We start from the raw sequence: 110,960 nt of genomic DNA on the forward strand, positions 1-110,960 counted from the left end.
ATGGCGACGGAGCAGAAAGACGAGACGGTCGGCACCGGCACGCTGGGCAAGACGATGGCCGTGCTGGAGGCCGTGGCGCTTGCCGAGCGTCCAATGCGGTTCACGGATATTCTCGCGGTCAGCGGCCAGCCACGCGGCACCTTGCACCGCCAGCTGACCCATCTCGTACAGGAGGGCCTGCTGGAGCTTCGGGCCGACCACGTCTATCTGCCGGGCCTGCGCCTCCTGAAACTTGCCTCGGCGAGCTGGGCGCGCAACGAGTTCCGCGCCGTGGCTGCACCGTTCCTGGAGGCGCTGCACGCGCAGACGGGCGAGACGGTGCATCTCGGTGTGCTGCGTGGCCGCGAGATCATCTATCTCGACAAGGTGGAAAGCCGTCAGGCGGTGCGGATGAATTCGCAGATCGGCAATGCCTCGCCGGTCTATTGCACGGGGGTCGGCAAGGCCGCGCTCTCTACCCTTGATGATGCCGCGCTGGAGGTAGTTCTCTCAGGCATCGAATTCCGCCGCTTCACGCCGCAGACGCTTGTCGACCGCGCGGCGCTGCTCGGCGAGCTGGAAGCGGTGCGCCGCAGCGGCGTGGCCTTCGACCGGGAAGAGCATGAGCCGGGCATCCGGTGCGTCGCCGCGCCGGTCTGCGACGCTGCCCGCTCGCTGGTCGCCGGCATTTCCGTCACGGGACCGGCTTATCGCGTGGGGCAGGAAAAGCTGGAGGCCTGGGTACCCCTCGTGCGGCAGGCGGCCGGTGCGATCAAGAATGAGTTGGATGCGCGCCTTGGTCCACAACGCTGACGCGATCGCTGATGTACGTAACCGGACAAAACCCATCTTATCACCGCATTTTACGGTAAATTAGAAAATCGCGCTGGACGTGAGCGGAGGGGCTCATTAGCTTCATTGTCGACAAGCCCACGGGCTGCGTCGCTCATCGCGGCTTGAGGCGCGATCCATCGGAAATACTTGCATTGGGATACGGGGGTTCCTGAAGCAAGCAGTGTATCGTGTTGGCAGTCCTGCCGCACTTTCGCATGCGTGCTGAGGGAAGGTGATTATGGCGGATCGACTTCATAGGGATTCTGCGAAGTTTCATCAGCGGTGGGATTCTGGCCCGTCGGCGATGGGATCGGAATCGGATATTGCCGACACTCTGCTGGCCATCGCGCATCGCCATGGCCTCAACGGCTACATCCTGATCAACGTGCCGTCGGAAGCGCCGACGAATTTCTCCTCGCATGTTCTCATGACGTCCTGGCCGAAGGACATGCTCCAGGCCTACGACAATGCGGGTCTCATTTTCGGCAGTCCCGTCATCGAGCATCTGCGGCAGAGCACGACCCCCTTCTCTTACGATGCCGAACACACCAACCGCCGCCGTGCGGATGGCAAGTCGGAGATCGCCATGCGCCTGTTCGAGGGCCATGGCCTGCCGCGCGGCGCCTATTTTCCGGCGCACAATTCCGCCGGCCTGCGCGGCGCGCTCGCCTTCGGCGGCACGCGTGAGGCTCTGCGGCCCGACGAGATGGCGGAGCTGAATGCCATCGCCAATCTCGTGTTCACCCAGGTTCTCGAACTGCGGGCGCGCCGGCGCGAGAACGTGTCGCTGTCGCGCCGCGAGATCGAGTGCCTGTCCTGGGCCTCGGCCGGCAAGACGAGCGTGGAGATGTCGGAAATCCTCGGTCTCTCGGAATATACCGTGAACCATTACCTGAACCGCGCGACGCGCAAGCTCGACGCGGTCAACCGGGTCCAGGCCGTCGTCAAGGCGATCAGGGCCGGGCTTTTGAACTGATGGGAAGACACCTTGTGACTGTCTGGAATGCGCGTGGTCCCGCTCCAAATGCTCAAGGGGAGAAATGAACAGTGCGGGGCACCAATGACTGCTGACGAAAAAAGCAGCGAGGAATACCAGGTAAACGACGACGCTGCTGAGATTGCCGGGCTGGCGACCCAGTTCGACATCGTGCGCTACATGCGCCGGCGCTGCGAACAGTATGGTCTGAAATATTTCATCGTCTTCAATCTGCCGGGTTTCGAGGCGGAAAAGCTCTCGGCCTATTCCATCGTCAGCAACTGGCCCCAGGAAGTTCTCGCCAAATACGATGCCATGCGCATGGTCCGCCACAGCGTCGGCATCCGTAAGCTGCGGCTGACCACCGTGCCCTTCTCCTACGACATGCGCGATTGGCTCGGCGAGGCGGGCGCTGATCCGGAATTCGGCGACCTGCTCGAAATGATGACCGATCACGGCATGCTGGTCGGCCACTTTTTCCCGGTGCACGATGCGCTCGGCAACCGGGGCGCCGTCGTCTGGGGCGGCGACGATTTCGCGCTCAAGCGCGAAGACCGTCTGATGCTGCAGATGATCTCCGTACACCTGTTCAATCGGCTTGCGGAAATCGGCTCGGCCTGGAAGACCGGCCAGATCGTGCTGACCGAGCGCGAAGTCCAGTGCCTCAGCTGGACCGCTGCCGGCAAGACGAGCCTGGAGATCGCGGAGATCCTGGGATTGTCGGAGCACACCGTCAATCACTACCTCAACCAGGTCACCCGCAAGCTGGAAGCGGTCAACCGCACCCAGGCGGTCGTGAAGGCGATCCGCCGCGGTCTCATTACCTGACGCCGCCATTTTTGCCGCAGGCCTTGAGCCTCCCGTCACAGACAAAGTCGTTGGCGACGGCCCTCGCGTGCACTATCTACGGACAGGGCCGGCGATCGCACGGCGGGGTCTGAAGAGGATGTCATGACGGATGTAAGCAAGGAACAGGTGCTGGAACGGCTGCGCACGGTGCGCGGCCCGGATATGGACGGCAACATCGTCGACATGGGCCTCGTTTCCGATGTCTTCATCTCCGATGGCAAGGCGTACTTCTCCATCACCGTGCCGGCCGAGCGCGCCCGTGAGCTCGATCCCATGCGTGCCGCCGCCGAGCGGGTCGTCAAGGAAATCCCCGGCATCAAGGCGGCCATGGTGGCGCTGACGGCGGACAAGCGCGCGGCGTCGGGTCCGGCTGCCGCCCGCGCTCCGGCCCCGCAGCCGCCCGGCCGCGGCGCTGCGCATGATCATGCTGGCCACGCCCATGCCGCGCCGGGTCAGCCTCCGCAGCGCGCGAAATCCGGCATTCCGGGTGTGGGTGCCATCATCGCGGTCGCCTCCGGCAAGGGCGGCGTCGGCAAATCCACCACCTCGGTCAACCTGGCGCTCGCGCTGAAGGCCAACGGTCTGCGTGTCGGCATTCTCGATGCCGATATCTACGGCCCCTCCATGCCGCGTCTCCTGAAGATCTCCGGTCGCCCCCAGCAGATCGAGGGCCGCATCATCAAGCCGATGGAAAACTACGGCATCAAGGTCATGTCCATGGGCTTCCTCGTCGACGAGGAGGTGGCGATGATCTGGCGTGGACCGATGATCCAGTCCGCGCTCATGCAGATGTTGCGGGAGGTCGCCTGGGGCGAGCTCGACGTGCTCGTCGTCGACATGCCGCCCGGCACGGGCGATGCCCAGCTGACCATGGCGCAGCAGGTGCCGCTGGCCGGTGCCGTCATCGTCTCGACGCCGCAGGACCTTGCGCTCATCGATGCGCGCAAGGGCCTCAACATGTTCTCCAAGGTCGAGGTGCCCGTGCTCGGCATCGTCGAGAACATGAGCTATTTCATCGCGCCCGACACCGGCAACCGCTACGACATTTTCGGCCATGGCGGCGCGCGCAAGGAGGCCCAGCGCATCGGCGTGCCCTTCCTCGGCGAGGTGCCGCTGACCATGGACATCCGCGAGACCTCCGATGCCGGAACGCCGGTCGTGGTTTCCAACCCGGAGGGCGCGGCGGCGAAGACCTATCGCGCGATCGCGACCCGTGTCTGGCAGGAACTCGAAACCGTGCAGGGCAAGGGCGCCCGCGGTGCGCCCGCCATCGTCTTCGAATAGGCTGGCCGGCCGACGCCGCTCGCGGTTGCTGACACCATGATCAAGGCCTCCGATCCTGGCCGCCGGATGCGCGGTCGGGGAGGGGGCCTTGATTTTTATGTTGCGCCGCGCAATATCCCCAGCCTGCCGCGCGCCGGTATGTAACAGGCCGGTATGTAACAGGAGTGTGTGCGATGGTCCGTTTCGGAGCCATTCGCCGGTGATCACCGTCTTCCGTCCCGATGGCGCGGCGCAAGCCCTGCCCGCTGAGACCGATTCCGCCGCCGCGGAGGCCCTTGCGGGTGCTGTGTGGGTCGATCTGGTCGAGCCGACCCGTGCCGACGAGGCGCTGGCCGAGCGCATGCTCGGCATCGAAATCCCGACCCGCGACGAACTCAAGGACATCGAGCCCTCCAGCCGCCTCTATACGGATGGCAATGCCGCCTACATGACGGCGTCGCTGATGGTGAAGGCCGAAAGCGACCTCCCGTTCCTCACTGACGTCGCCTTCATCCTGACGCCGGAACGGCTGCTGACCGTCCGCTATGCGGAGCCGCGCTCCTTCGAGATATTCCGAACTGCCATGCGCCGCATTCCCGGCGGCTGTTCCTCGCCCACCGTCATGGTGACGCGCCTGCTCGAGACCATCGTGGACCGCACCGCCGAAATCCTCGAGATCGCCGTGACGCGGGCCGACAAGCTCTCGCTCGAAGTCTTCGGGGACAAGCGGCATCTTGCGCGCCGGCCGCCGCGCTACCTGGAGGATCGGGTGGTGCAGGTCTCCGCGTTGCACCGCCTCATCGCGAAGACGCGCGACAGCCTGATGTCGCTGTCACGCGTCCTGACCTTTCTGCATGGCCTGCCCGCGCTGCAGTCCGATCGCGACAGCCTGGAACTCTGCCGCACGGTGACGCGGGATGTGCAGTCGCTGTCCGAGCATGCCAATTTCGTTGCCGGCAACATAACATTCCTGCTGGACGCCTCGCTCGGCCTCATCAGTCTCGAGCAGAATGCGATCATCAAGATCTTCTCGATCGCCTCGGTGGTGCTGTTGCCGCCGACGCTCATCGCCTCCATCTACGGCATGAACTTCGAATTCATGCCGGAACTGCATGTCGCCTATGCCTATCCGCTCACCCTTGTGGCGATGGTGCTGTCGGCGATCCTTCCGTTTTTCTTTTTCCGCTGGAAAGGCTGGCTTTGACGCCTGATCGTCCCATGCACGCAAGTACCGGCAGCGCAGCGCATCCTGAAAGCCGCCCGCGCGCAATGTTTCTTCTGGCGCTCGGCTCGGTCGGCGTCGTCTATGGCGATATCGGCACCAGCCCGCTCTACGCCTTCCGCGAAGCGCTGCGGCCGGTTTCCGGCGATGGCCTCGTGCGCGAGGAGGTGATCGGCCTCATCTCGCTGATGATCTGGACGCTGACGATCATCGTCACCATCAAATACGTACTCTTCCTGCTGCGCGCCGACAACCACGGCGAAGGCGGAACGCTGTCGCTGCTGGCACTCTTGATGAAGACGGCCGGCAAGCACGCGCCCATCCTCTTCTTCATGGGCGCGGCCGGCGCGGCGCTCTTCATCGGCGACGCCATGATCACGCCGGCGCTGTCGGTGCTGTCGGCCGTCGAGGGCCTGACGCTCGTAACACCCGCTTTCGGCGATTATGTCGTGCCCATATCGGTGGTCATCCTGGTGCTGCTCTTTGCCGTGCAGTCGCTCGGCACCGCCGCCGTCTCGAAATTCTTCGGGCCGATCACCGCCATATGGTTCATTGTGCTGGGTCTCGGCGGCATCACGCATATTTCCGATGATCTCGGGATTCTCGCGGCCTTCAATCCCTATTACGCGGTGCATTTCATGGCGACGGAGGGCTATCTCGGCCTCGTCGTTCTGGGTGCGGTCTTCCTGACGGTCACCGGGGCCGAAGCGCTTTATGCCGATCTCGGCCATTTCGGCCGCCGGCCCATTCAGTGGGCGTGGTTCTGCCTGGTCTTCCCGGCGCTCACCCTGAATTATCTCGGGCAGGGCGCGCTGGTGCTGGCCCGGCCGGAAACGGTTTCCAACCCGTTCTTCCTGATGTTCCCGAAATGGGCGCTGCTGCCGGTGGTCATCCTCGCCACGGCTGCCACGATCATCGCCAGCCAGGCGGTCATCACCGGCGCCTTCTCGCTCACCCGCCAGGCCATCCATCTTGGCTTCCTGCCGCGTATGGAGATCTTCCACACATCCGAGACGCAGACCGGGCAGATCTACCTGCCGGCGGTCAACACCGTCCTGCTGCTCGGCGTCATGCTGCTGGTCTTCCTCTTCGGCTCTTCCGAATCGCTCGCCACCGCCTACGGCATCTCCGTGACCGGCGCGATGGTCGTGACGACGGTGCTCGCCTTCGAATTCCTGCGTGCACGCTGGCACTGGAAGCCTCTCACCGCTGCCATGGTGCTTCTGCCGCTCTTCCTGCTGGAGTTGACCTTCCTCGGCGCGAACCTGCTCAAGATCCATGACGGCGGCTACGTCCCGGTCGCCATCGCCGCCGGTGTGGTGGTGATCATGTGGACGTGGACGCGCGGCACACGCATCCTGCGTGACAAGACGCGCCGCATCGAGGTGCCGATGTCGGCCTTCGTGAAGTCGCTGGAAAAGCACAGCACGCATGCCCCCGTGCAGGTTCCCGGCACGGCGATCTTCCTGACGAGCGACCCGGATTTCGCCCCCGCGGCCCTGTTGCACAACATCAAGCACAACCACGTCCTGCACGAGCAGAACTTCGTGCTGACCATCACGACGGCCAACAAGCCGCGCGTGGCTCCGGCCGACCGCTTTACCGTGGAGCGCATCTCCGAGCGCTTCTCGCGCATCGAGATGCGCTTCGGCTTCATGGAAACGCAGAACGTCTCGCAGGCGCTCGGCGTGATGCGCAAGGCGGGGCACAAGTTCGACATCATGTCGACCTCGTTCTACCTCGGCCGCCGCAAGCTGGTGCCCGATGCGCAGTCCGGCATGCCCATGTGGCAGGACCGCCTGTTCATCGCCCTGGCCGACCTCGCCACCGACCCTTCCGACTATTTCCGCCTGCCGACGAATCGCGTGGTGGAACTCGGCTCGCACGTCGTCATTTGAGCCGCCGGTCGGCCATATTCGCGACCTTCTGACAAAAACGTGAAGGGGAGGCCCGTGCCTCCCCCCAACCATTTATCAGCATTAACCAACCATCAAGGTTAATGCTTCATTTTACCCTGACAGCGAGCCGCTTCGGGCCCGTGCCTCGGCGCGGCTTGGCTCCCATACAAAAATATCCGGGCAGCAAGGCACGCCGGTCGTTCATCGGCGCGGTCGCCCGTACATGCGTGCGGAGTAGTCAGTTGCGTAAGCGTAACATTCGTCATGCCGGGGCAGGCCGCTTCTTCGACTATCTGAAGCGGGAATGGAAAATGCCTTTGGCCCTGGCCGCCGGCCTCGTCGCCAGCGTGCCGACCCAGGCCGCGCATACCGACCTTGCCACCTATCTGGCGGGGCTCAACCGCAAGGGCGGCAACCAGAACATGGTGCTCACCCGTTCGCCCGCCGGCTCGGTGCATGAAATCGAAATCTCCTTTGCCGATGCGATGATCACCGGCGGCGTCGAGAGCGGGGCGGGTGTCGACCTGCCCGATGGCGGCAAGGCGGCGCTGCGCAGCGAACACAAGGGCCAGGGTGGCATTCCCGACGAGGACCGCATCAACCGCCGCGACAAGAAGGGCCGTATCGTCGCGGTGATGCCGGTCAGCCCGCCGAAGGACTTCACCGCCGGCTCGATCCTGGAACGCACGTCCTCGCTTCTGTCGCCGGTCTTCAACGACGGTCAGCGCATGGTCTTCGCGCGGGCCGACATTCGCGGCAAGGAAATCCAGATCGCCACGGCCTTCTACAAGAAGACGCCGGTCCGCAAGAACCCGGGCGTATCGCCCGTCATCGCCGATCTCGTCACCAGCGACAAGGCCGATATCCTCGCGACCGCCTATGCCCGCGTCGAGCCGGATTATGCGCGGGAATCGCCCTTCGATTCGATCCTGAAGCCGAAGGACGAGACCGGCCGCTTCATCCCGGAAATCGCGCCGGAGGATCATGCCTGGGCCGCGACCGCGCTGCCGCCGGGCGTCTTCACCGAGAAGGAACAGAAGTGCCTGGCGGAGGGCGTCTATTTCGAAGCGCGCGGCGAAGAGCTGAAGGGCCAGGCCGCCGTTGCCCAGGTCATCCTCAACCGCGTGCGCAATCCCGCCTATCCCGATACGATCTGCGGCGTGGTCTACCAGAACCAGAACTGGCGCAACCGCTGCCAGTTCTCCTTCGCCTGCGACGGTATTCCCGATCTCATCCTGTCGCCCTGGCACTGGAAGACGGCCAAGGAAATCGCCATGGCGGTCACGGCCGGCAAGATCTGGATCGACGAGGTCGGCTCCTCGACCCACTATCACGCCACCTACGTCAAGCCGCCGTGGGGCCGGACCATGCAGCGCGTGGCAAAGATCGGCAAGCACATCTTCTACCGCACCTATGGCGGTGGCTGGAGCTGAGCCCGCTGGCTGCTGTGGTGAGTCCGCGCCACAGCGCAGGCGATTCCCGGGACAGAGAGTCGCGCTTCCCGTGAACTTCCGATCAATCCATTGATTTTATTATATATATTTGCTGCGGCGCAAAGCTCCGCCACGCCTTGACTATGCCGGCACCTAAAACTATGTTGCGCCCGACTTCGAAAGGGGTCGGATATGGCTTGAATCCTAGCCTTCAATATGTCCGCATTGGGGCGAACGCCTCATCGGAAGCAAGCAGGAGGATGCCATGGCCGACGATCAAAAGGGAAGTCTGGAAGACCGGCTGAAGCGGCTCGACGCGGAACTCGCGGACAAGCGCAAGTCAGACGGGGCGGAAGAAGCCGCCGAGGCGAGGGCAGCTGCGAGCCGTTCAGGCTATGCGGTCGCCATGAAGCTCTCGAGCGAGTTCGTCGCTGCCGTGATCGTCGGGGCGCTTCTGGGCTATCTTTTGGACCATTTTGCGGGTACAGGGCCGTGGGGAATGATCGTATTCCTCCTTCTCGGCTTCGGTGCCGGCGTTCTGAACGTCATGCGCGCCGCCGGCATGGTGGCTTCGCCCCATCCGGTCGACAGGCTGGCCGGGCGGCAGCCCGGCAAGGCCGGCGGCGGACGGGACGAGACCGATAAGAAGGACGGCGTCTGACGACGCGGTCCGCATAGTGGGTGACTTCCGTCGCAAGGCGGGCAAGCGAGAGAGATAAGCGGTGTCCAACGATCCGACCCATCAGTTCCTGGTCAACAAGATTGTTCCGATCGAAATCGGCGGTATCGATTTCTCGTTCACCAATGCCTCGCTGTTCATGGTCGCCACCGTCGCGGCCGGCATCGGCTTCCTCTATTTCACCACCGGCCAGCGCGGCCTGGTGCCGAGCCGCATGCAGTCGGTCTCGGAAATGTCCTACGAGTTCATCGCCTCGATGCTGAGGGAAGGGGCGGGCAGCCACGGGATGAAGTTCTTCCCGTTCGTCTTCTCGCTCTTCATGTTCGTGCTGACGGCAAACATGCTCGGCATGGTGCCGTACTTCTTCACCGTCACGAGCCAGATCATCGTCACCTTCGCGCTGGCCATGCTCGTCATCGGCACGGTCGTGGTCTACGGCTTCTACAAGCACGGCTTCGGCTTCCTCAAGCTCTTCGTGCCGTCGGGTGTTCCCGGTGCGCTTCTTCCGCTGGTCATCTCGATCGAGGTCATCTCGTTCCTCTCGCGTCCGATCAGCCTCTCGATCCGTCTCTTCGCAAACATGCTGGCGGGTCACATCACGCTGAAGGTCTTCGCAGGCTTCGTCACCTCGCTCAGCGCGCTTGGCGCCGTCGGCGTCGCCGGTGCGATCCTGCCCCTTCTCATGACCGTCGCCCTGACCGGTCTCGAATTCCTCGTGTCGTTCCTGCAGGCCTATGTCTTCGCAGTTCTGACATGCATGTACCTCAACGATGCCGTGCATCCGGGTGGTCACTAGGGAATAAAGTCGTCGGTGCCTCCGGGCGCCGCTCACAAGCCGCAACAACCCATTCAAGGAGTTCAACATGGAAGCGGAAGCAGCAAAGTACATCGGCGCAGGTCTTGCCACGTTCGGTCTCGCCGGCACGGCTCTCGGCCTCGGCAACATCTTCGGCAACTACCTGGCCGGCGCTCTGCGCAACCCGTCTGCTGCTGACAGCCAGTTCGGCCGTCTCGTATTCGGCTTCGCCGTTACGGAAGCTCTGGGCATCTTCTCGCTGCTCATCGCTCTCCTTCTCCTCTTCGCCGTCTGATATCGGCTGAGGACTGGACCATGGCCCGCAAGGGCCGTGGTCCATCGTACGTTCCGTACATGATCTGAGAGTGCCCCCCTGGAGGTCAGCATGTCTGTGACCTTGGCATCGGCCGAGTCCACCCCCTTCGAAATCGCCCAGGCGGAAACTCCTGCGGATACGCATGAGACCCCTGCGGATACGCATGCGGCTCAGCCGGCAGGCGAAGTGCACACCGAAACGGGTGTTGCCCATGGCGGCGAGCACGCTTCCGGCGTCTTCCCCCCGTTCGACCAGACCACGTTCGCATCGCAGCTCCTTTGGCTCGCGATCACGTTCGGTCTCTTCTACCTTCTCATGTCGAAGGTCGTCATTCCGCGCATCGGCGGCATCCTGGAGACGCGTCACGACCGCATCGCGCAGGATCTCGACGAAGCGTCCCGCCTGAAGGCGGAAGCCGACGCAGCGATCGCTTCCTACGAACAGGAACTCGCCGCGGCCCGCGCCAAGGGCAACGCGATCGCCGCGACAGCGCGCGACGAAGCCAAGGCCAAGGCCGACGCCGAGCGCGCCAAGATCGAAGCCTCGCTGCAGGACAAGATCGCCGGTGCGGAAACGCGCATCGCCGAAATCAAGGCCAAGGCGCTTGCCGATGTCGGCACGATCGCCGAGGAAACGACCGCAGCCGTCGTCGAACAGCTGATCGGTGCCAAGGCCAGCAAGGCCGAGATCGCTTCGGCCGTGAAGTCGGCAGCGGGCGAATAAGGAGGATACCATGGCATTCGACGCAACATTCTATGCCTTTGTCGGCCTCCTGCTGTTCCTTGCCCTCATCGCCTATCTCAAGGTTCCGGGCATGATGGGCAAGGCTCTCGACGCCCGCGCCGAGAAGATCCAGAACGAGCTGGCGGAAGCCAAGCGTCTTCGCGAGGAAGCCCAGCACCTGCTCGCCGAATACCAGCGCAAGCGCAAGGATGCCGAGGCGGAAGCCGCAAGCATCGTCGCGGCCGCTGAACGCGAAGCCAGCGCGCTGACCGCCGACGCCAAGCAGAAGACCGAGGAATACGTCACCCGCCGCACGGCGCTCTCCGAGCAGAAGATCAAGCAGGCGGAAGCCGACGCGATCAATGCCGTGCGGGCCGCCGCCGTCGACCTGGCCGTCGCGGCCGCCGAGAAGGTCATCGCCGCCAAGGCCGATGCCGCAACCGGCAACGCCCTCTTCAACAACGCGATCAGCGAAGTGAAGAGCCGCCTCAACTGAGGCCGCCATCACCGATGTCTTAGAAAAGGCCGGAGCGATCCGGCCTTTTTTGCGTCCGGCCTGTGCCGAGCCTCGATCTGTGCTGGGCCTCGATGCTGGCAGGCAGACGCGAAATCTTCGCACCTCTGCCGGATGGCAGCCAAGCGTACGCGCGTCGAGATATCCGCCCGGAGCGGATGATCGGCGTCTGGACGGAGGGGCGGATCACTCCTTGCGCAGTGGACGAAAACTCATGCGGTGGAGGCGGCAGGGGCCGATCGATTCGATGGCGGTGCGGTGCACCTGTGTCGCGTAACCGGCATGCACGGCAAAGCCGTATCCCGGATAGGTTTCTTCCGCGCGCGCCATCATCCTGTCGCGCATCACCTTGGCGACGATCGATGCGGCCGAGATCGAAACGGAAAGCGCATCCCCCTTGATGACGGCGCGGCCCTCGCAGGCAAGGCCGGGCGGCACGTCGCGGCCGTCCGTCAGCACCAGTTTCGGCGCCACTTCGAGGCCTGCGACGGCGCGGCGCATGGCATCGAGGCTCGCCTTGCGGATGTCGATCGTATCGATGCGCCGCGAGGAGCTGGAGGCGACGGATACGAAGGCGGTTTCCATGATACGGGCGAACAGCATTTCGCGCCTGGCGGCGCTCAACTGCTTGGAATCGTGAAGACCCTCGGGAATGTTGTCCGGATCGAGCACCACAGCAGCCGCGACGACGGGCCCGGCGAGAGGCCCGCGCCCGGCCTCGTCCGTGCCGGCGACCGGCCAGAGGCCGCGCTTTCTCGCCGCCATTTCCATCGAGAAATCGGGCCCTTCGGGCATATCGAAAAGAAGGCGGGAATCGGAGGATGTGCTCTTGGCCATGCGGGGACCTTGCACATCCGTCCGATTCCCTGCAAGTCCTCCGACAGGGGCGGCGGTCGGAGGAACACCCGGCGCGTCCAGGGGATGACGCTACCGGAAGAGGTTTTGCAAGATCTGCACCGGCGCGGCGCGGATCTCACACATTCAGTTCAAGAGCACGATGCCTGTCCCGGTGACATCGAATCCGTGCGCGCGTCGCGCTGGCACCATCACAGCAAGGACAACTGCACGCCGCTGCCCGAGGGCGGAACGAACTGGTCGCCGGAGAGGTTGCGGCGCGTCCGCGTCAGCTCCAGCCGCTTGCTGGCCATCTCGAAGCGCCGGGCGATCTGCCACGCATAGGGGCCGGCGCCTTTCATGCGCTTGCCGAATTCCGCGTCGTAATCCTTGCCGTCGCGCATGGAGCGCACGAGCGACATGACGTGGCGGTAGCGGTCCGGGTAGTTGCGCAGCAGCCATTCGCGGAAGAGGGGGCTCACCTCCAGCGGAAGGCGCAGGAGAACATAGCTCGCCTCCATCGCCCCTGCCGCCTTGCCCGAATCGAGCACCTTCTCGATCTCGTGGTCGTTGAGGCCGGGAATGATCGGCGCCATCATGATGGCGGTCGGAATGCCGGCATCGGAGAGCGCGCGGATTGCTTCCAGCCGGCGTGACGGGGTCGCCGCGCGCGGTTCCATGGTGCGGGCGAGCTTGCGGTCGAGCGTCGTCACCGACATGCCGACCCAGGCAAGGCCACGGGCGGCCATGCGGGCGAGAATGTCGATGTCGCGCATGACGAGCGCCGACTTGGTGACGATCGACACCGGATGGTTGGCCTTGTCGAGCACTTCGAGGATCTGGCGCATGATGCGCCATTCCTTCTCGATGGGCTGGTAGGGATCGGTATTGGTGCCGATGGCGATGACACGCGGCTTGTAGCCGGGCTTGGACAATTCCCGTTCGAGCAGCTTCGGCGCATCCGGCTTGGCGAAGAGCTTCGCCTCGAAGTCGAGGCCGGCGGACAGACCCATGAAGGCGTGGGTGGGCCGCGCAAAGCAATAGATGCAGCCATGCTCACAGCCGCGATAGGGATTGATCGAGCGGTCGAAGGGAATATCCGGCGATTCGTTGCGGGTGATGATGGTGCGCGGCTTCTCGACCTGGACTTCGGTGCGGAAGGGCGGAAGCTCCTCCAGCGTCTGCCAGCCGTCGTCGAAGCTCTCCCGCGTCACCGGCTCGAAGCGGCCGGTGAAGTTGAGCCCTGCGCCCCGGCCGCGCCGGCGTTCTCCATCGACGCGCATGCCCGTATCAGCCAGCAGCGCTTCGGCAACATCCTTCGTATGGCCGGGCGCAAGGGCGCCCTGCCTGAGGTTTGCAAGATCGTTCATGGCTATCTCCGGCGGAGCATCTCGCCCCGGTTCAATGACTATATTCCTATAATCGAAACGAGAACAATGCAAGAACAAAATCGCACCCGCTAACCATATCGCCTAACCATGCGGCGATGTGCCGGCCTTGCAACGGTGGAAATTGATGCTGCGATGCGGTAGGGAGATATATGCTGACGATCATCATCGAATGCCGGGACAACGAGGCCGAGCTTGCACAGACGCTGTCGGCGCTCGTGCCGGGCGCGGTCGAGGGAGTCGTGCGGGAGGTGGTCGTGCTCGATCACGGCTCGCGCGACGGTTCCGCCCGCGTGGCCGATGCCGCAGGGTGCCGGTTTCTCACCAGCTGGGACATGAAGGATGTGGTGCGCGCGGCGCGCGGCGACTGGCTGCTCCTGCTCGAGCCCGGGGCGCGGCCGATGACCGGCTGGGTCGATGCCATCGTCGACCATGTCTCGGTCAGTGCCGGCCCGGCGCGGTTCACCGGCTCGCGCAATCACCGCAGGCCGTTCCTGAAACGCTTCGGGCGCCGCGCCTCACCGCTCGAGCAGGGCTATCTCGTCAGCAAGCGGCAGGCAGCGGCCGCCGTGCGCACGGGCATGTCCCTGTCCGACATCGCAAAGGGCACCAAGACCTTTTCGCTCGTTGCCGAGATCGTGCCCGCCTGGGCGATCAAGGCGATCCGCGCGCAGCTGGTGGCGGGCTGAGGCGGTTCAGCCGGCCGAGCGCTTCAGGTGCTCGTCGAGACGCGGCATGATTTCCACGAAATTGCAGGGCATGTGCCTGTAGTCGAGCTGCGCCTTGAGGATGCCGTCCCAGGCGTCCTTGCAGGCGCCGGGCGAGCCGGGCAGCACGAAGATGAAGGTGGCGTTGGTGACGCCGCCCGTCGCACGCGACTGGATCGTGGAGGTGCCGATCTTGTCGTAGGAGATGCGGTGGAAGACCTCCGAAAAGCCGTCCATGCGTTTCTCGAAGATCGGCTCCAGCGCCTCCGGCGTCACGTCGCGGCCGGTAAAGCCCGTGCCGCCGGTGGTGATGACGACGTCGACCGCATCGTCGCGCGTCCAGGCTTCGACCTGCGTGCGGATGGCGGCGATATCGTCGGGCACGATGGCGCGGGCGACGAGCCGGTGGCCGGCCTCGGCGATTCGCGCGACCAGTGTATCCCCGGACCGGTCGGTCTCGGGCGTGCGGGTATCCGAGACGGTCAACACCGCGATACCGACCGGAATGAACGGTCTCGTCTCGTCAAGGCGTGCCATCGTGTCCCTCCAGCGTGCGGGTGGCGGTGATGAACCAGTCGGGGTGTTGCTGCTTCAGCGAAGCCGCCGCCGCCTCGGCCATCGCGTCCGAACTGTATAGCGCGAAGCAGGAGGCGCCGGAACCGGACATGCGCACCACGCGTGCATCCGTCGCGGCGAGACCGTCCGCGAGTTCGCCGATCTGTGGGCACAGGCCTCGGGCTGGCGGCTCCAGGTCGTTGCGCAGGCCGGCTATGGCATCCAGCCAGTGAACGGACGCATCCCGCAGAACGAGCGGCGCATTCCGCTTGGAGGCGAGGGCACGGAACACGGCCGGCGTCGACACGCCGACGAGCGGATTGGCCAGCACCATGGAGAGCGCGGGAAGCGCCACGGGCGTGATGTCCTCGCCGATGCCGCGCGCCAGCAAAGGCCGGCCGGCAAGGCACATAGGCACATCCGCGCCGAGCCCGATGGCGATGGCGTCGAGCCGGTCGCCCGGCAGGTCCGCCTGCCACAGGCCAAGCAGGCCGCGCAGCGTCGCGGCGGCATCCGCCGAGCCGCCGCCGATACCGGAAGCGATGGGCAGGTTCTTTTCCAGATGGATATGCACGGGCGGGGCAGATTGCCCGGTTGTTTCCAGCGCCGCACGCAGGCGGTCCCGCGCGCGGGTAACGAGATTGTCATTCTCGGCCGCAAGCGTAGCGGAAAAGCGGCCGGAGAGCGTGAAGCGGTCTTCTTCGGCCGGCGACAGCGCGATGCGGTCGCCGAAGGCGGTGAAGGTCACCAGGCTGTCGAGGAGATGATAGCCGTCCCCGCGCTCGCCGACCACGTGCAGCGCGAGGTTGATCTTGGCGGGCGCCGCTTCGATAACGGCAAAGCCCGAAAGGGTGTCGCCGGGCATGCGGTCAGGACTTGCGGTCCACGGCTTTTTCTTCCGGCGCGATCTTCTGCGCGGGCTTGTCTTCCTTCGCCTCGGCCGAGGCCGGGTCGGAAGGCTTGATATCGGCCAGACCGTTTTCGATCTTGTCCTTGATCTTGACGATCTCCGCGTCTTCCGGCTTCAGCCCGAGCGCGCGGTTCCACTGGAAGGTCGCTTCCAGCTTGCGGCCGACGCGCCAGTAGGCGTCGCCGAGGTGATCGTTGATCGTGGGATCGCCGGCCTTCAGCTCCGCGGCGCGCTCCAGTTCCGCGACGGCGTCGTCGAAGCGGCCGAGGCGATAATAGGCCCAGCCGAGCGAATCGACGATATAGCCGTCATCGGGCTTGAGGCTCACCGCCTTGCGGATCATGTCCAGGCCCTCGTCGAGGTTCCGGTTCATGTCTACCCAGGAATAGCCGAGATAGTTCAGCACCTGCGGCTGGTCGGGGTTCAGCTCCAGCGCCTTGCGGAAATTCGGCTCCGCCTTGTCCCATTCCTTCAGGCGCTCATAGGCAATGCCGCGCTGGAAGAAGACGCTCCAGTGATTGCGCGTCGGGACCGAGCCGATGACACCCACGGCCTTGTCGTAAAGCGTGGCCATCGCGCGATAGTCCTTGGCGTCGGACAGGACGCTGCCGAGCGCGAGATAGCTGCGCAGGTCGGCCGGATCGGCATCGATCAGTTCCTGGAGGTGCTTCTTGGCCTCTTCCACCTTGCCCGTGTCGGCGAGGTTGAGGCCGAGCTGCAATTCGGAAATGCGGCGCATCGGCGATTTCTCGGGCACGGCCCGGTAATAGTCGATGGCGATGTCGGGCTTCTTCTGGTTTTCGGCAATGCCGCCGAGAAGCACCAGAACGTCGTCGCTGTCAGGATCGAGCGCACGGGCGGCCTGGAGATAGAGCGCGACGATGTCTTCGGCCCCGTCGCGGTTCAGTGCGCCGCCGATGGAAAAGAGCACGGCGGCCGCGCCCTGAGCGGCGGTGCGGACCTGCTGGTCCTGCTTTTCGCCGGCCTCGATGCTCTGGCGCAGCGCCTTCAGCGGCGCATAGCTGGTGACGAAGCCGTCGCCGACCGAGATGGCGTCGAGCGCCTTCTGCTTGTTGCCGTCGCGGGCTTCCAGACGGGCCAGCGCCATGACGGCGCGAATGAAGGTGTCGGGTGCCGCACCCGCGCCGTTGCGGTCGAGGATCGCCTCGTTGAGGCGCGCGCGCGCGGTCGCCTTGTCACCCGCAGCGGCGGCGAGCGCGCCGGCATGGTAGTTCTTGAAGATGGCGAGCCATTCCGGCCCCTGCATGCCGGTGATGAGCTTGAGCGCCTCCTTCGGCTTGCCGTCGCCGTACTTGGCCCAGGCGAGCAGGAGGTCGTTCATCATGCGGTCGAGATCGTTCGGCCCCTTGTAGGCGAGGATCTTTTCCGCCGACTTGTATTCGCGCTTGCGGATCGCCTCCATGCCGCGCACGGTCGAGGTGATGCGCTCGACGGCCGGGTCGTTCTTCAGCGTGTCCGCCAGCTTGACGCCCTCGGCAAAGTCGCCGCTCATCAAAAGCGTGACCATCAGGCGTTGCTTGACGTCGTTGTTCGTCGGATCGAACTGCAGCGCGATCTTGTAGAGTTTGACGGCGGTGGTGTAATCCTTGTCGAAATCCGCGGTGCGGGCGGCCAGGAAGGCGCCGGCGAAGGTGTTGACGCTCAGCGGATCGAACGGCGTCTCATCGGCTGCCTCGGTAGCGGGCTTGTCCTGCGCATAAGCGGCCAACGGACCGGCCACGGGGCCGGCAAGCGTGATGCTGGCAGCAATCGCCACGCCGGAAAGAAGCCGAAGAAGGAAGAAATGCCGCATCAAAATGCCTTTCACCGGAAGGTATGAAGGTCGCCCCGGCGCCCAGCGCGGCACGTCCCGCCACGATGGCGCCCAAATCAGTCATGGACTCATGACGGCAGAGAATGGCTTTTTTGGCGCGGCGCGGCAAGATAATCCTGCCACGCCGGATTTGGCCGAATGCGGTCAGCTCACGCGGGCGATCGAGAAGTCGATGACTTCGAGCAGTGCGTCCTTCCAGGGGCTTGCCGGAAGGGGGGCGAGCGCATCGCGGGCGATCATGCCGTAATGCTGCGCGCGCGCGATCGTGTCCGTCAGGCCGCCATAGCGGGTGATGAGGCCGAACGCGCGCTCCAGATTGGCGTCGTCGCTCTTGCCGCCCTCGATCGCCTCGCGCCAGAAGGCGCGGTCTTCGGCCGTGCCCCGACGCCAGGCCAGGATGACCGGCAGCGTGATCTTGCCCTCGCGGAAATCGTCGCCGGTGTTCTTGCCCAGGTCCGCGGCCTTGCCGCCATAATCGAGCGCGTCGTCGACCAGCTGGAAGGCGAGGCCGAGATTCATGCCGTAGGACTTCAGCGCGTTGCGCTCGGCCTTGCCGGTATTGGCGATGATCGGACCCACTTCGGCGGCGGCGGCGAACAGCGCGGCCGTCTTGGCGCGGATCACTTCGAGATAGTCGTCCTCGGTCGTCTCCATGTTCTTGGCGACGGATAGCTGGAGAACCTCGCCCTCGGCGATCACGGTGGCGGCGGTCGAGAGAACATCCAGTGCCTCGAGAGACCCCACCTCGACCATCATCTTGAAGGCCTGGCCGAGCAGGAAGTCGCCGACGAGCACGCTCGCCTGGTTGCCCCAGATCATGCGGGCGGTGGATTTTCCGCGGCGCAGGTCGCTTTCGTCGACCACGTCGTCATGCAGTAGCGTGGCGGTGTGCATGAACTCGACGCTGGTCGCGAGCTTGACGTGATGGTCGCCGCCATAGCCGAACATGGAGGCCGCTGCGAGCGTCAGCATCGGGCGCAGGCGCTTGCCGCCGGAGGAAATGAGGTGGTTTGCGACCTCGGGGATCATCTGCACGTCGGAACCGGCTTTCGACAGGATGAGCTGGTTCACCCGTTCCATGTCGGCTTTTGTAAGGTCGACGAGCGGCTTCACCGATGCCTGTTTGTTTTTGCCTTCTTCAAGCGGTATCACGACGCCCAAATGCCCGGACTCCTGTTCATTTTTGTTGAAAGACAATAGAAAGCGGGGCCTCATGCGGCAAGAGGCGAATTGTCCCGCCTCCGGAATTAAGGCTGGAAAAGACCCGAATGATCGAACTGATCCGCACCAACGACGCCGTTCTGCTCTCCTTCGCGGAGAGCCTGATGAAGGAGGCCGGCATCCACTGCCTGATCGCCGATCAGGGGATGAGCATCCTTGAAGGCTCGCTTGGCATGCTGCCCCGTCGCTTCCTGGTGGAAAGCGACCGGGAGGACGAGGCGCGCCGCATTCTCCGCGACGCCGGGCTTGCCGCGGAGCTGCGCCCGTGAGCGAGGCGTCTCCCGCGCCGGAAAATCCGGTCAAGGAAACCGTCGACGCCTTCCATTACGGCCGCTTCCACGTCGTCCAGCCGAAGGGCGTCGGCCATCGTTCGGGCATGGACGCGATGCTTCTGGCGTCGCTGGTTAGCGGCGACGGGTCCATGCGTGTCGCCGATCTCGGCGCGGGGGCAGGCGCGGCCGGCCTTGCCGTCGCGGCCCGCATCGAGAAGGCGCAGGTGCTGCTTGTCGAGCGCTCGCCGCTCATGGCGGCCTTCGCCCGCAAGTCGCTGGCGCTTGGAGAGAATGCACCCTTCGCCGGCCGTGTCAGCGTGATCGAGGCGGACGTGACGCTGACCGGCCGGGCCCGTGTGGCGGCCGGCCTGGCCGATGACGATCACGATCACGTTATCATGAACCCGCCCTTCAACGATGCCGCGGACCGCCGCGCGCCGGATGCGCTGAAGGCGGCGGCCCACGCCATGGAGGACGACCTGTTCGAGCGGTGGATCCGCACGGCCGGCGCCATCCTCAGGCCCGGCGGCCAGCTCTCGCTGATCGCCCGGCCGCAATCCATCGCCGAGATCATCGCCGCCTGCGGCCGGCGCTTCGGCGGCATCGAGATCACGCCGATCCATCCCCGCGCCGGCGAGAGTGCGCTGCGTATCCTCGTGACGGCGATCAAGGGCTCGCGCGCCCGGCTGAACCTGCGCATGCCGCTCGTCATGCATGACGGGCCCGGCCATGCCTTCAGCCCGTTCGTCAACGATCTGAACAACGGCCGCGCAAGTTATGCGCGCCTCTCCCGCCCCTGAATTTTCCGGCGCGCCATTGCGTTTTGCCGTCCCGTGCATACATCAGCCGGACGAAAGAACAGGAGACACGACCCGCATGGCCGGATTTTTGAAGAGGCTGGTGCCGAAGAAGTTCCGCAAGGAGGGCGTCGTCGTTCCCGTCGTCCGGCTGCATGGCGCGATCATGGCCGGCGGCAGCCAGTTTCGCCCGGCGTTGAACCTCGCAGGCGCCGCTCCCGCCCTCGAAAAGGCCTTCGCCTACAAGGATGCGCCGGCCGTCGCGATCTCCATCAATTCGCCCGGCGGCTCGCCGGTGCAGTCGCGGCTGATCTTCCAGCGCATTCGTGACCTTGCGGTTGAAAAGAACAAGCACGTCCTTGTCTTCGTGGAGGATGTGGCGGCGTCCGGCGGCTATATGATCGCGCTCGCCGGTGATGAAATCTTCGCCGATCCGACCTCCATCGTCGGCTCGATCGGCGTTGTCTCGGGCGGCTTCGGCTTTCCGGAGATGCTCAAGAAGATCGGCGTGGAGCGGCGCGTCTACACGGCCGGCTCCAACAAGGCGATCCTTGATCCGTTCCAGCCGGAGCGCGAAAGCGACGTGGAGTATCTGAAGTCGCTGCAGCTCGAAATCCATCAGGTCTTCATCGACATGGTGAAGGCACGGCGCGGCACGCGTCTTGCGGATGATCCCGATCTCTTCTCCGGCCTGTTCTGGACGGGTGGCCGCGGCCGCGCGCTCGGGCTTGTCGACGGGCTGTCGGATATGCGCTCCGAGCTCAAGCGCCGCTATGGCCCGACGACGCGGCTCGAACTCGTTTCCACCCCGAAGGGGTTGTTCGGACGCAAGACGCCCGGCGTCGGGGGGCTTTCCCTGGACATGGCAGACCGTATAGGCTCGGCCGGTGTTTCGGCCGTGGCCGAGCTTGCGGAAGAAAAGGCGCTGTGGGGCCGCTTCGGCCTCACCGGATAAGGCGCGTAGAACAACGGGGGAGGGCATGGCCCAGATTATCTTTCTGCTTCTGGTCGTCGGCCTTGCCTGGTTCGGCTACCGCAAGTTCGTGTCGGACGCCGAGCGCCTGAGCCGACTGCGCCGCCGCACCGAAGAGGAGCGCCGCACCGGCGCGACCGGCACGCTCGTCAAGGATCCCGAAACGGGCGAATACCGCGTACGCCGCGACGACGAGTAGCGTTTCGGCACGGTTTCATCCCGTTCCGGGGCAATGGAACCAAGGCTTACGCGTTGTTTTTGCACGTTAACCACGCCTCGTAAGGTTAATTCCGCATTTATCGCTGTGCAACGCCGGCGCGTGTTGAGCCCGCGCGCGTAACGGCCGATCCTGAGGGCATGGCCGCCATGAAGGCGGATTGCAATGCGCCTGCGCTGATCGGAGTACCACCATGGCCTCGCTCAACCTCGACCATATCCGCACCATCGTCGTGACGGGTGGCGCCGGCTTTGTCGGCTCCCATATCGTCGACGATCTTCTGGCCCATTGTCCGATGGCGCGCATCCGCGTGCTCGATGCCTTCACCTATGCCGCCGACATGTCCCATCTCGATGCGGCCCTGCGCTCCGGGCGCGTGACGATCCAGCAAGGCGATGTCTGCAATCTCGACCTGGTGACGGAGGTCCTGAAGGGGGCCGATCTGGTGGTGCATGCCGCTGCCGAAAGCCATGTCGAACGTGCCTTTTCCGTTCCCGAGCGCTTCACGCTCGCCAATGCGCTGGGCACGCAGGTGCTGGTGGAGGCGATGGGACGCCGCAGCGTGCCGCTGATGATCCATATCAGTTCGGCCGAAGTCTATGGATCGGGCGAGAACGCGCCGGCCGGCGAGCGCTCGCCGCTGATGCCCGACAATCCCTATGGCGCCTCCAAGGCCGCGGCCGAAATGCTGATCGCCGGCCTGACCCGCTCCTTCGGCCTCGATATCCGCGTGCTGCGGCCCGTCAACCTGATCGGCACGCGCCAGAACGTGGAGAAGCTGTTGCCGCGCTTCCTGGAACTGGCGGCCGTCGGCCGCGCATTGCCGGTACACGGCGACGGCCTGCAACGCCGCAGCTTCCTGACGATCGCGGATTTCTGCACGGCGCTGCGCACCGTCGTCACCAACGGCGCGGAAAACGCCACCTACAATGTCGCGGGCGAAGATCCCGTCGATATTCTCTCCGTCGCGCGCATGGTGCTGGAGACGGTGCAGGACCCGGTTGCCGGCGTAAGCTTCGTCGCCGGCCGCCCGAAGAATGCCAGCCGCCCGCCGCTCGATACGAGCGCGCTGAAAGCGCTCGGCTGGCAGGCGAAGGGATCGCTTCACGGAGAACTGCCGGCGCTTGCCGCCTGGTATGGCGCGCGCATTCCCGGCGGCGCACGCCGCCGCCTCGCACAGGTGCCCGACCTCGCACCACAACGCGTGCAGGTCGTCACGCAGACGGCCGGATCGGGCCTCTTCCGCTCGCTGGAGCGGCATTGAAGGGAGGCGATAGGCAGTAGGGTTTAGGCGGCTCGTACAAGACTTCGCCGGACGATTTCACACCTATTGCCTACTGCCTATTGCCCAACGCCTAATCCTCTTTCCCTTGACCCTTCCGGCGCATCGTGGCACCAGTCCGCCAGCTTCTATGAATGTCCGGACATGACCGATGACCTCTGCCGCCCTGCCTGATCACATGAACCCGACCCGCTCCTTTCAGGCGCTGATCCTGACCTTGCACAACTACTGGGCGGACAAGGGTTGCGCGGTGCTCCAGCCCTACGACATGGAAGTGGGTGCGGGAACGTTCCATCCGGCAACCACGCTGCGCGCGCTCGGACCGCGCCCGTGGCGGGCCGCCTATGTGCAGCCCTCGCGCCGCCCGTCGGACGGCCGCTATGGCGAGAACCCGAATCGCCTCCAGCACTATTACCAGTACCAGGTCATCCTGAAGCCGAACCCGTCGAACCTTCAGGAACTCTATCTCGGCTCTCTCGCCGCCATCGGCCTCGATCCGCTCCTGCACGACGTGCGCTTCGTCGAGGACGACTGGGAAAGCCCGACGCTGGGCGCCTGGGGCCTCGGCTGGGAATGCTGGTGCGACGGCATGGAAGTCTCGCAGTTCACCTATTTCCAGCAGGTCTGCGGCATCGAATGCGCGCCGGTGGCCGGCGAACTGACCTACGGCCTCGAACGCCTCGCCATGTATGTGCAGGGCGTCGACAACGTCTACGACCTGAACTTCAACGGCCGCGAGGGCGACGAGAAGATCACCTATGGCGATGTCTTCCTGCAGGCCGAGCAGGAATATTCCCGCTTCAACTTCGAATATGCCGACACGGCCATGCTGCACCGCCACTTCATCGATGCGGAAAAGGAGTGCCAGGCCCTGCTCGCCGCCGGTGCGCCGGGCGATGGCGACGCCCTGCACAAATGCGTGCTGCCGGCCTATGACCAGTGCATCAAGGCCAGCCACGTCTTCAACCTGCTCGATGCCCGCGGCGTGATCTCCGTCACCGAGCGCCAGAGCTACATCCTGCGCGTGCGCACGCTCGCCAAGGCCTGTGGCGAAGCCTTCCTGCTGACGGATGCCGGCGGGGCGAACTGGAACAAGGACGCGGCCTGAGGGTCGGTCTTTCTGTTGCCGGCGCCACCGTACGTCTCCTCCGTCATCCTCGGGCTTGACCCGAGGATGACGACAGAGGGGATACGCCGTCCGGGCGACACTCAAATGCGCTACCTAGCAAAAAGCCATCCGGGCCTGCCGGATGGCTTTTTTCTTGGGCTCAGGCGACGGTCGTGACCTTCACGCCCAGTTCCCAGACCGGCTTGAGCGTCGGGAAGGCGCCGGTCGGCAGCTGGCCGGCATAGGTCTGGAGCGCGCGGCGCACACCCGTCGGCCGGTCGATCGCCGCACCCATCGTGTAGGCGAGGAAGAGAGCGGTGAAGCCGAGGACGTTGAGCATGAGGGCAAGGGCTTTCATGGCGGCGGCTTCAAGGTTCGGTTGGCGATGAAGCCACTATCGGGCAAAGTGCCGCCGCGCGCGGTTCCCCCGGTGACAAGGCCGCCGGCATCGTCCGCAAGGGGCTTTCCAGCCGCGCGTTCGATGCTAAGGTCGCTGCAAACGCCATGAAGGAGCGGAGAAGCCCATGATCGGTCTGGCAATTGCGGCGGTGGTCGTCATCTACGCCATCGTCATCTACAACGGCCTCGTGCGCGCGCGGCAGGTGAAGGAAGAGGCCTGGTCGGGCATCGACGTGCAGCTGAAGCGCCGCGCCGATCTCATCCCCAACCTGCTCGAAACCGTCAAAGGCTATGCCGCGCACGAGAAGGAAACGCTGGAAAAGGTCGTGGAACTGCGCAAGCGCGCGCAGGCGGTGCCGGCGGGCGATGTCGCCGGCCGCGCCCAGGCCGAGGGCATGCTGAGCCAGGCGCTCGGCCGGCTCTTCGCGCTCGCCGAGGCCTATCCCGACCTCAAGGCCAACCAGAACTTCGCCGAATTGCAGCAGACGCTGGAGACCATCGAAGGCGAGATCCAGATGTCGCGGCGCTACTACAACGGCGCGGCGCGCGACCTCAACGTCAAGGTCGAGAGCTTTCCCTCCAATCTCGTGGCCAGCGTCTTCAAATTCGACAAGGCGCCCTATTTCGAGATCGACAACCCGGCCGACAGGGCCGTGCCGAGCGTGAAGTTCTGATACCGGAGACCCCCATGGCGCGGATCGCGGCTTTCCTGACGTTGTGGCTGTGCCTGCTGGTCGGGGGCGCCGCGCAGGCGGAAGAATATTTCGACCGCTACCATTCCGACATCACGGTGGCCAAGAACGGCGTCCTGACCGTGACGGAGACGATGCGGGTCCATGCCGAGGGCGACAAGATCCGTCGCGGCATCTACCGCGATTTCCCGCTCACCTTCACGGATGCCGGTGGCCGCGAGCGCGAGGTGGGGTTCAAGGTGCTGAGCGTCGAACGCGACGGCCAGCCCGAGCCCTATCGCACGGAAACCATCCGCCGCGGTGTGCGCATCTATTTCGGCTCGAGCGACAGGCTGCTGTCGCCGGGCTTTCACGAATACCGGCTGACCTACGAGACGACGCGGCAGATCCGCTTCTTCGATACCCATGACGAGCTCTACTGGAACGTCACCGGCACGGAATGGGCCTTCCCCATCCGCGCGGCGAGCGCTGCCGTCACGTTGCCTGCGGGCGTCACGGCGCAAGAGCTGACCGCCTTCACCGGGGAGTTCGGCTCCGGCGACAAGAATGCGCGCGCCGAAAACCGCGGCAACCGCGCGCTGTTCGAAACGACGCGGGCGCTCGCGCCCTATGAGGGCCTGACGATCGCCGTGAAGATGCCGGCGGGCAGCATCGACAAACCGACGCCCGAGGAGGAGCGCGCGCTGTTCTTCAGCGACAACCGCAATCTCTTCCTCTCCTTCGGCGGGCTGGTGCTCGTCGTCGGCTATTATCTCTGGGCGTGGCTTTCCGTGGGACGCGATCCGCCGCCCGGCGTCATGGTGCCGCGCTGGGATGCGCCGGAGGGCATTTCGCCGGCACTCGTCAACTATATCGACGGCAAGGGCTTTGGCGGGCAGGGTTGGACGGCCGTCGCCGCGGCTTTCCTCAGCCTTGCCGTCAAGGGCCTCGTCGAACTGAAGGATCTCAAGAAATCCATCGTCGTCAGCCGCACGGGCAAATCGCCTTCCGGCGCGCTGCCCACCGGCGAGGCTGTGCTGTTTGCCGCGCTGCCGTCGGATGGCGGCGATTTCGTCATCGAGAAGGCGAACGGCAAACGGGTGCAGACGCTCGGCGGCAGTTTCCGTGATGCGATGGAAAAGGAGCACCGCCACAAATATTATCTTGCGAACTGGCCGCAGGTGATCGGCGGCATCCTCCTGTCGCTCGCCTGCCTTGCCGCGCTGCTGATCTTCGGCTCCCTGCCGGAGGAGGGTGCTGCCCTCGTCATCCTGCCGGTCTTCGCCGCCGTCTTCGTTTCGATCTTCGCCATGGCGCTGGGCCGCAGCCTGCGGCAGGCCAAAACGCTCGGCGCGCGCATCCTCGCCGTGGCCATGATCGCCTTTGTCAGCTTCGTGCTCCTCACCGTGTTCGGCGGCATTGCGCTTGCGGTCTTCGCCGAGGCCGAAGCGGCCGGCGAGATGCCGCTTTTCGTCGCCGTCGGCGGCATCGTCGTCGCCAATATCGTCTTCTTCTTCCTGATGGGCGCGCCCACGCCGCTCGGACGCAGGATGATGGATGGCATCGAGGGACTGCGCCAGTATCTGACGCTCGCCGAGAAGGACCGCATGAACATGGCCGGCGCGCCGGAGATGTCGCCCCGCCATTTCGAGACGCTGCTGCCCTATGCGGTGGCGCTCGGCGTGGAAAAACCCTGGTCGCAGACCTTCGACCGCTGGCTGCTGTCGGCCGCGGCTGCGGGCGCGGCGGCCGCTGCCTACCAGCCCGGCTGGTATCATGGCGATGGTTTCTCGTCGGGCCGCTTCTCCGACCGGATGGGCAATTTCGCCGGGTCGATGGCCGGCACCATGCAATCCTCGCTGCCGGATCCGCCGAAAAGCTCGTCCTCCGGCTTCTCGTCGGGCGGCGGTTTCTCCGGCGGGGGCGGCGGTGGCGGTGGCGGCGGCGGCTGGTAGGTCAGAGGTCCTGATAGTTCAGCGGCGTCACGTCGACCAGGCGATGCCCGGGCTTGGCCATGACGCCGGCAGCGGCGGCAAGACCTGCTTTCGCCTCGCCCGAGACGGTGATGGAGAAGGTGGCCGCCGTGCCGCCGGCAAGGGTCACCACACCGCTCGTCTGCGCTTGCGCGCCCGCGGAAACGGCGGCCTCGGCGGTGGCTTTGAGCAGGCTTGCGGCGGGGATCGAAGCGGTCAGGATATCGTCGACGGGTTCGAACGGCTTTTCCGGCAGCAGGCTGCCGAAGGCCCAGATGGCTTTCAGCGCCGCCTTCGTCATCGGCGCGACATTCACGTCGATGTCGTTCAGCGCGCCCTTCACCCGGTAGGGGCAGCGCCGCTTCGTGCAGTTGGCGGCGGCCGAGAACTGCCAGAGCGCGTAATTGTCCCAGTTGCCCATCGGGAAGCTGCCGGTAATGCCGGGCTTGTAACGGGCATACCAGAGCGGCAGGCGCGAAAGGGTGCGGTAGCGGTCCCGGTTGGCGGCGATGTGCAGCGCCGTGATGTGATTGGTGTAGAGCACGGGGTAGCGGCCCGTGCGCGTGCGGACATGGCCGGCGAAGACCTGCGCGTCGTCGAGCGACATATAGCGGTCCGGATCGAGCCCCTCGATATCGAGCACCATCATCTCGTCGTCCTGGGGATTGGCATAATCGAGGAAATGGTTGGCCTGTTCGATCGGGTTGCCGGGCCGGGCGAGGTGATAGGCGCCCCAGAGCAGGCCCTTGGAGCGGGCGAGCAGCCGCCGCGTCTCGTAGAGCTCGCGGCTGACCGCATATTTGCGCCACATGGTCTTGCAGTGCGCGAACGTGTCGCCGCCATGGTCGCCCTGGCAGCTGTAGCTTTCCGGCAGTCCGTCGGACGCCTTGGAGATGAAGCCCGCGATGCGCTTGTCCGTCAGCATGTCGGACCAGTCGATTTCGTTCAGCTCATAGGCGTCGATGACGATGGCGTTCTCAGGCTTCTTCCACGGTTCGACGTCGGCGGCCGCCGCGGCAAACGGAAGGGCCGTCGAAAGGAGAAGGGCGGCAAGGCCGGAAAACTGCGCGGAATGCATGGACGCTCCTTCGCGAATCGCTGGTTTTTCGCGAAGCCCGATGCTGCGGCAGACATGGTTAAGGAACGTTGAAACCTGGCGGCGGGAACAATCGCCGGTCTTTCGCGTTCCGCTGGCAATTATGCCGTCCTATGATGACGGCGAGACCAGGGAGAAACGCCATGAGACTGACCAGCAAGTGCCTTGTCGTTGCGCTTTCGGCGCTGTTTGCCGCGACGCCGGTCGCGCCAGTGGGCGCCATGCCCTTGCCGGTCGTGAAGGTCCAGCCGGCCGAAACCAGCACCGGCGCCCAACTCGTCGATCATCGCGTCTATCCGCGCCGGCACTGGCGCGGCAATCGCCATTGGCGTGGCGACCGTCATTGGCGCGGCAATCGCGGCTGGAACCGCCACCACGGGCGTTACTACCGCGACCGCTGGCATCATCGCCGCCATTATGGTCGCTACTATCGCCATCGCGACAATGCCTGGGTGCCGCTCGCCATCCTGGGCATGGGGGCGGTGGTGGGCAATTCCGTCGCCCGCGACCGGCGCGTCTATTCCGGCGGGCGCAGCCATGTCAGCTGGTGCGCCAACCGCTACCGCTCGTATCGCGCCTATGACAACACGTTCCAGCCCTATAACGGCCCGCGCCGCCAGTGCTACTCGCCCTATCGGTGAGCGCACTCGGCCGAAGGGTATCGAGACGAAGGCTGACCGGGTGACCGGTCAGCCTTTTCTTTTGCCGAGCGCGGCAAGCCGGGTCGGGCCAAACATTGACGTTTACGTAAAAATCAATAATCTGCCCGCCAAGGAGCCGCGCTTCGGCTGAGCGCGCGCAGAGGAGGATAGAGATGTACAAGGCGCCGGTCGAGGAGATTGCGTTCACCCTCAAGCACGTGGCGGGCCTCGCGCCCGCGCTCGACGGCGGCCATCTCGGCGACCTCACCGACGATCTCGTCGACGCCATCCTTGCCGAAGCCGGCCGCTTCGCAAGCGAGGAGATCGCCCCGCTCGGCGCGATCGGCGACACCGAGGGTGCCCGCTTCGCCGATGGCACGGTGACGATGCCGACTGGTTGGCCGGCGCTCTACAAGGCCTGGGCGGACGGCGGCTGGAACTCGCTGACCGCGTCGCCGGATTTCGGCGGGCAGGGGTTGCCGCATATGCTGCATGTCGCCGCATTGGAAATGTGGAACAGCGGCTCCATGGCCTTCGCCATTGGCCCCACACTCACCATCGGCGCCATCGAGGCCCTGACGGCGCATGGCTCCGATCACCTGAAGAACACCTATCTGCCGAAAATGGTCTCGGGCGAATGGATGGGCTCGATGAACCTCACCGAGCCGCATGCCGGTTCCGATCTCGGCGTGATGAAGACCCGCGCCGAGCGTCGCGGTGACGGCACCTACCGCCTGTTCGGCCAGAAGATCTTCATCACCTATGGCGAGCACGATTTCACCGACAATATCGTGCATCTCGTTCTCGCCCGCCTGCCGGATGCGCCGGCCGGCACGCGCGGCATCTCGCTGTTCCTGGTGCCCAAGTTCCTCGTCAACGAGGATGGCTCGCTCGGCCCGCGTAACGACGCCTATTGCCACTCCATAGAACACAAGCTCGGCATCCACGGCTCGCCCACCTGCACCATGATCTATGGCGACGGCCGCTTCGGGGAGGAAGCAGGCGCCATCGGCTGGCTGGTCGGCGAGGAGAACCGCGGGCTCGCCTGCATGTTCACCATGATGAACAATGCGCGCCTCGCCGTCGGCATGCAGGGCGTGGCCATCGCCGAAGCCGCCACCCAGAAGGCCATCGCCTATGCGAAGGAGCGCACGCAGGGCAAGGCGCCCGGCTGGCAGGGTTCGGGCATGAGTCCGATCATCGAGCACCCGGATGTCGCGCGCATGCTGCTGACCATGAAGGTGCTGACCCAGGGTGCGCGCGCCATCACCTATGCCTGCGCCCACGCCGTCGACATGGCGCACGGTGCGGATGCCAGGCACTGGTCCGAGCGCGCGAGCCTCCTCACGCCCGTTGCCAAGAGCTTCGCCACGGATGCCGGCGTCGATGTCGCCTCGCTCGGCGTCCAGGTGCATGGCGGCATGGGCTTCATCGAGGAAACGGGTGCCGCCCGCCTTTACCGCGATGCGCGGATCGCGCCGATCTATGAGGGCACCAACGGCATCCAGGCCATCGATCTCGTGACGCGCAAGCTGCCGCTGTCGGAGGGAAATCACATCCGCGGTTTCATAGCCGAATTGCGGGATATCGCCGCAAAGGCGGCTGCCAGCAACATGCCGGCGCTGGGCGAGACCGGCGAACGGCTTACCGAGAGCATTGCCGACCTGGAAGCCGCCACCGATTGGCTGCTCGCCGCCGTCTCCGAAGGCCGGCAGGTCGAGGCGCTTGCCGGGGCCACGCCCTATCAGCGCCTCTTCGGCCTGGTGTTGACCGGTGCCTATCTCGCCAAGGGCGCGCTTGCCGATGGCGGCGATGGCCGCAACGAGGAGCGCGCGGCGCTCTGCCGCTTTGCGGCGGAGAATGTCATCGGCGAGACCGCCGCGCTGCGCGAGCGGGTGATCGGCGGCGCAGCGAGCCTTGCGGCAGCGCGCGCCGTTCTGGGCTGAAAGGAAGAGAACATGACCGACCATATCCTGATCGAGCGTCCCGAGGCCGCACCGGGCGTCCAGGTGATCCGCTTCAATCGCGCCGACAAGAAGAACGCCATCACCCGTGCGATGTACGAGGCCATGACGGCGGCGCTGAAAGAGGGCGATGTGGACGAGGGCGTGCGCGCCACCGTCTTCCTCGGTTCGGACGGCTGCTTTTCCGCCGGCAACGACCTCACCGATTTCATGGCCGTCGCGATGGGCGGCGCCATGGCGCGCGAGGCGGTCGATTTTCTCTACGCGCTCGCCACCTACATGAAGCCGCTCGTTTCCGGCGTGGACGGGCTTGCCATCGGTATCGGCACCACGATCCACCTGCATTGCGACCTGACCTATGCCTCCGACCGCACGCAATTCCGCACGCCCTTCGTGGACCTCGCGCTGGTGCCGGAGGCGGCCTCCAGCCTGCTTGCGCCGCGCCTCATGGGCCACCAACGGGCCTTCGGGCTGCTGGCTGCCGGGGACGGCCTTTCCGCGAGCGCGGCGAAGGAGGCAGGCCTTGTCTATGCGGTCGTCGAGCCCGGTGCCGTCGAACGCGAAACGCTCGCCGCCGCGGGCCGCCTTGCCGCCAAGCCGCCGAAGGCGCTGGCCATTGCGCGCAACTTGGTTCGCGGCGACCGGTCGGACGTGCTTGCGCGCATCGATGAAGAACTCGGCCATTTCTCCGCGCAGCTGAAGAGCCCGGAGGCGCGCGCAGCCTTCGAGGCGTTCATGACGCGCCGTTGAGCCGACCCTATTTTTCCAGAACCGCAACCGCCTCGACATGGGCCGACCAGAGGAACTGGTCGATGGGTGTCACGAGGCGGATCCGGTAGCCGGCGGCGGTCAAGATTGCCAGGTCGCGGGCAAGGCTGATCGGGTTGCACGACACGGCGACAATGGTCTTCACGCCGGAGCGGGCAAGTTCCTTGCACTGGTCTTCCGCGCCCGCGCGCGGCGGATCGAAGACCACGGCATCGTAGACCTTCAGTTCGGAGGCCATCAGCGGGCGGCGGAAGAGATCGCGCCTTTCGATGGTCACGGGCTTCAGGCCCTGCGTGTTGCGCGCGGCATGGTCCAGCGCCTTGATCGCCTTTTCCTCGCCTTCCACCGCGTGCACCTTGGCCTGGCGCGCGATGCGCAGGGCGAAGGTGCCGGAGCCGGCGAAGAGGTCGGCGACCCGCTTGGCCTTGCCGAGCGCGGCCAGCACGAGGTCGGCCATGGCCTCCTCGGCAGGCTTCGTCGCCTGGGTGAAGCCGCCGGACGGCGGGGAGACGCGCACGCCGCCGAACTCGATCTCCGGCTTCATCGGCTCGATCAGGATTTCGCCGTCGCTGGTCGCGCGCGCGATACCGCGCAGCGCCAGCACGCTTTCGGTCACGGCATGGCGTTCCCGGGAGCCGACCTTCTTCACGCCCTCGAAGGCGAGGTCGAGGCCCGTCAGCGTTTCCAGCACGGTCACGCGGAACGGCTCGGCCGAGGTGGCGATGGCCGCCGCGACCTGGCGGATCGCATCCAGCCGGGACACGATGCCGTCGCTGGCGATGGGACAGTGGTCGATGGAAACGATGTGGTGGCTGCCGGCCTGGTTGAAGCCCAGCAGCATGCCCTTTTCCGTCTTGCGCGCGGTGAAGGTGACGCGGCGCCTTTGGCCGGGCGCGGCCGTGACGAGCGGCGCTACGTCCGGTGTCAGCCCCTTGGATTTCAGGGCGTTGACGACGAGCGAGCGCTTGAAGTCATGATAGAGCGCGTCGCCCGCATGCTGCAGCGTGCAGCCGCCGCAGGTGCCGTTCTTGCCGTCAGGGCCGAAATGCACGCAGGCGGGCGTGATCCGCTCGGGCGAGGCGACCGACATGGACATGACGGTGCCGTGGTTCTTGACGCGCGCGACGGCGACCGTCTCGCCGGGCAGGGTGAAGGGCACATAGACCGGGCCGGCGGGCGTGTCGGCAATGCCGTCGCCGCCGCTGCCGAGCCGCGCGATGGTGAGCGTCTCGGTCGTCATGGCTTCACGCCTCCCAGCAGGAATTCGACATTGCCGTCGCCGCCGGCAATCGGCGAGGGGATGAGGCCGAGGCTCTTCCAGCCCATGTCCTCCACCAGCCAGCGCTCCAGTTCGGCAGCGACCGCGGGCGCGCTGTCGGGGTCTTTCAGAAGCCCCGCCTTGCTGATCGCCTCGCGGCCCGCCTCGAATTGCGGCTTGACGAGAAGCACGCAGAAAGCGCCGGCTTCGGCGAAGGAGAGCGCGGGCGGGAGTGCAAGCTTCAGCGAGATGAAGGACACGTCGGAGACGATGCCTCCAACCGGCCGGTCCTCGATATCGTCTGTGGTGAGCGCCCGTGCATTGAGGCCCTCGAGATTGGTGACGCGGTCATCGGCGCGCAATTTCGGATGCATCTGGTCGTGGCCGACATCGATGGCGACGACATGGGCCGCACCCCGCTCCAGCAGCACCTGCGTGAAGCCGCCGGTGGAAGCGCCGATATCGAGACAGTCGAGGCCCGCGGGGTCGAGGCGGAAATGGTCGAGCGCTGCCGTCAGCTTCAGCGCGGCGCGCGACACGTAGTCCTGCGCGGGGTCGTCGATGGCGATGACGGCGGAAGCGGGAAAGCAGGAGCTCGGCTTGGTGACGACGCGGCCGTTGACGGTCACGGTGCCGCGCGCGATGGAATCGCGCGCTCGCGAGCGGCTGGGCACGAGGCCGGCATTCAGCAGGAGCTGGTCGAGGCGGATGGTTTCGGTGGGTTCGGACATCGCCTCTCATGACGCCTTGCGCGAAAAGAGGCAAGCCCCGGAATCACAGCCAGATGATGCGGCCGGCAAAGGCACGCGCCGAATCGAGATCGATCAGCGCCGAAATACCCTGCAAGGTCGCCTGCGGCGGCTCGCGCCGGACGATCACGGGCTCCTCGCCGATATCGTGCGACTTGCGGATATCCGGCAGCTTCTTCTGGAGGATGGCGATCGCCGCGGCCTCTATGGCCGGGTCATGCGCCGGCCGCTCGTCCGCCGCCATCGCCGGCGCATGGCAAAGTGCGGCGGCGAGAACCGCAAGATGCGCGTAACGCATGGTGAAAATCCCTGTCCGGTCTTTTTTGTCTTTGACGGGACACTAGCAGCCGGAGGTTTCGGAACGGCCAAGGGATGTGGTTACGCGGTTGCAAAACGGCATGGTTGAGAAAAGGTGACGCGCCGGAGAAAGACGCGTCACGGCCTCGCCGGGGACGGGCAGGGGGCCGGTCAGCCGGCCGCGCCGACCCCGATGGCCTTCTGGCCGAGCGCCTTGAAGACGGTGGATACGATGCCGGCGCGGTCCAGGCCGGCCTTGGCGTACATCGCGTCGGGCTTGGCCTGCTCCATCCAGATATCGGGCAGCACCAGCGGGCGCACCTTCAGCCCGTGGTCGAGCAGGCCTTCCATGGCGAGGAACTGCAGCACATGGCTGCCGAAGCCGCCCACCGCACCTTCCTCGATGGTGATCAGCACCTCGTGGTGGCGGGCAAGCTGGCGGATCAGGTCGTGGTCGAGCGGCTTGGCGAAGCGCGCATCGGCAACCGTCGTGGAAAGCCCGGCGGCGTCGAGGTCCTCGGCGGCCAGCAAACAGTCGGCCAGGCGGGTGCCGAAGGACAGCAGCGCCACCTTGGAGCCCTGCTTGACGAGGCGTCCCTTGCCGATCTCGAGGATTTCGCCCCGCGCCGGCATCTCGACGCCCACGCCCTCGCCACGCGGATAGCGGAAGGAGATCGGGCCGGCGTCATAGGCGGCTGCGGTGCGCACCATGTGCTTCAGCTCTGCCTCGTCGGCGGCGGCCATCACCACGAAGCCCGGAAGCGTCGCGAGATAGGTCGTGTCGAACGAGCCGGCATGGGTCGGCCCGTCGGCGCCGACGAAACCGGCGCGGTCGATGGGAAAACGCACCGGCAGGCCCTGGATGGCCACGTCGTGCACCACCTGGTCGTAACCGCGCTGGAGGAATGTCGAATAGAGCGCGCAGAACGGCTTGTAGCCTTCGGCGGCAAGGCCGGCGGCGAAGGTTACGGCGTGCTGTTCGGCAATGCCCACGTCGAAGGTGCGCGCCGGGAAGGCATTCGCCAGCTTGTCGAGGCCGGTGCCGGCAGGCATGGCCGCGGTGACGCCGACGATCTTCTCGTCGAAGCCGGCTTCCTGCACGAGCGCTTCCGCGAAGACAGAGGTATAGGCCGGCGCATTCGGTTTCGCCTTGGCCTGCGCGCCGGTGATCACGTCGAATTTGTTGACGCCGTGATATTTGTCGGCGGCGGCTTCGGCGGGCGGATAGCCCTTGCCCTTCTGCGTCACGACATGGATCAGCACGGGGCCCTTGGCATTGTCGCGCACGTTGCGCAGCACCGGCAGCAGGTGATCGAAGGAATGGCCGTCGATCGGGCCGATATGGTAGAAGCCCATCTCCTCGAACAGCGTGCCGCCGGTGACATAGCCACGCGCATGCTCGACGGCGCGGGTGATCGCCCGGTCGACGGTCTTGCCGAGATAGGCCGTCAGCTTCTTGCCGAGTTCGCGGAAGCCCATATAGGTGCGGCCGGAGGCGAGGCGCGCGAGATAGGCGCTCATCGCGCCCGTCGGCGGGGCGATCGACATGTCGTTGTCGTTGAGGATGACGATGAGGCGCGCATCGAGCGCGCCGGCATTGTTCAGCGCCTCATAGGCCATGCCCGCCGACATCGCGCCGTCGCCGATGACGGCAATGACATTGCGATGTTCGCCCGCAAGATCGGCCGCGACCGCCATGCCGAGGCCGGCGGAAATCGACGTCGAGGAGTGGGCGGCGCCGAAGGGGTCGTATTCGCTTTCCGCGCGGCGGGTGAAGCCCGAAAGGCCGTCTTCCTGGCGCAGCGTGCGGATACGGTCGCGCCGGCCGGTCAGGATCTTGTGCGGGTAACACTGGTGGCCGACATCGAAGATCAGGCGATCTTTCGGCGTATCGAAAACCTTGTGGATGGCGATGGTGAGTTCCACCACGCCGAGGCCAGCGCCGAGATGCCCGCCGGTGCGCGAAACGGCGTCGATCATTTCCGACCGCAGTTCGCTGGCGAGCTGCGGCAGGTCGCGATCGTCCACGGCCTTCAGGTCTGCGGGAATGCGGACCTGGTCGAGCAGGGGGGTGGCTGGCGTCTGTGTCACTCTCATGCCTCGTTGTCGCGCCCGCCGGCGATGCCTCCCTCACGGAGGCGCGGCCCGGGCGTGCGGTTTCGCAACCGCGCTTGCCTGTCAAATGCAGAATGCCGAGCGCGATTTCAACCTTTTCGGCAAGTCTAGATTGGTTTTCGGCGGATTGATACCGCTCAATCCGTCACAGGCGCGGACTCTCTGCGCGCATTGGGGCATTTTGCAGACACGCCCCGGCGGCACTCACCGCTTTTTGGCACTGCGGGATGCCCGATTGAGCGCGATGGCCGCGCGAACCAGGTCTTTTAGTGCCTCCTCGCTGATCGCATCGCCCTCGCGCAGATCGATGGCCCGGCGCGTATTGCCCTCCAGGCTGGCGTTGAACAGGCCCTCCGGGTCCTCCAGCGCAGCGCCCTTGGCGAAGGTCAGCTTGACCACGGCCTTGTAGGTCTCGCCCGTGCAGATGATGCCGCCATGTTCCCACACCGGCACGCCGCGCCATTTCCATTCCTCGACAATATCGGGGTCGGTCTCACGGATAGCGGCGCGCACCTTGGCCAGCGTTTCACCACGCCAGTCCGCCAGTTCGGAAATCCGACGGTCGATCAGTACGGAAGGCGATTCGGTCCCGTTCTTTTCCTCGGTCATCGCGGTTGTCCTCGATTGGCGTTACAGGCGCTCGCCGGGAAGCGCGCTTGCCTGGCTAATCCAAGCCGCAAGCTGTCGTTCGTCCAGCGCCTCGCCTTCATGGATATGGAAATAGCGCGTCTCGTCCGTCTTGGAAGACACCGGCGGAACGGGATCGAGCGACGTGCCGCGAAAGAAGGTCAGCTTTATGTATTTCGCAAAGCAGTGATAGCTGAGGAACCAGCCTTCGCCCTCCACGCCATAGAAGGGCGAGTTCCACTTCACCGCCTTGCGGACGCCCGGTACGGTCTTTTCGATGAGAGCGTCGAGCTTGCGGCCGATGTCGCTCTTCCAGCCTGGCATGGCCGCGATATAGGCCTTTACCGGCGCGTCACCTTCTCCCTTGGCGATCTGCGGGTTGCCGCCTGAGAGAAGGACGACGCCGTCCGGTTTCGTCGTTTTGTCAGCCATGCATCTCCTCCCGTTTTGCCTGGCACTCTTGCAATCGAATCTGTCAGCCTGCGGGCAGCGGCACGAATTCCTCCTCGTCGCCGGGCACGATATCGAAACGGCCGGTGCGCCACTCCTCCTTGGCCTGCTCGATGCGCTCCTTGGAAGAGGATACGAAGTTCCACCAGATATAGCGCTTGGAGCCCAGCGCCGCGCCGCCGAACAGCATGATGTGACAGCCCTGCGGGCCGGCCTTGAGCGTGATCGCGTCGCCGGCGCGGAAAACCGGAAGCTGGTCGGACGCGAAGACATCGCCCGCCACATCGAGCGTTCCCGAGAGCACATAGACCGCGCGCTCCTCCCAGTCCGCGGCAAGCGGCGCGGAAGCGCCCGGTGCAAGCGTCAGGTCCGTATAGAGCGTATCGGTCGGTACGCTGACGGGCGAGGCATGACCCTCATAGCGGCCGATGATCGTGCGGCCGGTAATGCCGTCGGCGGAGAAGGCCGGAAGCTCCGCCTTGGTGGTGTGGGCAAAGACCGGAGCGGCCTCTTCCAGATGGTCCGGCAGGGCAAGCCAGGTCTGCAGACCCGAGATCGACTGCGGCCGGCCGCGCAGGTTTTCCGGCGAGCGCTCCGAATGCACGATGCCGCGCCCGGCCGTCATCAGGTTCACATCGCCGGGCGCCACGACCATTTCCGTGCCCAGGCTGTCGCGATGCTTGATCTCGCCGTCGAAGAGATAGGTGACGGTGGACAGGCCGATATGGGGATGCGGCTTCACGTCGATCGCCTCGCCCGCGCGCAGCAACGCCGGTCCCATGCGGTCGAAGAAGATGAACGGGCCGACGAGCCGGCGCTTGGCCGTGGGCAGGGCGCGCCGCACCTCCAGCCCGCCGATATCGCTGGTGCGCGGAATGATCAGCAGCTCCAGCGCGTCGCAGGCCGGCGCATCACCGGCTTCGGGGTCCTGTCCGGGGAAAAAGCTCATGGCACCCTCCTGTCGTTGGTTCGTGGGCTGCATGCTAGCGGGCGGGGCGGGGCGTGGATAGGGCGCGTGCTGTTGACGGTGTGGTCAGCCTTGGCCATTTCTGGCTTTTGGCGCGCGCCACGCCATATTCGCCGAAAGCAGGAGACGATCATGACCGGACAGAACCTCGAAGCGCTCTACCGCGGTTACATTGCCTGTCTCAACAGGCAGGATTGGGCCGATCTCGGCAGCTTCGTCCACGAGGATGTGCATTACAACGGCAAGCGGATCGGCCTTTCAGGCTACCGCATCATGCTGGAAGGTGATTTCAAGGCAATCCCCGACCTGCATTTCGCCATCGACTTCCTGGTGATCGACCCACCGCGCGTGGCAAGCCGCTTGCTCTTCGACTGCACACCGGTGGGCGACCTTTTCGGTCTGCCGGTCAATGGCCGCAGGGTGTCGTTCACCGAAAACGTCTTCTACGAATTCGAGGATGCGCGCATCCGCAACGTCTGGTCGATCATCGACAAGGCCGCGGTCGCAGCACAGGTCTGAAGGCTTACGCGCCGTCGAGCGGCTCGGTGCCCTGCGGCTTGCCGGCGCGGTCGAGGCGGATCTTCTCGATGCGGTTCTCGGCGGCCGAAAGCAGCGTCTCGCAGTGCTTCTTCAGCGCTTCGCCGCGCTCGTAGATCTCGATGGAACGGTCGAGCGGCACGTCGCCGCGCTCCAGCGCCGCGACGATCTTTTCCAGTTCCTCGACGGCCTGTTCGAAGGACAGCGCCGAAACATCGGTGGCGGGGGTTGGGGTGTTCATGGTCAGCCTCTCATCAGGCGATAGATATGGGTGGCGGCGGATTCGGCAAGGCCTTCCAGGTCGTAGCCGCCTTCCAGCAGGCTGACGACGCGGTGATCGGCCGATTTTTCGGAGAGTTCCATCAGCCGCGCCGTCGCCCAGTCGAAATCGTCGGCGACGAGATTGATCTGCGCCAGCGGATCGCGGTGATGCGCATCGAAGCCGGCAGAGATGATGATCACGTCCGGCTTGAAATCGGCGACCCGCGGCAGCACGCGCGACTTGAAGGCGTCGCGGAAATGATCGCTGCCGTCGTTGGGCGAAAGCGGTGCATTGACGATGTTGCCCGCGCCGGTCTCGTCCTTTGCGCCGGTGCCGGGATAGAGCGGCATCTGATGCGTCGAACAGAACAGCACGGAGGGATCGTTGAAGAAGATGTCCTGCGTGCCGTTGCCGTGGTGTACGTCCCAGTCGACGATGGCGACGCGCTCGGCGCCATGCGCCTTCTGCGCGTGGCGGGCGGCGATCGCGGCATTGTTGAAGAAGCAGAAGCCCATCGCCTTCTCGCGCTCGGCGTGGTGGCCGGGCGGGCGGGCCGCGACGAAGGCGTTGTGGGCGTTGCCGGAAAAGACGGCATCGACGGCCGCGACCGCGCCGCCGATGCCGGTCAGCGCCGCCTGAAGGCTTGCGGGACTGGCATGGGTATCGGCCTCGAAATGGTTGATGCCTTCCTCGGGGATTACGTCCACCACCGCGCGCAGATGGCTTTCGGGATGGGCGAGCAGCACGAAATCCTCGTTCGCCTGCGGTGCCTTTTCACGCACCAGCGGGGCGAAGCGCTCATGCTCCAGCGCAAGGTTGAGCGCGCGGATGCGGTCGGACCGCTCCGGGTGGCCCTCGGGCGTGTGATGCTCGAGGAAGATCGGGTTCTCGAAAAGGAACGTCGTCATGGCCGGAAGCTATCCATTGCGGTTGGCGCGGTCCACGGGAAATGGGCCGGTGTCCACGCCTTTTCAACGGTCATGGCGCAAGAAGCAGCTTGCCGGTGCGCGCCGGGTCATCCTGGCGATCGAGTGCGGCGGCAAGCTGTGAAAGCGGGTACACCCCGTCGATGGCGGAACCGAGCACACCGGCGCGGATGCCCGCAAAGCTGCGCGCAAAGGCGGTCTCGATATCGGCGCGCGGGGCGGCATGCACCCAGTTGCGCAGCCAGAGGAAGGAGAACGCCACCGCCTCGCGCCTTTCCGCCACCAGTGCCGGATCAAGCTGCGCGCCGGAAAGCGCGCCGTACTGGATGAACGCGCCGCCGGCCCTGACCTGCCGGAACAGCGTGTTGCCGGCCTCGCCGCCGACCGCATCGAGCACGGCATCGAGATCGGGTGCCGCCGCAAGCGCGATCTCGCCGGCAAAGGTTTCGGCAAGCCGTTCGGCCGTCGCGGCGCTGCGCACCAGCGCGACAGGATGGAAGCCCACCTCGGCGAGCAGCACGAGCAGCATCCGGCCGATGGCGGATGCGGCGGCGGTCACGCCCACGCGCTGACTGCCGGCCGTGCCGAAATGCGCCTGCACGGCATCGATCAGCCGAAAGGCCGTGAGTGGGTTCACATAGGCCATGGCGGCCTGATCGTCGGAAAGATCATTCGGCACGGCAAAACACCACGCCGCCGGCCGCACGAGCCGCTGCTGCCACAGCCCGCTCGCGCCGATCGGCAGCACGCGCTGGCCGATGGACAAGCCGGTGACACCGGCACCAAGGCCCATGATTTTGCCCACGCCCTCGAAGCCCGGCACGAAGGGCAGGGTGGTGCGGCTGCGATAGGCGCCGGTGACGGGGATGAGGTCGGAGGGATTGATCGCCGCGCGCCGGATGCGGATTTCCACCTCACCCGGACCGGGAGCCACGGGATCGGCCTCTTCGAGGTCAATCACTTGCCGGGGGTCGCCGAAGGCTCTAACAACGGCACGAAGCATGGTCTAACCCCGGGATACGACGTGGAACAGGCGGCAGACATCACGGCCAGCGATATCAGGATACCGTTCCGCGATATAGACATGCACGGCCACATGCACAATGCCGCCTATTACGCCCATGCCGAGGCCGCGGTCGCCGCCCTGTGGCGCCATCGGCCGCAGGGTCCGGAGGACCCCGTCTATTTCGTGCGCAAGTCCGCCTGCACCTTCCATTACGGTCTGAAGCTGGACGACATCGCGCAGTTCAAGGTCGCGGTGACGCGAATCGGCGCGACCTCGCTTACCTTCGCCGTCGCGATTTCATCCGAAGAGCGCCCGGTGGCCGACCTTGAGATCGTCTGGGTCGCCGTCGACCCCGCAAGCCGCCAGCCGGTCAACGTGCCGCAGCGGGTGCGCGACTGGCTGAAGTCATTCCTCGCCTGAGGCGGTTTCGACGGAAAGCCAGTCCGGCCGGCAATCCTCGAAGGAATGGTATTGCGGCGCCAGTGCGGGATCGCGCGGATCGTCGAAGCCGCCGATGAGCAGTGCCACGACCGGATCGTCGTCGATGGCGCCGATCGAGCTGCCGCAGGCCGGACAGAAGGCGCGGCTGGAATAATCGGAGGAACGCCAGGTCGAAGGCTTTCCGCCGGTGCCCGTCCACGCCACGCGCTCGGCCGGAAACTCCGCCCAGGCGGCGGTCGGCGCGCCGCTATGCTGCTGGCAGAACCGGCAGGAGCAGGTGTGCGGCTTTTCCGCGGGCGCCGTCGCTTCGAAGCGGATCGCACCGCACAGGCAGCCGCCGGTATAGATCGTCTTGCGCATGTCGGTCCTCATACCTTTCGGAAAAGCGTGGCGATGCCCATGCCGCCGCCGATACCCATCATCGCCAGCGCCGGGGTGCCTTCCGCCGCATCGTGCATCTGCGCGAAAAGCCGCGTGACGAGGATCGCGCCCGATGCGCCATAGGGATGGCCGAGCGCCAGCGCCCCGCCATCGCGATTGACGGCGGCAGGATCGATGCCGAGGCAATCGAGGCAGGCCAGAACCTGCGCGGCAAAGGCCTCGTTGAATTCGAGGAAGGGCACGCGTGCTGCATCGAGGCCGGCATTGCGCGCCGCAAGCGTGTGCACGGCCGGCACGGGACCGAGCCCCAGCAGGTTGGGATCGACGCCGACGGTAACGCTGTCCACGATCTCCAGGAGCACCGCCAGGCCGAGCGCCCGTGCCGCCGCAAGCGATGTGACGAGCACGACCGACGCCCCGTCGTTGACCGGGCAGGCATTGCCCGCGGTCACGGTGCCCTCGGGCCGGAAGACGGGTTTCAGGCCGGCGAGTTTCTCAAGCGAGGTGTTTTCGCGCGGGCACTCGTCCTGCGCGACGAGGCCGCCGGGCGTCTCGACCGGCACGATCTCGCCGTCGAACCGCCCGGCCTTGCGGGCCGCGACCGCCCGGCGGTGGCTTTCGAGCGCGAAGGCGTCCTGCCGCGCGCGGCTGATGCCGGCATGGGCGGCGACGTTCTCGGCGGCGATCCCCATGTCCGGGTCGCCGATGGCATCGGGCGCCATGCGCGCGCGCGGCACGGGTTCCGGCATGCCGCCCGGCATTGCCGGCGGGCGCAGGCGCAGATGGGCGCGGCTGGTGCTTTCCGTGCCGCCGGCCAGGTAGAAGCGACCGGCGCCGGCCTGCACGAGCCGCGCGGCCAGCGCAATCGCCTCCAGCCCGGAACCGCATTGCCGGTCGACCGTCAGACCGGGCACGGCAACCGGCAGGCCGGCCTCCAGCGCGGCGAGGCGTGCGAGGTTGCCGGCGCTGTTGGCGGCATTGCCGAGGATCACGTCATCGACGGCATCGGGCGCAAGGCCCGTGTCGGCCAGGATCCGGCGGATGAGCGGTGCGGCCAAGCTTGCCGGCTCGATGGCGGCGAGCGTGCCGTTGATGCGGCCGATCGGCGTGCGCACCGCCGCCGCGACGACGGGAATGCGGGCGGGATCAGAAGAGGCGTTCGAGCGCATCGCTGCCCTCCGCAACCCATTGCCGCACCGTCTTGGCCTCAACCTTGCCGGACGGCGTGACCGGCATTGCCGGGCACAGCCAGATCCGGCGCGGCTGCTTGTAGCGCGGCAGCACCGCGGCCATGGCCGCCCGCAGATCGTCTGCCGCAAGGCCGTCCGCCGACGGCTCGATCACGGCCACAAGCTCGCCGCCGAGATCGGCGTGGTCGCGGCCGAAGACATGGGCGGCGCGCACGCAGGCCAGGCCGAGCAGGGCCGCCTCCACCTCGGACGGATAGATGTTGTTGCCGCCCGAAAGCACCATGCCGCCGGACCGGCCGAGCAGGTGCAGCGTTCCATCCGCATCGAGAAAGCCGAGGTCGCCGACGGTCGCGCGCGCGCCGAAACGCTTGAGCCCCGCGCCGTCGCCCGCGCCGAGATATCCGGTGGCGACAAGCGGGCTTTGCACGAAGATCGTGCCCGTCTCGCCCACCGGCACCGGATTGCCGGCCTCGCCGAGAACAGAGACGGCGACGCCGGGAAAGGCGTGGCCCACGGCCGTCGAGGATGCGGCGGCATCCGGCCGCGTGACGGTGATGAAGCCCAGTTCGGACGCCCCGTAATATTCGCGCAGCGCCGCCTGCGGAAAGTGGCGGCGGCTGAGCGCATGATCGGCCGCCGTCAGCTTGGCGCCCGCCACGGTGATGGCCTCGACGCTCGCCACCGGCGGCCCCTCGCAGAGCCGGCGCAGCATGGTCGGCACCAGCACGAGGCGGCGAATGCCGGCTGTCCGGATCGTTTCGCGGGCGCTTGCCGCCTCGAAATGCGTTGCGGAATGGAAGGCCGCACCGGCAAGCAGCGTCTCGGTCATGGCATAGAGTGCAAGCCCGTGGGCGAGGGGACCCGGGGCGTAGCTGTGCGTTTCGGCATCAATGCCGAAGAACGGCGCGCCTGCCGAAAGGCTGATGCGCCATGAGCGGCGGTCGCGGATGATCGGTTTCGGATCGGCCGTGGTGCCTGACGTGAAGACGATGAGGAACGGGTCGTCATCGCGCCCCTCGGGCAGGGGCGGCGCGGCGGTGGTCGCGCTTTCGACGATGCGGAGCGACCCGCCCGTGCGGGGCGCGTTGGCGAGAAGGCCGTCGCCGTTTGCCGTGACGACGATATCGGGCGCGAGCGTCTCCAGCATCCGGCCGCGCATCGCGTCGGGCAGATGCGGATCGATCAGCGCTGCGCAATTGTCGCCCGCCGTGGCGGCAACAAAGGCGGCCGGAAAGAGTGCATGGTTGCCGCAAACGAGCGCGATGAGGCGCGTCTTCGGGCCGATGACGCTTTCGGCTTGCGCAGCGAGGCTCGTGAAGGCGCCGTGGCAGGCCCGGGCGGTCGCGGCGAGAGCCCCATAGGAAAGAACCCGGTCCTCCAGATGGAAAGCCGGGTTCTGCGGATTGTGTGCGGCGTGCCGCTCGATGGCGCCGGAAAGCGGCATGGGCTCAGGCGCGCTGCGGCAGAAGCGGATAGCCGGCAAGCACCGCGCGCGCGGCAAGCATGGCGACGAACGCCTTGATCAGGTCGCCCGGCAGGAAGACCAGCGAGGCGGCCGCCGTTTCGAAAAAGGCCTTGCCGCTCATATAGGCGAGCCACGGCATGCCGAAGAGATAGACGATGCCGATGCCGCCGACGACCGACGCCAGGAGAAAGGACAGGAACTGCGACAGTTCCGACTGGTCTTCCTTCACGAGACGTTCTGAGATCAGGCCGCAGACGAAAGCGCCGACCACCCAGCCGAAGATATAACCGGCACTCGGTCCTGCAAAGACTGCGAGCCCGCCGCGGCCACCCGAAAGCACCGGAAGGCCGATGGCGACGAGAAGAAGCACCAGCAACATGGCAGCGGCACCGCGCCGCGCCCCGAGAATGCATCCCGCGAGCATCGGGCCGAGCGATTGTGCCGTGATCGGCACGGGAATGAAGCCGAGCGTGATCGGCGGCAGCAGGCCGAGAACCACCATGATGGCGGCGAAGAGGGCAACAAGCACGATGTCTCTTGTGGTCACGTCCGAATCCCCAAAAACGGTAAAGAGAAGGTTTAGTGCCGCCGAAAACCGCGGGCGTCAATCGCCATGGCGATCGTGTCGGCATCCTTCAGCGTCAGGATGATCAGCGGGACGAGCACCGTAAGCGGCCGCACACGCAGGCCGCGCGCCCTGTGCGCATCGGCAATCTCGCCGTAGCGCGCGAAGATTTCCGGCACGAAGCGGATGACGAGGCCCACCGCCAGACTGACATCGGCCGCCCGCACGAAGCCGAAGCGTTCGAGCGGGGTAATCAGCCGCGTGATCTCGTCCATGAAGGCGGAAATGCCCGTCGTCGCCGTCACCGCGGCGGCCAGCAACACCAGCGCCGACAGCCGGCAGAACACGACGAGCGCCTCGTGCAACGAATGGAACAGATAGTTCGCGAGTGCGACGAGCAGCACCGTGAACAGCACGAAGCGCGTGCGTCGGAAGGCTTCCCCAAGCCCGATGCCGGTCGAGAGGTAAAGAAGGGCGGCCAGCGCCATCGCGGGCACGAGAATACGCAAATCCGAGATCAGCAGGAGCAGGATCGCGGCGGTAAACAGCAGGATGAGCTTGCCGCGCACCGGCAGGCGGTGCAGCGGCGAGTTGCCCTCGATGTCGAGCCCGTTCAGCATGAGGCCAGATTCCGGTAGGCGGCGATGGCGTTCGACGGCGTATCATCGGCGGCAAGCCGGCCTTCGTGGAACACCAGCACGCGGTCGAAGCTTTCGAGCAAAGCGAGGTCGTGGCTGATGACGAGCACCTGTTCGGGCAGGCCGGCGATGGTGCGCTCGATCAGCCCGCGGTTCTTCAGGTCGAGCTGGTTGGTCGGCTCGTCGAGGATCAGCAGGTCGGGCCCGGTGACGAGCACGCTGGCAATGGCGCCAAGCTGCGTCTCGCCGCCGGAAAGCTCATGCACGCGCCGGCGGGCGAGATGCGAAATGCCGAAGCGGGAAAGGATGGCGTCGGTCTTCCCGGCGATCTCCGCCTTGCTGAGCTTGCGGTTCTTCAGCCCGAAGGCGATGTCCTCGGCAAGGATCGGCAGGATCATCTGGTGTTGCGGGTTCTGGAAGATGAAGCCGGTCTTTCCGCGCGCCGCCACTTCGTCCGTAACGGTGTCGAGCCCGTCGACCGTCACCGTGCCGGCGGTCGGCTTGACGAGGCCGTTGATCAGCCGCGCCATGGTGGTCTTGCCCGATCCGTTGAGGCCGACGACGCCGATGCGCCGTTCGGACAGCGTGAGCGTCAGCGGCTGGAGCGCGATGCGCGCGCCATAGGCCACCGTGGCGGCGGAAAAGACGATGTCCAAGAGCAGGTTCCCGGTTCGCGAAAGTCGACGGGACCTATAACATGACGGGGCGCAAAGAAAACCGGGTGGAACAAACAGGGAATATGTGTCTATGATCCGGCCATGACGATTCTGCTTTCCAATGCCGAGGCCCGGCGCATCTTCCTTTCGCGACAGGGGCTGAGCAGCCCGCCCGGCCGTGCGCTGGGCAAGACGGGGCTGCTTCAGCTCATCCACGATATCGGTTTCGTGCAGGTGGACAGCATCGCCACCGTCGAACGGGCGCATCACCAGATCCTCTTCTCGCGCAACCAGACCTACCGGCGCGAGCACCTTGCCGAACTCCTGGAGAAGGATGGCGAGCTCTTCGAGCACTGGACGCATGACGCCTCCATCATTCCCAGCGCCTTCTTCCGCTACTGGAAGCATCGTTTCCGCCGCAAGGAAGCGTCCATCCTGGCGAACTGGCGCAAATGGCAGGGCGAGGGGTTCGACGCGACTTTCGAGGAGACCTACCGGCGCATCGCAGAAAGCGGGGCGGTGATGTCGCGCGACCTCAAGGTGGAGGATCACAAGTCCGGCGGCTGGTGGAACTGGCATCCGAACAAGACGGCGCTCGAATATCTCTGGCACACCGGCAAGCTGGCCATCGCGCGGCGCGAGAATTTCCAGAAGGTCTATGATCTCGCCGAGCGTGTCCTGCCGCAGCACCACCATGAACCCGCAGTCGAGCATGACGTCTTCATCGACTGGGCCTGCCGCAGCGCGCTGGAACGGCTGGGTTTTGCCACCCACGGCGAAATCGCCGCCTTCTGGGCGCTGGTCACGCCGGAGGAAGCGAAGGCCTGGGTCGATGCCAACAAGGCGGAGCTGCGTCAGGTCTTGATCGAGACCGCCGATGGCGGCAAGCCGCGTGCCGCCTATGCCTTCGCGCATTCGGCCGAAAGCCTGCGTGATGTGCCCGAGCCGCCTGCGCGCCTGCGCGTCCTCTCGCCCTTCGATCCGCTGATCCGGGACCGCAACCGCACGGAGCGTCTTTTCGGCTATTTCTACCGCATCGAAATCTTCGTGCCGGAGCCGAAGCGGCAATATGGCTACTATGTCTTCCCGCTGCTCGAGGGCGATCGCCTCGTCGGCCGGATCGACATGAAGGCCGACCGCAAGGCGGGCGTTCTCGCCGTCCGGCGCCTGTGGTGGGAACCGAAGGTCCGCGGTTCCGCCGGGCGGCTGGAGCGGCTGGAGGCGGAACTGGCGCGCGTGGCCCGGTTCGCGGGCGTCGAGGACGTGCGCTATCTGGACGGCTGGCAGGGCGAGGGCGCGTAACGGCCCCTCATCCCGCTGCCAGGATGGCCGCCCCGTTACGCCAGGCGTCCGGTCTGGCCGCGGTCGCGCAGGTAATGATCGGCGATCGCACAGGCGACCATGGCTTCGCCGATCGGCACGGCGCGGATGCCCACGCAGGGATCGTGCCGGCCCTTGGTGCGCACGTCGACATTGTTGCCGTCGGCATCGATGGAACGGCGCTCGGTGAGGATGGAGGAGGTCGGCTTGATGGCAAAGCGCGCCACGACCGGCTGGCCGGTCGAGATGCCGCCGAGAATGCCGCCGGCATGGTTCGACAGGAAGATCGGGTTACCGTCATTGCCCATGCGCATCTCGTCGGCATTCTCCTCGCCGGTGAGTTCCGCCGAGGCGAAGCCCTCGCCGATCTCCACGCCCTTCACGGCGTTGATCGACATGAGAAGCGAGGCGATGTCCTGGTCGAGCTTGGCGTAGATCGGCGCGCCGATGCCGGCGGGCACGCCCTCGGCCACGACTTCCACGACGGCGCCCACGGAGGAACCCGCCTTGCGGATGCCGTCGAGATAGTCTTCCCAGACGGGCACGATGGCCGGGTCGGGCGCGAAGAACGGGTTGTTGCCGACCTCGTTCCAGTCCCAGTTGTTGCGGTCGATCCTGTGCTTGCCGATCTGCACCAGCGCGGCGCGCACGGTCAGCCCAGGCACGACCTTGCGGGCAAGGCCGCCGGCCGCGACGCGCGCGGCCGTCTCGCGGGCGGAGGAGCGTCCGCCGCCGCGGTAGTCGCGGATGCCGTATTTGATGTCATAGGTATAGTCGGCATGGCCGGGCCGATAGCGCCGCGCGATCTCGCCATAATCCTTGGAGCGTTGGTCGGTGTTCTCGATCAGCATGGAGACGGGGGTGCCGGTCGTGATCATGGTCTCGCCGTCGTCATCCAGCATCACGCCGGAGAGCACCTTGACGAGGTCGTCCTCGCGGCGCTGCGTCACGAAACGCGACTGCCCCGGCTTGCGCTTGTCGAGCCACGCCTGGATTTCGGCAAGCGTGAAGCGGATGCCGGGAGGGCAGCCGTCCACCACGCAGCCGAGCGCTACCCCATGGCTTTCGCCCCAGGTGGTGACGCGGAAGAGATGACCGAAAGTGTTGTGCGACATGAGCGGAACCGGACCGATAGGAAAGTGTGCCTTCTCTTAGTGGAAAAGGCACGGCCGGGACAAGGGTTTCACGCGCCCTACGATGCCATCTTCCAGCGCATCTCCGTGCTGAAGGCGAGAAACGCATCGCGCGACAGCGGCTTTGCGAAGGCATAACCTTGCAGAAGATCGCAGCCGAGCATGCTGAGCATCTCGGCATGCTGCATCGTTTCCACGCCTTCCGCGACGATCTCGATGCCGAGCGAGCGGCCGATCTCGATGATCGAGCGCACCAGCGCCTGCTCGTTTCGCGACTTGAGAATGGGGGAGACGAGCTGCCGGTCGATCTTCAGCCGCTTGGGCTTCAGCTTGAGCAGGCTCACGATGGAGGTGTGCCCGGTGCCGAAATCGTCGATCTCGATGTCGATGCCGAGCGCCTTGATGCGCGCGAGGTTGGAGAGAACCACGTCGTCGCTCTCGTCGAGGAAGATGGATTCCACGAGTTCGAAGGAGAGCTGGCCGGGCTGGATCGACAGGCCGGTGAGGCTGTCGATCAGGCTCTCGTCGCGCAGGCGCCGGGCCGAGACGTTGACCGACACCTTGGGCATGATCAGGCCCTTGGCCGCCCAGCGCGCGCAATCCAGCAGCGCCTTTTCCAGCACGATCCGGTCGAGCGTCGCCATGACGTTGAGGTCTTCGGCGATCTTGAGGAAGCGATCGGGCGTCAGCAGGCCATCGCGCGGGTGGTTCCAGCGGATCAGCGCCTCCGCGCCGGCAAGCTTCAGCGTGCCGGCATCGATCTGCGGCTGGTAGTAGGGCACGAATTCGTTGTTCTCGATGCCGGCGAGAATGTCGTCGGCGATGCGCTTGGTCGAGATGATCTCCGCCTGCAGCGTCTCGGTGAAGAATTCGTGGCGGTTGCGGCCGAGCGCCTTGGCCCGATAAAGCGCGATATCGGCGTTGACCAGCAGCTTCGCCGTGTCGATGGCCTGTCCTGATGCAAACGCGATGCCGATGCTCACGCCGAAGCGGCAGAGATGGCCTTCGTAATCGACGGGCTGCTGCATGAGGGCGATGATGCGGCGCGCAAGTCCGCTCAGATAATTCTCATCGGTGGTGTCGGAAACCACGACGACGAATTCGTCGCCGCCGATGCGGGCGACGAGGTCGTTTTCGCGCGTTGAGACGGATAGCATCTGCGAGGCGTGAACGAGCAGCGCGTCGCCGGCGGCGTGGCCCAGCGTGTCGTTGATCTGCTTGAAGCGGTCGAGATCGATATGCAGGATGGCGACCTGTGCCTCGTCCGTCTCGCTGCTTTTGGAGATCGCCGTCAGCACGTCGTCGAGCTTGCGGCGGTTGCCGAGCCCGGTCAGCGGATCGTGCAGCGCATTGTGCTCGATGCGCACCCGCGCCTGTTCCAGTTCGATGTTCTTGGCGTCGGCCTGCGCCTTGGCGGCCTTGAGGTGGTCGCGCAGCACCACGTCCTCGGTCACGTCGAAGGCAAGCCCGATCAGCTTGCGGCTGCCGCCATGCCCATGGTGAACCTTGCCCACCGAGCGGACGTGACGGAGCTCGCCGTTGGACAGCACGACGCGCGCCTCGTTCACATAGGGTTGCTCCAGCGCCGTGCACCGGTCGACATTGTCCACGATCGCGTCGCGGTCATCCGGGTGTATCGCGGCGAGCCATGCCTCGCGCGTCACGATGCCGTCGGTGAAGGTAAGGCCGTAGAGCTGGTGCATGCGCACGTCCCAGAAGGTGCGTCCGCCATCCAGATCCGCTTCCCACATGCCGCACTGGTAGGAATCGAGCGCCAGATCGAGGCGCCGGGTCGTCTGCTCCAATTCGGCATTCTGCCGCTCGGAGCGCTCCTTGGCCTCCTTTAGGCTTTCGGTCATGTGAACGTCTTCGGTCACGTCGAAGGCAAGGCCGACCAGTTTGCGCCGGCCATCCTCGACATGCAGCTTGCCGACCGACTGGACGTAACGGATGTTTCCGCCGGGCAGCAGGACACGGGCGGTACGCATGTAAGGCAGGCCTCTCTGCGTGGTGTCCGCCACCTTGCGAAGAGCCTCTGCCCGATCGTCCGGATGAAGCGCGGCCAGCCAGACCGCGCGCGGAATGCGCTCGCCGGTATTGGGAACGCCGTAGAGCTGGTGCATGCGCTCGTCCCAAAGCGTCAACCCGTCTTCGAGATCGCTTTCCCACAGGCCGCACTGATAGGCGTCGAGCGCGAGGTCGAGACGTTGCGTGAGGCGCGCCAGCTCGGCATTCTGCACCTCGGTCTGCTCCTTGGCCGTCTTCAGGGCCTCGTTCAGCAGGACGTCCTCGGTGACGTCCCAGCAGATGCCGGTCAGCGTCTCGCTGCCGTTCGGGGCCGCCAGGCGCGAGCCGATGCTTCGGATGTGCCGCCATGACCCGTCCGGCATGCGGATGCGGTACTGCGCGCGGTAATCGCTCGCGCCCGCGCGGATCAGTTCCATCTGGGCCAGTGTGGGTGCGATATCGTCGGGATGCAACGCGGCGTTCCAGAGATCGTCGGTAAGCGCCACGCTTTGCGAGAAGCCGTGCAGGCGATGCATCTGGGCGTCCCACTGGCGGGCGCCGCTCATGAAATCGTATTCCCATATGCCGATCTTGGAGGCGTCGAGCGCGATGTCGAGACGCTGCGAAAGCGTCTGCACCTGCCGGTCACGGGCCCGGAGCCGGGCGAGGTTGCGCTGGCGTTCGGAAATGAGGCCGCCGGTCAGGAAGATCGGTATGATGATGACCAGCGCGCTGGCGAGAGCGGTGAGGCGGATCTGCGCCAGGTTTTCCGGCGGATGGTGCCAGCCCTGCGCGGGGATCGCCCCCACTTCCCACCTGCCGCCGGGAAAGCTCAGAACCTGCACCACCGGATCGCTTTCGAAAACCTCGGCATTGCCGAAGAAGGGATCGTTGATGTTGTCGGGCACGCTGACGTCGCGGATCGCCAGCTCCATGTCCGTGGCGTGTTGCGAGATTCCATGCCGCACGCGCTGGCCTTCGGTGATCAGGCCGGCATCGATGAGCAGCTTGCGCTCGTCGATCACGCCATCGACATAACCCCACAGGTGCTGCCGCCCGCCGACCTGCGTGAAGACAGGAACGAAGAGGTTGAAGCCCCGGCCACCCTTGGCGAATTCCACGGGCCCGAAGATCCGGGGTTCGGCAAGGCCGCGCTCGCTTTGCACCGCGTGGCGAAAGGAGGGGAAACGATTGAAATTGGTGCCGAGATACCGCTCGTTGCCGCTTGTCGGAAAGGCATGGCTGACCTTGCTGTCGGGCGCGAGGCCGATGCGGCGGATATGGCGGTTCTGCAGCATCAGCCGACCGGCAATGCCACTGAACTGCTCCGCCGCATGGCCCGTTGCGACGGAGATCATGTTCGCGACGCTGCGCAGGGCGGCCGCGTCGCTGTTCATCTCGCTGCGCAGCCGCGCGACCGTCAGGGCGAGATCGCCGGATACGCGCATCTGGAGGTCGTTGCGATAGACCTGCTCGTTCTGCCGCTCGTAGAAGACGGTCGCAGCGAAAATGACGCAGCCTGCGATTGCGGCGGGAACGAGTGACGGCCGCGCCCATTCTGCGATGGATGCGATGCGGTGGCGAATGGAGGCAGTCGATGGCAACGCGCAAGCCCTCGTTTATCGAGGGAAAATAGGGTGTCTTCCCTTAAGATAGCCTTTATGAGCGGCTGGAATTCCGGGCTTTTCGGCTCCAGGCGGCGTTGACGCGGCGCGGATGCCGGCAGGGCTGCCGATAATAGCGGGGATGATGCCGGCGGGAGCCTTGATTCGCACTGCCTTTCCGGCCATCCATGTCACGGGCAGTCAAAAAGCGGGCGAATTTCGCCATATTTGGGGAGCATCTGACGTGGCCAGCAAGAGGACTGATTCATTTCCAGGGGTTCGCAGAATGCGTTTGATGATCGCCGCGCTGATGGCCATGGCCACCTTCCTGTCGCCGCTTGCCGCATCCGCCGAAAGCGCGGATGTCGAGGCGACGATCACCGGTGTCGATACGAACAGTCTCAGCCTGTCGCTGGATGACGGCAAGAAGTATCAGGCGCCAGAAGAATTCAACTTCGAGGGTCTGGCACCGGGCGTGAAAGTCGTGGTGTTCTACACGGAAGTCGACGGCAAGCGCGTCATCAACGACCTTGAGGTCGTTCAGTAAGGCCCTGCCTCACAGCCAGTGCATGCCGGCGGCGTCGATGCGCAGGATGCGATCCTGATGGATCGGCGTGTTGGCCGCCTCTTCCTCATCCATGCCATTGAGCCGGAAAGCGGCGCGGAAAACGCCGCCATGGCTGACGCAGACCGTCGGCTTCGTCACGTCGGCGAGCCATGAGCCGATGCGCCAGCAGAGGATTTCGTAGCTCTCCGCCGCTTCGCCGGGCGGGATGAAGTTCCACTTCGCACGGGCGCGTTCCTCGACCCGCTCCGGCGTGCTTTCCTTGAGTTCGGGAAGCGTGAAGCCCTCCCAATCGCCGAAGGACACTTCGACGAGGCGCGGATCGGTGCGATAGGCGAGGGGATCGAGGCCCATGGCGCCGCGCAGGATCTCCATGGTCTCGCGCGTGCGCCCGAGCGGGCTTGCCACGAAGTCGAAATCGGACACGGTGTCGCCGAGCAAGCCCTTGAGGGCCAGACCGTTGCCGGCCGCCTGCTTGCGGCCGGTCTCGTTGAGCGGAATGTCTTTCTGGCCTTGCAGCCTGCCCTCTGCGTTCCACGCGGTCTGGCCGTGTCGGATCATGTAAATGAGCAAGCTGAAAACCCTGCGTCAGTCCTTGACGACGGAAATGTCGGGCGCGTCCACCGCCTTCATGCCGATGACGTGGTAGCCGCTGTCGGCGTGATGCGTCTCGCCGGTGACCGAACGCGACAGGTCCGACAGCAGGTAGAGGCCGACATCGCCCACTTCCTCGATGGTGACGGTCCGGCGCAGCGGCGCGTTGTACTCGTTCCACTTGAGGATGTAGCGGAAGTCGCCGATGCCCGAGGCCGCAAGCGTCTTGATCGGGCCGGCCGAGATGGCGTTGACGCGAATGTTCTGCGGGCCGAGATCGACCGCCAGATACTTCACGCTGGCTTCCAGCGCAGCCTTGGCGACGCCCATCACGTTGTAGTTCGGCATGACCTTCTCGGCGCCGTAATAGGTCAGCGTCAGCATCGAGCCGCCATCGGTCATCAGCTTTTCCGCACGGCGGGCGACCGACGTGAAGGAATAGACCGAGATCTGCATGGTCTTGGCGAAGTTGCCCGGCGTCGTATCCACGTAGCGGCCGGTCAGCTCGTCCTTGTCGGAAAAGCCGATGGCGTGCACGAGGAAGTCGATCTTGCCCCACATCTTTTCGACATTGTCGAAGACGGCATCGATGGATGCCTCGTCGGACACGTCGCAGTCACCGGCCAGGACGGCGCCGATTTCGGCGGCCAGCGGCTCGACGCGCTTCTTCAGCGCATCGCCCTGATAGGTGAAGGCGATCTCGGCGCCCTGTGCGTGGATGGCTTTTGCGATGCCCCAGGCGATGGAACGGTTGTTGGCGACGCCCATGATGACGCCGCGCTTGCCCTTCATCAGACCAGATGCCTGAACCATGGAATGCCCCCTGAAACTAAAGTCGAGACTGCCTATGGCATAGGCGGCTATGCGGTTCAAGCGCGCTCGGGTTCAGGAACTGTTAGCATTCGTAACAATGGGTGCATGTTTCACCGCATCGTCACAAATCGTTTTAAAGGTAGAGGCCTTCGCGCTGGGAGCGCATCAGGTCGATCATCCTCGCGTCCGGCTTGTCCCACAGAAGAAGGCGGATTTCGGCAACGAGATCGCCGCGTTCGCCGTTCTCCATGATCAGGCCTTCGCCCGGAATGCGGATCGTCTGGTCCGAGCCGGACCATTCCGGAACCGTCACGGAAAGGGGACCGAGCGGCCCTTCGATGGTCGTTTCGCAGCCGAGGACCGCGTTTTCGATCGTGACGGGCAGGTCGACCTTGAGATCGAAGCCGTCGACGCGGAAACGGCCGGGCGTCACACGCACGGTGGCGACGACATCGCCGCGGCGCAGGCCCTCCATGCGGTAACCGGCCTCCTTGAGGCGGATCACCTGGCCGTCCGTCGTGCCGGCGCCGACGGGAATGCGGATCGTCTGGCCTTCCGGCGTCTCGATGGTCGGGCGCACCTTGTTCAGGATGTCCTCGACGGAGACGCTGACATCCGTGACGAGATCGGGCGCCTTGTCCATCTTGGCGCGGCTGCCGCGGATACGGCGAAGAATTGCCGAAATGAGAGTGGCGCCCGGCGCTGCGGCGGGTGCGGTATTGGCCTCGTCGCTCTCGTCCGCGGCCTTGCGGGCATCCTGCGCGGGCGCGGCGTTCGATTGGGTCTGCTGCGGCTGGGCCTGCTGTTGCGGGCGCGGCTGCGCGCCGGCATCGGCCTGCGCATTTCGCGAATCGACGCCGAAGATGCGGGCGATCATGTCCTCCGCGTCCTCGTTGCCGGCGCGCGGCGGCTCGCTGCGTGCCTTGCGCTCGGCCTGCTGGCGGCGCATCTGCTCCATGCGGCGCATTTCCGCCTCGCGCTGCTGGCGGTCGTAGCGGCTGCGCTTGTCGGGATCGCGCAACAGGTCGTAGGCGCGGCCGGCCTCGGTGAAGCGCACGGTGGCGAGCGGATCGTCGTGATTCTGGTCGGGATGCACGGCTTTCGCGAGCGAGCGCCAGGCCGCCTTGATTTCCTCTTGCCCGGCGCTGCGTTTCACGCCGAGGATCGAATAGGGATCACGCATAACTTCTACCCGTTTCCGTTGTGGCGCCATGGTAGTGGCGAACGTCCTAATCGGCCCTTACGGATCAGGGTTTAGAAAGTGTTATCCCTGGCGGTCGAAGGCCAGGAGCATCCACTCGCCGGAATTGCCCATGCAGGTGCGGCCGGTGAAGTTGGCGATGCCCTGGTAGGAATGTTTCGTGGTCACGAAATCCCGGCAGGTGCGGCCGGACCGGTCCTGGTTCTCGGCGATGGAACTGATGACGCCGGCGCTGCCGGAGGCGGAATTCGCCCACGGGATCGCGTTGCCGCCGGTGCGGGCGAGGTCTGCGGACGACACGGCGTTGCGCACGGTGATCTCGTCGGTCAGACGTTCCGTGTTGCCGTTGGATACGGTGCTGGTGCGCAGCGACGTGTCGACCTTGCTGTCGGAAAACAGGTCAAGGCCGCTCATGCAGCCGGAAAGGACGGTGCCGGACATCATGACGGCAAGAACCCCAAGGCCGCGCACCCAGTATCGCTTTGTGTACGGTCGCGTTTTTGTTATGTCTTTCACTCCAGCCTGCCTCATACAGCTAGATAGATCGGCATTGAGTTAAATATGAGTGACAATGCGTTAACAAGCGGTGACTTCACCGAGGAAAACGAACCCTACATCCTTTTCGGCCAATGGCTGGACGATGCCGGCAAGACCGAGCTCAACGATGCCAACGCGCTGGCGCTCTCCACGGTCGACGCGACGGGCATGCCCAATGTGCGCATGGTCCTGCTCAAGGGCTTCGACGAGCGCGGCTTCGTGTTCTACACCAATTTCGAAAGCCGGAAGGGCGAGGAACTTCTCTTTGCCCGCAAGGCCGCCATGTGCTTCCACTGGAAGACGCTGCGCCGACAGATCCGCATTCGCGGCGATATCGAGGTGGTGAGCGATGCGGAGGCCGACGAATATTACGCCTCGCGTCCGCGCGGCAGCCGCATCGGCGCCTGGGCTTCCAAGCAGTCGCGGCCGCTGGAAAGCCGCTTCGCGCTGGAGAAGGCGGTGGCGGAATACACCGCGCGCTACGCGATCGGCGAGATCCCGCGGCCGCCGCACTGGTCCGGCTTCCGCCTGAAACCCGCCTCGATCGAGTTCTGGCACGACCGCCCCTTCCGCCTGCACGACCGGGTGGAGTTCCGCCGCACGGAAGACGGCGCGGGCTGGACGAAGGTTCGCATGTATCCCTGATCGTCAGCGCCGCATCAGCCGGAAGGGAATGCCCGAGGCCAGCGCGCCCACATATTTCGGCTTCTGGTACAGGCCGTTGAGCGAGATGCGCGGCAGCGACGTCGGCGTGTCGAAGGAGCGGGCCGAGAGCGTGCCGGGCTCCGTCGTCACGGCGACGCGGAAGCCGAGTTCCTTCGCCAGACGGTGCTCGCGCGGCGAGACGGACGGCCTGTCGCCGTAGGGATAGGCGAGGGTCTCCGGCCGGCGACCGATGATGGCGGCGATGCGTTCGGCCGAAAGGTCGATCTCCGCGCGCGCCTCCTCGTCGCTCAGGCGCGCCAGCGCCCGGTGGCTGATCGTATGCGCGCCGATGGCGGCAAGCGGGTTGAGCACGAGGCTTTTCAGCTCGGGTTCGCGCATGACGAGCCGCTCGGTGATCATGAGCGGCTCCACGCCATGCGCCTTCGCTACCGCATCGAGCCGGTCGATCGCGGATGCCTCGTCCTTCTCGGAATGGATGAAGCGCGCGAAGCGGTCGAAGGCGGCCTGTTTCTGGATGGGTGTTGCGAGCGGCAGAGTGACCGGGCCGGAGCCGAAGTCGAATTCGAGATGCGGCACGGCGCGCAGAAGGTCGGTCAGCGTCTCCCACCAGATACCATGCGTCTTGCCGGCAAAGCCGGGCGCGACGAAGACGGTGAACGGCACCCTGTGCTGCGTGAAGACCGGCTGGGCATGGACGGCATTGTTGCGATAGCCGTCGTCGAGCGTGAAGGCGGCGAAACGCTCGCCGGCGCGCGCGATGGCGAGCCGCGCCGGCATGTCGGCAAGCGCGACGAACTGATAGCCTTCCTCCGTCAGGCGCCGGATGGCCGTATCGAGGAATTCGGGCGTGATTTCCAGATGCGCATTGGGATCGAATCTCTGTGGCGTCTTCGGCCGGACGTGATGCAGCGTGAAGATCGCCCCCATGCCGCGGGCCGAGGACATCAGCCCGACCCGTTCGGCCAGGTGCGCGAACTCCAGCCCGCCCGTGATGACGGCGCGCTTCAGCCTCTGTCGCATGGCATTTCGGATCGGCATGTCGTTTCGGTCTTTCCGCATCATTTCGAGCGGTCGTTATCGCACCGGGCCGGTATCCGAGTGGTTAACAGGGGCTTTCCTGCGGCGCACCGGCGGCGCGCGACCCGGCTGGAAGGTGAGAAGGCGAACCACTTCCATGGCGATGTCGAGAAGGGTGTCGAACATGTGTTCGTGCTCCATGCGTTGAATGTGCATGGATTGTCCGCCCGCTTGCCTGTCTGCCTCAAACGAGTTTATCGTCGATTTCGAATGACTTGAGGTTATGCAATGAAGCGCGGACGGCTGCCCCTGACGGCAATGCGGAGTTTCGAGGCGGCGGGACGGCTCGGCAGCTTCACGCTTGCCGCCGATGAGCTTTCCGTCTCGCAGGCCGCCGTCAGCCGGCAGGTCAAGGAACTGGAGGCGGAACTGGGCAAGCCGCTTTTCGAGCGCCGCCACCGCAGCGTGCGGCTGACGGCGGCGGGCCGCAGCCTGCTCGACGTGCTCTCCCGCTCCTTCGATGCCATGGACACGAGCCTCTCGGAAATCCGCGGCCGACGCGGTGGGGGACTCCTGGAAATCAGTGCCGAGCCATCCTTTGCGGCCTGCTGGCTGGTCTCGCATCTGGAGGATTTCCGCGCTGGGCACCCCGAGATCGACGTCGCCATCGATTCCGACATGCGGCTCATCGAATTTCGCACCCACGAAGCGGAAATCGCCATTCGCCATGGCATGGATGCGAAGGCCTGGCCGCGTACGGAAGCCGATCTTGTCGTCGAGGTCGATATGGTGCCGGTGATCGCGCCGGCGCTTCTCGCATCCGGCCCGCCGTTGCGGAAACCCGCCGATCTTCTGGCGCATACCCTGTTGCATGAGGAAAACCGCAGCGTCTGGGAGCGCTGGTTTTCCGCCGCCGGTGTGGAAGGCGTGCCGCTTGGCCGCGCGCAGATCTTCGCGGAAGGAAACCTGGTGCTTCAGGCCGTGCTGCGCGGCCACGGCGTCGCGCTGGTCGATCGCTTCCTGGCCGCCGAGGACATTGCCGCCGGCCGGATCGTGCAGCCGTTCGACCTGTCGATCCGCCACGGCGCCTACTGGCTGGTCGCGCGCAGCTTCAAGCGCCTCTCGCCGGAAGCGCGCGCCTTCCGGCAGTGGTTGTTGCAGAGGATTGCGGCGTCGGGTGGAACGTGATGGCGTCGCCCGACTGGCCCAGAAAAATCAGGCCTTCGTCCCGCCCACCGTGATCTGGTCCATGCGCAGATGCGGCTGGCCGACGCCGACCGGCACCCACTGGCCGGCCTTGCCGCAATTGCCGATACCGGTGTCGAGCTTGGTGTCGTTGCCGATCATCGAGACGCGGCGCATGGCGTCCGGTCCGTTGCCGATCAGCATGGCGCCCTTGACCGGCGCCGTCACCTTGCCGTTCTCGATGAGATAGGCCTCGGTGCAGCCGAAGACGAACTTGCCCGAGGTGATGTCCACCTGCCCGCCGCCGAAGGAAACGGCGTAGATGCCGTTCTTGACGGAGGCGATGATCTCGTCCGGCGTCTTGTCGCCGGAGAGCATGTAGGTGTTGGTCATGCGCGGCATGGGGCGGTAGGCATAACCCTGCCGGCGGCCGTTGCCGGTCGCCTTCATGCCCATCAGCCGGGCATTCTGCCGGTCCTGCATGTAGCCCACGAGCTTGCCGTCCTCGATCAGCACGTTGTAGGCCGAAGGCGTGCCCTCGTCGTCGACGGTGATCGAGCCGCGGCGGTTGTCGATGGTGCCGTCGTCGACGACCGTGACGCCTTTGGCGGCGACCTGCTCGCCCATCAGACCGGCGAAGGCGGAGGTCTTCTTGCGGTTGAAATCGCCCTCTAGCCCGTGGCCGACGGCCTCATGCAGCATCACGCCCGGCCAGCCATTGGCGAGCACGACATCCATCGTGCCGGCCGGGGCCTCGACGGCCCCGAGATTGACGAGCGCCTGACGCAGTGCTTCGTCGGCGCCGGCGTGCCAGCTTTCCTCGGTCAGGAAGGCATCGAAGGTGGTGCGACCGCCGGTGCCGAAGCTGCCGGTCTCCTGCCGGTCGCCGTCACCCACCACGACGGAAATGTTGATGCGCGTCATCGGGCGCACATCGCTGACGCGATGGCCGTCGGCGCGCAGAATGTTGACGACCTGCCAACTGGCGGCAACCGAGGCCGTGACCTGCCGCACCTTCGGGTCCTTGGCGCGCAGATAGGCGTCGATCTCGGTCAGGAGCGCCACCTTCTCCTCGAAGGTCGGCGCGCCGATAGGATTGTCGGGGCTGTAGAGCTGCCGGTTGGTGCCCTGCGGTGCGGCGGCGTAATCACCGGAATAGCCGCGCGCGACGGCGCCGGCGGCATCGGCTGCGCGCTTCAGCGCCGACAGGCTCATCTCACCGGAATGGGCGTAGCCGACGGCTTCGCCCGCCACGGCGCGCAACCCGAAACCCTGGTCGGTGTTGAAGCTGCCGCCCTTCAGACGGCCGTTGTCGAAGGACAATGATTCGGCCTGGGCATGCTCGATGAACAGCTCGCCGTCATCGGCGCCCTTGAGCGTTTCCCGCAGAACGGCCTGCACCGTCGCCTCGTCGGCATCGAAGAGGGAGAGAAGGTCGGTGTTCATGGCGGGCTCCGCAAGCAATGGTGGACGGGGCTCATGTAAGTTCCCCGGCGGCGGGCGGCAAGCCCGCGGCGGAAGGCTTACGGCAGCGCGTCGTAGCCTTCGCCGAAGCCCTTGAGATCGACCGGGATGCCGATGCCTTCTTCGGGAGACTGGAAGACGATGAAGGTCGCCGTCGCACCGGAGCGGAAGGTCTTGAGCAGCTCGTCTTCCAGCACCACCTCGGCATAGCAGCCATCGGCGAAGCAGCGCACGAAATAGGCGCGGCCGATATCCTTGCCGTCGACATTGAGGCCGAGGCCGTTTGGCAGCAGCACGCCGAGCGGGGCGAGAACGCGCAGGATCTTCGCCTTGCGGTCGGCCGTCTTGAGCACGACGACGGAAAGGCCGAGCTCCGGCCGGTCCTCTGCCAGCACGTTCTGCATGAGAGCGCACTGCTCGCCGGATGCGCCGGCCGGCTGGTCGCAGACGATCGACCAGGCGCCATGGTTGGATTTCACCGTTCCGGGCTGCTGCGCTGCGGATAGGGAAGGGAGTGCCGTGGCGCCGAGCGCGAAGACGGCAAGGCCGAACGCCGCCCGTGACAGCCGGGAGAGGGGAGTGAAACCCATGAAAACCTCGGAATCTCGAATCAGTCGGGCTATCTTTGAATAGCCGGCGGCGAAATGAAAAGCCCCGGCCGCTGCTTTCCGATTGATTGAAGGCGGAAATTGGACGCGATCGCGCAGTTTCGCGCCATCCGCCACTCTTTATTTAATAATGCGTGTCTGCTGCCCCAAGCGTCGCACGGTTAGGCCGGCCGAAGCAGGCTCGCCGCTGCCAAACCTTTCATGCTATAGACAAATGTGAAGAAACTGTGGGGAGTGGCCCCATGTCTTTGCGTTTGCGCAAAAATGCCGCACGGGGGCATCCCCATGGCGGTTGCGGCGGACATGAAACTATGATTTTAAGCACTCAGTATAGCAGGGATTCTGCGCGTCTGTTTGATCCCGATCAAACGCCTTGGGGAGATACGTTGTGAAAAACAAAGCTTTTGCAGGTCTGGCCGCTCTCGGCTGTCTGCTCTTTGCTTCGACCGCCTTCGCTGATCAGCCGTTCGACTGGCAGAAGGGCCTTCAGCCCGCCGCGACTCCGATCATGGAGGAAATTCGCTGGTTCGAGCAGTACACATTGTGGTTCATCGTTCCGATCACCCTGTTCGTTCTCCTCCTGCTCATCATCGTCGTCGTCAAGTTCCGCGAAAGCAAGAACCCGGTGCCGTCCAAGACCAGCCACAACACGGCTATCGAGGTGCTCTGGACGCTCGGCCCGGTCGTCATTCTCCTGTTCCTCGCCGTTCCCTCCTTCCAGCTCTTGACCAAGCAGCTCGCTCCCACGGAAGAGCCGGAACTGACCATCAAGGCCACGGGTTTCCAGTGGTATTGGGGTTACGAGTACCAGGTCGGCGACAACCCGGTCTCCTTCGACAGCCTGCTTCTGCATGACAACGACCGCGCGGCCGCCGGCAAGGAAGACAAGTCCGTCTATCCGCGCCTCCTGGCCGTCGACAACGAAGTCGTCGTTCCCGTCGGCAAGCATGTCCGTCTCCTCGTCACCGCCGGCGACGTGATCCACGCTTTCGCCATGCCGTCCTTCGGCGTGAAGATCGACGCCGTGCCGGGCCGCATGAACGAGACCTGGTTCAAGGCCGAGCGCGAGGGCCTGTTCTACGGCCAGTGTTCCGAGCTCTGCGGCAAGGACCACGCGTTCATGCCGATCGCCATCCGCGTCGTTTCGCAGGAAAAGTTCGATACCTGGCTTGCTGCCGCCGCGACGAATGTCGGCGAGGCAAACAAGGCCCTGATGGCGTCTGTCGACGGTGCGGCCAAGTCCGTAGACGTCGCCCAGAACGCCGCGCAGTAATACCTAGGGAGTCAGATCCATGGCCGGAACATCCGCTGCCCACGGCGATCACCACGATCACCACGAACACAAGCCGCTTACTTTCTTCCAGCGTTGGTTCCTGTCGACCAACCACAAGGATATCGGCACCCTCTACCTCATCTTCGCGATCTGTGCGGGCATCATCGGCGGCACGCTGTCGATCTTCATGCGCATGGAGCTCCAGGAGCCCGGCATCCAGATCTTCCACGGTCTGGCGCAGATGGTCTACGGCTTCGAGGGCGACGCTGCCATCGATGGCGGCAAGCACATGTTCAACGTCTTCACGACGGCGCACGCGCTCATCATGATCTTCTTCATGGTCATGCCCGCGCTGATCGGCGGCTTCGCCAACTGGATGGTCCCGATCATGATCGGCGCGCCTGACATGGCGTTCCCGCGCATGAACAACATCTCCTTCTGGCTCATCATCCCGGCCTTCCTGCTGGTGCTGCTTTCGATGTTCGTCGAAGGCCCGGCGGGTGCCTATGGCGCAGGCGGCGGCTGGACGATCTATCCGCCGTTCTCGACAGCCGGCCAGCCCGGTCCCGCGATGGACCTGGTGATCCTCGGCCTGCACATTGCCGGCGCGTCCTCGATCCTCGGTGCGATCAACTTCATCACCACGATCCTGAACATGCGCGCTCCGGGCATGACGCTGCACAAGATGCCGCTCTTCGCCTGGTCGGTTCTGATCACCGCCTTCCTGCTCCTGCTTTCGCTGCCGGTTCTGGCAGGCGGCATCACCATGCTGCTGACCGACCGCAACTTCGGCACGGCCTTCTTCGCGCCGGAAAACGGCGGTGACCCGATCCTCTTCCAGCACCTGTTCTGGTTCTTCGGCCACCCGGAAGTGTACATTCTGATCCTGCCCGGTTTCGGCATCATCAGCCACATCGTGTCCACCTTCTCGCGCAAGCCGATCTTCGGCTACCTCGGCATGGCCTATGCCATGGTCGCCATCGGCGCCGTCGGCTTCGTCGTGTGGGCGCACCACATGTACACGGTCGGCATGTCGCTCGACACGCAGCGCTACTTCGTGTTCGCCACGATGGTCATCGCCATCCCGACGGGCATCAAGATCTTCTCGTGGATCGCGACGATGTGGGGCGGCTCGATCCGCTTCACGACCCCGATGGTCTGGGCGATCGGCTTCATCTTCCTGTTCACCGTCGGCGGCGTCACGGGCGTCCAGCTCGCCAATGCCGGCCTCGACCGTGCCCTGCACGACACCTACTACGTGGTTGCGCACTTCCACTACGTTCTGTCGCTCGGCGCCGTCTTCGCCATCTTCGCAGCCTGGTACTACTGGTTCCCGAAGATGAGCGGCTACATGTACTCCGAGTTCATCGGCAAGCTGCACTTCTGGGTCATGTTCATCGGCGTGAACCTGGTGTTCTTCCCGCAGCACTTCCTCGGCCTCGCCGGCATGCCGCGCCGCTACATCGACTACCCGGATGCCTTTGCCGGCTGGAACGCGGTGTCGTCCTACGGTTCGTATATCGCAGGCGTCGGCGTGCTGATCTTCCTCTTCGGCGTCTTCGAAGCCTTCGCCAAGAAGCGCGTCGCCGGCGACAATCCGTGGGGCGAAGGTGCCAACACGCTGGAATGGCAGCTGTCTTCGCCGCCGCCGTTCCACCAGTGGGAACAGCTTCCGCGCATCAAGTAAGGTCTTCTGAGATCGGGGCCGCCGGCAACGGCGGCCTCAGTACTGGCAAACCGGCGGAGGCCGGGGCAGGGCGCCGGCATTGAGCCGCAGCCGAAACCCCGCTCTCCGTCATCCTCGGGCTTGACCCGAGGATCCATGCCACATCCTCCGGCGTGCCGCGGGGTGTGGATCCTCGGGTCAAGCCCGAGGATGACGGAGGAGGGGAGGCATGAGGCTTGCCCACTCTGACAACGGAACGATACGGAAACAACATGGCGGTCATCGAGCATCACGAAACGGTTCCGGGCGGCGGCGAGGTCTACCTCTCCGAAGCGTCGCCGCGTGATTTCTTCGAGCTCCTGAAGCCGCGCGTCATGTCGCTCGTCGTCTTCACGGCCTTTGCCGGCCTCGTCCTTGCGCCCGGTTCGATCAATCCGTTCATCGGCGCCATCGCGATCCTCTGTATCGCCGTGGGCGCCGGTGCATCCGGTGCCCTCAACATGTGGTACGACGCCGATATCGACGCGGTCATGACCCGCACCGCCCAGCGTCCCATTCCGTCCGGCCGCATCCGGCCCGAGGAAGCGCTCGCCTTCGGCCTGACGCTCTCGGCCTTCTCGGTCGGTATCCTTGGCCTGGTGGTCAACTGGCTTGCCGCCGGCCTGCTCGCCTTCACCATCTTCTTCTATGCCGTCATCTACACGATGTGGCTCAAGCGCTCGACGCCGCAGAACATCGTCATCGGTGGCGCGGCCGGCGCCTTTCCCCCCATGATCGGCTGGGCCTGTGTCACTGGCGGCGTGTCGGTCGAGAGCATCGTGCTCTTCCTCATCACCTTCCTCTGGACGCCGGCGCATTTCTGGGCGCTCGCGCTGTTCAAGATGCGCGACTACGAGGCCGTCGGCGTGCCGATGCTGCCCAACGTATCAGGTGAGGCGACGACGAAGGTGCAGATCCTGGTCTACGCCGTGCTCACCGCCGTGATCGCCGTCGTGCCGACGTTCCTCGGCTTCGCCAGCCTCGGTTATGGTCTCTTTGCCGCAGCGCTTGGCCTCGGCTTCGTGTGGTATTCCATCGGCGTGTTGCGCATGCCGGAGGGCGACAGTGCGATGGTGCCGGCCAAGAAGCTCTTCGCCTTCTCCATCGTCTATCTGTTCGCCGTGTTCTCCGGCCTCATGCTCGACCACCTGATCGCGTCGTTTGGATGGGTGCTGTAATGGAAACCGTAAAGCTCACCGATAGCCAGAAGAAGGCCCGCCGTGGCCGCAACCTCGCGCTCGGCGCGGTTCTTCTCGGCCTCGTCGTCCTGTTCTATATCGTCACGCTGATCAAGTTCGGCGGCGGAATGGCAGGCTGACCATGAGCGAACCGAAGAAGACCGAAAAGAGCAGGATGGGCAACGGCGCTGTCGTCGCCATGTGCTGTTCCTTCGTCATCGGCATGGGTGCCATGGCCTATGCCGCCGTGCCGCTCTACGAAATGTTCTGCAAGGTGACAGGTTACGGCGGCACGACGCAGCGCGTCGAGCAGGCCTCCGACGTCGTTCTCGACCAGACGATCAAGGTGCGTTTCGACGCGAACGTCGCGCCCGGCCTGCCCTGGACCTTCACGCCGGTCCAGCGCGAGATCGAGCTGAAGATCGGCGAGACCGTGCAGGTCTTCTACAAGGCCCGCAACAATGCTTCCAGGCCGACAACCGGCCAGGCGACGTTCAACGTCACGCCCGAGGCGACCGGGGCCTATTTCAACAAGGTCCAGTGCTTCTGCTTCACCGAGACGACGCTGAAGCCCGGTGAGGAAATGGAAATGCCCGTCGTCTTCTTCGTCGATCCGGAGATCGTCAAGCCGGTGGAGACCAAGGGCGTCCACACGATCACGCTGTCCTATACCTTCTTTCCGCGAGAGGCGTCGAAGCCGGTGGCTGCGGCTGCGGACGTGAAGACGGACGACGCGAATAACCTTTGAAAGACATGCGTTTCCGGCTATGCCGGGAACGGAACGCGATACATTCGGGGATAAGTCAAATGGCCGATGCGCATCAGAAGAAACACGACTACCACATCATCGACCCCAGCCCGTGGCCGCTGCTCGCATCCATCGGCGCCTTCGTCCTGGCGTTCGGCGGCATCGGTTACATGCGCTACCTCTCGGGCGGCGCATTCCACCTGTTCGGCCTGAACTTCGCCACGCCGTGGGTCTTTTACATCGGCCTGCTGATCACGCTCTACACCATGTATGCCTGGTGGGCCGACACGGTGAAGGAAGCGCATGAGGGGCACCATACCCGCGTCGTGTCGCTGCACCTGCGCTACGGCATGATCATGTTCATCGCTTCCGAAGTGATGTTCTTCGTCGCCTGGTTCTGGGCCTTCTTCGATGCCAGCCTCTTCCCCGGCGAAGCCATCCAGGCCGCCCGTGCGGAATATACCGGTGGCGTCTGGCCGCCGAAGGGCATCGAGGTTCTCGATCCCTGGCACCTGCCGCTCTACAACACCGTTATCCTGCTGCTCTCGGGCACCTGCGTGACCTGGGCGCACCACGCCCTGCTGCACAACGACCGCAAGGGCCTGATCAATGGTCTGGCGCTCACCGTTGCGCTTGGCGTGCTGTTCTCCTTCGTGCAGGCCTACGAATACGCCCATGCGCCGTTCGCCTTCAAGGATTCCATCTACGGCGCGACCTTCTTCATGGCGACCGGCTTCCACGGTTTCCACGTTCTGGTCGGCACGATCTTCCTGATCGTCTGCCTCATCCGCGCCATGCGCGGCGACTTCACCCCGAAGCAGCATTTCGGCTTCGAGGCTGCCGCCTGGTACTGGCACTTCGTCGACGTCGTCTGGCTGTTCCTCTTCTTCTCCATCTATATCTGGGGCGGCTGGGGCGCACCGATCGCGCATATGTAAGCGCGACGACGAACAGACCTTCGAAACGGCCGCAGCGATGCGGCCGTTTTGCGTTGCGCCCTTTGTCGCGGACTTTCGATTGGACGGAGGCGGCGGCGGCGATATAGAACCGTCTTGACCGGGCGGCGGTTTCCGCACGGCGCGAGAGACGGAAGCGATCATGGACGAGGACAAGGCACTCTACCCACCCGTGGACCCATTCAAGGCGGGCGCGCTGGGCTGCTGCCCGCGCTGCGGCCAGGGCAAGCTCTTCGACGGGCTGCTCAAGGTGAGGCCGTCCTGCAGCAATTGCGGCCTCGATTATTCCTTCGCCGATTCGGGCGATGGGCCGGTGGTCTTCGTCATCCTGATCGTCGGCTTCATCGTGGTGGGCGCGGCCCTGTGGACGGAGGTGAACATCAATCCGCCGCTCTGGGTGCATTTCTCGCTGTGGATCCCGCTCGTGGTCGTGCTCGGCCTTGCGGTGACGCGTATCCTCAAGGGGCTGCTCATCGCGCTGCAGTACCGCAACCATGCCCGCCCGGGTGAAATCGATCGTGGCTGAGGGACCCGCTCACCGCGCACCGCGGTCCGGCAAGGGCAGGGCGATCCTCACGGGCGTCGCTTTCCTGGCGGCGCTTGCCATCCTCCTGTCCCTGGGGACCTGGCAGGTCGAGCGCCTCAAGTGGAAGGAAAAACTGCTCGCCGACATCGCCGAACGCCGCGTCGCGCCGCCTGTGACGCTCGGCGAGATCGAGGCGATGGCGGCGCGCGGCGAGGATATCGAATACCGCCCCGTCACCGTCACGGGCGTTTTCGCCAACAATCGCGAACGGCATTTCTTTGCGACCTGGCGTGGCCAGACCGGCTATTACGTCTATACACCGCTCCAGCTGGCCGATGGCCGGTTCCTCTTCGTCAACAGGGGTTTCGTGCCCTACGAGGCGAAGGAACCGGAAATGCGCAAGCAGGGCCAACTGACCGGCGAGCAGACGGTGACGGGCCTCGCCCGCGCCCGCCTTGCCGAAAAGCCGTCGGCCATCGTGCCGGAAAACGACCTCGCCAAGAACATCTTCTACTGGAAGGATCTCGACGCGATGGCGGCCAGCACCGGTATCGCGGCCGACAGGCTGGTCCCGTTCTTCATCGATGCCGGCGATGCGCCCAATCCGAAGGGCCTGCCGATCGGCGCCGTCACGCAGTTCGACCTGCCGAACAATCACCTGCAATATGCCGTCACCTGGTACGGCCTCGCGGCTGCCCTCGTCGGTGTCGCGCTCTACGCCGTTTTCCGGCGAAAGGGTGATCGCCCGGCGCCCTGAAATGCCGTAGGAAGGATGAGAGCCGAGCCCCCTCATCCGCCTGCCGGCACCTTCTCCCCGTTGGGGAGAAGGGGACATGCTGCGACGGCTTCCTTCCCCTTCTCCCCTGCGGGGAGAAGGTGGCCCGAAGGGTCGGATGAGGGGGCTTGCGCAACAAAGAGGAAGGAAAGCGCATGCAGGCACTCGCAACCATACTCGTCGCACTGATCGCCCTCGAACACGTCTACATCCTTATCCTCGAAATGTTTCTCTGGACGACGCCGCGGGGCCTGAAGGCCTTCGGCATGACGCCGGCGCAGGCCGAAGCCACGAAGACGCTTGCTGCCAACCAGGGGCTCTACAACGGCTTCCTCGCCGCCGGCCTCGTCTGGTCGTTGCTTCACCCCGATCCCGAGGTCGCTTTCCAGCTCAAGCTGTTTTTCCTTGGCTGTGTGGTGTTGGCCGGCCTATATGGGGGCACAACGGCCTCACGGAAAATTTTCGTCATCCAGGCGCTTCCTGCGGCCATCGCCCTTGTTGCCGTCCTCATTGCCGGATAACCGATACGCATGACCGAGAACCGACCGGACTTGACCATCAGGCTTTGCGGCCCGCGCGGCTTCTGCGCGGGTGTGGACCGCGCCATCCAGATCGTCGTGCTGGCGCTGAAGGCCTATGGCGCGCCCGTCTATGTGCGCCACGAGATCGTGCACAACCGCTATGTCGTGGAAGGCCTGGAAGCCAAGGGCGCGATCTTCGTGGAGGAACTCGACGAGATCCCGGCGGAGCATCGCCAGCAGCCCGTGGTGTTTTCCGCCCATGGCGTGCCGAAGTCCGTGCCGGCGGATGCCGAGGCGCGCAACCTCTTCTATCTCGATGCGACGTGTCCGCTCGTCTCCAAGGTCCACAAGCAGGCCATGCGCCACCAGCGCCTCGGCCGCCATGTCGTGCTGATCGGCCATGCCGGCCATCCGGAAGTCATCGGCACGATGGGCCAGCTGCCGGAAGGCACCGTCGATCTGATCGAGACGGTCGAGGACGCCGACCGCTACACCCCGCCCGACCCTGATAATCTCGGCTTCGTCACGCAGACCACGCTTTCGGTCGATGACACGGCCGGCGTCATCAAGCGGCTGCACGAGCGCTTCCCCAACCTCACGGCGCCCGCCGCCGATTCGATCTGCTACGCCACCACCAACCGGCAGGAAGCGGTAAAGCAGGCCGCGCCCGGCTGCGATCTCTTCCTCATCGTCGGCGCGCCGAATTCGTCGAACTCCAAGCGCCTCGTCGAAGTGGCGCTGAGGGCTGGGGCGACGAAATCCGTGCTCGTCCAGCGCGCTTCCGAAATCGATTGGGAGACGATCGGCGATATCAGCACGGTCGGCCTGTCGGCTGGTGCATCGGCGCCCGAGGTCATCGTCAACGAGATCATCGAGGCGTTTCGCGCGCGCTACAATGCGGTCGTGGAACTGGCCGATACGGTGGAGGAAAACGAACACTTCCTCGTCAATCGCGAACTGCGCGCCATCGAGCTCACCACCGCCGACATGGCCTTCGTCAATGGGGAATAAGGCCGGGATGGCGTTCGTCCCCGTTTCTCCTTCGTCTTTCCTTCAAGCCTGAGACCCGCCGTGGCCGTCTATACCGATATCACCGAAGACGATCTCTCCAGTTTCCTGACCGCCTATGATGCCGGCACGCTCCTGTCCTACAAGGGCATCGCGGAGGGCGTGGAGAACTCCAACTTCCTGCTGCACACCACCAAGGGCCCCTTCATCCTGACGCTTTACGAAAAGCGTGTGGATCGGAACGACCTGCCGTTCTTCCTCGGACTGATGCACCACCTTGCGGAGCGCGGGCTGTCCTGCCCGCTGCCGCTGCCCCGCAAGGACGGGGCGCTGCTCGGGGAATTGTCCGGCCGTCCGGCCGCGATGATCTCGTTCCTGGAGGGCATGTGGCTGCGCAAGCCGGCCGCTCGGCATTGCCGGGAAGTCGGCATAGCGCTGGCGAAGATGCATCTCGCCGGCGACGGGTTCCAGATCAGGCGCGAGAACGCGCTTTCGGTCGAAGGCTGGCGACCGCTGTGGGAAAAATCCGCCGCGCGGGCCGACGAGGTCGAAGCCGGGCTCCAGAAGGAAATCGGCCAGGAACTGCACTATCTGGAGGCGCACTGGCCGGGCAATCTCCCGGAAGGCGTCATTCACGCCGATCTGTTTCCCGACAACGTGTTCTTCATCGGCGACGATCTTTCCGGCCTGATCGACTTCTATTTCGCCTGCAACGATTGTCTCGCCTACGATGTCGCGATCTGCCTGAACGCCTGGTGCTTCGAGAAGGACGGCTCCTACAATCTCACCAAGGGCATGGCGCTGCTTGCCGGCTACGAGAGCGTGCGCCCGCTCTCCGGCGACGAGGCGGCGGCGCTCCCGCTGCTCGCGCGCGGATCGGCGATGCGCTTCTTCCTGACGCGGCTCTACGACTGGCTGATGACCCCGGCCGGCGCCCTCGTGGTCAAGAAGGACCCGCTGGAATATCTGCGCAAGCTGCGCTTCCACCGCGCGGTCGAAAACCCGGTCGAATACGGTCTTTCCCGATGAAGCATGTCGATATTTTCACGGACGGCGCCTGTTCGGGCAATCCGGGCCCCGGCGGCTGGGGCGCGGTGCTGCGCTATGGCGAGGTCGAGAAGGAATTGAACGGCGGCGAGCCGCAGACCACCAACAACCGCATGGAACTGATGGCCGCCACCAATGCGCTGACCGCGCTCAAGACACCCTGCGAAGTCGATCTCTACACCGACTCGAAATATGTCATGGACGGCATTTCGAAGTGGATCTTCGGCTGGAAGAAGAACGGCTGGAAGACCGCCGACAAGAAGCCGGTGAAAAACGGCGATCTCTGGCAGGCGCTCGATGCCGCACGCCTGCGTCACAAGGTCGAGTGGCACTGGGTAAAGGGCCATGCCGGCCACCCGGAAAACGAACGCGCCGACGAACTCGCCCGCAAGGGCATGGCGCCGTTCAAGAAGGGTTGAACGCGCGGCTTTCGCGTGTTTTTACATCGCAAAGAAAGAAGCCCGCCCGGTTTCCCGGACGGGCTTCATCTTATCGCTGAAGATCGGCTTATTCGGCCGGGCTCGGCACCGGCTCGCGCACGCGGTTCGTGATCGAGAAGGCGAGGATCGCCGAGAGCAGCAGAAACGCGCCGACGATGAACATCGGCAGTTCGTAGACACCGGTGGCATCCTTGACGCGGCCGGTGATGTAGGGCGCGGCGAAGCCGGCGACATTGCCGATCGTGTTGATGAGCGCGATGCCGGCGGCAGCGGCAGGACCGCTGAGGAAGCGCGACGGAATGGCCCAGAAATTCGGCAGGGCGGAGAAGATCGCGCAGGCCGTGATGGTGATCATGAGGATCGTCGCTTCCGGCGAGTTCATGTAGAGGGCGGCCGGAATGCTGGCGGCGCCGACGAGTGCCGGGATGCCGATATGCCAGGCGCGTACGCCCCGCTTGGCCGCGTCACGGCTCCAGAAGTAGAGCGCCACGGCGGCCGGCAGATAGGGGATCGCCGTCACGAGGCCCTTGTCGAACACGTCGAATTTGGTGGCGAACTTGGTTTCGAAGCCGGCGATGATGGTCGGCAGGAAGAAGGCAAGCGCATAAAGGCCGTAGACGAGGCCGAAATAGATCACGGAAAGCAGCCAGACGCGGCCATCGGTGAGGGCGAGGCCCGTCATGCGGCCATGCGCGTTCTGCTTGACCTTTTCTTCCTGTGCCAGTGCGCCGTTCAGCCAGTCCTTCTCGTCCTTCGTCAGCCATTTCGCGTCGTTCGGCGTATCGGGCAGGTAGTACCACGTGACGATGCCGACGATGATGGCCGGAACCGCCACGCCGAAGAACATGATGCGCCAGCCTTCGAGGCCGAAGGCGCCGTGCATGTCGATGAGCAGGGCGGCCAGCGGCGCGCCGACGACGATCGTCAGCGGCTGGGCGAGATAGAAGAGCGCGAGGATCTTGTTGCGGTGGCGCGAGGGAACCCACATCGACAGGAAGAGAATGGCGCCCGGGAAGAAGCCGGCCTCGGCGACGCCGAGCAGGAAGCGGAGAATGTAGAGTTCCGTGGCGCTGGACACCCAGGTGAACAGCAGGGCGACGATGCCCCATGTCACCATGATGCGCGCCAGCCAGCGGCGGGCGCCGTATTTGTGGAGCGCGAGATTGCTCGGCACTTCAAGGATGATGTAGCCGAAGAAGAAGATGCCCGCGGCAAAGCCGAACTGGGCGGCGGTCAGCGCGAGATCCGTCGTCATTCCGTTCGGACCGGCAAACGAGATCGCGGTGCGGTCAAGGAAGTTGATGAAGAACATCAGGGCGATGAACGGCACCAGCCGCTTTGCCACTTTCGAAATGGCAGACTTTTCGGTCTGTGAAATTTCCTGAGATGCTGTAGCCATGAGGCCCCTCCCGTGTGCGTTGTCGAATGCGAGGGGGATGGGGAAAAATCCAGGTACTGCGCGTCCCACCCTGGCTTTCCGTGCGAAGGTTTCTTCCTCCCCCTCCGCAATACCTTCTTCCCTACGGGGGATGACTTATGGCCACAATCGATTTATTCTCGTTAAGCTGTGATTTCAGATCACAGGTATAACGAGATAAGGAGCCGTTTGGCTTGCGTCCTTTGCCGTCACTCAATGCCCTGAAGGTCTTCGAGGCCGTGGCGCGCCATCGCTCCATGACGCGTGCCGCGGAGGAGCTTTGCGTCACGCACGGCGCGGTGAGCCGTCATATTCGCTCACTGGAAGAGACGCTCGGCGTGCTGCTTCTGTCGCGCGGCGCACGCACCAGCGAGCCGACGCTGGAAGGCGCGCGTCTCGCGGAAGGCCTGGCGAGCGCCTTCGCCCTCATCGAGACGAGCATCGAGCGGGTCAGGCCCGGGCCCCTGACGCTGTCCTGCTCGTCCTCCATCATGATGGAGTGGATCATTCCACGCATCGGGCGGTTTCACGCGCGCCATCCCCATGTCGAGGTCCAGTTCAACATGAACTACGACCGCATCGATTTCATGCGCGACAAGATCAGCATCGCCATCCGCGCCAGCGTCATCGAACCGCCGCCCGGTGCGGTGATCCGCGATCTCGGTGCCGAGGAGATCGGGCCAGTCTGCGCGCCCTCCTATCTCGCGCAATATCCGATTTCCGACCCGGCGGATCTCGTCGATGCCGCGCTTCTGGGAACGCGCACGCGCGCCCAGGCCTTCGCCGAGTGGCAGGCGGCGGCGGGCTGCGAGGCGCTCGCGCTGGAGCCGCGCTCCAGCTTCGCGCATTTCTATCTGCTGATTCAGGCGGCGATCTTCGGCCTCGGCGTCGCCATGGTGCCGCAGATGCTCGTTGCCGATCACATCGCCTCAAAAAGGCTCGTGGCGCCGCTCGGCTTCTGCCAGGGGCCACGCCGGCTGGTGCTGTGGATCGCCCCGCATCTTGCCGGGCATCCCGATACGCTGGCGCTCGAGCGATGGCTCATCCGCGAAATGCGGGTTCTGCCGCAAGGCTGATGCGGGCCACGGCGTCGACCATGGCCCGCCCGATCAGATCAAAGCTGTTCGATCATTGCGGCGGCGGCCGACACCGTTGCCTGGCCGGGGCTTTCCTCGACATTCAGCGTCTTCACCACGCCGTCTTCGACGAGCATCGAGTAACGCTTGGAGCGAACGCCGAGCGTGCCGGCGGAAAGGTCGATATCCATGCCCAGCGCCTTGGTGAAGGCGGCGTCCCAATCGGCGATGAAGCGCAGCTTGCCGGCGCCGCCCGTCGAGGTCGCCCAGGCGCCCATGACGTGCTGGTCGTTGACGGCGACGACGACGATGTCATCGACGCCCTTGGCGAGGATCGCATCGCGGTTTTCCAGGTAGCCCGGCAGGTGGTTCAGCGAGCAGGTGGGGGTAAAGGCGCCCGGAACGGCGAAGAGCACGATGCGCTTGCCACCGAAAAGCTCTGCGGTCGAGACGTCGGCGGGACCGTCCGGCGTGCGCTCCTTGAGCTTGAGGTCGGGCAGCTTGTCTCCAACGGCAATGGTCACGGCGTCTCTCCTGTCTCTGTGATCGAAGCGGCCCGCAAGGGCCTGCCGCGGCACTATAGGGGAGGCTCATTCGATGGCAAGCGGGCTTTCCATCGTCTTCTCGCCGGCGCGCACCGTCAGCCGGATCGGGTCCTTCGCGAGATCGTAGACCTTCGGCTTGTTGAGCACGGGCACCTCCGCGACGAAGACATTGCCCTCGCGGCGCACGGGGCCGGCCGCGCCGAACTCGAAGGAGGACGCGCCGGACAGGAAGACATCCGGTAGCGCCCCGTCGGCAGGCGCCTCGAAGCGCACGGAGATGCTCTTGTTGTCGGCGGCGAAGCGGCCCGAGAGCGGTTTGAAGCCGTCGCCCGCGCCATGCGGCAGGCTCGCCTCCGCATCGGCGATCGCGACTTCCTCCAGCGGATTGGCGAAGGCCTCGCCGCTGGCATCGGCCGTCAACTGCGCCTGCACGGGCACGCAGATCTCCTTGCAGACGCCGAGGAACACCGTCGCGGTGATCGCGCCATCGCCCGCTTTTGCATCGAGCGTCAGCGGCAGCCGCACGGGCGCATCGTAGCCCACGTAATGGGTTTCCTTGTCGCCCAGCCGGCGTGGGGCGGGGAAGCCGATGAATTTGAGTTCGGCGCCGCTGATGGAAACCGCAGGCGGAATGCCGCTGCCGCCGGGATCGCGCCAATAGGTCTTCCAGCCGTCATGCAGGCGAATGTCGAGCATGGCGCGCACCGTGCCGTCGGCCGCGCGCGGCAGCGTCACGAGGCGCACGTCGCCGCCCGGCGTCTCGAACCAGGGCGAGCTGGCGGAAAGCGCCGGGGATGCGGCGCAAAGCAGGAGGAAGGCTGCGACATTCAGGCGTTTCATGACGCACATTTAACGCCGGCCAAGGCGGCTTTCCAGCGGCAAACGCGCGCGTGGCGATCATAATAGCTTGATCGGCGCGAGCGCGGTTATGCGCCCGGCCTAAAAGAAGGCTTTTCATTTGGCGGCGAATTGGTAGGCTGGGTGCACTATGGCTATGTCGGTTCTGAAAAACAGACGCGAGCGCGGTTTCCTTGACGGTCAGTTCCTGATCGCCATGCCGGGCATGGCCGACGCGAATTTCGCCCGCACCGTGGTCTATATCTGCGCCCATTCCGATGACGGCGCGATGGGCTTCGTCATCAACCGGCCGCAGCAGCTTAGCTTCTCGGACGTGCTGCTGCATCTGGAAATCGCCAACGAGGACGAACTGATCCGCATGCCCGGCACCACGCGCGATTTCCCCATCCGCTGCGGCGGGCCGGTGGAGAGCGGCCGCGGGTTCGTATTGCATTCCGACGACTACATGTCCGAATCGAGCATTCCCGTCAGCGACGATATCTGCCTCACGGCCACGCTCGATATCGTGCGCGCCATCTCGCACGGGCGCGGGCCGCAGCGCGGCCTGATGATGCTCGGCTATGCCGGCTGGGGCGCGGGGCAGATCGAAAACGAGATCGGCGCGAATGGCTGGCTCACCTGCCCGGCGCAGGAAGAACTGATCTTCGACACCAATCTCGACAGCAAATACGAGCGGGCGCTCGCTCTCATGGGCATCACCCCCGCCATGCTGTCCACCGAGGCCGGCCACGCCTGAGCGGCGCGGAATTTTAGCATGATTGCGGGAACTAGTTGCGAAGAGCGCCGTTTGTAGAACGCGCCGCTGACGGCGTTTCCAACAAAGGGATTATCGCAATGGGCAGCACGAGCGACAAGATCAAGGGTACGGCAAACGAGCTGACCGGCAAGGCCAAGCAGGCCGCCGGCAAGGCCACGGACAATCCGAAGCTGCGCGCCGAAGGTGCCGCCCAGGAAGGCAAGGGCAAGGCCCAGAAGACCGTGGGCAAGGCCAAGGACGCCGTCAAGGGCGCGGTCGACCGCATGTAATCCGACGGGATGGCTGAGCCATTCCGCCATCGAATGAATGTATGCCCGTGCCGGTTCCCGGCGCGGGCATTCTGTAGAACCCGTTCTCCGGTATCGCCATGAAGCTCTTTACCTGCGCCACCTGCGGCCAGACGATTTATTTCGACAACCGGTTTTGTGTGCGCTGCGGCTCCGCGCTCGGCTTCCTGGCAGAGGATGTGGCGCTCCATGCGTTGCTCCCGGCCGGAGAAGGCGTATGGAACATAGCAGGGCGGGGCGGTGCCTTCCGCTTCTGCGACAACGCCGCCCATGACGTCTGCAACTGGCTCGTGCCGGCGGACGGGTCGCACGCCTTCTGCGAAGCCTGCCGCCATAACCGCATCGTGCCCACCACCGATCCGCAGGGACTGGAACGCTGGCGGCGGATCGGCGCAGCGCAGCGTCATCTGTTCTATTCCATCCTGCGCTGGAACCTGCCGCGCCCGACGCGTGAGGAGGATCCCGCCGGCGGCCTCGTCTTCGATTTCCTAGCCGATGAACTGGATGCGAACGGCAATGTGGTGAATGCGGCGATGACCGGCCATGAGGACGGCCTGATTAGCCTGCGGGCGGCGGAAGCAGACGATGCGGTGCGCGAAAGCGTACGCGTTTCGATGGGCGAACCCTACCGCTCCCTGCTTGGCCATTTCCGTCACGAGATCGGTCATTTCTACTGGACGCAGCTCGTGCGCGACGAGGCCCTGCTGGCGGAAGCGCGCCGCCTGTTCGGCGACGAGCGCGAGGACTATGCTGCCGCCCTCCAGCGCAATTATATGCAAGGCCCGCCGGCGGACTGGCAGCAGCGCTTCATCAGCACCTATGCCGCCGCGCATCCCGCCGAGGATTTCGCGGAATGCTGGGCGCATTTCTTCCATATCGTCGATACGCTGGAGACGGCCCGCAGCTTCGGCCTCAACACCGATCCGAAGGGGCACGAGGAGCTTGAGGCCGAAGTGACCTTCGACCCCTACCGCGCCGCCAATGCCGGCCGCCTCGTCGAATCCTGGATCCCGCTCAGCGTCGCGCTGAACGCCATCCAGCGCTCGGTGGGACAGCCCGACAGCTATCCCTTCGTGCTGCCCCCGCCTGTTGTCGACAAGCTGGATTTCATCAACGGGCTGGTGAGAGGGGTTAGCCAGTAGGAATTAGGCAATAGGGGGAGAAACTTCTCTACTGCCTATTGTCTACTGCCTAGTTCCTATTACGCCCGCTTCATCAGCGGAAAGCGCTCCTTGAGCAGCCGCTGGACGGAATCGTAGCCGATCGGCGGGCCGAAGAGATAGCTCTGGCCGAACTCGCAACCCATATTGCCAAGCTCGATGGCATCCTCTTCGGACTCGATGCCCTCAGCGACAACCTGCATCTCCAGCTCGCGCGCCATCGAGATGACGGAGCGCAGCAGCACGGTGCGCTTGTCCGAGCCGTCGCGCACCAGCGCCTTGTCGATCTTGATCGTGTCGAAGGGGAAGCGGGTCAGGTAGGACAGGGAGGAATGGCCCGTGCCGAAATCGTCCAGCGCCAGGCCAAGGCCGAGGTCGCGCAGTTTGTTGAGGATCAGCCGCGCCTGTTCCGGATTTTCCATCACGACGGATTCGGTGAGCTCCAGCTTGATCTTCTCGGGCTCGCAGCGCGTGCGGGCGAGCGCGGCGCGCACATCGTTGTAAAGCTCGTTGTTGAGAAGCTGCGAGCTGGAGAGATTGACGGAAACGAAGATCGGCAGCTCGCCGGTGTGCAACTGCCAGTCCATGAGGTCGCTCGCCGCCTTGTCGAAGGCGAAGAGGCCGAGCTGGCCGATGAGGTCCGACGCCTCGGCGATGGGAATGAACTCCGCCGGCGAGATATTGCCGCGCTTGGGATGATCCCAGCGCATCAGCGCCTCGAAGCCGGCGATCTCCGCATCCTTGAGGCGGACGATCGGCTGGTAGACGAGGGACAATTCCTTGCGCTCGATGGCGCGGCGCAGATCCGTTTCGATCTGCAGGCGGTCCGCGCCGAAGGTGCGGAAGGCGGGGCGGAACGGCTCGACGCGGTTGCCGCCGGCCTTCTTGGCCCGGTACATGGCAAGCTCGGCATCGTTGAGCAGGCCCGCCGCATCCTCCTGCTGGTCGACCCAGGACACAAGGCCGATGGATGCCGTCAGGATGATTTCACGGCCGCCGAAATTGATCGGCACCATGATCGCCTTGCTCACCGCATCCGCGAAATCGGCCACCTTGGCGGGATCGCGCTCGGACATCAGGATCAGGCCGAACTGGTCGCCGGAGAGGCGCGCCAGCGTGTCCTGCGGCCGCAGCAGGCGGCGCAGGCGCCGGGTCAGCGCAATCAGGATATTGTCGCCCGCGGCGATGCCGAGCGCATCGTTGACCTGCTTGTAGCGGTCGATGTCGATGGTCATCACCGTGGGGCGCACCGTATCGGAGCTCGCCGTCAGCGACAGCATGGCCTGCAGGCGGTCGAGGAAGACCTGCCGGTTCGGCAGGCCCGTGAGGTTGTCGTGCAGCGCGTCCTGCAGCAGCCGGTCCACGGAGTTGCGCTGCTCGGTGATGTCGATGATCGTGCCCACGCAGCGGATGATCTCGCCGTTGGCGCCCAGCACCGGCCGGGCGCGGATCGACAGCCAGTGGTAATGGCCGTCCTCGGCGCGCACGCGGAACTGATGGTTGAGCCGGCCCCGGCGATGCTCCAGCAGCACGTCGAGCGTGGCGCGGAAGCGGTCGCGGTCATCGGGATGCAGGCGCGGCAGCCAGTTGCGGGCGGGGCCGTGCATGACACCGGGCGCAAGGCCGAGCTGGATGGAGATGTCGGGAATGGTCACGACGCGGTCGCGCGCCACGTCCCAGTCCCAGACCGTATCGCCAGAGCCCGTCAGCGCCAGCGACTGGCGCTCGAGATCGGAGAACAGGCCCTGGCTGTAGGCGCCGCCGGCAAAGGCGTGCTGCATCACCGTGAAGCCGATGAGCAGCACGATGAGCACGAGCCCGCCGCCCAGCGCCGGCTGGATGATATCGTTGTTGAGCTGGCCGGTGACGGTGAGCCATGCGCCGAACAGCCAGACGAGGATCAGCGCCCAGGCCGGCACCAGCAGGATGGCGCGGTCGTATCGGTTGAAGCCGAGATAGGCGATGAGCACGATGCCCACCGTTCCCGTCAGCGCGAAGGAGAGGCGCGCAATGCCGGCCGCGATGGGCGGATCGTAGATCGCTACGCCGAACAGCAGGCCAAGGCCCAGGATCCAGGCGAGCGTCGCGTAGGACAGATGGGCATGCCAGCGGTTGAGGTTCAGATAGGTGAAGAGGAAGACGACGAGGCCCGCGGCGAGGAACACCTCCGTTCCCGCGCGCCATATGCGCTCGTCACCGGCAGTGATGCTGATGAGCTTGGACAGGAAGCCGAAATCCACGCAGATATAGCCGAGCACCGCCCAGGCCAGCGCCGCCGTTGCCGGCAGCATCGACGTGCCCTTCACCACGAACAGGATCGTCAGGAAGACGGCGAGGAGGCCCGCAATGCCGAGCACGATGCCGCGATAGAGCGTGAAGGCGTTGACCGTGTCCTTGTAGGCGTCCGGCGCCCAGAGATAGATCTGCGGCAGGTCGGGCGTGGCGAGTTCGGCCACGAAGGTCACCACGGACCCGGGGTCGAGCGTGATGCGGAAGACGTCCGCCTCGTCGCTCGGCTGGCGATCCAGCGCGAAGCCCTGGCTCGGCGTAATCGAGATGATGCGCTTGGCGCCGAGATCGGGCCAGAACAGCTTGGATTGCACGAGGCGGAAATGCGGGGCGACGATCAGGCGGTCGATCTGTTCGTCGGAAACGTTGGCGAGCGCGAAGACGGCCCAGTCGCCCTGGTGCGTATCGGAGGTCGCGCGCACCTCGATGCGGCGCACGATGCCGTCGGTGCCGGGCGCGGTGGAAACCTGGAAGGCCTCGCCCCGGCCCGTATAGATCTCCGTCGTGGCGGTCAGGTCGAGGGCGGTATCGTCACGCGAGATCCGCACGGGCTCGACGGCAAACGCCTGCCCGGCGAGCGAGGCGAACAGCACCATCGCCGCCAGCAGGATGAAATATGAGGACCGGCTGGCACGCAGCGCGCGCGGCACGATTGAAGACGTCATTGAAAGCGCATTGTCCTTCGGTACTTGCCCAGTCCCGTCGCGCCCGTGTCGCTCAGGGCCGCCTGTCGGCGGCCAGGAGCGAGAACATCACATGGTCGCGCCACTGCCCGTTTATCTTCAGATACTCCCGAAGGTAGCCTTCCCGCTGAAAGCCGGCCTTTTCAAGGAGGCGAATGCTTCTCGTGTTGTCTGGAATACAGGCTGCCTCGATACGGTGCAACTGAAGGCTCGAAAAGATATAGGGAATGGCGAGCTTGAGCGCGCCGAACATGTGGCCCTTGCCGGCATGGCGCGCGCCCATCCAGTAGCCGATCATGCAGCACTGCGCCGCCCCGCGCCTGATATAGCCGACGGTCAGCCCGCCCAGCAGGGCGTTGTCCTCGCGCGAAAAGACGAGCAGCGGAACGGCCTGGCCGGAGGAAAATTCCTGTTCATTGCGGATGACGCGGGCACGAAAGGCGCTCTCGGTCAGGTCGTCGCCGCGCCATGTCGGCTCCCACGGCTCGAGGAACGCGCGGCTCTCGGAGCGCAGCGCATACCATTGCCGATAATCATGGAAGCGGGGAAGGCGAAGAAGGTAGCCGTCGCCGGCAAGTTCGACCGTATCGGACTGCCGGGACAGAAACCGAAAAACCGACCTCGTCATGCAGCCCTCCGCGCGCGCCGGCTGGTGGCGCGCATTCGTCCGAGATTATGACGACAGCGTTACCGGCGTCAAATCCTCTTGGGAGACGGTCGGCTGGGAGACGGCCGGATTTGCCTTGCTATGCAAGATTCGCATGCCTGCGCTGAAAGCATGTGCATTTTAAGTAGGCACGGGAAAGGCTATATTTTCATCAACACAAAGGAGAGATGAACATGAACCTTTTCGCAAAGCTCAAGAAGAATGTTGCAGACCGCCGCGCCATCCGCGAACTCGGCGCTCTCGATGACCGCACCCTGCAGGACCTCGGCCTGACGCGCTCCAACATCCGCGCTGCCGTCAAGGGCGCAAGCGACATCATCTGATGCGGATCGCGGCACGCGCCGCATCCCGTCGGACCGCCGGAACGCACCTCCAGGTTCCGGCCCATAACCCGCCCGCAAGGCGGGTTTTGTCGTTTTGGGCTCCCGCCGGCATTAAGCTATCGACGCCTTTCAGCGCCGCTGCTATCACCGGTCGCGTTGAGATCGCAAAAGAGGCGCCGTGAAAAACATCTTGTTCGTCTGTAGCCAGAACAGGCTGCGCAGCCCGACCGCCGAACAGGTTTTCGCGGATTGGCCGGGCATCGAGACGTCTTCGGCCGGCACGAACAATGACGCGGAAAATCCGCTCTCCGCGGAACTGATCGAATGGGCGGACATCGTTTTCGTGATGGAAAAGGTCCACCGCAGCAAAGTGCAGACGCGATACCGCTCGGCCCTACGGGACAAACGGGTGATCTGCCTTGATATTCCCGACAACTACACGTTCATGGACCCGGCACTTGTGGCGCTGCTGAAGGTCAAGGTGCCGCCGCATCTTTGAGCAGGCAGGCGGCCGGAACCCGGCCGTCCTGTTGCGTCGTCTGCCGGGACGAGGTGTTCCAGCGGGCCGATGGCCGCTCAGCCGCCCGGCTTGTCGAGCACGAAATAGGCGTAGCGCTCGTCGTCGATGAGGTCGTCCTTGGGACGAAGCGAGATCGACACCGGCGTGAAGCCGGCGCGTTCGGCCCTCTGCCAGAAATCGTCGATGCAATAGGTCGTCATGTTGGCGAGGTTCCGGCGGTAGCCCCATTGGCGGGACTTCGTCTTCCGGTCGGCCGTCTCGTATTTGATCTGGATGATCGCGGTCCCGCCGGGCCGCAGCACCCGGTTGGCGATGTCGAGGATGCGCTGGCCATGCTCCTGCGAGGGGAGCAGCTCGAAAACATAGGTGCAGAGAAAAACGTCCGCTGTGCCCGCCAAGGCGCCGGCCGCAGCCTCGGGGTTGGAAACGTCGGTCAGCACGGGCTGAAAGTTCTCCTGGCCCATGCTGCGCAGCACGATCCCGCATTCGTCCAGCGTGGCCTGCGAGATGTCCACCCCGACGAAACTGTCTGTCACGGGCGCGAAATGCACCGCATTCGCGCCGCCGCCACACCCCCATTCGACGACACGCCCGACCGGCAGACTGCGCCCGCGGAGCGTCAGGTGGTCGAGCATGAGCTTGAGATGCGGTTTTCCGAGTTCCAGCCAGACGCGCTCCGGCACACCTTGGCTGCCTTTCCAGTGGGAGTTGGAGTGGAAAGCCCGCTGGTTCACGTCGCTCCAGTATTTCTGGGCCTCGCGTGCACGGCTGCGCTCCGATTGCTGCACCGGCATGTGTTCGAGCAATGTATAGCCGGCGTATCGAAGCAGGTTTCTGGCGACTGCTCTCATCGACGTCTCCCCGTCGGGCGCGACAGACCCGGTTCGGGTACCATCGCTGCGATCGACGGGAAAGAACATCCACCGAAAGGAGGAGTGTCCGGTGGCTTTACGGCGTATGCGCGGTTTTCGAAGGGCCGCTCAACTTGCGACCCGGTCGGGCACGCTGCCGCGCGCCAGCGAGCGTGTGATGTCGGCGGCCGGGACGAGGTGTTCCAGCGGGCCGATGGCCGAGATGGTCGGCACGGTATCGAAGAACAGGCGTCCGGCGAGATCCGTCAGGCGCTCGATGGTGATGCCTTGCAGGCGTTCCATCAGTTCCTCGTTGGGGATCGGGCGGCCGTACAGCATCATCTGGCGGGCGATCTGGCCGGCGCGGGCGGCCGGGCTTTCCTGGCCCATCAGCAGCTGGGCGCGGATCTGCGCGCGGGCGCGCTCGATTTCCTGCTGGTGGATGTTGTCGGAGGACTTCTTCAGCTCGTCGAAGATGACGGGCATCAGCTCGGGCAGGTTCTCGCCGCCCGTCGCGGCATGGATGCCGAAGATGCCGGTGTCCGAAAAGCCCCAGTGGAAGGCATAGATCGAGTAACAGAGGCCGCGATGCTCGCGCACTTCCTGGAAGAGGCGCGAGGACATGCCGCCGCCGAGGATGTTGGCGAGGATCTGCGAGCAGTAGAAGTCGCGCGCATGATAGGCCTTGCCCTCGAAGCCGAGCAGCACCTGGGCATCCATCAGGTCGCGCGTCTCGCGAATGTCGCCGCCGGTATAGCGGGCGGGTTCGAAGACCGGCGAGATTTTCGGCGCCGTCGGCAGGCTGGAAAAACGCTCCTCGACCTGGCGCACGAATTCGTCGTGCTTCACGGCACCTGCCGCCACGACGAACATGCGGTCCGTCGTATAGTTGCGGTCGAGATAGCTGCGGATCTCGCCGGGCGTGAAGGAGAGCACGGTATCCGGCGTGCCGAGAATGGCGCGGCCGATGATCTGGTCGCGATAGGCGACCTCGGAGAACTTGTCGAAGACCACGTCGTCGGGCGTGTCGTTCGCCGCGCCGATTTCCTGCAGGATGACGTGCTTTTCGCGGCGCAGCTCTTCCTCGTCGAAGACGGATTCCGTCAGGATATCGGCGAGAATGTCGACCGCGAGCGGAACATGGTCCTTGAGCACGCGGGCATAGTAGGATGTCGTCTCGGTCGAGGTGGCGGCGTTGACCTCGCCGCCGACATTCTCGATCTCCTCGGCGATCTGGCGGGCGGAGCGGCGCTCCGTGCCCTTGAAGGCCATGTGTTCCAGGAGGTGGGCGATGCCGTGCTCGTCCGTGGTTTCGTTGCGTGATCCGGATTTGATCCACACGCCGAGAGCGACGCTCTCGAGATGGGGCATGGCTTCCGTCACCACGGTCAACCCGGATGTAAGCCGGGTGCACTCAACTCTCATCATGCGCACTTTCTGCGTTCAGTCCCGCGCCCGCGTGTGTTTGCCGATGAAGTCTTCCACCGCATCGAGCTCAGCACCGAGCACGTCGAACCGCTCTTCCCTTTGCATCAGGTCAGCAAGCCACGACGGAAGCGCCGGGTCAATACCACTCGCGGATTTTACTGCGGCGGGGAATTTCGCCGGATGCGCGGTGGCGAGCGTCACCATCGGCGAACCGGGCTTTTCATGCTTGGCGGCAACGAACACGCCGATCGCCGAATGAGGATCGAGCAGATAGCCGGTCTCGGCCAGCGTGGTCTTGATGGTCCTGGCGACCTCCTTCTCGGTGGCGCGGCCGGCACGGAACTTCTTGCGGATCGTCTTCAGCGCCTTGTCCTCGATCTCGAAGGCGTTGGACTGTTTGAGGCTTTCCATGGCGCGGCGCACCGCCCCCGCATCGCGATCGAGGGCTTCGAACAGCAGGCGTTCGAAGTTGGAGGAAATCTGGATGTCCATGGACGGCGAGGTGGTGGCCTTCACACCCTTGATCTCGTAGCGGCCGGTCTTCAGCGTGCGGGCGAGAATGTCGTTCTCGTTGGTGGCGATGACCAGCTTGTCGATCGGCAGGCCCATGCGCTTTGCGGCATAGCCGGCGAAGATGTCGCCGAAATTGCCGGTCGGCACGGTAAACGAGATCTTCCGGTCCGGCCCGCCCAGCGCGACGGCGGTCGTGAAGTAATAGACGATCTGGGCCATGATGCGCGCCCAGTTGATCGAGTTGACGCCGGACAATTTCACGCTGTCGCGGAACTTGCCGTCGTTGAACATCGCCTTCACGAGGTTCTGGCAGTCGTCGAAATTGCCCTTGATCGCCAGCGCGTGGACGTTCTTTTCCGTGGAGGTCGTCATCTGGCGCTGCTGCACCGGCGAGACCTTGCCTTCCGGGAAGAGGATGAAGATGTCGGTGCGCTCGCGGCCGGCAAAGGCATCGATGGCCGCGCCGCCGGTATCGCCCGACGTCGCGCCGACGATGGTGGCGCGCTCGCCGCGGACGGCCAGCGCATGGTCCATCAGCCGCGCCAGCAGCTGCATGGCCACATCCTTGAAGGCGAGCGTCGTGCCGTGGAAGAGCTCCAGCACGAAGGAATTCGGGCCTGTCTGGACGATGGGTGCGATCGCCGGATGGCGGAACGTGGCATAGGCCTCGTCGATCATCGCGCGGAACTTGTCGGCGGGAATATCGCCTTTCACGAAGGGCGAAAGCACGGTGAAGGCGATGTCCTGGTAGGACTTGCCGCGCAGCGCGCGGATGTCCTTCTTGGAAAAGGTCGGCCATTCGCGCGGCACATAGAGGCCGCCGTCACGGGCAAGGCCCGCCAGGAGCGCATCGGAGAAACCGAGGGAAGGGGCCTCGCCCCGCGTCGAAACATAGTCCACGTTCACACGTCCTTGGAATGGTTGGGCTGCGGGGCTTTGCCTGCGGCCGTTCGTGACGATGCCGTTCTGTCCGGCCCGCCGATGGCGGACCGTTCGAAATTCTGCGGGCGATTTCATTCGACAATCGATTTTTCCCCACGCCGCTGCTATAGACCATCGCCTGGGGTCGTGAAAAGGCCCGTAAAACGAGTTCCGAAAGGCTTGGACGCCGGAGGCGGGGCCTGATCGCAGGGGTAGACGTAACGTGTTTGGAATGACAATCCGCCGCTTTCTCGGCATCACCCTTCTCGCCACCGTCGCCGGTTGCAGCCAGTCCGACAAGCCTGTCAATCTCGGCGTGACCAGCGATCCCTCGGGCGTCGAGGCTGCAACGCAGAAGCAGACGCAGGTCGCCGTCATTCAGGGCTCGTGCCCGCAGGTCTACCTGCAGGATGGCACGGCCGTGCTCCAGCGTTACGCCAGGGGCGCCAAGGATGACCCGCAGAACCTCGCCTACCAGGTGACGCTTGCCGACACGACGCGCCAGTGCACGATCAATTCCAGCCAGCTCACGATCACCGTGATGGTGCAGGGCCGCGTCGTCGTCGGCCCCGCCGGCGCCTCGGGCACCGTGAACGTGCCGATCCGCGTCTCGGTGCTCGATGGCACCAACACGCTCTACTCCCAGCTGGTGCAGTACCCGGTTGCCATCCCGGCCGATGGCTCGGCGGGCCAGTTCGTCTTCAAGCAGGACAATATCGCCGTTCCCGGCGGCTCCGGCGGCTTCACGAAGGTCTATGTCGGCTTCGAGGACGGTCCGGCGAAGAAGCGCAAGTAAGCGCCTTCCAGACAGAAAAGGCCGCGGTCGATCAGGACCGCGGCCTTTTTGTTTCCGGCAATCCGTACCGTCAGATCGCCTCGCTCCATTCGGCCAGTGCCGCGATGACGCCCGGCAGCTCCGTCATGCGGGAAATGACGGTTTCCGCGCCGGCTTCCGTCAGGCGGTCGGCATGGGAGGGATAGGTGTGCGAGGCGCCGGTGAAGCCGACGACGCGCATGCCGGCGGCGCGGGCGCCCGTAATGCCATGCACCGAATCCTCGACGACCAGCGTGCGCGCCGGATCGGCGCCGAACTGCTTTGCGCCATGCAGGAAGATATCAGGCTTCGGCTTCACCTGGTCCGGTCCGAGGTCCTTCGCCGAGTAGATGTAGGGGCCGAAGACCGGCTTGAGGCCGACCTTCGTCAGCATCATGTCGAGCCGGTGCGAGGAGGAGTTGGAGCAGATGCAATAGGGCTTGCGGATGCGCGACAGCATCTGCTTCACGCCGTCGATCACCTTCACCTCCGCTGCCAGGCGTGCATCGAGCAGCTTTTCCGACTTGTCGAGCAGCGATGCGGAAAGCGGGATGGCGGCCTCGCGCTCGATGGCGAGCAGGATGTTCTGCCAGGTCATGCCGGCAAAGCGCTCGCCCATCTCTTCCACGCTGATCGGATAACCGGCCTCCGTCAGCAGCCTTGATTCCACTTCCGCGGCGATGATTTCCGAATCGACCAGGACGCCGTCGCAGTCGAAGATGATGAGGTCGAAACCTTCCATGATGGGCTGTCTTTCAAACTGTCGGCGCCGGCAGGCGCATCACGCCTTGCTTGCCGAAACCGGGAAAAGATCGGAGGGGGCGGGCAGGCCCGCACGGTCGCTCGTTCCCTACACGAAAGGGCCCTGCCGGACAATTGCGAATTCCGGGACCGACCCATGCAGGTTCAGATCGCTTGCGGCGTGCCCAGCCGTTTTGGATAGGCTGCCCGTCAGTCCTATTCCACCGTCACTTCGGAACGCTCGCCGGCCTTCACCGTGGCGGGCTTCTCCTTCGGTGCAATGTCGCCCTCATACTTTACGGCGATCACGTAATCGCCGGCCGGCAGGGTCTCCTGCCATTGGGCGTCATAGCTGTTGGAAACGGATTTGCGATTGCCCTGAATGTCCTTCTGGGCGCTGAAAATCTCGATGAAGTTCGCGCCGGGCGCGGTGATCGCCAGAACGCCGGCATTGAGGTTGACCGATACATTGGCCATTTCCCCGGCCTTGATCGTGAAGGGGATTTCGGCCGTCGCCGCGCCGAGCTTGGCCGTCAGGACGTGATCGCCGGGCGGCACGTCGATCTTGCTGCCGGTGCCGTAATTGTAGCCGATCTGCTTGCGCGTTCCATCGATGGCCTTGTTGGCGGCCACGACCTCGAAATAGACATCGCCGGAATCGACGGCCGGCCCGCCCTCGGCATAGATGGCGCTGTTCAGCACGGTGCCGGAACCCACGATGAGGTCGTGTTCCAGCTGCTCGCCCGCCTTCAGGGTGACGGTCTCCTCGACAGCGGTCGGGCCGATGGACCCCTTGAGTTTTACAGGGCCCGCGGCGGCATAGAACTTGGACGTGCCGTAATAGGTGGTGGTGTAGTCGCCGAAGGCGACGTCGACGCGGATTTCGCGGTCGTCCTCTGCGGCATCGGACGTGCGCTTGGGATGCACGATCACGGTGCCAGCGTCGAAATTGACGAAAGGCCTGGCGACTTCGCCATCCTTCACCTCGAACGCGACCTGTTTTTCGATGACGCTGTCAAGCTTGGCGACGGCGACATATTTGCCGGCCGGGAAATTCGCGGAATAGGCGCCCTTGTACTCACTCGTCAGGTCGTCGCCGGTGCGCTGGCCGTTGTCATCGGCCTTGTAGACCAGCCATTGCACATGGTTGTCCTCACCGATCGATGGCCCGCCTTCCGAAAGCACGCTGTCGAAGAGTGTGTTGAATTCGACCGCCGGTTTGGCTTCGACCACCTCTTCCTGCGGCTTGGACATCGGCGCTTCGGCAACCGTCGCGGTGAGCGCGGCGACGAGCTGGGTGGCGTCCGAAGCCTGGAAATATTTGCCGCCGGTGTTTTCGGCCAGACACGCGACCTTCTTGCCTTCCTCCGCCGTCAGTCCGAAGCCGACGACATGGGTGGTGAAGTCGACGCCCTTGCTCTCCAGCGCCGAGGCGAGCGCGCAAGGGTCGGCCTCGCAGGTCTCCAGCCCGTCCGTGACGAGCACGACCGTCGCCTTGTCCTCGGTATATTTCAGCGCCTCCGCCGCCTCTTCCACGGAGCGGGTCAGCGGCGTCTTGCCCTTCGGGTTGAGGCCGGCGACGAATGCGTTGATAGCATTCTCGGTGCCGGCACCCGGCGTCACGGCAAGTTCGATGTCGCTGCACGAACCCTTCTCGCGATGACCGTAGACCATCAGGCCGAGCTCGGAGCCCACGGGAACGGATTTCAGCACCGTTCCCAGCGTTTCGCGGGCGATGTCGATCTTCGTGCGTCCGTTGATCTGGCCCCACATGGAGCCGGAGGCATCCAGGACGATCATCGTCTTGTCGGCGGCGATGGTCTGGGTGGCGGCAAGAAGCCCCGCCAGATGCAGGAATGCAGCTTTCAGTCGCACATTTCTCTCCTCGTGATGTCGGGGGGCTCCCGCGCCGATTGCGGCGATATCGGAAAAAGACGTTCGACGGCGGCCGTTTATTCGCATGTGCTTGAATGATGCCGAAATCCCGTCTCGACGCGGTTTCGGCTTTTTCTTCAGGGCCTTCAGCCTTTGGTAACCATCTTCGGTAACCATAAGCCCATCAAGTTCAGTTCCCAGTAAGCGTATCAGCGAGTATCAAATGCCATCTGTTCTTTCGCTTGCCGACGTCTCCCGTTCGCCCCGCAAGAGCGTGTGGCTCGACACCATCATCAAGGGAGACTGCGTCGCCGCGCTCGAGGCGCTGCCCGACCAGTCCGTCGATGTCATCTTCGCCGATCCGCCGTACAATCTCCAGCTCGGCGGCATGCTGACCCGGCCCGACCAGTCGCAGGTCGATGCGGTCGACGACGAATGGGACCAGTTCGCCTCCTTCGGCGCCTACGATGCCTTCACCCGCGCCTGGCTGCTGGCCTGCCGCCGCGTGCTCAAGCCCTCTGGCACCATCTGGGTCATCGGCTCCTACCACAACATTTTCCGCGTCGGCGCCACCTTGCAGGACCTCAACTTCTGGATCCTCAACGACATCGTCTGGCGCAAGACCAACCCGATGCCGAACTTCAAGGGCCGCCGCTTCCAGAACGCGCATGAGACGATGATCTGGGCCACCCGCGACCCCAAGGCCAAGGGCTACACGTTCAACTACGATGCCATGAAGGCCGCCAACGACGATGTGCAGATGCGCTCGGACTGGTTGTTCCCGATCTGCAGCGGCGGCGAGCGCCTGAAGGGCGAGGACGGCAAGAAGGTGCATCCGACGCAAAAGCCGGAAGCGCTGCTTGCCCGTATCCTGATGGCCTCCTCCAAGCCCGGCGACGTGGTGCTCGATCCGTTCTTCGGCTCCGGCACGACGGGCGCCGTCGCCAAGCGCCTCGGCCGCCACTTCGTCGGCATCGAGCGCGAGCAGGCCTATATCGATGCCGCCCGCGAGCGCATCGAGGCCGTCGAACCCCTCGGCAGCGGCACGCTCTCCGTCATGACCGGCAAGAAGGCCGAACCGCGCGTCGCCTTCAACACGCTGATCGAAAGCGGCCTGATCGCACCCGGCACCGTGCTGACCGATGCCCGTCGCCGCCACAGCGCCATCGTACGTGCCGATGGCACGCTCGTGGCAGGCAACGACGCCGGCTCCATTCACCGCGTCGGCGCCAGGGTGCAGGGCTTCGACGCCTGCAACGGCTGGACCTTCTGGCACTATGCGGAAGGCGCCGAGTTGAAGCCGATCGACGATCTGCGCGCCATCGTACGCGCACGGATGGCCGGCCTCGAATAGGCCTGTCCAGGACTGAAAGACCGTTTCTCCAGCTGCGGCCTCCGGTGTTCCCTGCACCGGGGGCTGTGGCTTTCAAGGGACGGAAATCTTTTGTGTTTCGGCCTCGTGCGATTCAGACGATGTTAACCAACGCGCGCTTACTTTGAAGTCGACAAGGACATCAGGCCAAGCGGCGGAAATCGTTGCGAAAGCCACGGCCGAACAACCGGCCAGGCAGGCCGGATATCGCTTTTCCGGTTTTTGTACCTTCAGTCCCGGAAATGCGAAAACGCCCGGAGCTCCAAAGGCTCCGGGCGTTTCGGTTTCAGGCGCACTCTTTAAATTAAAGAGCGATGCCGTGGGCGGCGAGGTCCGCCTTCAGCTTTTCCGGATCGGTGAACAGCACGGCGTGCCAGCCGGCCAGGCGCGCGCCCTCCACATTGGCCGGCGCATCGTCGATGAACAGCGTGTGGGCCGGCGACAGGCCGAAATCGCGGCTGTGCTTCTCGTAGATGGCGATGTCGGGCTTGATGAGGCCGATCTCGCCGGACACCGTGACGCCGCGCGGCATGTCGAGGAAGGGGAAGAGCTTGCGCGCCTCCTTGAACGTATCGGCCGCGAAATTGGTCAGCATCGTCACGTCGCGGCCCTCCTGGATCAGGGCCTCCATGATCGCCACGCTCTCCACATAGGCATGCGAGACCATCTCGTGCCAGTGTCTGCGGAAGGCGCGGATGTGCTCGATGCGATCGGGATGCGCCTCGATCAGCAGGGCCTCGGCGTCCGCCCATGCCCGGCCGCGATCCTGTTCCAGGTTCCAGTCGTGCGTGCAGACATTGCTGAAGAACCAGTTGCGCTCGGCATCATCAGGGATGAGGCGGGCGAAGGGGATATGCGGATCGTAGTGAATCAGCACCCTGCCGATGTCGAAGACGATATGTCGGATTTCGATGCTGCTCATGCTTTCCTCGCCGTTTCGAATGCGTCGGGTATCGCTTGTTTTATGGCTTTCTTCATGACGGTCGGCAGGGCCTCGCCGTCGAGTGTCTCCCTGGGCTGCCACCATCCTTCGCCGACCGCGGCATCGCGCGATGCCTTCGAACGATAGACGGTCAGCCGCAGCTCGAAATGCGTGAAGACGTGCACGACCGTGCCGCAGGCCTGCCATGCAGCCGCAAACGGGGCCGCCCCGGTGCCGGTGTCGCCATCGATGCGCGCCGTCCATTGGCTGCCGGGCACCTCCGTCATGCCGCCGAGCAGGCCGCTTTCCACCCGCTTGCGCAGGAAGATAGCGCCCGTTTCGTCTTCCGCCACAAAGGCGGCACCCAGTCGCACCGGCTTCTCCTTCTTGGCGACCTTGCGCGGAAAAAGTTCCGGATCGTCCTGCCCGAGCACCCGGCATTGCGCGTTGAAGGGACAGAGCGCGCAGGCCGGCCGGCGCGGCGTGCAGATCGTGGCGCCGAGGTCCATCATGCCCTGGGCGAAATCGCCGGGCCGGTCCTGCGGCGTCATCGCGGCGACCAGCGCCCGCATTTCCGGCTTGGCGGCGGGCAGGGGCGTTTCGATGGCATGGAGGCGGGAAATGACACGCTCGACATTGCCGTCGAGCACGGCGCTGTGGCGGTTGAAGGCGATGGCGGCGATCGCGGCGGCTGTATAGTCGCCGATCCCGGGCAGGGTTTTCAACCCTTCCTCCGTATCGGGAAACACCCCGCCATGCTCGAAAGCGACGGCTTCGGCGCATTTCTTGAGGTTGCGCGCGCGGGCGTAGTAGCCGAGCCCGGCCCAGGACTTCATCACGTCCTCATTGTCGGCCTTCGCGAGATCCGTGACCGTCGGCCAGCGCGACGTGAAGAGGGCGAAATAGGATTTCACCGCCTGGACGGTCGTCTGCTGCAGCATGACCTCCGACAGCCACACGCGGTAGGGATCGGGCGTCTCGCCGCGCGCCGCCATCGGCGGGCTCACCCGCCAGGGCAGGTCGCGGTGGTGCCGGTCGTACCAGGCGAGGAGCAGGTCGGCGAGCGCCGTCGTTCGGTGAGGCTTGGTCATGATCGGCCTGAACGGGGTCGGATCGCCCCTCATTGTATCGCTGAATCGGCGCAAAACCCTGCACACTTTTGCTGGAATTGCTCTATAACTGGCGGAGTGGTCCGCGCTCTTCAAGGTGCTTCGCGGACATGGCAGGAATATTTTCCCGCAAGGGGTAAACCGTGAACAACAAGGCGTCAAGACGCGGCATCGTGCAGATCAGCGAAGTCGCCAACGGTCTCATCGACCCGGTGCTGGCCAAGCGTGCCGGCATCAACACGATGCTTCTGGGCTCGTGGGACGAGATTGCCGGAACGCAGTTTTCCGACTGCACGCGGCCTGAACGCATTTCCTGGCCGCGCCGGGCCTCGGAAATGGCGGGCGAGGGCGGCGGCCATCAGCCGGGCGTGCTGACCATTGCCTGCGAGGGCGCCCGCGCGCTCTTCCTCAGCCACCAGCAGGGCGAGATCATCCAGCGCATCAACGGCTTCTTCGGCTTCCCGGCGATCAATCAGGTCCGGATCGTCCAGAAGCCGGTCAGCCAGCAGTCGCGCCACCGCGCAAGGCCGCGCCCGCTGACCGGCGAGGCCGCCCGCCATCTCGACGGCCTCGTCGAGGGCATCGAGGGCGATGCCCTGAGGGCGGCGCTGAAGCGGCTCGGCACGGCGGTGCTCGGCCGGCGTCGCTAAAGCATTTCCAGCCGAAGCGGAATCGCTTCGGCGTTGGACGATGCGGGAAGAAAAAATGATAGGGCACGCCCGGTGAGCCTGTGTTCGCCGGACGTGCCCGAGAACCATCGAACGGTCACAATTCTTTGAAGTTACTGGCCCCCACGCAGCTTGTTCGCGCCCCAAAGCAGGTATATCGGGAGTGCGAAGAGCAATTCTTGCGAAAAGACTTGAACCGTCTTTCCTCAAGAATTGCGTCCGTCCCAAGAATTTCCATCCCACAGGAGAGACCATGTCCCTTTCCGAAATGAGCCTGATGAAGCGCCTTCTCACCGGCGTTGCCGTAGCAGGGCTTGCCGTGACGCTCGCCGCCTGCTCCGACGAAAAGAAGGAACAGGCCGCGCAGGATCCGGCGGCCACGCAGTCGACATCGACTGAAACCACGGGCTCGACGACCTCGGCCGCCACGACCGGAACGACGGAGGTCGCCCAGGCCGACACGGCGACGGCCGCGCCCGCGGAACTGCCGACCGCCGAGGGCGATGTCGACATGGCCGAAGTGCTGAAGCCCGGCGCCCTGCCGGACATGGCCCTCGGCGAAGCCAACGCACCGGTGACGATCGTCGAATACATGTCGACGACCTGCCCGCATTGCGCCGCCTTCCACAACAATACCTTCGACGCGATCAAGACGAAGTACGTCGATAGCGGCAAGGTCCGTTTCATCGTCCGCGAGTTCCCGTTCGATCCGCGCGCTGCCGCAGCCTTCATGCTGGCCCGCTGCAAGCCGCAGAACCCGGCCGAGCTGACGGACGCCGCGCAGTATTTCCCGATGATCTCCATGCTGATGAAGCAGCAGGAAGTCTGGGCCGCCGCGCAGGATGGCCGCGAAGCGCTGCTGCAGATGTCGAAACTCGCCGGTTTTACACAGGAGAGCTTCCAGGCCTGCTTGACGAACCAGAAGCTTCTGGATGATGTGAACGCGGTACGGGAACGCGGTGCCAAGGAATTCGGCGTCGCAGCGACCCCGACCTTCCTGATCAATGGCAAGCGCTATTCGGGAGACATGTCGGTTGGCACCATGTCGGCCCTCATCGACAGCATGCTCTGATCCTTCGACCGGATTGACGGCGGGCGACGGCGGAAGCCGTGCGCCCGCTTTTTATTTTTCGCCGGCATCCGTGGCTCACCCCCCTCTGCCCTGCCGGGCATCTCCCCCACAGGGGGGGAGATCGGCTTGGAGCAAGGCGGTGCCACGATTCAGTCTCCCCCCTTGTGGGGGAGATGGTAGGCAGGCCAGAGGGGGGTACCGCACCCCCAAGGCAGCCGCATGAAGTTCAACAAGCTCCGCCTTCTCGGCTTCAAGTCCTTCGTCGAACCCACCGAATTCGTCATCGAGCGCGGCCTGACCGGCGTGGTCGGCCCCAATGGCTGCGGCAAGTCGAACCTCGTCGAGGCGCTGCGCTGGGTGATGGGGGAAAACTCCTACAAGAACATGCGCGCGTCCGGCATGGACGACGTCATCTTCTCCGGTTCCGCCAACCGTCCGGCGCGCAACACCGCCGAAGTCGGCCTCTATCTCGACAATTCCGACCGCACGGCGCCGGCCGCCTTCAACGACGAGGACGAGATCCAGGTCTCGCGTCGCATCGAGCGCGAGAACGGCTCCATCTACCGCATCAACGGCAAGGAAGCGCGCGCCAAGGATGTGCAGCTGCTCTTCGCCGATGCCTCCACCGGCGCCCGCTCGCCTTCCATGGTGGGGCAGGGGCGGATCGGCGAACTCATCCAGGCCAAGCCCCAGGCCCGCCGCCAGCTGCTCGAAGAGGCGGCCGGCATTTCCGGCCTGCATTCGCGTCGCCATGAGGCGGAGCTGCGCCTGCGTGCCGCCGAAACCAATCTCGAACGGCTCGACGATGTGACCTCGCAGCTCGAAAGCCAGATCGAGAGCCTGAAGCGCCAGTCGCGCCAGGCCAATCGCTTCAAGGCGCTGTCGGCCGATATCCGCCGCCACGAGGCGATGCTTCTGCACATCCGCTGGGTGCAGGCGAAGGAGGCAGAGGGCGAGGCCGAAAGCCAGCTCAACCAGGCCACATCGCTGGTTGCCGAGCGGGCGAATGCGCAAATGCAGGCCGCCAAGGATCAGGCCATCGCCAGCCTGAAGCTGCCGGAGCTGCGCGAGAACGAGGCGAAGCTTGCCGCCGCGCTCCAGCGCCTCCAGATCGCAAGAGCCCAGCTGGAAGAAGATTCCGCCCGCCTGCTGCGCCGCCGTGACGAACTCGGCCGGCGCATGGCGCAACTCGCCGAGGATATCGTGCGCGAGGAGCGCATGGTGGCGGACAATGCGGCCGTACTCGATCGACTTCTCGTCGAAGAGGATGAAATCCGCGAAATTCTGGCCGAGGCCGACGAGCGTGCCGAGGCCGCCCGCGAGACGATGGACGAGGCGGCGGCGAAGCTTGCGACGAGCGAAGCCGCCCTTGCCGCCGTTACCGCCGAGCGCGCCGAAGCCCAGGCCGTGCGCAACCAGCTGGAAAAGGCGATCCGCGATCTTTCCGAGCGCCATCTGCGGCTCGGCCAGCAGTTGGATGCGCAGGCGCGCGAGCTTGCCGACATGGATGCGCGCATCGCCGCACTGCCGGACCCGGAAGAGCGCCGCGCCGCCGTGCAGGAGGCCGGGCAGGCGCTGGAAGCCGCCGGCGAGATGCTGGTCGCCGTCGAGGAGGCGCTGGAGGAGGCCCGCTTCGGCGAAGCCGCCCTGCGCGGTCCCGTCGACACGGCACGCGCCCGGCTGGCCGGCATCGAGACGGAAGCCCGCACCATCCGCCGCATGCTGGAGGCCGGAACGAGCGCGGGCTCTTCTGCGCCCGTCGTCGAGGATGTCGCGGTCGACCGCGGCTATGAAACGGCGCTGGGCGCCGCACTCGGAGACGATCTCGAATCGCCGGCCGATGTGGATGCGCCCGTTCACTGGCGCGCGTCGGGCGATGCCTCCGCCGATCCGGCCCTGCCGGGCGGCGTGCCGTCTCTCATTTCTCATGTCCGCGCGCCCGCGGTCCTGCACCGTCGCCTTGCCCAGGTCGGGATTGCCGGCGGCGTGGAGGAGGCGCTGGGTCTCCTGCCGCAGCTCCGTCCCGGCCAGCGGCTGGTGACCCGCGACGGTGCGGTGTTCCGCTGGGATGGCCACGTCACCGGTGCCGATGCGCCAAGTGCGGCGGCGCTGCGCCTGGAGCAGAAGAACCGCCTGGCCGAACTGGAAGTCGAACTGGACGACGCGCGGGCGGCGCTTGCGGATGCCGAGGCCGACCTTGCCCGCGCCGCCGAGACGATCCGCGCCGAAATGCAGCGCCAGCAGGCCGCCCGCGAGGCGCAGCGCGTCGCCACGCGCGCGCTTGCCGAGGCCCGCGAGGCGCTGGAGACGGCCGAGCGCGCCTCCGGCGATCTCATCCGCCGTCGCGCCGTTCTCGGCGAGACGCGCGCGCAGATCGAAGGGCAAGTGGAAGAGGCGGCGCAAGCGCTCGAGGATGCCCGCGCAGCCCTTGAAGACGCGCCCGACCTTTCCGATCTCGACCTGCGCCTGCGCACCCACACGATGGATGTCGCGACCGACCGCGCGACGCTTGCGGAAGCCCGCGCCGCCCATGACGGCCTCGCCCGCGAAATGGCCGACCGCCGCCGCCGCCTGATGGCGATCGCGGCCGAACGCGAGACCTGGACGACCCGCGCCACGAGCGCCGAAAACCACATCGCCACGCTGCGTGAGCGCGAGGCGGAAGCCCGCGAGGAAATGGAGGAGCTTGCCGAGGCGCCCGACGAGATCGAGGAAAAGCGCCGCGAGCTGCTGACCGGCCTCAGCAATGCCGAGGCCGCGCGCCGCGAAGCCGCCGATGCGCTTCAGGAGGCCGAAAACCGCCAGCGCGAGGCCGACCGCGTCGCCACGACCGCGCTCTCGCAGCTTGCCGAATCGCGCGAAACCCGCGGCCGCGCGGAAGAGCGCCTCGTCTCGGCGCGCGAGCGCCGCATCGAAGGCGAGACGCGCATCCGCGAGGCGCTGAACTGCGCGCCGCACGAGGCCCTGCGGCTGACCGGCCATGCCGCCGGCGCGCCGCTTTCCGATCCGCGCGAGACCGAGCGGGACCTCGACCGTCTCAGGATCGAGCGCGAGCGTCTCGGCGCCGTCAACCTGCGCGCCGAGGAAGAGCAGCGTGACCTGTCCGAAAAGCTCGATGCGATCGTCACCGAGCGCGAGGATATCATCGAGGCGATCCGCAAGCTGCGCTCTGCCATCCAGAGCCTGAACCGCGAGGGGCGCGAGCGCCTGCTGGCCGCCTTCGATGTGGTGAATGCGCAATTCCAGCGCCTCTTCACCCACCTGTTCGGCGGCGGCACGGCGGAGCTCCAGCTCATCGAGAGCGAGGATCCGCTGGATGCCGGGCTGGAGATCCTCGCCCGCCCGCCCGGCAAGAAGCCGCAGACCATGACGCTGCTTTCGGGCGGCGAGCAGGCGCTGACGGCCATGGCGCTCATCTTCGCCGTCTTCCTCACCAATCCCGCGCCGATCTGCGTGCTGGACGAGGTGGACGCGCCGCTCGACGACCACAATGTCGAGCGCTATTGCAACCTGATGGACGAGATGGCGGCCTCCACCGAGACGCGCTTCATCATCATCACCCACAACCCCATCACCATGGCCCGCATGAACCGCCTCTTCGGCGTCACCATGGCCGAACAGGGCGTCTCCCAGCTCGTCTCCGTCGACCTCCAGACCGCCGAACAGCTGCGCGAAGCGTCCTGACATCAGGAACAATAAACTCTCCAGTGCGTTTAAAGCCGCCTGCCGATTTGCAGCGCATACGCAATTGGGGATCACACGTGAACAGAAACGCACTCTACATGATCATCGGCGCCCTTATCGTCGTGGTGGCCGGGTTCGCTTACTATGCCTATCAGCAGGAAAAGAAGCCGGACGGGGTGGAGATCAAGCTCAACGACCAGGGGCTTTCGATCGAGGGCAATTGACGCCGGCGCGTGACCCATGATGCCGTGTCACGCCTTTTCCCGTCTTCGTCAACGCTATATTGCATTGCCGTCGCATTTTTGACGCAGTGCAGCATAATTCCTATCCTGCCGCGTTTTCAAAGGGATGCACTTCCTGTAGATTGCGGACGCGCATGTGGGAGGCGTTGATGGAGAAGTGGGTCTATACCTTTGGGGATGGCCGTGCCGAAGGCAGTGCGGAAGATCGCAACCTGCTCGGCGGCAAGGGCGCGAACCTGGCCGAAATGTGCAATCTCGGCCTGCCGGTGCCGCCCGGCCTCACCATCGTCACCGATGCCTGCAACCACTATTACGAGAATGGCCGCACGCTGCCTGAAGGCCTGAAGGATCAGGTCCGCGCCGGCCTGCGCCGGATGGAGGCCATTACCGGCCGCGTCTTCGGCGACACGCAAAAACCGCTGCTGCTTTCGGTCCGTTCCGGCTCGCGGGCCTCCATGCCCGGCATGATGGACACCGTTCTCAATCTCGGCCTCAACGACGCGACGGTCGAGGGACTGGGCCAGGATGCCGGCGATGCGCGTTTTGCCTGGGACAGCTACCGGCGCTTCATCCAGATGTATGGTGACGTCGTCATGGGCCTCGATCACGAGGTCTTCGTCGAAATCCTGGAGGACGAGAAGGGCCGGCTCGGCCACGAGCACGACACCGAGCTTTCGGCCGGAGAATGGCAGGAGGTCGTCGCCCGCTACAAGGAGGCCATCCGCGAGGAACTGGGCGAGGACTTTCCGCAGGCCCCGGAGATCCAGCTTTGGCGTGCCATCGGCGCCGTCTTCGCGAGCTGGATGAACGCGCGCGCCGTCACCTACCGCACGCTGCACAATATCCCCGCCGTCTGGGGCACGGCCGTCAATGTGCAGGCCATGGTGTTCGGCAATCTCGGCAATTCCTCCGCGACGGGCGTTGCCTTCACGCGCAATCCCTCGACGGGCGAAAATGCGCTCTATGGCGAATTCCTCGTCAACGCGCAAGGCGAGGATGTCGTCGCGGGCATCCGCACGCCGCAGAACATCACCGAGGAAGCGCGCATCGCGTCGGGCTCCGACCGGCCGTCGCTGGAAAAGCTCATGCCGGAGGCGTTCGGCGAGTTCCGCGCCATCTGCGACAAGCTGGAGCGGCACTACCGCGACATGCAGGACCTCGAATTCACCATCGAGCGCGGCAAGCTCTGGATGCTGCAGACCCGTGCCGGCAAGCGCACCGCCAAGGCCGCCCTGAAGATTTCCGTCGACATGGCGACGGAGGGGCTGATCAGCCAGGGCGAAGCCGTCAGCCGCATCGATCCCGCGTCATTGGACCAGCTTCTGCACCCGACCATCGATCCGCGCGCCCGCCGAGACGTCATCGGCTCCGGCCTGCCGGCCTCGCCGGGGGCTGCGACCGGCGAGATCGTCTTCACCTCGGAAGACGCGGTGAAGGCGCAGGACGAGGGACGCAAGGTCATCCTCGTGCGCGTCGAGACGAGCCCGGAAGACATTCACGGCATGCATGCCGCGCAGGGCATCCTCACGACACGCGGCGGCATGACCAGCCATGCGGCGGTCGTCGCGCGCGGCATGGGCACGCCCTGCGTCTCCGGCGCCGGCACGCTGCGCGTCGACCTGCGCAACGAACTGCTCGTCGCCCATGGCGTGACGCTGCGCAAGGGGGACGTCATCACCATCGACGGCTCGTCCGGCCAGGTGCTGAAGGGCGCGATCCCCATGCTCCAGCCGGAACTCTCGGGCGATTTCGGCCGCCTCATGGAGTGGGCCGACCGCACGCGCCGCATGAAGGTGCGCACCAATGCGGAGACGCCGGCAGACGCGCGCGCCGCGCGCTCCTTCGGTGCCGAGGGCATCGGCCTTTGCCGCACCGAGCACATGTTCTTCGAGGGCAGCCGCATCAACGTGATGCGCGAGATGATCCTTGCGGAGGACGAAGCCGGCCGCCGTGCCTCGCTGGAAAAGCTCCTGCCGATGCAGCGCTCCGACTTTGCCGAGCTGTTCGAGATCATGCACGGCCTGCCCGTGACCATCCGCATGCTCGATCCGCCGCTGCACGAGTTCCTGCCGAAGAGCGACGAGGAGATTGCCGAGGTCGCCACGGCCCTGTCCATCGAGGAGGCGGTGCTGCGCCGCCGCGTCGATACGCTGCACGAGTTCAACCCCATGCTCGGCCACCGTGGCTGCCGCCTTGCGATCTCCTATCCCGAGATCGCCGAGATGCAGGCGCGCGCCATTTTCGAGGCCGCCGTGGAAGCGGCGAAGAAGACCGGCGCGGCCGTGGTGCCGGAAATCATGGTGCCGCTTGTCGGACTGAAGGCCGAGCTCGATTATGTGAAGGGCCGCATCGAGGCCGTCGCCAGGGCGGTCATCGCCGAGAGCGGCGTGACGATCGATTATCTCGTGGGCACGATGATCGAGCTGCCGCGCGCGGCGTTGCGGGCCCATGTCATCGCCGAATCCGCGGAGTTCTTCTCCTTCGGCACCAATGACCTGACGCAGACCACCTTCGGCATCTCGCGTGACGACGCTTCCGCCTTCCTCTCGACCTACATCCAGAAGGGTATCGTCGAGCAGGACCCGTTCGTGCAGCTCGATTTCGACGGTGTGGGCGAACTGATCCGCATTGCCGCCGAACGCGGCCGGCGCACGCGCAACGACCTCAAGCTCGGTATCTGCGGCGAGCATGGCGGCGACCCGGCGTCGATCCATTTCTGCGAGGATGCGGGGCTGGATTACGTGTCGTGCTCACCCTTCCGCGTGCCGATCGCGCGGCTTGCGGCTGCCCAGGCGGCGTTCACCAACGGCAAGGCTTGAAGATCAGCGGCGATAGGTCCGCACGACATAGACCGGCTGCGACATGAACAGCGCCTCGCGGCTCGCCGCGCGCAGTTCCGCCCGCCGGTCGAGATCGATGCGTTGCAGGCAGGCCGCGAACGCATCCGTGCGCGGCCGGAAGCCATAGGAGACGCAGCGGTTTTCGTCGGAAGCGCGAATTTCCTCGGCCGTCTGGCAGCCGGCCAGCACAAGCATCACCGTGGCGAGGGCGATCAGGCGGGATGATATCGGTGACATGCTCTGGCTCCGGCGATCAGTTGCTGGCTTGACTTAGGCGAGCGCCGCCGTTTCGGCAAGACCAGGCGCATTTCCAGCCGAAGCGGGGCCGCTTCGGCATAGGCCAATGCTCTAGATCCGTTCCAGCACACCGATGAAGGCATCGGCGAAGCGCTTGAGGCCGGCCGTGTTTTCATCGGGGTTTTCCACGCGAATCGACGATGCCTCCGCGTCGAGCAGGGCAAAAACCACTTCCAGTGCGCCGTTCTCGCCCTTGGGCACGCGCAGCGCGGCGATGCGCTGGCAATCATCCGCGAGGCCGGATGCCGGCAGTTCGAACAGGAAATCGCCATCGAGCTGGCTGGCGGCGGTTCGCACGGCATCGGCGAACGCATCCGCATCGCCGGAAAAGCCGTCGAGGGAAAGCTCCAGTTCCAGAAGTTCGAGCGGGAGGGCGGTCTCGCCGTTCGTGGCGGCGGTTGTGGTGTCGGCGGCTGTCGGCGTCGGCAACATTGTCTTTCTCCTGAGGCGACCCGGCAAGAATGAAAGCGGCCTGCACCCGGAATCGCGTAAAGATGAACTACCCCCGTCCCGGGAAAGTTCGTTAAGGAGCGTGGCAATTTTGCGGCAGGCGCGTTTTCCTGCCATCTGTTGCCGCAGGACAACATCTGATCCCGCTTATCTGGCGGATGGAAAAATGCGCCTCCCTGCGCTAGGGAAGGGGAGCCGCGGGCTTTCCGCCGGCCTATCCCGTTCCGGCGCGCGGCCCTCTCGCATCCGGAACGGCGTGAAACAGGAAGAGGCGCTTGCGGTGGACGAGTTTCACCGGCGCGCATCGGCATTCGGTGAGGCCATGGCGATCACGATCCAGTACGAACGGCCCGTTTCCTACGCCGCGCAGTGGGCGCGCCGCCTGTCGCTGTTTTCCTGCGCGCTGTTTGTCGTCGTTGTCGCGGCACACCGCTTCGGCCCGCTGACGACGCCGCATTTCCTGGTGCTTGCCTCCTTCGCCTGCGGCGTGGCGGCCCTCGCGGTCCTGATGGCGGCTGTCGGGCTTGCCCGGCTCTGGCATGTCGGCGCGCGCGGCGGCAAGGCCTCGCTCACGGCGCTGTTCTTCGCGCTCCTGCCGCTCGGTGTCGCGGCCGCCGCCGTCTATTCCTACATCTACAAGCCCGCCCTCTACGATGTCACGACCGATACGAACGCGCCGCCGCCGTGGATAATCGAGCCGGCCGCGGACAAGGGCTGGCCGGCCCGCGCCCACACGATCACGCCGCAGGACCGGCAATTGCAGCTCGATGCCTATCCCGCCCTGTCCGGCCGGCGCTACGAAGGCGCGCTCGATCGCGTCTATCAGGGTGTGCGCAAGGTGTCCGACGCCTACGGCATCAGGATCGTCGCGGAAGACGGGATCGACAACATCCTGACCGATCTGGAGGATCTGGCCGTCGATCCCGCAAAGGCGGGGCAGGGGGCCGAGGCGCTGGGCGAGGTGCCGATCCCCGAGGCGCGCCCGCTGGAAACGCCGCTGACGCCGCATGCCGGCAGCTCGGGCGATGTGCTGGTGCAGGGGGAATGGCGCAGCCTGGTCTTCGGCCTGCGCTTCGATGTCGTCATCCGCCTGCGCGAGGAAGCCGAAACCACGCTGGTCGACATGCGCGCGGCCTCGCGCACCGGCGGCCACGACCTCGGCATCGGCGCGGACGTGGTGGAGGGCTATCTGAAGGCGCTCGACGCCGAGTTGCTCGGCATCGCCGGCGACTGATCCCGGCGACTGATCAGAGGCCCGGCGCCGGGAAATAGAGGCCCGAAAGCGAGGGCGCGCCGTCCGTCACCACCTCGCCGCGGGCGACGAGATCCTCCAGATGCGCCAGCACCGAGAGCGCGGCTGCGCCATGCAGGCGCGGATCCGTCTCGCGGTAGATGACCTTCACCATGTCCGCAATCAGCCGGTCGCCCGCACGGATGCGCTCGCGCACCGCCCGCTCGCGCATGCGCCGGTGGGTCCGCAGGCCGCGCAGGAACGCCGCCGGTTCCGTCACCGGTCCGCCATGGCCGGGAAGATAGAGCCGGTCGTCCCGCTCCAGCAGCCGCTCGAGCGAGGCCATGTAATCCGCCATGGCGCCATCCGGCGGCGCGACGATGGAGGTCGCCCAGGCCATGACGTGGTCGGCCGAGAAGACGATGCCGTCGGGCCCGTCCAGCGCGAAGGCCGCGTGGTTGGCCGTGTGGCCGGGGGTCAGAAGCGCCGTCAGCGCCCAGCCGTCGCCTTCCACCCGCTCGCCATGCGCCAGCGCGATGTCGGGCACGAAATCGATGTCGGCGCTTTCGGCGAAGGGATTGCTCTCGCCGGCATGCAGCGGCCGCGCGGCGCGATGCGGCCCCTCCGCGACGATGACGGCGCCCGTCTCGGCCTTCAGGCGGCGGGCAAGCGGCGAATGATCGCGATGCGTATGGCTGACGGCGATATGCGTGACCTCACGCCCGGCAAGTGCGGCCATGAGCGCCCGGAAATGCGCCTCGTCCTCCGGCCCGGGATCGACCACCGCCACGGAGCGGTTGCCGACGATATAGCTGTTGGTGCCGTGGAAGGTGAAGGGGCTCGGATTGTTGACGGTGATACGCTGCACGCCCGGCGCCACCGCAACGGCATCGCCATAGGCTGGCCTGAAATCACGCTCGAAATGCGGGCTCTCGTCCTTGTCGTCACGCACGGCAGGTATCACTTGTACTCGATCTCGATGAAGCTCATCGGCGTGTCGCCGCCATTGACGACATTGTGCGCCACGCCCGCCTCGCGGCGATAGACGGCGCCGGCCTTTGTCGGCACGCGCCGCGCGCCCGCCTCGTCCTCGATCAGGAAGTCGCAATCCGTCATCGGCACGACGACATAGCCGAGGCCATGGACGTGATGGCCGGTATCCGCACCCGGCTCGAAATCCCACCGCGTGATACGCACCATCGCATCATCGAGGAGAACGGTGGGAACGGCCGGCGGACGGGCGCGGAACTGGGACATGAGGGCTCCTTGCGGGATTGGATGCGGGGACGGAAATGCACGGGCGCGCTCGCGCGCAAAGCCGTGCAGGCGGGGCCGGCACAAATCCTACCGCCCGCCACCCGCCCTTGCCAAGCACCAAGCCCGCAGAGCCGCGGCTCGGCACAAGATAATCGCAGAAAAGCCGAACATAAGCATTGTCCACGCCCCCCCGCTTTGCTATCAGGCTCCCGCAAGTTGGGGCGTCGCCAAGCGGTAAGGCACCGGTTTTTGGTACCGGCATTCCCAGGTTCGAATCCTGGCGCCCCAGCCATTTCTCATTTGTCAGGCGAAACCAGATTTCCAGCGGTTTGTGCCGGCTGGGCAGGGGCCATGCCGTTGGCAATCTCGCCGAACTGAAAGGTTTTTGGTATCGAGCGGAAAGGGCTTGCAACAGGGCCATTCATCCGACGGCAAGCTAGCTTTCTTTGACGATATCGTTTAGGTGCACGCAAGGTCTGGTGGCAGAAAATATGAGGATGACATGGTGGCCCGAAAGATTGCCGTTATCGGTCTCGGATATGTCGGTTTGCCGGTCGCTGTGGCGCTAGCAGAGAAGTTTCCCTTCGTCGTGGGATTTGACGTCAAGAAGTCCCGCATCGAGGCCCTCAAAGTGGGCGAGGATGTGACCGGTGAAGTCGACGGTGCGGTACTCAAAAGGTCATCTCTGCAACTGACGTATGAAATTGCCGACGTGAAGGATTGTGACTTCTATATCGTCGCGGTTCCCACGCCCATTGACGACAATCGCCAACCGGACCTCGCTCCCCTCATTGCAGCGTCCAAGACGGTGGCTTCGGTGCTCAAGGCCGGCGATATCGTCGTTTTCGAATCGACCGTGTTCCCAGGCGCGACCGAGGATGTCTGTGGTCCGATTCTTTCCGAGATTTCGGGGCTCCGACAAGGTGTGGACTTCAATCTCGGCTACTCGCCAGAGCGTATTAATCCCGGTGACAAGAAGCACACTTTCAAGACGATCACGAAGGTCGTGTCGGGAGACACCGCGGAGAGCTTGGATGAGATTGCCGCTGTTTACGAAGCGGTCGTCGATGCCGGCATCTACAAAGCCTCGTCGATCAAAGTGGCCGAAGCCGCGAAGGTCATTGAAAATACCCAGCGCGACCTGAACATCGCGCTCATGAACGAGCTAGCGATCATCTTCGAGCGCATGAACATCCGGACCAGCGAAGTCCTGGCCGCCGCCGGTACCAAATGGAATTTCTTGCCGTTCACTCCTGGTCTTGTCGGTGGGCACTGTATCGGGGTCGATCCCTATTATCTGACCGCGAAGGCCGAGTCGCTGGGATACCACCCACAAGTCATTCTGTCGGGACGACGTATCAATGACGGCATGGGCGCTTTTGTGGCCCAGAAAATGATCAAGATGCTGGTCGCCGGAAAGCGCCCACTGAATGGTGCTCGAATTGGTATTCTGGGGCTCACTTTCAAGGAGAATGTTCCTGACCTACGGAATAGCCGTGTGCCAGATATCATCAAGGAATTGCGGCAGTTCGGCATCGAGCCCATTGTGCACGACCCGCTGGCCTCCGCCGAAGAGGCCCTTGAAGAGTACGATGTTTCATTGAAGCCTCTCGCTCAGTTCGATCAATTGGATGGATTGATCCTTGCGGTTCCGCACGAAAGCTACGTTAGGGATTTCAACTCCTACATTGCCAAGGTCGCAGAGGGTGGTGTCATCATCGATATCAAATCGGTTCTCGACAAACAGATTCTCGACGCCTCGAACCGCCTGAACTGGAGCCTCTGATGAACAAGGTTTTTGTAACGGGAGCTGCAGGCTTCATCGGCTTTCATACCGCGCTTCGCTTGCTTGAACGCGGTGAGATTGTAGTCGGTTATGATGTTGTCAACGACTACTACGACCCGACGCTCAAGTATGCGCGGCTGGCGGAACTTGCGAAGTTCGAGAAATTCACATTCGTCCGTGGCGATATCTCGGACAAGGCGGCGATGGAAAAAGTCTGGAGCGAGCAGGGACCGTTCAAGCGCGTTATTCATCTCGCAGCGCAGGCAGGAGTGCGCTATTCCCTTGAGAATCCCTATAGCTATATCACAAGCAACTGCATGGGCCATGTCACGGTACTCGAGATGTGCAGGCATACTGAAGGCTTCGAGCATCTTGTCTATGCGAGTTCAAGTTCCGTGTATGGGGGGAATAAGGAATTGCCTTACTCCGTCCAGCACGACGTTAACCGCCCAATTTCGCTTTATGCGGCGACGAAGCGCTCAGACGAGTTGATGAGCCATTGCTACAGTCATTTATTCGGCCTGAAGCAGACCGGCTTGCGCTTTTTCACTGTCTACGGCCCTTGGGGCCGACCCGATATGGCACTTTTCATTTTTGCCAAGGCAATCGCCGAAGGTAAGAAGTTGCCCGTTTTTAACGGGGGGCAGATGAAGCGCGATTTTACATTCATCGACGACATCGTTACCGGCATCGTTGCCTGCCTGGACACCCCCCCTGATCCTGGAAAGGTCGATCCTCCAGCCCGGGTGTTCAATATCGGCAATACGCGAAGTGAAGACCTCATGGACTTTATTGCGATCATTGAACGGGAAATGGGGCGCAAGGCAGATATCGAGTACTTGCCGATGCAGCCTGGAGACATTGAAGCGACGTACGCCGATGTGACCGAGACAACCGAGGCTGTCGGCTATCGGCCGACGACCAGTATCGACGAAGGCATTCCGAAGTTCGTTTCTTGGTTCAAACAATACCATAATATCAACTGAGCTTCTCATGTTTGGGCAAATGCACAAGATTTACAGCCTGCTGACAAAGCGGCAAAGGCTTCAGGCTGCTGTACTTTTTGCATTGACGACCTTCGTGGCAATGTTTGAGCTGGTAGGCGTCGCATCGATATTGCCCTTCATGGCCGTTCTGTCGTCCCCGGACACGATAACGACCAACAAGATTATCAAAGGCGTCTATGACATATTAGGATTTTCTTCCTCAAGAAGCTTCCTGATATTTTTGGGGATTCTGACATTTGCTTTGCTAATGTTGGGAAATGCCGCGAAGGCCGTCAGCAGTTGGGCCAGCAACAGATTTTCTGGACGCTGGGGACACAGCATTTCTATCCTGCTATTCGAGCAGTACCTGAATCAGCCGTATATTTTCTTCATTGAGCGCAATTCCTCTGAATTGAGGAAACTCGTCCTTGGTGAAGTCCAGATTCTGATCAGCAGCTACCTCATCCCGGTTCTGGATGTGCTGTCGCGCTCACTTATCTGCATCGCGGTTATCGGGCTGATCTTCATTGCTGACCCGATCCTGGCCATCGCGACAGTGCTGGTGCTTGGCGGAGCCTATGCCCTCGTTTACATCTTCATTCGCAGATGGTTGTCACGCATCGGAATGCTTCGTTCTAACGCCCAGACGATCCGGCACAAGATTGTCAATGAAGCATTGCAGGGAATCAAGAATGTAAAACTTACCGGGCAGGAAAGTCTATATGTGAAGCTCTTCGAGCGACCTTCGCGGGACCAGATCCGTGCGAATGCCTTGGCCGTGATGGCAGCTGAGTTGCCGCGATACGCCCTTGAAAGTTTTGCCTTCGGAGGCCTGCTGTTCGTTGTCCTGTATAAGCTTTCGCAAACCAGCGACTTGCAGGGAACGCTCCCCATTGTCACGCTTTACGCCGTGGCGGGATATCGCCTGATGCCGAACTTCCAGGCCATTTTCTCGTCTGTCACCAAGATTCGCTTCAACAGCATAGTGCTGACGCGCATACACCAAGAATTACATGCGACGCTGCCAACTTCCGGAAGGCATCCGGTCGATGATCGCCAACCCCGCCTGCCGTTCGAACACAGTATTGTGCTTAAGAACGCAAGCTTCTCTTATAACGGGGCGCTACGCCCCGTTTTTCGAGATTTTAACCTGACAATCCGTGCCAACTCGATTGTCGGCATCGTCGGGAAAAGTGGCGCGGGAAAGACAACTCTTGTGGACGTGCTGATCGGCTTGTTGCAGCCGACGGGAGGGGAAATCTTCATCGACGGAGTTAAGCTGGGGCCGGAAAACGTAAGGGCGTGGCAGAAGAACGTCGCTTATGTCAGCCAGCACATCTATCTTTCCGACGATTCCATCCGGAGGAATATCGCATTCGGCGTACCCGATAGTCAGATTGATGAGAAACGATTGCAGGAGGCCATAAGGTTAACGGCCCTGCAGGAATTCGTAGAGAACGATCTTCCAGAGGGGCTGGATACACTGCTAGGTGAGAATGGCGTGCGCTTGTCTGGGGGGCAAAGGCAGCGTGTGGGAATTGCTCGGGCACTTTACCTTGACCGTCCTGTGCTTGTTTTGGATGAGGCCACGAGTGCGCTTGATATGGACACGGAGAGGGAGGTCATGGCTGCAATCAACAATATTGGTCACAGCAAGACTGTAATCATGATTGCTCATCGGCTGGAGTCGCTGTCGGCAGCAGATGAACTTATAGATTTGTCCGGTTCGTCCAAGCAGGTGGATTGAGGAAGGCCCGCGCATGTGTCGACTGGGAGCGCTAACGATCGTTCGCCGAGGCGTTACACGGCCGTTCTATTGTGGTCCGAACGAATAACGGAGTGGTAATGCGAATCCTGTTCTTGGTCGGTTCTTTGCGCATGGGCGGGGCAGAGCGCGTGGTCAGCCGGTTGGCAAATTATTGGAGCCAAAAGGGCTTTCAGATCTGTGTTGCGACAGTTCGTGAAGAAGCAAGCGACTTTTATAAGCTGGAACCGGAGATTGCCAGAGTAGCATTCGATCTCGGGTATTCAGTTCGCCGCCGGCATCAGCGCTACATAAAATACTTCAAGACCATTTATGCTACTGGAAAGGTAATCCGGGAATTCAAGCCTGATGTCGTCATCAGTTTCGTGACGGGCATAAATTTCCGCGCCCTCGCTGTAAAGCCGTTCTTCTCCATGCCGTTCATCATTTCGGAGCGGACCAACCCGGACAAGCAGAAGATAAACGCTCGGGGCGCGCGCATTCGCCGACTGATCTACCCATTTGCGGATAAGGTCGTTTTCGTGAGCGAAGGCGTGAGACAAGCTTATCCGTGGCTCGATGACCAAAAGAAAGCGGTCATTTACAACCCCGCTATCCGATTGCCGGCGACGGTTACCGATCGGGTTGCCGAAAAGACGATTGTGACCCTCGGTCGACTAAACCAGGTCAAGGGTCATGACATGCTGATCGACGCGTTCAACAGGATTGCAGGAACCTACCCGGATTGGCGTCTGCGCATCTATGGTGAAGGTGATTATCGTCCGGACCTTGAACGACAGATTGCGCAAAGCCCGTACGGTGACAGGATCACTCTGGAAGGCTTCACACGGACGCCGGAGACGTGTCTCAAGTCCGCTGGCATGTTCGTCCTGTCTTCAAGGCATGAGGGATTTCCCAATGCACTTGTAGAGGCAATGAGCATGGGGTTGCCCTGCATCAGCTTCGACTGTCCCTTCGGCCCCGGCGAACTAATTGACCATGGTAAGAATGGTCTTCTTGTCGAGGCCGATAACGTGGAAAAACTTGCCGAAGCAATGGAGAGTATGATCTGTCATCCGCAACAGCGTGAAGCCATGGGACGGGAAGCGACGTCGGTCAGCCGGAGGCTGAATATAGAAGCGATCGCGAGCGAATGGGAGACGCTCATTCGCTCGCTTATTGCCGAAAGATCATGACCTTTAAGTCTGTTAACGACCGTTCGACCGTCGTTGTGGTGACCAACCTCGCCAGAGGGGGCGCACAACAGATTGCCTTGGCATTTGCCCGGCATCTTGAAACGACCAACAATCTTATCGACGTCTTGCTGCTTGATCCGACACGTCAGGCTTTGAATGAAGCCAAACCATTTCGGGTAAGAGGGATACTGGGTACGATTGGCCACAAGTTGCTTTATCCAGTCTGCATATTCGCCTTGGCTCTCCGGCTTCGCCGCTCGAAGCCAGCGATAGTCTTAAGCACATTGCTTGTTGCGAATGTCGTCACGTTGCTTGCCGCCCGGCTTGCATTTGGCAAGCGTGTTTTATGCGTTATCAGGGAAACCACAACGATCGGAGCAAGATCAAGGCGCGGCGGCGGATTGGGTCGTCTGCTGTGCCAACTCGCCAAGTGGGTGTATCCGCTTGCGGATGCCGTAATCGCTCCTTCGGAGGGAGTAGCGCAAGATCTCGTTGGAAATCTAGGCCTGCCGCGCGGAAAGGTCCATGTCCTGCTCAACCCGACCATAGACGAAGGGTTTCATGGCAGATCAGTCGAAAAGGCCGCGTATCGCTTTCAACATGAGACAGCAGGACCCCTTTATGTCGCATGCGGTCGATTAGGTCCCGAAAAGGGATACGATGTTCTCCTTCGGGCTTTTGCCGATGTTCATCATCGCGTTGCCGGTGCGCGTTTAATCATCATGGGGGAGGGAACTCTCCTGGCCGAATTGCAGGCCTTGGCATCGATCCTCGGCATCTCCGCAGCGGTCGACTTTGCCGGCTATGTCACCAATCCCTTGCCTATCATTCGCCAATCGAATGTATTCGTTCTTGCCAGCCGATGGGAAGGCTTGCCGAACGCGCTTATCCAGGCACTCGGTTGTGGCACGACGCCAGTAGCCACAGACTGCCCGAGCGGGCCGAAGGAGATTCTTGAAGATGGACGCTACGGCTATCTTGTTCCGGTCGACGATGTCCCGGCACTATCAACTGCGATGGTGACGGCATGGCAGTCGCCCATGCCTGCGAATGTGCTTAAAGCCCGGTCGGAGGATTTTTCAGAGCAGCGTGTGTTCGCCCAGTACGAGACTCTCGTTGGAAACTTGATGAGAGGTCGCGTATGAAATTGTGTGTGTTGATGGCGACATATAATGATGAGCGGTATCTACAGTCTGCTTTGGACAGCATTCTCAATCAGACCTATACCGATTTCGAATTACTGGTCGTTAACGACGGCTCAACCGATCGTACGGTCGATATATTGCAGCACTGCGCGGCACGCGATGCGCGAATCAGGGTTGTGAATTGTGAAGCCAATGGTGGGTTGGCGCGCGCGCTTAATATCGGTCTTGCGCAAACCCGCGCACAGCTCGTCGCGCGAATGGATGCCGACGATATTGCGTTGCCTCAGCGTCTCCAGAGGCAGATGGATTACTTGCAGGCGCATCCCGAAATCGACGTCCTGGGCACTTTCTCTGAGGACATAGATGAAAGTGGGCGGCGAACGGGTCGTATCAGGCGCATGCCGGTGGGCGTTCGCAAAAACGCCGATCTTGTTTGGACCAACCCGGTCATCCACCCGACGGTTGTCTTCCGAGCGGATAAGATCAAGCAACTGGCCGGATACGATGAAACACTGCGCCGCCGGCAGGACTATGATTTGTGGTTTCGGGTGGTCGCCAGCGGAATGAAAATCGATAATCTGCCTGAGGTTCTCCTGCTGTATAGGGAAACGGCTGAGACCTTTCGCAAGAACAGCGCCACGGCCATGTGGCAGCAGGCGAAGATAGGACTTAGGGGGTGCCGCAAGATCGGCGCTGGCCCTGTCGCCTACATGGGAGTCGT

General features: G+C 64.4%; 112 protein-coding genes and 1 tRNA gene (1 of these 113 running past the window's edge). 63 read left to right on the forward strand and 50 right to left on the reverse strand.

The features are described from left to right. From GR158_RS08295 to GR158_RS08350, 12 genes are all read left to right on the forward strand, one after another. Positions 1-792: an IclR family transcriptional regulator gene (locus GR158_RS08295; protein WP_202402202.1), complete on the forward strand. Its 792-nt coding sequence runs from the start codon at positions 1-3 to the stop codon at positions 790-792. 325 nt (positions 793-1,117) lie between these two features. Continuing rightward, on the forward strand, positions 1,118-1,789 hold the full coding sequence (locus GR158_RS08300) for a LuxR family transcriptional regulator (protein ID WP_246665587.1): 672 nt from the start codon (positions 1,118-1,120) through the stop codon (positions 1,787-1,789). Positions 1,790-1,873: 84 nt separating this feature from the next. Then, the gene (locus GR158_RS08305; RefSeq protein WP_160870716.1) at positions 1,874-2,617 is read left to right on the forward strand and encodes a LuxR family transcriptional regulator; all 744 of its coding nucleotides are present in this window, start codon (positions 1,874-1,876) and stop codon (positions 2,615-2,617) included. A 123-nt stretch (positions 2,618-2,740) separates the two neighbouring features. Further along, positions 2,741-3,922 carry an Mrp/NBP35 family ATP-binding protein gene (locus GR158_RS08310; RefSeq protein WP_160870717.1) on the forward strand — a complete coding sequence of 394 codons (1,182 nt, stop codon included), beginning with the start codon at positions 2,741-2,743 and terminating at the stop codon, positions 3,920-3,922. A gap of 199 nt (positions 3,923-4,121) precedes the next feature. Next, positions 4,122-5,105 (forward strand): magnesium transporter CorA family protein, encoded by a 984-nt coding sequence (locus GR158_RS08315; RefSeq protein WP_371731631.1) that lies wholly within the window; start codon positions 4,122-4,124, stop codon positions 5,103-5,105. 14 nt (positions 5,106-5,119) lie between these two features. Beyond that, positions 5,120-7,021 carry a potassium transporter Kup gene (locus GR158_RS08320; protein ID WP_160870718.1) on the forward strand — a complete coding sequence of 634 codons (1,902 nt, stop codon included), beginning with the start codon at positions 5,120-5,122 and terminating at the stop codon, positions 7,019-7,021. Positions 7,022-7,332: 311 nt separating this feature from the next. Then, positions 7,333-8,454: a cell wall hydrolase gene (locus GR158_RS08325; protein WP_160870719.1), complete on the forward strand. Its 1,122-nt coding sequence runs from the start codon at positions 7,333-7,335 to the stop codon at positions 8,452-8,454. Between the two features lie 265 nt (positions 8,455-8,719). Next, entirely contained in the window at positions 8,720-9,115 is a 396-nt protein-coding gene (locus GR158_RS08330) for an AtpZ/AtpI family protein (protein WP_160870720.1), read from the forward strand. A 61-nt stretch (positions 9,116-9,176) separates the two neighbouring features. Then, positions 9,177-9,929: a F0F1 ATP synthase subunit A gene (locus GR158_RS08335; protein WP_134648931.1), complete on the forward strand. Its 753-nt coding sequence runs from the start codon at positions 9,177-9,179 to the stop codon at positions 9,927-9,929. Positions 9,930-9,996: 67 nt separating this feature from the next. Continuing rightward, the gene (locus GR158_RS08340; protein WP_117368645.1) at positions 9,997-10,224 is read left to right on the forward strand and encodes a F0F1 ATP synthase subunit C; all 228 of its coding nucleotides are present in this window, start codon (positions 9,997-9,999) and stop codon (positions 10,222-10,224) included. Between the two features lie 90 nt (positions 10,225-10,314). Continuing rightward, positions 10,315-10,968, forward strand: a complete 654-nt coding sequence (locus GR158_RS08345; protein ID WP_134648930.1) for a F0F1 ATP synthase subunit B — start codon at positions 10,315-10,317, stop codon at positions 10,966-10,968. A 10-nt stretch (positions 10,969-10,978) separates the two neighbouring features. Next, entirely contained in the window at positions 10,979-11,464 is a 486-nt protein-coding gene (locus tag GR158_RS08350) for a F0F1 ATP synthase subunit B (RefSeq protein ID WP_160870721.1), read from the forward strand. 204 nt (positions 11,465-11,668) lie between these two features. Here the strand turns inward: GR158_RS08350 and GR158_RS08355 are convergent, their stop codons facing one another. Next, positions 11,669-12,319 (reverse strand): ribonuclease HII, encoded by a 651-nt coding sequence (locus GR158_RS08355; RefSeq protein ID WP_160870722.1) that lies wholly within the window; start codon positions 12,317-12,319, stop codon positions 11,669-11,671. Between the two features lie 209 nt (positions 12,320-12,528). After that, positions 12,529-13,686, reverse strand: coding sequence for a PA0069 family radical SAM protein (locus GR158_RS08360; protein ID WP_160870723.1), 1,158 nt, complete (start codon positions 13,684-13,686; stop codon positions 12,529-12,531). A 170-nt stretch (positions 13,687-13,856) separates the two neighbouring features. Here GR158_RS08360 and GR158_RS08365 point away from each other — a divergent pair, with 170 nt between their 5' ends. After that, positions 13,857-14,393: a glycosyl transferase gene (locus GR158_RS08365; protein WP_160870724.1), complete on the forward strand. Its 537-nt coding sequence runs from the start codon at positions 13,857-13,859 to the stop codon at positions 14,391-14,393. 6 nt (positions 14,394-14,399) lie between these two features. Here GR158_RS08365 and moaB read toward each other — a convergent pair whose 3' ends face one another. The 4 genes from moaB to GR158_RS08385 form a co-directional block, all read right to left on the reverse strand. Beyond that, entirely contained in the window at positions 14,400-14,948 is a 549-nt protein-coding gene (gene moaB / locus GR158_RS08370) for a molybdenum cofactor biosynthesis protein B (RefSeq protein ID WP_134648925.1), read from the reverse strand. Beyond that, the gene (locus tag GR158_RS08375; RefSeq protein ID WP_160870725.1) at positions 14,935-15,831 is read right to left on the reverse strand and encodes a 4-(cytidine 5'-diphospho)-2-C-methyl-D-erythritol kinase; all 897 of its coding nucleotides are present in this window, start codon (positions 15,829-15,831) and stop codon (positions 14,935-14,937) included. The genes moaB and GR158_RS08375 overlap by 14 nt, the downstream gene beginning before the upstream one ends. Positions 15,832-15,835: 4 nt before the next feature. Beyond that, the gene (locus GR158_RS08380; RefSeq protein WP_160870726.1) at positions 15,836-17,689 is read right to left on the reverse strand and encodes a tetratricopeptide repeat protein; all 1,854 of its coding nucleotides are present in this window, start codon (positions 17,687-17,689) and stop codon (positions 15,836-15,838) included. A 165-nt stretch (positions 17,690-17,854) separates the two neighbouring features. Then, the gene (locus GR158_RS08385; RefSeq protein WP_160870727.1) at positions 17,855-18,871 is read right to left on the reverse strand and encodes a polyprenyl synthetase family protein; all 1,017 of its coding nucleotides are present in this window, start codon (positions 18,869-18,871) and stop codon (positions 17,855-17,857) included. Positions 18,872-18,978: 107 nt separating this feature from the next. On the opposite strand from GR158_RS08385, the gene GR158_RS08390 reads away from it, so the two are divergent. The 6 genes from GR158_RS08390 to GR158_RS08415 all read left to right on the forward strand — a co-directional run bounded on the left by GR158_RS08390 (position 18,979) and on the right by GR158_RS08415 (position 23,580). Beyond that, positions 18,979-19,200 carry a DUF2007 domain-containing protein gene (locus GR158_RS08390; protein WP_160870728.1) on the forward strand — a complete coding sequence of 74 codons (222 nt, stop codon included), beginning with the start codon at positions 18,979-18,981 and terminating at the stop codon, positions 19,198-19,200. Continuing rightward, positions 19,197-20,003 carry a tRNA1(Val) (adenine(37)-N6)-methyltransferase gene (locus GR158_RS08395; protein ID WP_371731632.1) on the forward strand — a complete coding sequence of 269 codons (807 nt, stop codon included), beginning with the start codon at positions 19,197-19,199 and terminating at the stop codon, positions 20,001-20,003. Before GR158_RS08390 ends, GR158_RS08395 begins: the two co-directional genes overlap by 4 nt. Positions 20,004-20,079: 76 nt before the next feature. Then, complete coding sequence (locus tag GR158_RS08400; protein WP_134648920.1) at positions 20,080-20,955, forward strand: S49 family peptidase; 876 nt, start codon at positions 20,080-20,082, stop codon at positions 20,953-20,955. Between the two features lie 25 nt (positions 20,956-20,980). After that, the gene (locus GR158_RS08405; protein ID WP_160870729.1) at positions 20,981-21,172 is read left to right on the forward strand and encodes a hypothetical protein; all 192 of its coding nucleotides are present in this window, start codon (positions 20,981-20,983) and stop codon (positions 21,170-21,172) included. A 211-nt stretch (positions 21,173-21,383) separates the two neighbouring features. Next, positions 21,384-22,454, forward strand: a complete 1,071-nt coding sequence (locus GR158_RS08410; RefSeq protein WP_160870730.1) for a dTDP-glucose 4,6-dehydratase — start codon at positions 21,384-21,386, stop codon at positions 22,452-22,454. Positions 22,455-22,623: 169 nt separating this feature from the next. After that, positions 22,624-23,580 (forward strand): glycine--tRNA ligase subunit alpha, encoded by a 957-nt coding sequence (locus tag GR158_RS08415; protein ID WP_160870731.1) that lies wholly within the window; start codon positions 22,624-22,626, stop codon positions 23,578-23,580. Positions 23,581-23,740: 160 nt separating this feature from the next. On the opposite strand, the gene GR158_RS08420 is transcribed toward GR158_RS08415, so the two are convergent. Beyond that, positions 23,741-23,938, reverse strand: a complete 198-nt coding sequence (locus GR158_RS08420; RefSeq protein ID WP_134648916.1) for a hypothetical protein — start codon at positions 23,936-23,938, stop codon at positions 23,741-23,743. Positions 23,939-24,104: 166 nt separating this feature from the next. Between GR158_RS08420 and GR158_RS08425 the strand changes: the two genes are divergently transcribed. Together GR158_RS08425 and GR158_RS08430 are read left to right on the forward strand one after the other, a co-directional pair. After that, positions 24,105-24,653: a LemA family protein gene (locus GR158_RS08425; RefSeq protein ID WP_160870732.1), complete on the forward strand. Its 549-nt coding sequence runs from the start codon at positions 24,105-24,107 to the stop codon at positions 24,651-24,653. Positions 24,654-24,667: 14 nt separating this feature from the next. Then, positions 24,668-26,605, forward strand: a complete 1,938-nt coding sequence (locus GR158_RS08430) for a DUF2207 domain-containing protein (RefSeq protein ID WP_160870733.1) — start codon at positions 24,668-24,670, stop codon at positions 26,603-26,605. Position 26,606: 1 nt separating this feature from the next. Here GR158_RS08430 and GR158_RS08435 read toward each other — a convergent pair whose 3' ends face one another. Then, positions 26,607-27,701: a glycoside hydrolase family 25 protein gene (locus GR158_RS08435; RefSeq protein WP_160870734.1), complete on the reverse strand. Its 1,095-nt coding sequence runs from the start codon at positions 27,699-27,701 to the stop codon at positions 26,607-26,609. Between the two features lie 161 nt (positions 27,702-27,862). On the opposite strand from GR158_RS08435, the gene GR158_RS08440 reads away from it, so the two are divergent. The 3 genes from GR158_RS08440 to GR158_RS08450 all read left to right on the forward strand — a co-directional run bounded on the left by GR158_RS08440 (position 27,863) and on the right by GR158_RS08450 (position 31,074). After that, positions 27,863-28,360, forward strand: a complete 498-nt coding sequence (locus GR158_RS08440) for a BA14K family protein (protein ID WP_246665588.1) — start codon at positions 27,863-27,865, stop codon at positions 28,358-28,360. A 173-nt stretch (positions 28,361-28,533) separates the two neighbouring features. Next, positions 28,534-30,306, forward strand: a complete 1,773-nt coding sequence (locus GR158_RS08445; protein WP_160870735.1) for an acyl-CoA dehydrogenase — start codon at positions 28,534-28,536, stop codon at positions 30,304-30,306. A gap of 12 nt (positions 30,307-30,318) precedes the next feature. Further along, entirely contained in the window at positions 30,319-31,074 is a 756-nt protein-coding gene (locus GR158_RS08450) for a crotonase/enoyl-CoA hydratase family protein (protein WP_160870736.1), read from the forward strand. A gap of 7 nt (positions 31,075-31,081) precedes the next feature. Here GR158_RS08450 and GR158_RS08455 read toward each other — a convergent pair whose 3' ends face one another. From GR158_RS08455 to GR158_RS08485, 7 genes are all read right to left on the reverse strand, one after another. Next, complete coding sequence (locus GR158_RS08455; RefSeq protein WP_160870737.1) at positions 31,082-32,332, reverse strand: class I SAM-dependent RNA methyltransferase; 1,251 nt, start codon at positions 32,330-32,332, stop codon at positions 31,082-31,084. Beyond that, positions 32,329-33,081, reverse strand: coding sequence for a TlyA family RNA methyltransferase (locus tag GR158_RS08460; protein ID WP_160870738.1), 753 nt, complete (start codon positions 33,079-33,081; stop codon positions 32,329-32,331). Before GR158_RS08460 ends, GR158_RS08455 begins: the two co-directional genes overlap by 4 nt. 43 nt (positions 33,082-33,124) lie before the next feature. After that, a complete protein-coding gene (locus GR158_RS08465) occupies positions 33,125-33,397 on the reverse strand; it encodes a hypothetical protein (protein WP_160870739.1) in 273 nt (90 codons plus the stop codon). Between the two features lie 170 nt (positions 33,398-33,567). Continuing rightward, positions 33,568-35,487: a 1-deoxy-D-xylulose-5-phosphate synthase gene (dxs, locus tag GR158_RS08470; RefSeq protein ID WP_160870740.1), complete on the reverse strand. Its 1,920-nt coding sequence runs from the start codon at positions 35,485-35,487 to the stop codon at positions 33,568-33,570. A gap of 228 nt (positions 35,488-35,715) precedes the next feature. Further along, the gene (locus GR158_RS08475) at positions 35,716-36,120 is read right to left on the reverse strand and encodes a DUF1801 domain-containing protein (protein ID WP_160870741.1); all 405 of its coding nucleotides are present in this window, start codon (positions 36,118-36,120) and stop codon (positions 35,716-35,718) included. A gap of 21 nt (positions 36,121-36,141) precedes the next feature. Further along, complete coding sequence (locus GR158_RS08480) at positions 36,142-36,570, reverse strand: DUF1801 domain-containing protein (RefSeq protein WP_160870742.1); 429 nt, start codon at positions 36,568-36,570, stop codon at positions 36,142-36,144. A 43-nt stretch (positions 36,571-36,613) separates the two neighbouring features. Beyond that, positions 36,614-37,537, reverse strand: a complete 924-nt coding sequence (locus GR158_RS08485) for a pirin family protein (protein WP_160870743.1) — start codon at positions 37,535-37,537, stop codon at positions 36,614-36,616. Between the two features lie 150 nt (positions 37,538-37,687). Here GR158_RS08485 and GR158_RS08490 point away from each other — a divergent pair, with 150 nt between their 5' ends. Further along, positions 37,688-38,074 (forward strand): ester cyclase, encoded by a 387-nt coding sequence (locus GR158_RS08490; protein ID WP_160870744.1) that lies wholly within the window; start codon positions 37,688-37,690, stop codon positions 38,072-38,074. Positions 38,075-38,078: 4 nt separating this feature from the next. Here GR158_RS08490 and GR158_RS08495 read toward each other — a convergent pair whose 3' ends face one another. The 3 genes from GR158_RS08495 to GR158_RS08505 form a co-directional block, all read right to left on the reverse strand. After that, on the reverse strand, positions 38,079-38,333 hold the full coding sequence (locus GR158_RS08495) for an exodeoxyribonuclease VII small subunit (protein WP_134648902.1): 255 nt from the start codon (positions 38,331-38,333) through the stop codon (positions 38,079-38,081). Positions 38,334-38,335: 2 nt separating this feature from the next. Then, positions 38,336-39,262: a histone deacetylase family protein gene (locus GR158_RS08500; RefSeq protein ID WP_160870745.1), complete on the reverse strand. Its 927-nt coding sequence runs from the start codon at positions 39,260-39,262 to the stop codon at positions 38,336-38,338. A 70-nt stretch (positions 39,263-39,332) separates the two neighbouring features. After that, a complete protein-coding gene (locus tag GR158_RS08505) occupies positions 39,333-40,283 on the reverse strand; it encodes a zinc-dependent alcohol dehydrogenase family protein (RefSeq protein ID WP_160870746.1) in 951 nt (316 codons plus the stop codon). A gap of 21 nt (positions 40,284-40,304) precedes the next feature. On the opposite strand from GR158_RS08505, the gene GR158_RS08510 reads away from it, so the two are divergent. Then, the gene (locus tag GR158_RS08510) at positions 40,305-40,706 is read left to right on the forward strand and encodes an acyl-CoA thioesterase (protein WP_371731633.1); all 402 of its coding nucleotides are present in this window, start codon (positions 40,305-40,307) and stop codon (positions 40,704-40,706) included. Here GR158_RS08510 and GR158_RS08515 read toward each other — a convergent pair. Genes GR158_RS08515 through GR158_RS08540 form a run of 6 tightly spaced genes read right to left on the reverse strand, consistent with a single transcriptional unit; the run spans position 40,692 to position 45,622 of the window. Then, on the reverse strand, positions 40,692-41,087 hold the full coding sequence (locus GR158_RS08515) for a GFA family protein (RefSeq protein WP_160870747.1): 396 nt from the start codon (positions 41,085-41,087) through the stop codon (positions 40,692-40,694). The two genes, GR158_RS08510 and GR158_RS08515, sit on opposite strands and share 15 nt — an antisense overlap. Positions 41,088-41,095: 8 nt before the next feature. Then, on the reverse strand, positions 41,096-42,277 hold the full coding sequence (locus GR158_RS08520) for a thiolase family protein (protein ID WP_160870748.1): 1,182 nt from the start codon (positions 42,275-42,277) through the stop codon (positions 41,096-41,098). Continuing rightward, entirely contained in the window at positions 42,255-43,742 is a 1,488-nt protein-coding gene (locus tag GR158_RS08525) for a class I adenylate-forming enzyme family protein (protein WP_160870749.1), read from the reverse strand. Before GR158_RS08525 ends, GR158_RS08520 begins: the two co-directional genes overlap by 23 nt. A gap of 4 nt (positions 43,743-43,746) precedes the next feature. Further along, positions 43,747-44,310 carry a biotin transporter BioY gene (locus tag GR158_RS08530; RefSeq protein WP_160870750.1) on the reverse strand — a complete coding sequence of 188 codons (564 nt, stop codon included), beginning with the start codon at positions 44,308-44,310 and terminating at the stop codon, positions 43,747-43,749. Between the two features lie 32 nt (positions 44,311-44,342). After that, positions 44,343-44,948 (reverse strand): energy-coupling factor transporter transmembrane protein EcfT, encoded by a 606-nt coding sequence (locus GR158_RS08535; RefSeq protein ID WP_202402204.1) that lies wholly within the window; start codon positions 44,946-44,948, stop codon positions 44,343-44,345. Further along, complete coding sequence (locus GR158_RS08540) at positions 44,942-45,622, reverse strand: energy-coupling factor ABC transporter ATP-binding protein (RefSeq protein WP_160870751.1); 681 nt, start codon at positions 45,620-45,622, stop codon at positions 44,942-44,944. Before GR158_RS08540 ends, GR158_RS08535 begins: the two co-directional genes overlap by 7 nt. Before the next feature lie 102 nt (positions 45,623-45,724). On the opposite strand from GR158_RS08540, the gene GR158_RS08545 reads away from it, so the two are divergent. Beyond that, positions 45,725-46,924 carry a winged helix-turn-helix domain-containing protein gene (locus tag GR158_RS08545; protein ID WP_160870752.1) on the forward strand — a complete coding sequence of 400 codons (1,200 nt, stop codon included), beginning with the start codon at positions 45,725-45,727 and terminating at the stop codon, positions 46,922-46,924. A gap of 35 nt (positions 46,925-46,959) precedes the next feature. Here GR158_RS08545 and aroC read toward each other — a convergent pair whose 3' ends face one another. Beyond that, the gene (gene aroC, locus GR158_RS08550) at positions 46,960-48,057 is read right to left on the reverse strand and encodes a chorismate synthase (RefSeq protein ID WP_134648892.1); all 1,098 of its coding nucleotides are present in this window, start codon (positions 48,055-48,057) and stop codon (positions 46,960-46,962) included. Positions 48,058-48,134: 77 nt separating this feature from the next. Then, positions 48,135-51,686: an EAL domain-containing protein gene (locus GR158_RS08555; RefSeq protein ID WP_160870753.1), complete on the reverse strand. Its 3,552-nt coding sequence runs from the start codon at positions 51,684-51,686 to the stop codon at positions 48,135-48,137. 286 nt (positions 51,687-51,972) lie between these two features. On the opposite strand from GR158_RS08555, the gene GR158_RS08560 reads away from it, so the two are divergent. Continuing rightward, entirely contained in the window at positions 51,973-52,233 is a 261-nt protein-coding gene (locus GR158_RS08560; RefSeq protein WP_134648890.1) for a DUF1344 domain-containing protein, read from the forward strand. A 9-nt stretch (positions 52,234-52,242) separates the two neighbouring features. Here the strand turns inward: GR158_RS08560 and GR158_RS08565 are convergent, their stop codons facing one another. The 4 genes from GR158_RS08565 to GR158_RS08580 all read right to left on the reverse strand — a co-directional run bounded on the left by GR158_RS08565 (position 52,243) and on the right by GR158_RS08580 (position 55,330). Beyond that, entirely contained in the window at positions 52,243-52,824 is a 582-nt protein-coding gene (locus tag GR158_RS08565) for a histidine phosphatase family protein (protein ID WP_160870754.1), read from the reverse strand. Between the two features lie 15 nt (positions 52,825-52,839). Next, entirely contained in the window at positions 52,840-53,658 is an 819-nt protein-coding gene (gene fabI, locus GR158_RS08570) for an enoyl-ACP reductase FabI (protein ID WP_134648888.1), read from the reverse strand. A 133-nt stretch (positions 53,659-53,791) separates the two neighbouring features. Next, positions 53,792-54,841: a DnaJ C-terminal domain-containing protein gene (locus GR158_RS08575; RefSeq protein ID WP_160870755.1), complete on the reverse strand. Its 1,050-nt coding sequence runs from the start codon at positions 54,839-54,841 to the stop codon at positions 53,792-53,794. A gap of 81 nt (positions 54,842-54,922) precedes the next feature. After that, positions 54,923-55,330, reverse strand: a complete 408-nt coding sequence (locus GR158_RS08580; RefSeq protein ID WP_230640128.1) for an RT0821/Lpp0805 family surface protein — start codon at positions 55,328-55,330, stop codon at positions 54,923-54,925. Between the two features lie 90 nt (positions 55,331-55,420). On the opposite strand from GR158_RS08580, the gene pdxH reads away from it, so the two are divergent. Beyond that, positions 55,421-56,041: a pyridoxamine 5'-phosphate oxidase gene (gene pdxH, locus GR158_RS08585; protein ID WP_160870756.1), complete on the forward strand. Its 621-nt coding sequence runs from the start codon at positions 55,421-55,423 to the stop codon at positions 56,039-56,041. A 3-nt stretch (positions 56,042-56,044) separates the two neighbouring features. Here pdxH and GR158_RS08590 read toward each other — a convergent pair whose 3' ends face one another. Both GR158_RS08590 and GR158_RS08595 read right to left on the reverse strand, forming a co-directional pair. Beyond that, positions 56,045-57,082, reverse strand: a complete 1,038-nt coding sequence (locus tag GR158_RS08590; RefSeq protein ID WP_246665589.1) for a polysaccharide deacetylase family protein — start codon at positions 57,080-57,082, stop codon at positions 56,045-56,047. A 54-nt stretch (positions 57,083-57,136) separates the two neighbouring features. Further along, the gene (locus GR158_RS08595; protein ID WP_160870758.1) at positions 57,137-57,295 is read right to left on the reverse strand and encodes a hypothetical protein; all 159 of its coding nucleotides are present in this window, start codon (positions 57,293-57,295) and stop codon (positions 57,137-57,139) included. A 72-nt stretch (positions 57,296-57,367) separates the two neighbouring features. Between GR158_RS08595 and GR158_RS08600 the strand changes: the two genes are divergently transcribed. After that, the gene (locus GR158_RS08600) at positions 57,368-58,267 is read left to right on the forward strand and encodes a LysR substrate-binding domain-containing protein (protein ID WP_160870759.1); all 900 of its coding nucleotides are present in this window, start codon (positions 57,368-57,370) and stop codon (positions 58,265-58,267) included. A gap of 27 nt (positions 58,268-58,294) precedes the next feature. Here GR158_RS08600 and tldD read toward each other — a convergent pair whose 3' ends face one another. Together tldD and GR158_RS08610 are read right to left on the reverse strand one after the other, a co-directional pair. Then, entirely contained in the window at positions 58,295-59,710 is a 1,416-nt protein-coding gene (gene tldD, locus GR158_RS08605) for a metalloprotease TldD (protein WP_160870760.1), read from the reverse strand. 77 nt (positions 59,711-59,787) lie between these two features. Beyond that, positions 59,788-60,318, reverse strand: a complete 531-nt coding sequence (locus tag GR158_RS08610) for an invasion associated locus B family protein (RefSeq protein ID WP_134648882.1) — start codon at positions 60,316-60,318, stop codon at positions 59,788-59,790. Positions 60,319-60,724: 406 nt separating this feature from the next. On the opposite strand from GR158_RS08610, the gene coxB reads away from it, so the two are divergent. From coxB to rnhA, 12 genes are all read left to right on the forward strand, one after another. Further along, positions 60,725-61,609, forward strand: coding sequence for a cytochrome c oxidase subunit II (gene coxB / locus GR158_RS08615; RefSeq protein ID WP_134648881.1), 885 nt, complete (start codon positions 60,725-60,727; stop codon positions 61,607-61,609). Between the two features lie 19 nt (positions 61,610-61,628). Further along, complete coding sequence (gene ctaD / locus GR158_RS08620) at positions 61,629-63,296, forward strand: cytochrome c oxidase subunit I (RefSeq protein WP_134648880.1); 1,668 nt, start codon at positions 61,629-61,631, stop codon at positions 63,294-63,296. A gap of 251 nt (positions 63,297-63,547) precedes the next feature. Next, positions 63,548-64,492, forward strand: coding sequence for a heme o synthase (locus GR158_RS08625; RefSeq protein ID WP_160870761.1), 945 nt, complete (start codon positions 63,548-63,550; stop codon positions 64,490-64,492). Beyond that, a complete protein-coding gene (locus tag GR158_RS25080; protein WP_134648879.1) occupies positions 64,492-64,632 on the forward strand; it encodes a hypothetical protein in 141 nt (46 codons plus the stop codon). The genes GR158_RS08625 and GR158_RS25080 overlap by 1 nt, the downstream gene beginning before the upstream one ends. 2 nt (positions 64,633-64,634) lie before the next feature. Beyond that, positions 64,635-65,240 (forward strand): cytochrome c oxidase assembly protein, encoded by a 606-nt coding sequence (locus GR158_RS08630; protein WP_160870762.1) that lies wholly within the window; start codon positions 64,635-64,637, stop codon positions 65,238-65,240. A 59-nt stretch (positions 65,241-65,299) separates the two neighbouring features. Then, a complete protein-coding gene (locus GR158_RS08635) occupies positions 65,300-66,178 on the forward strand; it encodes a cytochrome c oxidase subunit 3 (RefSeq protein WP_134648877.1) in 879 nt (292 codons plus the stop codon). A gap of 160 nt (positions 66,179-66,338) precedes the next feature. Then, positions 66,339-66,722, forward strand: a complete 384-nt coding sequence (locus GR158_RS08640) for a DUF983 domain-containing protein (RefSeq protein ID WP_160870763.1) — start codon at positions 66,339-66,341, stop codon at positions 66,720-66,722. Then, on the forward strand, positions 66,691-67,479 hold the full coding sequence (locus GR158_RS08645; protein ID WP_160870764.1) for an SURF1 family protein: 789 nt from the start codon (positions 66,691-66,693) through the stop codon (positions 67,477-67,479). Before GR158_RS08640 ends, GR158_RS08645 begins: the two co-directional genes overlap by 32 nt. A 173-nt stretch (positions 67,480-67,652) precedes the next feature. Next, positions 67,653-68,018 carry a DUF1304 domain-containing protein gene (locus GR158_RS08650; protein WP_160870765.1) on the forward strand — a complete coding sequence of 122 codons (366 nt, stop codon included), beginning with the start codon at positions 67,653-67,655 and terminating at the stop codon, positions 68,016-68,018. Positions 68,019-68,027: 9 nt separating this feature from the next. Beyond that, positions 68,028-69,029, forward strand: a complete 1,002-nt coding sequence (ispH, locus tag GR158_RS08655) for a 4-hydroxy-3-methylbut-2-enyl diphosphate reductase (RefSeq protein ID WP_202402206.1) — start codon at positions 68,028-68,030, stop codon at positions 69,027-69,029. 60 nt (positions 69,030-69,089) lie between these two features. Beyond that, positions 69,090-70,055 (forward strand): homoserine kinase, encoded by a 966-nt coding sequence (locus GR158_RS08660; RefSeq protein ID WP_160870766.1) that lies wholly within the window; start codon positions 69,090-69,092, stop codon positions 70,053-70,055. Continuing rightward, positions 70,052-70,492, forward strand: coding sequence for a ribonuclease HI (rnhA, locus tag GR158_RS08665; RefSeq protein WP_160870767.1), 441 nt, complete (start codon positions 70,052-70,054; stop codon positions 70,490-70,492). The genes GR158_RS08660 and rnhA overlap by 4 nt, the downstream gene beginning before the upstream one ends. An 88-nt stretch (positions 70,493-70,580) precedes the next feature. Here rnhA and GR158_RS08670 read toward each other — a convergent pair whose 3' ends face one another. Continuing rightward, positions 70,581-71,912, reverse strand: coding sequence for an MFS transporter (locus GR158_RS08670; protein WP_160870768.1), 1,332 nt, complete (start codon positions 71,910-71,912; stop codon positions 70,581-70,583). A 212-nt stretch (positions 71,913-72,124) separates the two neighbouring features. Here GR158_RS08670 and GR158_RS08675 point away from each other — a divergent pair, with 212 nt between their 5' ends. Then, positions 72,125-73,006, forward strand: coding sequence for a LysR substrate-binding domain-containing protein (locus tag GR158_RS08675; RefSeq protein WP_230640122.1), 882 nt, complete (start codon positions 72,125-72,127; stop codon positions 73,004-73,006). A gap of 38 nt (positions 73,007-73,044) precedes the next feature. Here GR158_RS08675 and GR158_RS08680 read toward each other — a convergent pair whose 3' ends face one another. Both GR158_RS08680 and GR158_RS08685 read right to left on the reverse strand, forming a co-directional pair. Beyond that, positions 73,045-73,530: a peroxiredoxin gene (locus GR158_RS08680; protein WP_160870769.1), complete on the reverse strand. Its 486-nt coding sequence runs from the start codon at positions 73,528-73,530 to the stop codon at positions 73,045-73,047. Positions 73,531-73,596: 66 nt separating this feature from the next. Further along, the gene (locus GR158_RS08685; RefSeq protein WP_160870770.1) at positions 73,597-74,391 is read right to left on the reverse strand and encodes a protein-disulfide reductase DsbD domain-containing protein; all 795 of its coding nucleotides are present in this window, start codon (positions 74,389-74,391) and stop codon (positions 73,597-73,599) included. Between the two features lie 148 nt (positions 74,392-74,539). On the opposite strand from GR158_RS08685, the gene GR158_RS08690 reads away from it, so the two are divergent. From GR158_RS08690 to GR158_RS08700, 3 genes are all read left to right on the forward strand, one after another. After that, positions 74,540-75,145 carry a YqgE/AlgH family protein gene (locus GR158_RS08690; protein WP_134648867.1) on the forward strand — a complete coding sequence of 202 codons (606 nt, stop codon included), beginning with the start codon at positions 74,540-74,542 and terminating at the stop codon, positions 75,143-75,145. Positions 75,146-75,243: 98 nt separating this feature from the next. Continuing rightward, a complete protein-coding gene (locus GR158_RS08695; protein WP_160870771.1) occupies positions 75,244-75,435 on the forward strand; it encodes a CsbD family protein in 192 nt (63 codons plus the stop codon). 98 nt (positions 75,436-75,533) lie between these two features. Next, entirely contained in the window at positions 75,534-76,595 is a 1,062-nt protein-coding gene (locus GR158_RS08700; protein WP_160870772.1) for a putative zinc-binding metallopeptidase, read from the forward strand. Positions 76,596-76,654: 59 nt separating this feature from the next. Here GR158_RS08700 and GR158_RS08705 read toward each other — a convergent pair whose 3' ends face one another. Together GR158_RS08705 and GR158_RS08710 are read right to left on the reverse strand one after the other, a co-directional pair. Then, the gene (locus GR158_RS08705; RefSeq protein ID WP_246665605.1) at positions 76,655-79,498 is read right to left on the reverse strand and encodes a sensor domain-containing phosphodiesterase; all 2,844 of its coding nucleotides are present in this window, start codon (positions 79,496-79,498) and stop codon (positions 76,655-76,657) included. 121 nt (positions 79,499-79,619) lie between these two features. Next, positions 79,620-80,213, reverse strand: coding sequence for a GNAT family N-acetyltransferase (locus GR158_RS08710; RefSeq protein WP_160870773.1), 594 nt, complete (start codon positions 80,211-80,213; stop codon positions 79,620-79,622). Positions 80,214-80,425: 212 nt separating this feature from the next. On the opposite strand from GR158_RS08710, the gene GR158_RS08715 reads away from it, so the two are divergent. Together GR158_RS08715 and GR158_RS08720 are read left to right on the forward strand one after the other, a co-directional pair. Next, positions 80,426-80,575, forward strand: coding sequence for a DUF1127 domain-containing protein (locus GR158_RS08715; protein ID WP_134648862.1), 150 nt, complete (start codon positions 80,426-80,428; stop codon positions 80,573-80,575). 178 nt (positions 80,576-80,753) lie between these two features. Continuing rightward, entirely contained in the window at positions 80,754-81,074 is a 321-nt protein-coding gene (locus tag GR158_RS08720) for a low molecular weight protein tyrosine phosphatase family protein (protein WP_160870774.1), read from the forward strand. Between the two features lie 77 nt (positions 81,075-81,151). Here GR158_RS08720 and GR158_RS08725 read toward each other — a convergent pair whose 3' ends face one another. The 3 genes from GR158_RS08725 to thrC form a co-directional block, all read right to left on the reverse strand. Then, a complete protein-coding gene (locus GR158_RS08725) occupies positions 81,152-81,946 on the reverse strand; it encodes a bifunctional 2-polyprenyl-6-hydroxyphenol methylase/3-demethylubiquinol 3-O-methyltransferase UbiG (protein WP_160870775.1) in 795 nt (264 codons plus the stop codon). A gap of 129 nt (positions 81,947-82,075) precedes the next feature. After that, a complete protein-coding gene (locus GR158_RS08730) occupies positions 82,076-83,371 on the reverse strand; it encodes a pitrilysin family protein (RefSeq protein WP_160870956.1) in 1,296 nt (431 codons plus the stop codon). A gap of 18 nt (positions 83,372-83,389) precedes the next feature. After that, positions 83,390-84,787 carry a threonine synthase gene (gene thrC, locus GR158_RS08735; protein WP_371731634.1) on the reverse strand — a complete coding sequence of 466 codons (1,398 nt, stop codon included), beginning with the start codon at positions 84,785-84,787 and terminating at the stop codon, positions 83,390-83,392. Between the two features lie 253 nt (positions 84,788-85,040). Here thrC and GR158_RS08740 point away from each other — a divergent pair, with 253 nt between their 5' ends. Continuing rightward, entirely contained in the window at positions 85,041-85,604 is a 564-nt protein-coding gene (locus tag GR158_RS08740) for a hypothetical protein (RefSeq protein ID WP_160870957.1), read from the forward strand. A 70-nt stretch (positions 85,605-85,674) separates the two neighbouring features. Here the strand turns inward: GR158_RS08740 and GR158_RS08745 are convergent, their stop codons facing one another. Together GR158_RS08745 and GR158_RS08750 are read right to left on the reverse strand one after the other, a co-directional pair. Further along, positions 85,675-86,364, reverse strand: coding sequence for an HAD family hydrolase (locus GR158_RS08745; RefSeq protein WP_160870777.1), 690 nt, complete (start codon positions 86,362-86,364; stop codon positions 85,675-85,677). Between the two features lie 215 nt (positions 86,365-86,579). Further along, complete coding sequence (locus tag GR158_RS08750) at positions 86,580-88,238, reverse strand: VWA domain-containing protein (RefSeq protein WP_371731635.1); 1,659 nt, start codon at positions 88,236-88,238, stop codon at positions 86,580-86,582. A gap of 223 nt (positions 88,239-88,461) precedes the next feature. On the opposite strand from GR158_RS08750, the gene GR158_RS08755 reads away from it, so the two are divergent. Beyond that, entirely contained in the window at positions 88,462-89,592 is a 1,131-nt protein-coding gene (locus GR158_RS08755) for a site-specific DNA-methyltransferase (protein WP_134648856.1), read from the forward strand. Positions 89,593-89,914: 322 nt separating this feature from the next. Here the strand turns inward: GR158_RS08755 and GR158_RS08760 are convergent, their stop codons facing one another. Together GR158_RS08760 and mutY are read right to left on the reverse strand one after the other, a co-directional pair. Further along, the gene (locus GR158_RS08760; RefSeq protein ID WP_160870779.1) at positions 89,915-90,532 is read right to left on the reverse strand and encodes an HAD family phosphatase; all 618 of its coding nucleotides are present in this window, start codon (positions 90,530-90,532) and stop codon (positions 89,915-89,917) included. Next, entirely contained in the window at positions 90,529-91,623 is a 1,095-nt protein-coding gene (gene mutY / locus GR158_RS08765) for an A/G-specific adenine glycosylase (RefSeq protein WP_160870780.1), read from the reverse strand. The genes GR158_RS08760 and mutY overlap by 4 nt, the downstream gene beginning before the upstream one ends. A gap of 161 nt (positions 91,624-91,784) precedes the next feature. On the opposite strand from mutY, the gene GR158_RS08770 reads away from it, so the two are divergent. From GR158_RS08770 to ppdK, 5 genes are all read left to right on the forward strand, one after another. Next, the gene (locus GR158_RS08770) at positions 91,785-92,291 is read left to right on the forward strand and encodes a DUF721 domain-containing protein (protein WP_160870781.1); all 507 of its coding nucleotides are present in this window, start codon (positions 91,785-91,787) and stop codon (positions 92,289-92,291) included. A 271-nt stretch (positions 92,292-92,562) separates the two neighbouring features. Then, complete coding sequence (locus GR158_RS08775) at positions 92,563-93,381, forward strand: DsbA family protein (protein ID WP_134648853.1); 819 nt, start codon at positions 92,563-92,565, stop codon at positions 93,379-93,381. A gap of 219 nt (positions 93,382-93,600) precedes the next feature. Next, positions 93,601-97,065: a chromosome segregation protein SMC gene (smc, locus tag GR158_RS08780; protein ID WP_160870782.1), complete on the forward strand. Its 3,465-nt coding sequence runs from the start codon at positions 93,601-93,603 to the stop codon at positions 97,063-97,065. Between the two features lie 77 nt (positions 97,066-97,142). Further along, a complete protein-coding gene (locus GR158_RS25085) occupies positions 97,143-97,289 on the forward strand; it encodes a hypothetical protein (RefSeq protein ID WP_167718995.1) in 147 nt (48 codons plus the stop codon). A gap of 167 nt (positions 97,290-97,456) precedes the next feature. Next, entirely contained in the window at positions 97,457-100,126 is a 2,670-nt protein-coding gene (gene ppdK / locus GR158_RS08785) for a pyruvate, phosphate dikinase (RefSeq protein WP_160870783.1), read from the forward strand. A gap of 3 nt (positions 100,127-100,129) precedes the next feature. Here the strand turns inward: ppdK and GR158_RS08790 are convergent, their stop codons facing one another. Both GR158_RS08790 and GR158_RS08795 read right to left on the reverse strand, forming a co-directional pair. Further along, positions 100,130-100,384 carry a hypothetical protein gene (locus GR158_RS08790; RefSeq protein WP_160870784.1) on the reverse strand — a complete coding sequence of 85 codons (255 nt, stop codon included), beginning with the start codon at positions 100,382-100,384 and terminating at the stop codon, positions 100,130-100,132. A gap of 111 nt (positions 100,385-100,495) precedes the next feature. Then, positions 100,496-100,876, reverse strand: coding sequence for a hypothetical protein (locus GR158_RS08795; RefSeq protein ID WP_134648849.1), 381 nt, complete (start codon positions 100,874-100,876; stop codon positions 100,496-100,498). A gap of 346 nt (positions 100,877-101,222) precedes the next feature. Here GR158_RS08795 and GR158_RS08800 point away from each other — a divergent pair, with 346 nt between their 5' ends. After that, complete coding sequence (locus GR158_RS08800) at positions 101,223-102,128, forward strand: DUF1499 domain-containing protein (RefSeq protein ID WP_160870958.1); 906 nt, start codon at positions 101,223-101,225, stop codon at positions 102,126-102,128. A 13-nt stretch (positions 102,129-102,141) separates the two neighbouring features. Here GR158_RS08800 and GR158_RS08805 read toward each other — a convergent pair whose 3' ends face one another. Beyond that, positions 102,142-103,077 (reverse strand): MBL fold metallo-hydrolase, encoded by a 936-nt coding sequence (locus GR158_RS08805; RefSeq protein ID WP_160870785.1) that lies wholly within the window; start codon positions 103,075-103,077, stop codon positions 102,142-102,144. Between the two features lie 8 nt (positions 103,078-103,085). Then, positions 103,086-103,382 carry a cupin domain-containing protein gene (locus GR158_RS25305; protein ID WP_160870786.1) on the reverse strand — a complete coding sequence of 99 codons (297 nt, stop codon included), beginning with the start codon at positions 103,380-103,382 and terminating at the stop codon, positions 103,086-103,088. 217 nt (positions 103,383-103,599) lie between these two features. On the opposite strand from GR158_RS25305, the gene GR158_RS08815 reads away from it, so the two are divergent. The 7 genes from GR158_RS08815 to GR158_RS08845 all read left to right on the forward strand — a co-directional run. Further along, a tRNA-Gln gene (locus GR158_RS08815) sits at positions 103,600-103,674 on the forward strand. A 210-nt stretch (positions 103,675-103,884) separates the two neighbouring features. Continuing rightward, on the forward strand, positions 103,885-105,168 hold the full coding sequence (locus tag GR158_RS08820) for a nucleotide sugar dehydrogenase (protein ID WP_134648846.1): 1,284 nt from the start codon (positions 103,885-103,887) through the stop codon (positions 105,166-105,168). After that, on the forward strand, positions 105,168-106,154 hold the full coding sequence (locus GR158_RS08825; protein WP_134648845.1) for an NAD-dependent epimerase/dehydratase family protein: 987 nt from the start codon (positions 105,168-105,170) through the stop codon (positions 106,152-106,154). The genes GR158_RS08820 and GR158_RS08825 overlap by 1 nt, the downstream gene beginning before the upstream one ends. Before the next feature lie 19 nt (positions 106,155-106,173). After that, on the forward strand, positions 106,174-107,901 hold the full coding sequence (locus GR158_RS08830; protein WP_160870787.1) for an ABC transporter ATP-binding protein: 1,728 nt from the start codon (positions 106,174-106,176) through the stop codon (positions 107,899-107,901). Positions 107,902-107,999: 98 nt separating this feature from the next. Beyond that, the gene (locus GR158_RS08835; protein ID WP_160870788.1) at positions 108,000-109,094 is read left to right on the forward strand and encodes a glycosyltransferase family 4 protein; all 1,095 of its coding nucleotides are present in this window, start codon (positions 108,000-108,002) and stop codon (positions 109,092-109,094) included. Further along, a complete protein-coding gene (locus tag GR158_RS08840) occupies positions 109,091-110,239 on the forward strand; it encodes a glycosyltransferase (protein WP_160870789.1) in 1,149 nt (382 codons plus the stop codon). The genes GR158_RS08835 and GR158_RS08840 overlap by 4 nt, the downstream gene beginning before the upstream one ends. Further along, positions 110,236-110,960: the 5' portion of a glycosyltransferase gene (locus GR158_RS08845; protein WP_160870790.1), read on the forward strand. The gene runs 88 nt beyond the window's last position; 725 of the gene's 813 nt are visible here — the first part of the coding sequence; its start codon is at positions 110,236-110,238; its stop codon lies beyond the right edge, outside the window. Before GR158_RS08840 ends, GR158_RS08845 begins: the two co-directional genes overlap by 4 nt.

This window comes from Shinella sp. AETb1-6 (assembly GCF_009826875.1).
GTDB lineage: Bacteria > Pseudomonadota > Alphaproteobacteria > Rhizobiales > Rhizobiaceae > Shinella > Shinella sumterensis.

What these genes read in the sequence shown, in the direction of transcription:
- GR158_RS08640 (WP_160870763.1), top strand. Translation starts at nt 66,339, where the DNA reads ATGGACGAGGACAAGGCACTCTACCCACCCGTGGACCCATTCAAGGCG.
- GR158_RS08645 (WP_160870764.1), top strand. Translation starts at nt 66,691, where the DNA reads ATGCCCGCCCGGGTGAAATCGATCGTGGCTGAGGGACCCGCTCACCGC.
- GR158_RS08760 (WP_160870779.1), bottom strand. Translation starts at nt 90,532, where the DNA reads ATGAGCAGCATCGAAATCCGACATATCGTCTTCGACATCGGCAGGGTG.
- GR158_RS08495 (WP_134648902.1), bottom strand. Translation starts at nt 38,333, where the DNA reads ATGAACACCCCAACCCCCGCCACCGATGTTTCGGCGCTGTCCTTCGAA.
- GR158_RS08835 (WP_160870788.1), top strand. Translation starts at nt 108,000, where the DNA reads ATGCGAATCCTGTTCTTGGTCGGTTCTTTGCGCATGGGCGGGGCAGAG.
- GR158_RS08305 (WP_160870716.1), top strand. Translation starts at nt 1,874, where the DNA reads ATGACTGCTGACGAAAAAAGCAGCGAGGAATACCAGGTAAACGACGAC.
- GR158_RS08375 (WP_160870725.1), bottom strand. Translation starts at nt 15,831, where the DNA reads ATGCCCGGCGACACCCTTTCGGGCTTTGCCGTTATCGAAGCGGCGCCC.
- GR158_RS08790 (WP_160870784.1), bottom strand. Translation starts at nt 100,384, where the DNA reads ATGTCACCGATATCATCCCGCCTGATCGCCCTCGCCACGGTGATGCTT.
- GR158_RS08670 (WP_160870768.1), bottom strand. Translation starts at nt 71,912, where the DNA reads ATGGCTACAGCATCTCAGGAAATTTCACAGACCGAAAAGTCTGCCATT.
- ppdK (WP_160870783.1), top strand. Translation starts at nt 97,457, where the DNA reads ATGGAGAAGTGGGTCTATACCTTTGGGGATGGCCGTGCCGAAGGCAGT.
- GR158_RS08710 (WP_160870773.1), bottom strand. Translation starts at nt 80,213, where the DNA reads ATGACGAGGTCGGTTTTTCGGTTTCTGTCCCGGCAGTCCGATACGGTC.
- GR158_RS08460 (WP_160870738.1), bottom strand. Translation starts at nt 33,081, where the DNA reads ATGTCCGAACCCACCGAAACCATCCGCCTCGACCAGCTCCTGCTGAAT.
- GR158_RS08635 (WP_134648877.1), top strand. Translation starts at nt 65,300, where the DNA reads ATGGCCGATGCGCATCAGAAGAAACACGACTACCACATCATCGACCCC.
- GR158_RS08450 (WP_160870736.1), top strand. Translation starts at nt 30,319, where the DNA reads ATGACCGACCATATCCTGATCGAGCGTCCCGAGGCCGCACCGGGCGTC.
- GR158_RS08725 (WP_160870775.1), bottom strand. Translation starts at nt 81,946, where the DNA reads ATGAGAGCAGTCGCCAGAAACCTGCTTCGATACGCCGGCTATACATTG.
- GR158_RS08500 (WP_160870745.1), bottom strand. Translation starts at nt 39,262, where the DNA reads ATGACGACGTTCCTTTTCGAGAACCCGATCTTCCTCGAGCATCACACG.
- GR158_RS08330 (WP_160870720.1), top strand. Translation starts at nt 8,720, where the DNA reads ATGGCCGACGATCAAAAGGGAAGTCTGGAAGACCGGCTGAAGCGGCTC.
- GR158_RS08360 (WP_160870723.1), bottom strand. Translation starts at nt 13,686, where the DNA reads ATGAACGATCTTGCAAACCTCAGGCAGGGCGCCCTTGCGCCCGGCCAT.
- GR158_RS08830 (WP_160870787.1), top strand. Translation starts at nt 106,174, where the DNA reads ATGCACAAGATTTACAGCCTGCTGACAAAGCGGCAAAGGCTTCAGGCT.
- GR158_RS08505 (WP_160870746.1), bottom strand. Translation starts at nt 40,283, where the DNA reads ATGCTTCGTGCCGTTGTTAGAGCCTTCGGCGACCCCCGGCAAGTGATT.
- GR158_RS08295 (WP_202402202.1), top strand. Translation starts at nt 1, where the DNA reads ATGGCGACGGAGCAGAAAGACGAGACGGTCGGCACCGGCACGCTGGGC.
- GR158_RS08465 (WP_160870739.1), bottom strand. Translation starts at nt 33,397, where the DNA reads ATGCGTTACGCGCATCTTGCGGTTCTCGCCGCCGCACTTTGCCATGCG.
- moaB (WP_134648925.1), bottom strand. Translation starts at nt 14,948, where the DNA reads ATGGCACGCCTTGACGAGACGAGACCGTTCATTCCGGTCGGTATCGCG.
- GR158_RS08775 (WP_134648853.1), top strand. Translation starts at nt 92,563, where the DNA reads ATGTCCCTTTCCGAAATGAGCCTGATGAAGCGCCTTCTCACCGGCGTT.
- GR158_RS08745 (WP_160870777.1), bottom strand. Translation starts at nt 86,364, where the DNA reads ATGGAAGGTTTCGACCTCATCATCTTCGACTGCGACGGCGTCCTGGTC.
- GR158_RS08410 (WP_160870730.1), top strand. Translation starts at nt 21,384, where the DNA reads ATGGCCTCGCTCAACCTCGACCATATCCGCACCATCGTCGTGACGGGT.
- GR158_RS08755 (WP_134648856.1), top strand. Translation starts at nt 88,462, where the DNA reads ATGCCATCTGTTCTTTCGCTTGCCGACGTCTCCCGTTCGCCCCGCAAG.
- GR158_RS08475 (WP_160870741.1), bottom strand. Translation starts at nt 36,120, where the DNA reads ATGACCGAGGAAAAGAACGGGACCGAATCGCCTTCCGTACTGATCGAC.
- GR158_RS08545 (WP_160870752.1), top strand. Translation starts at nt 45,725, where the DNA reads ATGACGATTCTGCTTTCCAATGCCGAGGCCCGGCGCATCTTCCTTTCG.
- GR158_RS25305 (WP_160870786.1), bottom strand. Translation starts at nt 103,382, where the DNA reads ATGTCCCAGTTCCGCGCCCGTCCGCCGGCCGTTCCCACCGTTCTCCTC.
- GR158_RS08650 (WP_160870765.1), top strand. Translation starts at nt 67,653, where the DNA reads ATGCAGGCACTCGCAACCATACTCGTCGCACTGATCGCCCTCGAACAC.
- GR158_RS08700 (WP_160870772.1), top strand. Translation starts at nt 75,534, where the DNA reads ATGAAGCTCTTTACCTGCGCCACCTGCGGCCAGACGATTTATTTCGAC.
- GR158_RS08320 (WP_160870718.1), top strand. Translation starts at nt 5,120, where the DNA reads ATGCACGCAAGTACCGGCAGCGCAGCGCATCCTGAAAGCCGCCCGCGC.
- GR158_RS08425 (WP_160870732.1), top strand. Translation starts at nt 24,105, where the DNA reads ATGATCGGTCTGGCAATTGCGGCGGTGGTCGTCATCTACGCCATCGTC.
- GR158_RS08325 (WP_160870719.1), top strand. Translation starts at nt 7,333, where the DNA reads ATGCCTTTGGCCCTGGCCGCCGGCCTCGTCGCCAGCGTGCCGACCCAG.
- GR158_RS08350 (WP_160870721.1), top strand. Translation starts at nt 10,979, where the DNA reads ATGGCATTCGACGCAACATTCTATGCCTTTGTCGGCCTCCTGCTGTTC.
- GR158_RS08445 (WP_160870735.1), top strand. Translation starts at nt 28,534, where the DNA reads ATGTACAAGGCGCCGGTCGAGGAGATTGCGTTCACCCTCAAGCACGTG.
- GR158_RS08340 (WP_117368645.1), top strand. Translation starts at nt 9,997, where the DNA reads ATGGAAGCGGAAGCAGCAAAGTACATCGGCGCAGGTCTTGCCACGTTC.
- GR158_RS08415 (WP_160870731.1), top strand. Translation starts at nt 22,624, where the DNA reads ATGACCTCTGCCGCCCTGCCTGATCACATGAACCCGACCCGCTCCTTT.
- GR158_RS08420 (WP_134648916.1), bottom strand. Translation starts at nt 23,938, where the DNA reads ATGAAAGCCCTTGCCCTCATGCTCAACGTCCTCGGCTTCACCGCTCTC.
- GR158_RS08560 (WP_134648890.1), top strand. Translation starts at nt 51,973, where the DNA reads ATGCGTTTGATGATCGCCGCGCTGATGGCCATGGCCACCTTCCTGTCG.
- GR158_RS08455 (WP_160870737.1), bottom strand. Translation starts at nt 32,332, where the DNA reads ATGACGACCGAGACGCTCACCATCGCGCGGCTCGGCAGCGGCGGCGAC.
- rnhA (WP_160870767.1), top strand. Translation starts at nt 70,052, where the DNA reads ATGAAGCATGTCGATATTTTCACGGACGGCGCCTGTTCGGGCAATCCG.
- GR158_RS08520 (WP_160870748.1), bottom strand. Translation starts at nt 42,277, where the DNA reads ATGCGCTCGAACGCCTCTTCTGATCCCGCCCGCATTCCCGTCGTCGCG.
- GR158_RS08310 (WP_160870717.1), top strand. Translation starts at nt 2,741, where the DNA reads ATGACGGATGTAAGCAAGGAACAGGTGCTGGAACGGCTGCGCACGGTG.
- GR158_RS08595 (WP_160870758.1), bottom strand. Translation starts at nt 57,295, where the DNA reads ATGCACATTCAACGCATGGAGCACGAACACATGTTCGACACCCTTCTC.
- GR158_RS08380 (WP_160870726.1), bottom strand. Translation starts at nt 17,689, where the DNA reads ATGCGGCATTTCTTCCTTCTTCGGCTTCTTTCCGGCGTGGCGATTGCT.
- GR158_RS08705 (WP_246665605.1), bottom strand. Translation starts at nt 79,498, where the DNA reads ATGGTGCTGTTCGCCTCGCTCGCCGGGCAGGCGTTTGCCGTCGAGCCC.
- GR158_RS08490 (WP_160870744.1), top strand. Translation starts at nt 37,688, where the DNA reads ATGACCGGACAGAACCTCGAAGCGCTCTACCGCGGTTACATTGCCTGT.
- GR158_RS08485 (WP_160870743.1), bottom strand. Translation starts at nt 37,537, where the DNA reads ATGAGCTTTTTCCCCGGACAGGACCCCGAAGCCGGTGATGCGCCGGCC.
- GR158_RS08435 (WP_160870734.1), bottom strand. Translation starts at nt 27,701, where the DNA reads ATGCATTCCGCGCAGTTTTCCGGCCTTGCCGCCCTTCTCCTTTCGACG.
- GR158_RS08400 (WP_134648920.1), top strand. Translation starts at nt 20,080, where the DNA reads ATGGCCGGATTTTTGAAGAGGCTGGTGCCGAAGAAGTTCCGCAAGGAG.
- GR158_RS08365 (WP_160870724.1), top strand. Translation starts at nt 13,857, where the DNA reads ATGCTGACGATCATCATCGAATGCCGGGACAACGAGGCCGAGCTTGCA.
- aroC (WP_134648892.1), bottom strand. Translation starts at nt 48,057, where the DNA reads ATGTCGCACAACACTTTCGGTCATCTCTTCCGCGTCACCACCTGGGGC.
- GR158_RS08820 (WP_134648846.1), top strand. Translation starts at nt 103,885, where the DNA reads ATGGTGGCCCGAAAGATTGCCGTTATCGGTCTCGGATATGTCGGTTTG.
- GR158_RS25080 (WP_134648879.1), top strand. Translation starts at nt 64,492, where the DNA reads ATGGAAACCGTAAAGCTCACCGATAGCCAGAAGAAGGCCCGCCGTGGC.
- GR158_RS08795 (WP_134648849.1), bottom strand. Translation starts at nt 100,876, where the DNA reads ATGTTGCCGACGCCGACAGCCGCCGACACCACAACCGCCGCCACGAAC.
- GR158_RS08840 (WP_160870789.1), top strand. Translation starts at nt 109,091, where the DNA reads ATGACCTTTAAGTCTGTTAACGACCGTTCGACCGTCGTTGTGGTGACC.
- GR158_RS08355 (WP_160870722.1), bottom strand. Translation starts at nt 12,319, where the DNA reads ATGGCCAAGAGCACATCCTCCGATTCCCGCCTTCTTTTCGATATGCCC.
- ctaD (WP_134648880.1), top strand. Translation starts at nt 61,629, where the DNA reads ATGGCCGGAACATCCGCTGCCCACGGCGATCACCACGATCACCACGAA.
- GR158_RS08730 (WP_160870956.1), bottom strand. Translation starts at nt 83,371, where the DNA reads ATGAGAGTTGAGTGCACCCGGCTTACATCCGGGTTGACCGTGGTGACG.
- GR158_RS08525 (WP_160870749.1), bottom strand. Translation starts at nt 43,742, where the DNA reads ATGCCGCTTTCCGGCGCCATCGAGCGGCACGCCGCACACAATCCGCAG.
- GR158_RS08600 (WP_160870759.1), top strand. Translation starts at nt 57,368, where the DNA reads ATGAAGCGCGGACGGCTGCCCCTGACGGCAATGCGGAGTTTCGAGGCG.
- mutY (WP_160870780.1), bottom strand. Translation starts at nt 91,623, where the DNA reads ATGACCAAGCCTCACCGAACGACGGCGCTCGCCGACCTGCTCCTCGCC.
- GR158_RS08740 (WP_160870957.1), top strand. Translation starts at nt 85,041, where the DNA reads ATGACAATCCGCCGCTTTCTCGGCATCACCCTTCTCGCCACCGTCGCC.
- GR158_RS08590 (WP_246665589.1), bottom strand. Translation starts at nt 57,082, where the DNA reads ATGCGACAGAGGCTGAAGCGCGCCGTCATCACGGGCGGGCTGGAGTTC.
- GR158_RS08695 (WP_160870771.1), top strand. Translation starts at nt 75,244, where the DNA reads ATGGGCAGCACGAGCGACAAGATCAAGGGTACGGCAAACGAGCTGACC.
- GR158_RS08405 (WP_160870729.1), top strand. Translation starts at nt 20,981, where the DNA reads ATGGCCCAGATTATCTTTCTGCTTCTGGTCGTCGGCCTTGCCTGGTTC.
- smc (WP_160870782.1), top strand. Translation starts at nt 93,601, where the DNA reads ATGAAGTTCAACAAGCTCCGCCTTCTCGGCTTCAAGTCCTTCGTCGAA.
- GR158_RS08630 (WP_160870762.1), top strand. Translation starts at nt 64,635, where the DNA reads ATGAGCGAACCGAAGAAGACCGAAAAGAGCAGGATGGGCAACGGCGCT.
- GR158_RS08440 (WP_246665588.1), top strand. Translation starts at nt 27,863, where the DNA reads ATGAGACTGACCAGCAAGTGCCTTGTCGTTGCGCTTTCGGCGCTGTTT.
- GR158_RS08685 (WP_160870770.1), bottom strand. Translation starts at nt 74,391, where the DNA reads ATGAAACGCCTGAATGTCGCAGCCTTCCTCCTGCTTTGCGCCGCATCC.
- tldD (WP_160870760.1), bottom strand. Translation starts at nt 59,710, where the DNA reads ATGAACACCGACCTTCTCTCCCTCTTCGATGCCGACGAGGCGACGGTG.
- GR158_RS08690 (WP_134648867.1), top strand. Translation starts at nt 74,540, where the DNA reads ATGGCTATGTCGGTTCTGAAAAACAGACGCGAGCGCGGTTTCCTTGAC.
- fabI (WP_134648888.1), bottom strand. Translation starts at nt 53,658, where the DNA reads ATGGTTCAGGCATCTGGTCTGATGAAGGGCAAGCGCGGCGTCATCATG.
- GR158_RS08345 (WP_134648930.1), top strand. Translation starts at nt 10,315, where the DNA reads ATGTCTGTGACCTTGGCATCGGCCGAGTCCACCCCCTTCGAAATCGCC.
- GR158_RS08480 (WP_160870742.1), bottom strand. Translation starts at nt 36,570, where the DNA reads ATGGCTGACAAAACGACGAAACCGGACGGCGTCGTCCTTCTCTCAGGC.
- ispH (WP_202402206.1), top strand. Translation starts at nt 68,028, where the DNA reads ATGACCGAGAACCGACCGGACTTGACCATCAGGCTTTGCGGCCCGCGC.
- GR158_RS08715 (WP_134648862.1), top strand. Translation starts at nt 80,426, where the DNA reads ATGAACCTTTTCGCAAAGCTCAAGAAGAATGTTGCAGACCGCCGCGCC.
- GR158_RS08535 (WP_202402204.1), bottom strand. Translation starts at nt 44,948, where the DNA reads ATGCTGAACGGGCTCGACATCGAGGGCAACTCGCCGCTGCACCGCCTG.
- GR158_RS08575 (WP_160870755.1), bottom strand. Translation starts at nt 54,841, where the DNA reads ATGCGTGATCCCTATTCGATCCTCGGCGTGAAACGCAGCGCCGGGCAA.
- GR158_RS08515 (WP_160870747.1), bottom strand. Translation starts at nt 41,087, where the DNA reads ATGCGCAAGACGATCTATACCGGCGGCTGCCTGTGCGGTGCGATCCGC.
- GR158_RS08610 (WP_134648882.1), bottom strand. Translation starts at nt 60,318, where the DNA reads ATGGGTTTCACTCCCCTCTCCCGGCTGTCACGGGCGGCGTTCGGCCTT.
- GR158_RS08390 (WP_160870728.1), top strand. Translation starts at nt 18,979, where the DNA reads ATGATCGAACTGATCCGCACCAACGACGCCGTTCTGCTCTCCTTCGCG.
- GR158_RS08430 (WP_160870733.1), top strand. Translation starts at nt 24,668, where the DNA reads ATGGCGCGGATCGCGGCTTTCCTGACGTTGTGGCTGTGCCTGCTGGTC.
- pdxH (WP_160870756.1), top strand. Translation starts at nt 55,421, where the DNA reads ATGAGTGACAATGCGTTAACAAGCGGTGACTTCACCGAGGAAAACGAA.
- GR158_RS08825 (WP_134648845.1), top strand. Translation starts at nt 105,168, where the DNA reads ATGAACAAGGTTTTTGTAACGGGAGCTGCAGGCTTCATCGGCTTTCAT.
- GR158_RS08300 (WP_246665587.1), top strand. Translation starts at nt 1,118, where the DNA reads ATGGGATCGGAATCGGATATTGCCGACACTCTGCTGGCCATCGCGCAT.
- GR158_RS08625 (WP_160870761.1), top strand. Translation starts at nt 63,548, where the DNA reads ATGGCGGTCATCGAGCATCACGAAACGGTTCCGGGCGGCGGCGAGGTC.